General features: G+C 72.8%; 101 protein-coding genes, 1 tRNA gene and 3 pseudogenes (2 of these 105 running past the window's edge). 57 read left to right on the top strand and 48 right to left on the bottom strand.

From position 1 onward, the window contains the following. Both ABZ564_RS04640 and ABZ564_RS04635 read right to left on the bottom strand, forming a co-directional pair. Positions 1 to 259, bottom strand: the 5' portion of a protein-coding gene (locus tag ABZ564_RS04640; protein WP_360849336.1) for a hypothetical protein. 95 nt of this gene lie to the left of the window's left edge; 259 of the gene's 354 nt are visible here — the first part of the coding sequence; its start codon is at positions 257 to 259; the stop codon falls past the left edge of the window. An 18-nt stretch (positions 260 to 277) separates the two neighbouring features. Then, positions 278 to 460, bottom strand: a complete 183-nt coding sequence (locus ABZ564_RS04635; protein ID WP_360849333.1) for a hypothetical protein — start codon at positions 458 to 460, stop codon at positions 278 to 280. Between the two features lie 395 nt (positions 461 to 855). Here ABZ564_RS04635 and ABZ564_RS04630 point away from each other — a divergent pair, with 395 nt between their 5' ends. The 4 genes and pseudogenes from ABZ564_RS04630 to ABZ564_RS04615 form a co-directional block, all read left to right on the top strand. Further along, positions 856 to 1,164, top strand: a complete 309-nt coding sequence (locus ABZ564_RS04630) for a transposase (protein ID WP_360849386.1) — start codon at positions 856 to 858, stop codon at positions 1,162 to 1,164. A 228-nt stretch (positions 1,165 to 1,392) separates the two neighbouring features. Next, positions 1,393 to 1,587, top strand: a pseudogene (locus tag ABZ564_RS04625) (transposase); the annotation flags it as partial. A gap of 106 nt (positions 1,588 to 1,693) precedes the next feature. Then, positions 1,694 to 2,539, top strand: coding sequence for a hypothetical protein (locus ABZ564_RS04620; protein WP_360849330.1), 846 nt, complete (start codon positions 1,694 to 1,696; stop codon positions 2,537 to 2,539). 44 nt (positions 2,540 to 2,583) lie between these two features. Next, positions 2,584 to 2,928 (top strand): annotated as a pseudogene (locus ABZ564_RS04615) (GNAT family N-acetyltransferase); the annotation flags it as partial. A 73-nt stretch (positions 2,929 to 3,001) separates the two neighbouring features. On the opposite strand, the gene ABZ564_RS04610 reads toward ABZ564_RS04615, so the two are convergent. Together ABZ564_RS04610 and ABZ564_RS04605 are read right to left on the bottom strand one after the other, a co-directional pair. Further along, on the bottom strand, positions 3,002 to 3,247 hold the full coding sequence (locus ABZ564_RS04610; protein ID WP_360849327.1) for a hypothetical protein: 246 nt from the start codon (positions 3,245 to 3,247) through the stop codon (positions 3,002 to 3,004). A gap of 41 nt (positions 3,248 to 3,288) precedes the next feature. Continuing rightward, the gene (locus ABZ564_RS04605; protein WP_360849324.1) at positions 3,289 to 4,275 is read right to left on the bottom strand and encodes an aminoglycoside phosphotransferase family protein; all 987 of its coding nucleotides are present in this window, start codon (positions 4,273 to 4,275) and stop codon (positions 3,289 to 3,291) included. 145 nt (positions 4,276 to 4,420) lie between these two features. On the opposite strand from ABZ564_RS04605, the gene ABZ564_RS04600 reads away from it, so the two are divergent. The 3 genes from ABZ564_RS04600 to ABZ564_RS04590 all read left to right on the top strand — a co-directional run bounded on the left by ABZ564_RS04600 (position 4,421) and on the right by ABZ564_RS04590 (position 9,005). Next, on the top strand, positions 4,421 to 6,049 hold the full coding sequence (locus ABZ564_RS04600) for an MFS transporter (protein WP_360849321.1): 1,629 nt from the start codon (positions 4,421 to 4,423) through the stop codon (positions 6,047 to 6,049). Positions 6,050 to 6,372: 323 nt separating this feature from the next. After that, positions 6,373 to 7,758, top strand: a complete 1,386-nt coding sequence (locus tag ABZ564_RS04595; protein ID WP_360849318.1) for a lysine 2,3-aminomutase — start codon at positions 6,373 to 6,375, stop codon at positions 7,756 to 7,758. Between the two features lie 5 nt (positions 7,759 to 7,763). Next, the gene (locus ABZ564_RS04590) at positions 7,764 to 9,005 is read left to right on the top strand and encodes a pyridoxal phosphate-dependent aminotransferase (protein ID WP_360849383.1); all 1,242 of its coding nucleotides are present in this window, start codon (positions 7,764 to 7,766) and stop codon (positions 9,003 to 9,005) included. Between the two features lie 58 nt (positions 9,006 to 9,063). On the opposite strand, the gene ABZ564_RS04585 is transcribed toward ABZ564_RS04590, so the two are convergent. Then, complete coding sequence (locus ABZ564_RS04585) at positions 9,064 to 9,333, bottom strand: phosphopantetheine-binding protein (protein ID WP_360849315.1); 270 nt, start codon at positions 9,331 to 9,333, stop codon at positions 9,064 to 9,066. 138 nt (positions 9,334 to 9,471) lie between these two features. On the opposite strand from ABZ564_RS04585, the gene ABZ564_RS04580 reads away from it, so the two are divergent. Together ABZ564_RS04580 and ABZ564_RS04575 are read left to right on the top strand one after the other, a co-directional pair. After that, positions 9,472 to 11,076, top strand: coding sequence for an AMP-binding protein (locus ABZ564_RS04580; RefSeq protein ID WP_360849380.1), 1,605 nt, complete (start codon positions 9,472 to 9,474; stop codon positions 11,074 to 11,076). 128 nt (positions 11,077 to 11,204) lie between these two features. Continuing rightward, positions 11,205 to 12,800, top strand: coding sequence for a PQQ-binding-like beta-propeller repeat protein (locus tag ABZ564_RS04575; protein WP_360849312.1), 1,596 nt, complete (start codon positions 11,205 to 11,207; stop codon positions 12,798 to 12,800). A 70-nt stretch (positions 12,801 to 12,870) separates the two neighbouring features. Here ABZ564_RS04575 and ABZ564_RS04570 read toward each other — a convergent pair whose 3' ends face one another. Beyond that, the gene (locus ABZ564_RS04570) at positions 12,871 to 13,836 is read right to left on the bottom strand and encodes an ACP S-malonyltransferase (protein ID WP_360849309.1); all 966 of its coding nucleotides are present in this window, start codon (positions 13,834 to 13,836) and stop codon (positions 12,871 to 12,873) included. Between the two features lie 164 nt (positions 13,837 to 14,000). Between ABZ564_RS04570 and ABZ564_RS04565 the strand changes: the two genes are divergently transcribed. From ABZ564_RS04565 to ABZ564_RS04530, 8 genes are read left to right on the top strand one after another with little or no spacing between them, the layout of a single operon-like run. Continuing rightward, positions 14,001 to 15,815 (top strand): fatty acyl-AMP ligase, encoded by a 1,815-nt coding sequence (locus ABZ564_RS04565; protein WP_360849306.1) that lies wholly within the window; start codon positions 14,001 to 14,003, stop codon positions 15,813 to 15,815. Further along, positions 15,812 to 17,578, top strand: coding sequence for an acyl-CoA dehydrogenase (locus ABZ564_RS04560; RefSeq protein ID WP_360849303.1), 1,767 nt, complete (start codon positions 15,812 to 15,814; stop codon positions 17,576 to 17,578). Before ABZ564_RS04565 ends, ABZ564_RS04560 begins: the two co-directional genes overlap by 4 nt. Positions 17,579 to 17,593: 15 nt before the next feature. Further along, the gene (locus ABZ564_RS04555; protein WP_360849300.1) at positions 17,594 to 17,914 is read left to right on the top strand and encodes an acyl carrier protein; all 321 of its coding nucleotides are present in this window, start codon (positions 17,594 to 17,596) and stop codon (positions 17,912 to 17,914) included. Continuing rightward, a complete protein-coding gene (locus tag ABZ564_RS04550; protein WP_360849297.1) occupies positions 17,914 to 20,895 on the top strand; it encodes a beta-ketoacyl synthase N-terminal-like domain-containing protein in 2,982 nt (993 codons plus the stop codon). The genes ABZ564_RS04555 and ABZ564_RS04550 overlap by 1 nt, the downstream gene beginning before the upstream one ends. After that, a complete protein-coding gene (locus ABZ564_RS04545) occupies positions 20,892 to 21,905 on the top strand; it encodes a 3-oxoacyl-ACP synthase III family protein (protein ID WP_360849294.1) in 1,014 nt (337 codons plus the stop codon). Before ABZ564_RS04550 ends, ABZ564_RS04545 begins: the two co-directional genes overlap by 4 nt. Before the next feature lie 7 nt (positions 21,906 to 21,912). Beyond that, the gene (locus ABZ564_RS04540; protein ID WP_360849291.1) at positions 21,913 to 23,802 is read left to right on the top strand and encodes an HAD-IIIC family phosphatase; all 1,890 of its coding nucleotides are present in this window, start codon (positions 21,913 to 21,915) and stop codon (positions 23,800 to 23,802) included. Next, a complete protein-coding gene (locus ABZ564_RS04535) occupies positions 23,799 to 24,044 on the top strand; it encodes a phosphopantetheine-binding protein (RefSeq protein WP_360849288.1) in 246 nt (81 codons plus the stop codon). The genes ABZ564_RS04540 and ABZ564_RS04535 overlap by 4 nt, the downstream gene beginning before the upstream one ends. Next, positions 24,041 to 24,910, top strand: coding sequence for a 4'-phosphopantetheinyl transferase superfamily protein (locus ABZ564_RS04530; protein ID WP_360849285.1), 870 nt, complete (start codon positions 24,041 to 24,043; stop codon positions 24,908 to 24,910). Before ABZ564_RS04535 ends, ABZ564_RS04530 begins: the two co-directional genes overlap by 4 nt. 23 nt (positions 24,911 to 24,933) lie before the next feature. Here ABZ564_RS04530 and ABZ564_RS04525 read toward each other — a convergent pair whose 3' ends face one another. Continuing rightward, entirely contained in the window at positions 24,934 to 25,926 is a 993-nt protein-coding gene (locus tag ABZ564_RS04525) for a LuxR C-terminal-related transcriptional regulator (RefSeq protein WP_360849282.1), read from the bottom strand. A 272-nt stretch (positions 25,927 to 26,198) separates the two neighbouring features. Between ABZ564_RS04525 and ABZ564_RS04520 the strand changes: the two genes are divergently transcribed. Beyond that, positions 26,199 to 26,342: a hypothetical protein gene (locus ABZ564_RS04520; protein ID WP_360849279.1), complete on the top strand. Its 144-nt coding sequence runs from the start codon at positions 26,199 to 26,201 to the stop codon at positions 26,340 to 26,342. A gap of 24 nt (positions 26,343 to 26,366) precedes the next feature. On the opposite strand, the gene ABZ564_RS04515 is transcribed toward ABZ564_RS04520, so the two are convergent. Further along, the gene (locus tag ABZ564_RS04515) at positions 26,367 to 27,086 is read right to left on the bottom strand and encodes a 4'-phosphopantetheinyl transferase superfamily protein (protein ID WP_360849277.1); all 720 of its coding nucleotides are present in this window, start codon (positions 27,084 to 27,086) and stop codon (positions 26,367 to 26,369) included. Between the two features lie 321 nt (positions 27,087 to 27,407). On the opposite strand from ABZ564_RS04515, the gene ABZ564_RS04510 reads away from it, so the two are divergent. The 3 genes from ABZ564_RS04510 to ABZ564_RS04500 all read left to right on the top strand — a co-directional run bounded on the left by ABZ564_RS04510 (position 27,408) and on the right by ABZ564_RS04500 (position 32,224). Beyond that, entirely contained in the window at positions 27,408 to 28,235 is an 828-nt protein-coding gene (locus tag ABZ564_RS04510; RefSeq protein WP_360849377.1) for a metallophosphoesterase, read from the top strand. A gap of 146 nt (positions 28,236 to 28,381) precedes the next feature. Then, positions 28,382 to 31,087 (top strand): AAA family ATPase, encoded by a 2,706-nt coding sequence (locus ABZ564_RS04505; protein ID WP_360849275.1) that lies wholly within the window; start codon positions 28,382 to 28,384, stop codon positions 31,085 to 31,087. Between the two features lie 177 nt (positions 31,088 to 31,264). Beyond that, positions 31,265 to 32,224: a polyprenyl synthetase family protein gene (locus tag ABZ564_RS04500; RefSeq protein WP_360849272.1), complete on the top strand. Its 960-nt coding sequence runs from the start codon at positions 31,265 to 31,267 to the stop codon at positions 32,222 to 32,224. 25 nt (positions 32,225 to 32,249) lie between these two features. On the opposite strand, the gene ABZ564_RS04495 is transcribed toward ABZ564_RS04500, so the two are convergent. The 4 genes from ABZ564_RS04495 to ABZ564_RS04480 are packed head-to-tail and all read right to left on the bottom strand — an operon-like array spanning position 32,250 to position 39,624. Continuing rightward, positions 32,250 to 33,944, bottom strand: coding sequence for an AMP-binding protein (locus ABZ564_RS04495; protein ID WP_360849269.1), 1,695 nt, complete (start codon positions 33,942 to 33,944; stop codon positions 32,250 to 32,252). Next, entirely contained in the window at positions 33,935 to 36,148 is a 2,214-nt protein-coding gene (locus ABZ564_RS04490; protein ID WP_360849266.1) for a LuxR C-terminal-related transcriptional regulator, read from the bottom strand. Before ABZ564_RS04490 ends, ABZ564_RS04495 begins: the two co-directional genes overlap by 10 nt. Further along, on the bottom strand, positions 36,139 to 38,592 hold the full coding sequence (locus ABZ564_RS04485) for a BTAD domain-containing putative transcriptional regulator (protein WP_360849263.1): 2,454 nt from the start codon (positions 38,590 to 38,592) through the stop codon (positions 36,139 to 36,141). The genes ABZ564_RS04490 and ABZ564_RS04485 overlap by 10 nt, the downstream gene beginning before the upstream one ends. Before the next feature lie 3 nt (positions 38,593 to 38,595). Continuing rightward, the gene (locus ABZ564_RS04480; RefSeq protein ID WP_360849260.1) at positions 38,596 to 39,624 is read right to left on the bottom strand and encodes an AfsA-related hotdog domain-containing protein; all 1,029 of its coding nucleotides are present in this window, start codon (positions 39,622 to 39,624) and stop codon (positions 38,596 to 38,598) included. Between the two features lie 210 nt (positions 39,625 to 39,834). On the opposite strand from ABZ564_RS04480, the gene ABZ564_RS04475 reads away from it, so the two are divergent. Then, positions 39,835 to 41,280, top strand: coding sequence for an MFS transporter (locus ABZ564_RS04475; RefSeq protein WP_360849257.1), 1,446 nt, complete (start codon positions 39,835 to 39,837; stop codon positions 41,278 to 41,280). Positions 41,281 to 41,353: 73 nt separating this feature from the next. On the opposite strand, the gene tnpB is transcribed toward ABZ564_RS04475, so the two are convergent. Continuing rightward, the gene (gene tnpB / locus ABZ564_RS04470; protein ID WP_360849254.1) at positions 41,354 to 42,739 is read right to left on the bottom strand and encodes an IS607 family element RNA-guided endonuclease TnpB; all 1,386 of its coding nucleotides are present in this window, start codon (positions 42,737 to 42,739) and stop codon (positions 41,354 to 41,356) included. Positions 42,740 to 42,929: 190 nt separating this feature from the next. Here tnpB and ABZ564_RS04465 point away from each other — a divergent pair, with 190 nt between their 5' ends. Next, positions 42,930 to 43,877 (top strand): AIR synthase-related protein, encoded by a 948-nt coding sequence (locus ABZ564_RS04465; protein ID WP_360849251.1) that lies wholly within the window; start codon positions 42,930 to 42,932, stop codon positions 43,875 to 43,877. A gap of 22 nt (positions 43,878 to 43,899) precedes the next feature. Here ABZ564_RS04465 and ABZ564_RS04460 read toward each other — a convergent pair whose 3' ends face one another. Both ABZ564_RS04460 and sigJ read right to left on the bottom strand, forming a co-directional pair. Further along, the gene (locus tag ABZ564_RS04460; RefSeq protein WP_360849248.1) at positions 43,900 to 45,102 is read right to left on the bottom strand and encodes an FAD-dependent oxidoreductase; all 1,203 of its coding nucleotides are present in this window, start codon (positions 45,100 to 45,102) and stop codon (positions 43,900 to 43,902) included. A 114-nt stretch (positions 45,103 to 45,216) separates the two neighbouring features. After that, the gene (gene sigJ, locus ABZ564_RS04455) at positions 45,217 to 46,161 is read right to left on the bottom strand and encodes an RNA polymerase sigma factor SigJ (RefSeq protein ID WP_360849245.1); all 945 of its coding nucleotides are present in this window, start codon (positions 46,159 to 46,161) and stop codon (positions 45,217 to 45,219) included. A gap of 53 nt (positions 46,162 to 46,214) precedes the next feature. Between sigJ and ABZ564_RS04450 the strand changes: the two genes are divergently transcribed. From ABZ564_RS04450 to ABZ564_RS04425, 6 genes are all read left to right on the top strand, one after another. Further along, positions 46,215 to 47,102 carry a DUF2797 domain-containing protein gene (locus ABZ564_RS04450; RefSeq protein WP_360849242.1) on the top strand — a complete coding sequence of 296 codons (888 nt, stop codon included), beginning with the start codon at positions 46,215 to 46,217 and terminating at the stop codon, positions 47,100 to 47,102. A 13-nt stretch (positions 47,103 to 47,115) separates the two neighbouring features. Beyond that, a complete protein-coding gene (locus ABZ564_RS04445) occupies positions 47,116 to 47,991 on the top strand; it encodes an amidohydrolase family protein (protein WP_360849239.1) in 876 nt (291 codons plus the stop codon). A gap of 77 nt (positions 47,992 to 48,068) precedes the next feature. Next, positions 48,069 to 48,809, top strand: coding sequence for a response regulator transcription factor (locus tag ABZ564_RS04440; RefSeq protein WP_360849236.1), 741 nt, complete (start codon positions 48,069 to 48,071; stop codon positions 48,807 to 48,809). Beyond that, a complete protein-coding gene (locus ABZ564_RS04435) occupies positions 48,802 to 50,337 on the top strand; it encodes a HAMP domain-containing sensor histidine kinase (RefSeq protein ID WP_360849234.1) in 1,536 nt (511 codons plus the stop codon). Before ABZ564_RS04440 ends, ABZ564_RS04435 begins: the two co-directional genes overlap by 8 nt. 118 nt (positions 50,338 to 50,455) lie before the next feature. Further along, a complete protein-coding gene (locus tag ABZ564_RS04430; RefSeq protein WP_360849231.1) occupies positions 50,456 to 51,862 on the top strand; it encodes a bifunctional glycosyltransferase family 2/GtrA family protein in 1,407 nt (468 codons plus the stop codon). Continuing rightward, positions 51,859 to 54,021 carry a glycosyltransferase family 39 protein gene (locus ABZ564_RS04425; protein WP_360849228.1) on the top strand — a complete coding sequence of 721 codons (2,163 nt, stop codon included), beginning with the start codon at positions 51,859 to 51,861 and terminating at the stop codon, positions 54,019 to 54,021. Before ABZ564_RS04430 ends, ABZ564_RS04425 begins: the two co-directional genes overlap by 4 nt. Positions 54,022 to 54,033: 12 nt before the next feature. Here ABZ564_RS04425 and ABZ564_RS04420 read toward each other — a convergent pair whose 3' ends face one another. After that, complete coding sequence (locus tag ABZ564_RS04420; RefSeq protein WP_360849225.1) at positions 54,034 to 54,903, bottom strand: endonuclease/exonuclease/phosphatase family protein; 870 nt, start codon at positions 54,901 to 54,903, stop codon at positions 54,034 to 54,036. Between the two features lie 263 nt (positions 54,904 to 55,166). Here ABZ564_RS04420 and ABZ564_RS04415 point away from each other — a divergent pair, with 263 nt between their 5' ends. Then, positions 55,167 to 55,946: a TetR/AcrR family transcriptional regulator gene (locus tag ABZ564_RS04415; protein WP_360849222.1), complete on the top strand. Its 780-nt coding sequence runs from the start codon at positions 55,167 to 55,169 to the stop codon at positions 55,944 to 55,946. On the opposite strand, the gene ABZ564_RS04410 is transcribed toward ABZ564_RS04415, so the two are convergent. The 5 genes from ABZ564_RS04410 to ABZ564_RS04390 all read right to left on the bottom strand — a co-directional run bounded on the left by ABZ564_RS04410 (position 55,940) and on the right by ABZ564_RS04390 (position 61,417). Then, entirely contained in the window at positions 55,940 to 56,854 is a 915-nt protein-coding gene (locus tag ABZ564_RS04410) for an NAD(P)-dependent oxidoreductase (RefSeq protein ID WP_360849219.1), read from the bottom strand. The two genes, ABZ564_RS04415 and ABZ564_RS04410, sit on opposite strands and share 7 nt — an antisense overlap. Then, positions 56,851 to 57,315 carry a PPOX class F420-dependent oxidoreductase gene (locus ABZ564_RS04405; protein WP_360849216.1) on the bottom strand — a complete coding sequence of 155 codons (465 nt, stop codon included), beginning with the start codon at positions 57,313 to 57,315 and terminating at the stop codon, positions 56,851 to 56,853. The genes ABZ564_RS04410 and ABZ564_RS04405 overlap by 4 nt, the downstream gene beginning before the upstream one ends. A gap of 26 nt (positions 57,316 to 57,341) precedes the next feature. Then, positions 57,342 to 58,160 (bottom strand): YceI family protein, encoded by an 819-nt coding sequence (locus ABZ564_RS04400; protein WP_360849213.1) that lies wholly within the window; start codon positions 58,158 to 58,160, stop codon positions 57,342 to 57,344. A gap of 212 nt (positions 58,161 to 58,372) precedes the next feature. Beyond that, positions 58,373 to 60,871 (bottom strand): MFS transporter, encoded by a 2,499-nt coding sequence (locus tag ABZ564_RS04395; protein WP_360849210.1) that lies wholly within the window; start codon positions 60,869 to 60,871, stop codon positions 58,373 to 58,375. A gap of 24 nt (positions 60,872 to 60,895) precedes the next feature. Continuing rightward, positions 60,896 to 61,417 (bottom strand): MarR family transcriptional regulator, encoded by a 522-nt coding sequence (locus ABZ564_RS04390; RefSeq protein WP_360849207.1) that lies wholly within the window; start codon positions 61,415 to 61,417, stop codon positions 60,896 to 60,898. A 248-nt stretch (positions 61,418 to 61,665) separates the two neighbouring features. On the opposite strand from ABZ564_RS04390, the gene ABZ564_RS04385 reads away from it, so the two are divergent. Next, entirely contained in the window at positions 61,666 to 61,878 is a 213-nt protein-coding gene (locus ABZ564_RS04385) for a hypothetical protein (protein WP_360849205.1), read from the top strand. 276 nt (positions 61,879 to 62,154) lie between these two features. Here the strand turns inward: ABZ564_RS04385 and ABZ564_RS04380 are convergent, their stop codons facing one another. The 5 genes from ABZ564_RS04380 to ABZ564_RS04360 form a co-directional block, all read right to left on the bottom strand. Then, positions 62,155 to 63,021, bottom strand: coding sequence for an RNA polymerase sigma factor SigF (locus ABZ564_RS04380; RefSeq protein WP_360849202.1), 867 nt, complete (start codon positions 63,019 to 63,021; stop codon positions 62,155 to 62,157). A 234-nt stretch (positions 63,022 to 63,255) separates the two neighbouring features. Continuing rightward, positions 63,256 to 64,140, bottom strand: coding sequence for an RNA polymerase sigma factor SigF (locus tag ABZ564_RS04375; RefSeq protein WP_360849199.1), 885 nt, complete (start codon positions 64,138 to 64,140; stop codon positions 63,256 to 63,258). A 221-nt stretch (positions 64,141 to 64,361) separates the two neighbouring features. Then, positions 64,362 to 64,655 (bottom strand): Dabb family protein, encoded by a 294-nt coding sequence (locus ABZ564_RS04370; protein WP_360849197.1) that lies wholly within the window; start codon positions 64,653 to 64,655, stop codon positions 64,362 to 64,364. An 8-nt stretch (positions 64,656 to 64,663) separates the two neighbouring features. Next, positions 64,664 to 64,828: a hypothetical protein gene (locus tag ABZ564_RS04365; RefSeq protein ID WP_360849194.1), complete on the bottom strand. Its 165-nt coding sequence runs from the start codon at positions 64,826 to 64,828 to the stop codon at positions 64,664 to 64,666. A 342-nt stretch (positions 64,829 to 65,170) separates the two neighbouring features. Then, positions 65,171 to 66,301: a DUF371 domain-containing protein gene (locus tag ABZ564_RS04360; RefSeq protein ID WP_360849191.1), complete on the bottom strand. Its 1,131-nt coding sequence runs from the start codon at positions 66,299 to 66,301 to the stop codon at positions 65,171 to 65,173. Between the two features lie 100 nt (positions 66,302 to 66,401). Here ABZ564_RS04360 and ABZ564_RS04355 point away from each other — a divergent pair, with 100 nt between their 5' ends. After that, on the top strand, positions 66,402 to 66,896 hold the full coding sequence (locus ABZ564_RS04355) for an RNA methyltransferase (protein ID WP_360849188.1): 495 nt from the start codon (positions 66,402 to 66,404) through the stop codon (positions 66,894 to 66,896). A 28-nt stretch (positions 66,897 to 66,924) separates the two neighbouring features. Here ABZ564_RS04355 and ABZ564_RS04350 read toward each other — a convergent pair whose 3' ends face one another. From ABZ564_RS04350 to ABZ564_RS04330, 5 genes are all read right to left on the bottom strand, one after another. Then, positions 66,925 to 67,587, bottom strand: coding sequence for a class I SAM-dependent methyltransferase (locus tag ABZ564_RS04350; RefSeq protein ID WP_360849185.1), 663 nt, complete (start codon positions 67,585 to 67,587; stop codon positions 66,925 to 66,927). A gap of 209 nt (positions 67,588 to 67,796) precedes the next feature. After that, a tRNA-Ser gene (locus ABZ564_RS04345) sits at positions 67,797 to 67,884 on the bottom strand. Between the two features lie 75 nt (positions 67,885 to 67,959). Further along, the gene (gene tadA / locus ABZ564_RS04340; RefSeq protein WP_360849374.1) at positions 67,960 to 68,388 is read right to left on the bottom strand and encodes a tRNA adenosine(34) deaminase TadA; all 429 of its coding nucleotides are present in this window, start codon (positions 68,386 to 68,388) and stop codon (positions 67,960 to 67,962) included. 102 nt (positions 68,389 to 68,490) lie between these two features. After that, positions 68,491 to 69,060, bottom strand: a complete 570-nt coding sequence (locus ABZ564_RS04335) for a hypothetical protein (RefSeq protein ID WP_360849182.1) — start codon at positions 69,058 to 69,060, stop codon at positions 68,491 to 68,493. A gap of 191 nt (positions 69,061 to 69,251) precedes the next feature. Further along, positions 69,252 to 69,479, bottom strand: a complete 228-nt coding sequence (locus ABZ564_RS04330) for a hypothetical protein (protein ID WP_360849179.1) — start codon at positions 69,477 to 69,479, stop codon at positions 69,252 to 69,254. 116 nt (positions 69,480 to 69,595) lie between these two features. On the opposite strand from ABZ564_RS04330, the gene upp reads away from it, so the two are divergent. Then, positions 69,596 to 70,231 (top strand): uracil phosphoribosyltransferase, encoded by a 636-nt coding sequence (gene upp / locus ABZ564_RS04325; protein ID WP_360849176.1) that lies wholly within the window; start codon positions 69,596 to 69,598, stop codon positions 70,229 to 70,231. 26 nt (positions 70,232 to 70,257) lie between these two features. On the opposite strand, the gene ABZ564_RS04320 is transcribed toward upp, so the two are convergent. From ABZ564_RS04320 to ABZ564_RS04310, 3 genes are all read right to left on the bottom strand, one after another. Next, positions 70,258 to 70,854, bottom strand: a complete 597-nt coding sequence (locus ABZ564_RS04320; protein ID WP_360849371.1) for a LytR C-terminal domain-containing protein — start codon at positions 70,852 to 70,854, stop codon at positions 70,258 to 70,260. 153 nt (positions 70,855 to 71,007) lie between these two features. Continuing rightward, entirely contained in the window at positions 71,008 to 71,304 is a 297-nt protein-coding gene (locus ABZ564_RS04315) for a type II toxin-antitoxin system VapB family antitoxin (RefSeq protein WP_360849173.1), read from the bottom strand. A gap of 69 nt (positions 71,305 to 71,373) precedes the next feature. After that, complete coding sequence (locus ABZ564_RS04310) at positions 71,374 to 71,991, bottom strand: HhH-GPD-type base excision DNA repair protein (protein WP_360849170.1); 618 nt, start codon at positions 71,989 to 71,991, stop codon at positions 71,374 to 71,376. A gap of 208 nt (positions 71,992 to 72,199) precedes the next feature. Here ABZ564_RS04310 and serS point away from each other — a divergent pair, with 208 nt between their 5' ends. The 19 genes from serS (at position 72,200) to ABZ564_RS04215 (ending at position 94,675) form a co-directional block, all read left to right on the top strand. Further along, positions 72,200 to 73,492 carry a serine--tRNA ligase gene (gene serS / locus ABZ564_RS04305; protein WP_360849167.1) on the top strand — a complete coding sequence of 431 codons (1,293 nt, stop codon included), beginning with the start codon at positions 72,200 to 72,202 and terminating at the stop codon, positions 73,490 to 73,492. 434 nt (positions 73,493 to 73,926) lie between these two features. Then, a complete protein-coding gene (locus ABZ564_RS04300; protein ID WP_360849164.1) occupies positions 73,927 to 74,883 on the top strand; it encodes an ABC transporter ATP-binding protein in 957 nt (318 codons plus the stop codon). Continuing rightward, complete coding sequence (locus ABZ564_RS04295) at positions 74,880 to 75,671, top strand: ABC transporter permease (RefSeq protein ID WP_360849161.1); 792 nt, start codon at positions 74,880 to 74,882, stop codon at positions 75,669 to 75,671. The genes ABZ564_RS04300 and ABZ564_RS04295 overlap by 4 nt, the downstream gene beginning before the upstream one ends. Before the next feature lie 78 nt (positions 75,672 to 75,749). After that, on the top strand, positions 75,750 to 76,700 hold the full coding sequence (locus ABZ564_RS04290; protein ID WP_360849158.1) for an ACP S-malonyltransferase: 951 nt from the start codon (positions 75,750 to 75,752) through the stop codon (positions 76,698 to 76,700). After that, positions 76,687 to 78,234 carry an AMP-binding protein gene (locus ABZ564_RS04285; RefSeq protein ID WP_360849155.1) on the top strand — a complete coding sequence of 516 codons (1,548 nt, stop codon included), beginning with the start codon at positions 76,687 to 76,689 and terminating at the stop codon, positions 78,232 to 78,234. Before ABZ564_RS04290 ends, ABZ564_RS04285 begins: the two co-directional genes overlap by 14 nt. Beyond that, positions 78,215 to 78,469, top strand: a complete 255-nt coding sequence (locus tag ABZ564_RS04280; protein ID WP_360849152.1) for a phosphopantetheine-binding protein — start codon at positions 78,215 to 78,217, stop codon at positions 78,467 to 78,469. The genes ABZ564_RS04285 and ABZ564_RS04280 overlap by 20 nt, the downstream gene beginning before the upstream one ends. A gap of 5 nt (positions 78,470 to 78,474) precedes the next feature. Continuing rightward, positions 78,475 to 79,701, top strand: a complete 1,227-nt coding sequence (locus tag ABZ564_RS04275) for a PLP-dependent aminotransferase family protein (RefSeq protein ID WP_360849149.1) — start codon at positions 78,475 to 78,477, stop codon at positions 79,699 to 79,701. Further along, positions 79,698 to 81,998, top strand: coding sequence for a lantibiotic dehydratase (locus ABZ564_RS04270; protein WP_360849146.1), 2,301 nt, complete (start codon positions 79,698 to 79,700; stop codon positions 81,996 to 81,998). The genes ABZ564_RS04275 and ABZ564_RS04270 overlap by 4 nt, the downstream gene beginning before the upstream one ends. Then, positions 81,995 to 83,008, top strand: coding sequence for a 2,3-diaminopropionate biosynthesis protein SbnA (sbnA, locus tag ABZ564_RS04265; protein WP_360849143.1), 1,014 nt, complete (start codon positions 81,995 to 81,997; stop codon positions 83,006 to 83,008). The genes ABZ564_RS04270 and sbnA overlap by 4 nt, the downstream gene beginning before the upstream one ends. Positions 83,009 to 83,087: 79 nt before the next feature. Beyond that, positions 83,088 to 84,116, top strand: a complete 1,029-nt coding sequence (gene sbnB / locus ABZ564_RS04260) for a 2,3-diaminopropionate biosynthesis protein SbnB (protein ID WP_360849140.1) — start codon at positions 83,088 to 83,090, stop codon at positions 84,114 to 84,116. Beyond that, the gene (gene fabG / locus ABZ564_RS04255; protein ID WP_360849137.1) at positions 84,113 to 84,865 is read left to right on the top strand and encodes a 3-oxoacyl-ACP reductase FabG; all 753 of its coding nucleotides are present in this window, start codon (positions 84,113 to 84,115) and stop codon (positions 84,863 to 84,865) included. The genes sbnB and fabG overlap by 4 nt, the downstream gene beginning before the upstream one ends. A gap of 35 nt (positions 84,866 to 84,900) precedes the next feature. Then, positions 84,901 to 85,197 (top strand): phosphopantetheine-binding protein, encoded by a 297-nt coding sequence (locus ABZ564_RS04250; RefSeq protein ID WP_360849134.1) that lies wholly within the window; start codon positions 84,901 to 84,903, stop codon positions 85,195 to 85,197. Next, positions 85,194 to 85,718, top strand: coding sequence for a 3-hydroxyacyl-ACP dehydratase FabZ (fabZ, locus tag ABZ564_RS04245; protein WP_360849131.1), 525 nt, complete (start codon positions 85,194 to 85,196; stop codon positions 85,716 to 85,718). The genes ABZ564_RS04250 and fabZ overlap by 4 nt, the downstream gene beginning before the upstream one ends. Positions 85,719 to 85,776: 58 nt before the next feature. Further along, on the top strand, positions 85,777 to 87,744 hold the full coding sequence (locus ABZ564_RS04240) for a GNAT family N-acetyltransferase (RefSeq protein WP_360849128.1): 1,968 nt from the start codon (positions 85,777 to 85,779) through the stop codon (positions 87,742 to 87,744). Between the two features lie 29 nt (positions 87,745 to 87,773). Next, on the top strand, positions 87,774 to 88,817 hold the full coding sequence (locus ABZ564_RS04235; RefSeq protein WP_360849125.1) for an aminomethyl transferase family protein: 1,044 nt from the start codon (positions 87,774 to 87,776) through the stop codon (positions 88,815 to 88,817). Between the two features lie 11 nt (positions 88,818 to 88,828). Beyond that, positions 88,829 to 91,144: a beta-ketoacyl-[acyl-carrier-protein] synthase family protein gene (locus tag ABZ564_RS04230; protein ID WP_360849123.1), complete on the top strand. Its 2,316-nt coding sequence runs from the start codon at positions 88,829 to 88,831 to the stop codon at positions 91,142 to 91,144. Then, positions 91,144 to 91,791, top strand: a complete 648-nt coding sequence (locus ABZ564_RS04225; protein ID WP_360849120.1) for a hypothetical protein — start codon at positions 91,144 to 91,146, stop codon at positions 91,789 to 91,791. Before ABZ564_RS04230 ends, ABZ564_RS04225 begins: the two co-directional genes overlap by 1 nt. Beyond that, positions 91,788 to 92,939 carry a hypothetical protein gene (locus ABZ564_RS04220; protein ID WP_360849117.1) on the top strand — a complete coding sequence of 384 codons (1,152 nt, stop codon included), beginning with the start codon at positions 91,788 to 91,790 and terminating at the stop codon, positions 92,937 to 92,939. Before ABZ564_RS04225 ends, ABZ564_RS04220 begins: the two co-directional genes overlap by 4 nt. Before the next feature lie 95 nt (positions 92,940 to 93,034). Then, complete coding sequence (locus tag ABZ564_RS04215; RefSeq protein ID WP_360849114.1) at positions 93,035 to 94,675, top strand: DHA2 family efflux MFS transporter permease subunit; 1,641 nt, start codon at positions 93,035 to 93,037, stop codon at positions 94,673 to 94,675. Here ABZ564_RS04215 and ABZ564_RS04210 read toward each other — a convergent pair. The 3 genes from ABZ564_RS04210 to ABZ564_RS04200 form a co-directional block, all read right to left on the bottom strand. Further along, on the bottom strand, positions 94,669 to 95,316 hold the full coding sequence (locus tag ABZ564_RS04210; protein ID WP_360849111.1) for a response regulator transcription factor: 648 nt from the start codon (positions 95,314 to 95,316) through the stop codon (positions 94,669 to 94,671). The genes ABZ564_RS04215 and ABZ564_RS04210 overlap by 7 nt on opposite strands. Further along, entirely contained in the window at positions 95,313 to 96,392 is a 1,080-nt protein-coding gene (locus tag ABZ564_RS04205; protein WP_360849108.1) for an ATP-binding protein, read from the bottom strand. The genes ABZ564_RS04210 and ABZ564_RS04205 overlap by 4 nt, the downstream gene beginning before the upstream one ends. Positions 96,393 to 96,520: 128 nt before the next feature. Then, positions 96,521 to 97,495: a UbiA family prenyltransferase gene (locus ABZ564_RS04200; RefSeq protein ID WP_360849105.1), complete on the bottom strand. Its 975-nt coding sequence runs from the start codon at positions 97,493 to 97,495 to the stop codon at positions 96,521 to 96,523. A gap of 161 nt (positions 97,496 to 97,656) precedes the next feature. Here ABZ564_RS04200 and ABZ564_RS04195 point away from each other — a divergent pair, with 161 nt between their 5' ends. Then, complete coding sequence (locus ABZ564_RS04195; protein ID WP_360849102.1) at positions 97,657 to 99,459, top strand: BTAD domain-containing putative transcriptional regulator; 1,803 nt, start codon at positions 97,657 to 97,659, stop codon at positions 99,457 to 99,459. Between the two features lie 356 nt (positions 99,460 to 99,815). On the opposite strand, the gene ABZ564_RS04190 is transcribed toward ABZ564_RS04195, so the two are convergent. Together ABZ564_RS04190 and ABZ564_RS04185 are read right to left on the bottom strand one after the other, a co-directional pair. Continuing rightward, positions 99,816 to 100,238, bottom strand: a complete 423-nt coding sequence (locus ABZ564_RS04190; protein WP_360849099.1) for a PIN domain nuclease — start codon at positions 100,236 to 100,238, stop codon at positions 99,816 to 99,818. Continuing rightward, complete coding sequence (locus ABZ564_RS04185; protein ID WP_360849368.1) at positions 100,235 to 100,450, bottom strand: type II toxin-antitoxin system VapB family antitoxin; 216 nt, start codon at positions 100,448 to 100,450, stop codon at positions 100,235 to 100,237. Before ABZ564_RS04185 ends, ABZ564_RS04190 begins: the two co-directional genes overlap by 4 nt. A 48-nt stretch (positions 100,451 to 100,498) precedes the next feature. Here ABZ564_RS04185 and ABZ564_RS04180 point away from each other — a divergent pair. The 3 genes and pseudogenes from ABZ564_RS04180 to ABZ564_RS04170 all read left to right on the top strand — a co-directional run. Further along, positions 100,499 to 100,981 (top strand): annotated as a pseudogene (locus tag ABZ564_RS04180) (hypothetical protein); the annotation flags it as partial. 14 nt (positions 100,982 to 100,995) lie between these two features. Next, positions 100,996 to 101,664, top strand: coding sequence for a YdcF family protein (locus tag ABZ564_RS04175; protein ID WP_360849096.1), 669 nt, complete (start codon positions 100,996 to 100,998; stop codon positions 101,662 to 101,664). Beyond that, positions 101,606 to 102,403: a WbqC family protein gene (locus ABZ564_RS04170; RefSeq protein ID WP_360849093.1), complete on the top strand. Its 798-nt coding sequence runs from the start codon at positions 101,606 to 101,608 to the stop codon at positions 102,401 to 102,403. Before ABZ564_RS04175 ends, ABZ564_RS04170 begins: the two co-directional genes overlap by 59 nt. 368 nt (positions 102,404 to 102,771) lie before the next feature. Here ABZ564_RS04170 and ABZ564_RS04165 read toward each other — a convergent pair whose 3' ends face one another. From ABZ564_RS04165 to ABZ564_RS04125, 9 genes are all read right to left on the bottom strand, one after another. Next, a complete protein-coding gene (locus ABZ564_RS04165) occupies positions 102,772 to 103,239 on the bottom strand; it encodes a hypothetical protein (RefSeq protein WP_360849090.1) in 468 nt (155 codons plus the stop codon). Positions 103,240 to 104,266: 1,027 nt separating this feature from the next. Further along, positions 104,267 to 104,875 (bottom strand): histidine phosphatase family protein, encoded by a 609-nt coding sequence (locus ABZ564_RS04160; protein WP_360849087.1) that lies wholly within the window; start codon positions 104,873 to 104,875, stop codon positions 104,267 to 104,269. Beyond that, entirely contained in the window at positions 104,868 to 105,617 is a 750-nt protein-coding gene (locus ABZ564_RS04155; RefSeq protein WP_360849084.1) for an SDR family NAD(P)-dependent oxidoreductase, read from the bottom strand. Before ABZ564_RS04155 ends, ABZ564_RS04160 begins: the two co-directional genes overlap by 8 nt. Beyond that, a complete protein-coding gene (locus ABZ564_RS04150; protein WP_360849081.1) occupies positions 105,602 to 106,738 on the bottom strand; it encodes a hypothetical protein in 1,137 nt (378 codons plus the stop codon). Before ABZ564_RS04150 ends, ABZ564_RS04155 begins: the two co-directional genes overlap by 16 nt. Beyond that, the gene (locus ABZ564_RS04145) at positions 106,735 to 107,883 is read right to left on the bottom strand and encodes a glycosyltransferase family 9 protein (protein WP_360849078.1); all 1,149 of its coding nucleotides are present in this window, start codon (positions 107,881 to 107,883) and stop codon (positions 106,735 to 106,737) included. The genes ABZ564_RS04150 and ABZ564_RS04145 overlap by 4 nt, the downstream gene beginning before the upstream one ends. Then, complete coding sequence (locus tag ABZ564_RS04140; RefSeq protein WP_360849075.1) at positions 107,880 to 108,455, bottom strand: phosphoribosyltransferase; 576 nt, start codon at positions 108,453 to 108,455, stop codon at positions 107,880 to 107,882. Before ABZ564_RS04140 ends, ABZ564_RS04145 begins: the two co-directional genes overlap by 4 nt. 46 nt (positions 108,456 to 108,501) lie before the next feature. Then, positions 108,502 to 110,301: a DUF4254 domain-containing protein gene (locus ABZ564_RS04135; protein WP_360849072.1), complete on the bottom strand. Its 1,800-nt coding sequence runs from the start codon at positions 110,299 to 110,301 to the stop codon at positions 108,502 to 108,504. After that, a complete protein-coding gene (locus tag ABZ564_RS04130) occupies positions 110,298 to 110,945 on the bottom strand; it encodes a hypothetical protein (protein ID WP_360849069.1) in 648 nt (215 codons plus the stop codon). The genes ABZ564_RS04135 and ABZ564_RS04130 overlap by 4 nt, the downstream gene beginning before the upstream one ends. A gap of 3 nt (positions 110,946 to 110,948) precedes the next feature. After that, on the bottom strand, positions 110,949 to 111,416 hold the full coding sequence (locus tag ABZ564_RS04125; RefSeq protein ID WP_010056475.1) for an NUDIX domain-containing protein: 468 nt from the start codon (positions 111,414 to 111,416) through the stop codon (positions 110,949 to 110,951). A gap of 211 nt (positions 111,417 to 111,627) precedes the next feature. Between ABZ564_RS04125 and ABZ564_RS04120 the strand changes: the two genes are divergently transcribed. After that, positions 111,628 to 112,078, top strand: the start of a protein-coding gene (locus tag ABZ564_RS04120; RefSeq protein ID WP_360849065.1) for a helix-turn-helix domain-containing protein. The gene runs 683 nt beyond the window's last position; 451 of the gene's 1,134 nt are visible here — the first part of the coding sequence; it begins with the start codon at positions 111,628 to 111,630; the stop codon falls past the right edge of the window.

Below are 112,078 nucleotides of genomic sequence, written 5' to 3'. Positions count from 1 at the left end.
TAGCCGATTCCTGTGCATCTTTTTCGGCTGCGCGCACGGCCAGCGCTGCGGCTGAGGGGTAGCTTTTCGGGTCCGCAGGGGCGAGTTCGTCGGGGTGATGGAACTCGTGTCCGGCTTCGGGGAAGAGGACCAGGACGCCCGAGTTGTAGGTCTCTTCCAGTACTTTGCCTACGGGGTCCTCGGGGTGGTCCTGCTCGCCGGTTGGGGTGACGACGTCGCCCTCGTGCCAGCGCGGCGTCCACTTCTTCTGCTGCCCCACAATTTCCCCCTCCTCGCTCTAGTTGAAGTCCTTGTTATTGCAGCCCTTCCAGTTATTGCAGCCCTTCCAGCCTACGTGGCCTTTGACCCAATATGCGGTGATGATGCCCTTGAGGCCGACGTAGCTGTTGCCCTTTCCGATGGTCAGGCGGCCACCACCGCGGCCACCACCCACGACAGCCAGGTTCTGCCCGGCGTCCACTCACGCCTGGCCCGTCGCGGCCTGCTGCCCGCCGAGCACCTCGTCGACAGCGGCTACGCCTCCCTGCCCCCACCTGGAACAAGCCGCCCGAGAACACAAGGTCACCGTCACCGGACCACTGCCGGGCAACCCCACCCGCCAGCACCGCCGAGGCGAGGGCTTTGCCCGGGACGACTTCCACATCGACTACGACCGTGAGCGGGTCACCTGCCCTCAGGGGCAGGTCAGCGCAGGCTGGCACGGCCCCTACCCGACATCCTCGCCCACTGCTGCCCCGCTGATCGTGGCCAGGTTCACCAAGAGTCAGTGTCGCCCCTGCCCGGCCCGAGCCCAGTGCACGAGCACCGCCGCCAGCGCCCGCACGGTGGGCTTCCCCCCCGCGAGAGCTCCGCAACCTGCAACTTCGCGTCCGTACCGAGCAGCAGACGCCCGAGTGGAAGGCGCGCTATGCGGTCCGCTCCGGAGTGGAGGGAACGGTCAACGAGTTCGCCCACGGCCACGGCATGCGGCGCTGCCGCTACCGAGGACAGGGAAAGGCCCACATCCAGCACGTCCTGACCGCCATCGCCGTCAACATCGAGCGCCTCAGTGGACTTTCCCCGACCGAGGAAACTCCCACACCCCGCAGACCGACCGCCTTCCAGGGCTACCTCGACCAGCACGAGATTCCCCGGCTGAAGTCCTGGCGAACCCTGGGCAGCTGACCTCGACGACTCCAAGATCCCCGCCAGAGTCAAGTTAGAAGCCGTATCTCAACCGGTCATGGAACGTGTGGGTCGAACGCGTTTCCCGCGCGGGTGATCTTCGGTTGGCCAGCGCACGAAGGCGGGGCCCCCTGGTAGCTCGGAGGTGCGAACCTCACCGAGCGGCCCAAGGAGACCCCGTTGTCCTATGTGTACGCGGTCACGCCTGTCGACTTCAACTCATCCGTCATGTCGTGCGATTGCCTCGCGCACGTGTACGGCAACGCGGCCGACCAGCCAGATCGGGCGCCGCGCTACCCGTCGGACATGTCGGACGCGGAATGGGCGGCGGTGCGGCCGCTGCTGCCCACTCCGGCCTGGCTGGAGAAGAAGGGCGGACGCCCGGAGAGCTACTGCCACCGTCAGATGTTGGACGCGATCCGCAGTTCCTGCGAGACACTCCCGACCTCGCAGAGGCCCTGGCCGTGGCCGACGACGACGGCCGTGACGTATTCGAGCACATCCCCTGTGACTGGAAGGCGGTACGGGCATGGGCGGCTTCGCTCCCTGTCCCCCGGAAGCGGTAGCGGCGGCGGCGGCCGTCTGCGGCCCGGTCTCGCTCACGGGGATCACCGAACGGCGCGGTACGGCGGTCTGGAGGGCTGTCGGCCCGCTCGGCGGGGCCGCGATCAAGCTCGGATACGGCGCCGAGGGGGCCGAGATCACCGCTCGGGAAGCCGCGACGCTCGACGCCCTGCCCGACTACACCGTCGTCGCCGGCCGCTCCGGCGCCGACGTCTGGTACGTCACGCCGTGGCTGGACGGGCCATCCACCTGGGAACTCTTCCGGCCGGTACGGGACGGCTCCCAGGATCGCGCGGCCCCTCTTGCCGACGCGGTGGCGCTGTGCCGGACGGTCGCCGACTTCCACGCCGCCGGCTGGGTGCATGGCGACCTGCAGCCGGCCCACGGCATCCACACCACCTCCGGCGTGAGGTTGATCGACTTCGCGTGGTCGTGGCGCGAGGGAACCGACCCATGGCGGGAGTTCAACGGCGGCATCACCCACTTGGTCGCCCCGGAACTCGCCGCGCGGATCGCCACCGGCCCGCAGCCGGTGAAACCCTCGCCCGCAGCGGACGTGTACGCACTGGCCGGAGTCCTTTGGACCTGTACGACGGGTCGATGGCCGCTGGACTACGAGGCCGTCGGCTTCACCGTGAAGGACACGGGCCCCGCCGAGCTGCGGCAGGCCATCGTCACCGGCATCCCGCTCACCGGCGCACGACCCTGGCCTCAGTTCCAGAGTGTCCTTGCCGAGGTCCTGACCGCCTCCGCCTCCGTCCGGCCGACGGCCGGTGAACTCGCCGGGCGACTCTCGGAGGTGATTCCGTGAACGTGCGCCCTGCCTCGCCGGAGGACGCCGAGGAGCTGGCACGCATGCACGCCGAAATGGTGGGCCCTGACATCTCCGGACCGTGGCGGGATCGGCTCGCCGATCACCTCCGGGAACACCTGGGCGGCAACCGGCTCGCCGCGTTCGTGGTCGACGCTCCGGACAGCGGTCTCGCGGCCTGCGCGATCGGCGTCGTCCATCAGGGTCTCCCTGGTCCCGATCACTCCGGGGTCTTCGGGCAGATTCAGACCGTTGTCACCGGACAGCGGTTCCGTCGGCGCGGCTACGGCTGCGCCGTCACCCGCGCGCTCGTGGACTGGCTTACCGGTCAGGGCTGCACCCTGCTGAACCTGACGGCCAGCGAGGCGGGAAGGCCGCTGTACACCTCGCTGGGCTTCACCCCGAACACGCGCGATGCGCCTGGTGGGAAAGCCTTACCACCGGGCTTGACTCGGCCACGGCTCATACAGCACCCGGAGCCGCGTGCTGTTCGTCGTGCCAGCCGTCGATGGCGGCAATGCGGTCCAGGGCGGCCTGCTGCTCGTCGGCCGTCAGAGCGCCGTGCTCTTCCTCAAGACGGTCGGCCAGCTCGCGCAGTCGGTCCATCGCGCCCTGCTGGGCGGCGGACGCTTCCCGGGCGTCGACGTGCTTCTTGAACGACTCCACCCGCTCTTCCGGCCCGGTGATGGTGGTCTTCCTGGTCGACATACTTCGAGCATGGCACGCCTCGGTGCCGGCGGTCGGCCCGGTCAGCCCAGGCCGTCGACCACCTCGGCCAGCCGGCCGCGGCTGTCGCTGACCGCGTCCGTCTCGCCCAGCCGGTGGCCCTCCAGGAGGATCGCTCCCAGGTGCCGTACCTCGTAGATCCCCGCCCGCCACACGGCGGCGGGTGAGCGGTCAAGGGCACCGTACGGCTCCCAGAACGCGACCCGCTCGTCCTGCCTGGCCGTCGCCATGTGGATGGTCCAGTCCGCCGCGGGGTCGCCGAACCAGGAGCGGTCGAAGTCGAGGACGCCGGTGATGACCGGTTCGGGGGCCGCCGGGTCCAGCAGGGTGTTGACCGTCCACAGGTCACCGGACATCAGCCTCGGCTCGGTGACCTCGTCGAGTGCGGCCCGCCCGTCCGCGGCGAGGCCGGCGGCCCTTCGTACCGGGCCCGCGTCCAGACCGGCTCCGTCCAGGTCCGCGGCGATGTCCTCCAGCGACGCGATCACCGCCTCGCTCCACGTCCCGAAGCCGGGGCCGGCGACGGGCCCGAAGTGCGGACCGCGTACGTCGTGCACCGCGCGGGCGACGGCGCCGATCTGCCGGAAGAACGTGGTGCGGGCCGTACGCGGGTAGGCGCTCAGCCGCTGCGGTGCGGGCACGCCGGGCAGGCAGGTCTGGATCATCCAGTCCCGGTCGACCACCTCGTGCGACCAGTCCGCGACGAGCACCCGGGGCATCAGCGGCGCGATCACGGACAGCCAGGGCTGGGTGGCGTACTCGTTGCGCATGAAATGGCGCTCGCTGCGGAACTGGCGGGCCTCCTCCGGGGCGACCCGCAGGATCACCGGCTCCGCCCGGCCGGCCGTGGTCACGCGGTAGACGTTGTTGTACATCCCCGTGCCCAGCTCGACCACGGAGACGGCATCCGCCGCCGGGCCGAAGGCGCGGTGGCAGATCGCGGTGATCTGCCGCGCGGTCAGCGGCTGCTGGTACGCCTCCGGGGCGCGTTCGACCGGCTGGAAGTCCATGCCGACCAGGATGCCGCGTCCTGTGACCCCACCCCTATCCGGGGCCCTGTCTGTACCCCTGTTCCCGCGTACGACCGGCCCCTACGCGCCGGTACTTCCGTTCACTGATACGTACGTTCCCTCCCCCCAGCATTGGACCGTCTCCATGACCAGCTCCCAGAGCGAGAACGCCCTTACCGGACCGGAGGCCAGAGCGGGCCGCAAGGAATGGATCGCCCTCGGCGTTCTGCTCCTGCCCGTGCTGCTCGTCTCCATGGACCTGACCGTCCTCTACTTCGCGATCCCGGCCATCAGCGAGGACCTGCGGCCGTCGGGCAGCCAGCAGCTGTGGATGATCGACATCTACGGCTTCGTGCTCGCCGGTGTCCTGCTCACCATGGGTGCCCTCGGCGACCGCATCGGCCGCCGGCGTCTGCTGCTGATGGGCGCCGTGGTCTTCGGCGCCGGTTCGCTGCTCGCCGCGTACGCCAACAGCCCCGAGATGGTGATCAGCGCCCGGGCGTTCCAGGGCATCGGCGGTGCGACGCTGATGCCTTCCACGCTCGCGCTGATCCGGAACCTGTTCCGGGACCAGACCCAGCGGCGTACCGCCATCGCGGTGTGGTCGACGGGGATGGCCGCGGGCTCCGCGCTCGGGCCCGTGGTCAGCGGTGCGCTGCTGTCCGGGTTCTGGTGGGGATCGGTGTTCCTGATCAACGTGCCCGTGATGCTGCTGCTGCTGGTCGCGGCGCCGTTCCTGCTGCCGGAGTCCAAGGACTCCGCCGCCGGGAAGTTCGACCTGGTGAGTGCGGCGCTCTCGCTGCTCGTCATCCTGCCGGTCGTCTACGGGTTCAAGAAGATCGCGGTGGACGGGTTCGGCGTGCCGTACGTCCTCGCGATCGTCGTCGGGCTCGCCTTCGTCCCGGTGTTCCTGCGCCGGCAGCGCACCAGCGCCGACCCGATGATCGACGTCTCGCTGTTCCGCAACCGGGCCTTCGGCGCCTCGGTGACCGTCAACATGCTGGCCTGCTTCACCCTCGTCGGGTACTCGCTGTTCTCCACGCAGTACATGCAGTCCGTGCTCGGGATGAGCGCCCTGAAGTCCGCGCTGTGGACGATCCCCGGCACCATCGCGGTCGGCGCGGTCGTGCCCGTCGCCACCGTGCTCGTGCGGACGATCCGCCCGGGCGTCATCATCGCGAGCGGCTTCGGGATCGCCACCGCCGCGCTGCTGATGCTCACCCAGGTGCCCGAGGAGGACGGGCTCGTGCTGATCCTGGTCGGCATCATCGCCCTCGCCGTCGGCCTCACCCCGGTCCTCACCCTGGTCACCGAACTCGTCGTCGGCCAGGTGCCGCCGGAGCGGGCCGGTACCGCGTCCGCGCTGCTCCAGACCTGCCAGGAGCTGGGCGGCGCCCTCGGGGTCGCCGTCCTCGGCAGCATCGGCGCCACCGCCTACCGCAACAGCGACGCCCTGGACGCCCCGGCGGGGGTGCCGGCGGACGCGCTGGACGCGGCGCGCGAGACGATCGGCGGCGCGCTCGCGGCGGCGGCCCGGCTGCCCGGTGAGGCGGGCGGGAATCTCGTCGAGGCGGCGCGTTCCGCCTTCACCACCGAGGTGCACGCCGCGTCCGTGGCCGGGGCGGTCGTGATGGCCGGGGCAGCCGTGGTGGCGCTCGTCGGGCTGCGGTCCGTCCAGCAGGACAACGCGAAGGCCACCGAGCCGGCCGAGGACGAGGCGTGCGCCCCGGCCTCGAAGACGGGTGCCCAGGAGCCCGGCGCGGGGCTCGCGTAGCGCCTGTCCCGCCCGGCTGCGCGGGCCGGCCCGGCCCGGCCCGCTTCGCCGGACCCGCGCCGGACCCGCGCCGGCTTCCGTGACTCCCGCCCCACCCACCCCTCAAGGGGTCCCGAGCAGCCGTCCAGGAGCGCCTCCCCCGTCGCTCCTGGGCGGCTTCGCCATGCCCGCGGAACCCCGGAGAACGGCCAGGGGTGGCGGGTCTTCCTAAGGGTCCGGCTGGGGTCGGTTCTGGGGTCCGGTGGCCGATTCGCGTCCCTAGCATCACATCGTGTTCGAGCAGACGCTCGAACTGCCAGGCACCAGGCTGGAGGAATATCCGCATGTCCCTGCTGGCAACCGATCCTGCCGAGGCGGCACGGTTCCGCGCCTACGGACCACGGCAGCTCGATGAGATCGCCGACCGCCACGGTCTGCCCGCCGACATACGGGAGACCGTCCGGCTCGTGTCGATGGTGCTGCCTTTCCGGGTCAACGAATACGTCCTGTCGCAGCTGATCGACTGGGACCGCATCCCCGACGACCCGATGTTCCAGCTCGTCTTCCCGCAGAAGGGGATGCTGAGCGAGCAGAACGAACGGGACCTGGCCACCCTCTCCGCCGACCCTTCCCACAAGGTCGCCCTGCGCGCCCTGGTGCAGCAGATACGCGGCCGGCTCAACCCGCACCCGTCCGGGCAGAAGGAACTCAACGTGCCCACCCGGGACGGCGTCGAACTCCCCGGACTCCAGCACAAGTACCGCGAGACGGTGCTGTACTTCCCGAGCCAGGGCCAGACCTGCCACGCGTACTGCACGTACTGCTTCCGCTGGGCCCAGTTCGTCGGCGACGCCGAGCTGCGCTTCGCCGCTCCCGACCCGCGCGGCCTGATCTCGTACCTGGAGACGCATCCGGACGCGAACGACGTGCTCGTCACCGGCGGCGACCCGATGGTGATGTCCACCGCGCGGCTGCGCACCCACCTGGAGCCGCTGCTCTCGCTGGAGAGCGTGCGGACCATCCGGATCGGTACGAAGTCCGTGGCGTACTGGCCGCAGCGCTACGTCACCGACCCCGACGCCGACGACGTACTGCGGCTGTTCGAGAAGGTCGTCGCCACCGGCCGCAACCTCGCCGTGATGGCCCACTTCAGCCACCCCCGCGAGCTGGAGACCGACCTCGCGCGGCGCGCGATCGCCCGCATCCGGGCCACCGGGGCGCTGGTCTACTGCCAGGCGCCGCTGATCGCCAAGGTCAACGACGACGCGGACGTGTGGGCCCGGATGTGGCGGGCCGAACTCGCCGTCGGCGCCGTGCCGTACTACATGTTCGTGGAGCGCGACACCGGCCCGCACGACTACTTCCGGGTGCCGCTCGCGCGGGCGGCGGAGATCTTCCGGGACGCCTACGCCACGCTGCCGGGCCTGGCCCGTACGGTGCGCGGCCCGGTGATGTCCGCGACCCCCGGCAAGGTGGCCGTCGACGGGGTCATCGAGAGGGCGGAGGGGCTGTTCTTCCAGCTGCGCATGATGCAGGCCCGCGACCCGAAGCTCGTCGGACGCCCCTTCCTCGCGCACTACGACGCCGACGCCTCCTGGGTGGACGACCTGCGCCTGGACCACTCGGTGCCCGCCGACATCGCCCGCGCCATCGCCGGACCGGCCTGGGCGCGCGAGCCCGAGATCTTCGGCAGCCGGACGGCGGCGGCCGGGGTGGGGAGCCAGGCGTGAACACGATGAGCATGTCCCCGAACCTCGCCCTCAACCAGCTCGTCGCCGAACGCCAGGCGGCCGGCGAGCGGATCGTCCACCTCGGCTTCGGCGAGTCGCGGCTGCCCGCCTTCGGTCCGCTCGTGGAGCGCCTCGTGGCAGGGGCCGGACGCAACGCCTACGGGCCGGTGGCCGGTTCGCCGGGCGTACGGGAGGCCGTCGCCGGGTACTTCGGCCGGCGCCGGCTGCCCACCGGGCCCGACCAGATCGTCGTCGCCCCGGGCAGCAAGCCGCTGCTCATGGCCGTCGGCCTCACCGTTCCCGGCGACGTGCTGCTGCCCCGGCCGGCGTGGAACACCTACGCACCGCAGGCCCGGCTGGCCGGCAAGCGGCCGATCGCCGTGCCGATCCCCGAGGAGTGCGGCGGGGTGCCCGACCCGGCCGTGCTGCGCGAGCACATCCGGGCCGCCCGGGCCGGGGGCCGGGACCCGCGCATCATGATCCTGACCCTGCCGGACAACCCGACCGGCACCCTCGCCTCCCGGACGATGATCCGCGAACTGTGCGCCATCGCCGAGGAGGAGGACCTGCTCATCGTCTCGGACGAGATCTACCGGGACGTCATGCACGACCCGGACGCGGACTACCTCAGCCCCGCCGAGGTGGCGCCGGCCCGGACCGTCGTCTGCACCGGACTCAGCAAGTCCCTCGCCGTGGGCGGCTGGCGCATCGGCGCGGCCCGCTTCCCCGAGGGGCCCTGGGGCGAGTCGGTCCGCGACGGGGTCGCGTCCGTGGCCAGCGAGGTGTGGTCGACGCTCCCCGGGCCGATGCAGGAGGTGGCGGAGTACGCCTTCGGCGAGCCCGAGGAGATCCGGGAGCGGCTGCGGGCCAGCGCCCGGCTGCACGGGGCCGTGGCCCGCGAGGTGCACCGCATCGTCGTCGGGGCCGGCGCCCGCTGCCGGCCGCCCACCGGCGCGTTCTACGTCTATCCGGACTTCGAGCCGGTCCGGGAGGAGCTGGGCAAGCACGAGGTGACGGACTCGGCGTCGCTCTCCCGCCGGATGCTGGACCTGGGGATCGCGGTCCTCGCCGGGCACCTCCTCGGGGACGAGCCGGGGGCCCTGCGATTCAAGTGCGCGACCAGCATGCTCTACGGCGAGAACGCCGAGCAGCAGGAAATGTCACTGGCCGCCGCGAACCCGCTGGAACTGCCGCATGTCCGATCGGTTCTCGACCGGGTCGAGGAAGGTTTCCGGCGCCTGCTGTGACGAGAGCGGCCCGACTCGGATACGAAATCCTTGTCGGGCCGGGCGGTGGGTCCGTTTCTCACGCAGCGGATTCTGTTTTGGTTATCAGGGTGTTCCACAGGATGTCCGGGCTGGCGAAATTCTCCAGCTTCAGGGCATCGTCCAGGAAGCGCACGGAATAGGCGCTCTCCAGCGCGGCGAGCAGCTCGATCGTGCCCATGGAGTCCAGCCCGAGTTCCTTGAGCTGGGAATCGTCGGACAGTTTCTCGCCCGGGTCGAGATAGGGCAGGAACGGGCGGATGACGGCCTCGAAGGCTTCGTCCCAGGTGTGATTCGCGAGTTCTGGCATACGGGAATGATGAGGGCGTCCGTCGGCGGCTGTCAACGTGTCCAGGAAATGTCCCGAGAAAGGCCCGGGAAACTTTCGGGAGTTCTCCCGGAGCACTCCCGGAGTACTCCGGGGAAATGAGGAGCGGAAATGGAATCAATGGCGTCGAAGGCGCTGCACGCACGTTTCCTGCGGGGCCTGGAGAAGTCCCCGGACAAGGTCGCCGTCCGGGTGGGCGGGGACACCGTGGACTACGCGACGGCCCATGCGACGGCCCTGGCCTGGGCGGGCGCCCTGCTGGCCGCCCCCGGCGGACCCCCCACGGCCATCGGCGTCCTGACCGGCCGCAGCACCACCGCGTACGTCGGCATCCTGGCGAGCCTCTACGCGGGCCTGCCGGCGGTCCCGATCCCGGCCGACTTCCCCGCCGGCAAGGTCGTCTCGATGCTGGGCGCGGCCGAGGTCTCCGCCCTGGTCGTCGACGAGGAGGGCGCTGCCCTGCTCGCCGGCGGCACGGGGGCGGAGCTGGGGGGCCTGCCCGTGCTCGCGCCTCACCTGGGAGAGGCCGGTGCAGGGGCCCTGGCCGAGGGCACCGGGCTGCCGCCGCTGGTGGCGGGCCCGGAGACCGCGCTGACCGAGCCCCGGGACGCGGCGCCCGAGGACGTGGCGTACATCCTGTTCACCTCGGGCTCGACCGGACGCCCCAAGGGGGTCCGGCTCACCCACGGCAACATGGCGCACTACTTCGCGCTGATGGACGCCTGGTACGACTTCTCGGCCGACGACGTCTTCTCCCAGGCCGCCGGCCTCAACTGGGACTCCGCGGTGTCGGACCTGTGGTGCGCCTGGGCGGCCGGCGCCCCGCTGGTCTCGGTGCCCCCGCACGCGTACCGCGACCTGCCCGGTTTCGTCGCGGAGCACGGGATCACCGTGTGGTTCTCCGCGCCGAGCGTGATCTCGCTGTCCCGGCGCACCAACCGGCTGCTGCCCGGCTCGATGCCCACGCTGCGCTGGACGTACTTCGGCGGCGAGGCCCTGCAGTTCGAGGACACCGACGCCTGGCAGCGGGCCGCGCCCGGCTCCGCGGTGATCAACGTCTACGGCCCGACCGAGATGACCATCACCACGCACCGCCACCGCTGGTCGCCCGAGGAGTCGACCCGGCTCGGCGTCAACGGCGTCGTCCCGCTGGGCCTGCTCCACGAGGGCCACGCGGAGCTGCTGCTCGACGAGCGGGGCGAGGAGGCGGCGGACGAGGGCGAACTCTGGCTCGCGGGGCCGCAGCTGTCGGCCGGTTACCTCGACCCGGAGGACGGCCGCGGCAAGTACCTGGAGCGGGACGGGCTGCGCTGGTACCGCACGGGCGACCGGGTCCGCCGGCTCGCCGACGGCCAGCTGGTGTACCTGGGCCGGATGGACTCCCAGGTGCAGGTGCAGGGCTACCGCGTCGAGCTGGCCGAGGTGGAGCACGCGCTGCGGGCCGCGTCCCCGGTGACGGGGGCGGTCGTGGTCGGCGTACCGGTGGCCAACAGCACCGAACTGGTCGCCTTCTACCTCGGTGAGCAGCGCGCCCCGAGGGACTTCCACCGCGACCTGGCGGCGGTCCTGCCGCCGCAGCTGATCCCGCGCCACTACCACCGGCTGGACGAGTTCCCCCTCAACACCAACAAGAAGACCGACCGGCTGGCGCTGACCGCGCTCGCGACGGAACGGCACGGCACGAAGGCGCCGGAACCCACGCCGGTGACCGCGCGCGCCGCGTGAGCCGGAGCCGGTGGCCCGAGGGCCGTCACGGCCCCGCGGCCGAGGGCTCCCCGGCCCTGCGGCCCCCACAGACCCCACAGACATCACTGTCACCACCTTCACCACCGTCCTCAGGAGGACAGCCAGTCATGTTCACGAGACCCCGGCCGTCGCGGAAGACGGCCCGCAGGTTCACCCTGTTCGCCGCCGCGCTGATGGCGACCACGCTGGGTATGGCCCCCTCCAGCGCGGGCACGGCACAGACCGAGTGGCCGACCGGCGGCCACGACCTGGCCAACAGCCGCTCCGCGCCGGCCGAGTACAAGATCACCAAGGACAACGCGAGCCGGCTGAAGGCCAAGTGGACGTACGCGACCCACGGTGACGTGTCCGCGACGCCGGCTGTCGTGGGCGGCGCGGTGTACTTCCCCGACTGGGGCGGCTACCTCCACAAGATCGACGCGAAGACGGGCCAGCAGATCTGGTCGCACAAGGTCTCCGAGTACACCGGCGACGAGGCGTCCGTCTCCCGCTCCAGCCCGACCGTCGTCAACGGCAGGGTCTACATAGCCGACTGGACGAAGGCCGTCCTGATGGCGGTCGACGCGCAGACCGGCAACAAGATCTGGACCCGCGAGATCGACAAGCAGTACAAGGCCGTGCTGACCCAGTCGCCGGTCGTCCACAACGGCGTCATCTACCAGGGCGTCTCCTCGCGCGAGTCCGAGGGCGCCTACGACCCCACGTACCCCTGCTGCACCTTCCGCGGCAGCGTGAACGCCATCTCGGCGACCACCGGCAGGGTCCTGTGGCGGCAGTTCACGACCCCGGACAACGGCGGACAGCCGGGCGGCTACAGCGGCGTCGCCGTGTGGGGCACCCCGGCGCTGGACCCGGCGACCAACACGGTGTACTTCACCACCGGCAACAACTACACCGTCCCGAAGGAGGTCTCCGACTGCCAGACGGCCGGCGGCACCCCCGCCGAGTGCTACCAGGAGGACAACTACGTCGACACGGTCCTGGCCCTGGACATGACCACGGGCCGGATCAAGTGGCACACCGGCGCCAAGCGGTTCGACGCCTGGAACACCGGTTGTATCCCGGGCCTCCCGCCGAACAACTGCCCGCCGAACCCGGGCTACGACTACGACTTCGGTGACGGCGCCCACCTGTTCACCATCAAGGGCGCGGACGGCCGCGCGCGCAAGGTCATCGGCGCGGGCGAGAAGAGCGGCGAGTACTGGCTGATGGACGCCGCCAACGGTGAGGTCGTCTGGAGCGCCGCGGCCGGCCCCGGCGGACACGTCGGCGGCATCGAGTGGGGCACCGCCAACGACGACAAGCGGATCTACATCGCCGAGGCCAACTTCAACAAGCTGGACTACCAGCTGGCCGACGGCACCACCACCAACCGCAGCTCCTTCGCCGCGCTCGACCCGCAGACCGGCAAGATCATCTGGCAGGTCGCGGACCGTACCGACGGATTCGCCTGGGGCGCCCTGACCGTCGCGAACGGCGTCGTCTTCGGCGGCTCCACCAGCGGCCACATGTACGCGTTCGACGCGGCCACCGGCGCGTACCTGTGGGAGTTCGCCGCCCCGTACTCCTCCAACGCGGGCCCGGCGGTCGTCGACGGCACGGTCTACTGGGGCAACGGCTACGCCCGGTTCGCCGACGGCGCCGGCACCACCGGCAGCAGCACCGAGGGCACCTTCTACGCCTTCACGGTGGACGGCAGGTAACCGGCACACGAGGGAAAGGGAAGGGGCCGGTGCCTTCGCACCGGCCCCTTCCGCCGTCGTACAGCGGCTCTCAGGCCGCCACCGGCATCCGGCGCCGGACCGGCCGCATCGCGGACCGGGGCGTCACCGGCATCACCCGGAAGTTCCGCGTGGTGCACGCGACCCGGGTGAACAGCCCGTCCGCGCCGGACACACAGAGCCGGCCCACGCCCGCCGCCTTCAGCGAGGCCACCACGTCCGGCCAGCGCACCGTGCGTACGAAGCCGTCGAGCAGCATCCCGCGCACGCCCGCGCCCGTCGTCACCGTGCGGCCGTCCTGGTCGGCGATCACCGGCAGCCGCGGGTCCGACCAGGTCATCCCCGCGAAGATCTCCTCGTCGACCCGGTCGCGCAACCCGTCGAAGAGGTACGAGTGCATCGGCGGCTTCATCGTGTACATCGCCATCCCGCCGAGCGCGCGGATACGGCGCTGGAGCCAGTCCAGGACCGATTCGTGGACGGTGAGCATCGTGAAGTCGTGGTCGACGACACAGGCGATGTCGCTCCACTCGCCGCGCTCCTCGAGCTCCCGGCGCAGCTCCTCGACGCCCTCCTGGGGCACCCGGGCCATCGACTGCGTGACCAGCGCGGGGTGCTCCCGGGCGAAGTAGTCCTCCATCGTGTCCGCCAACCGGGCGGTCATCGTCACGGCGTCGGTGAAGTCCAGTACCCCGGAGTACACGGCGGCGGCGCGGGCGCCGAAGCTCGGGCCCGTCACATGGGACGGGACGACCTCCAGCCGTTCACCGGCGAAGCGCGCCAGGGCCAGGCAGTTCACCACGAAGGAGATCTGCCCGTAGAGCGAGTAGTCGCCCTCGGTCCGCTGGTAGCGGTCGGCCAGCCGGTAGCCGAGGGCGTCGTCGGCGAGCGCGTAGAGCTCGCGCGCGTACGGGTTGACCAGCATGAACCGGGAGACCTCGGAGAAGGCCGTCGGCTGCATGCCGGGGAAGACGATCGCCGTCCGCGTCGCCTCTGCGGGTTCGGTGTGAGTGTCCATGGGCCGAGCGTCACCCGTACCCCCTCCCTCGGTGCACCCCTGCCGCCCCCTGATTCGGCGGCGCGCGCCGGGGCGCGCAAGCGAGCCGCAAGGACGTTTGCGGAGGATCGGCGGGAACGAGGGCCGCACATCCACGGGCCCGCAGACGCGAGGGGATGCCGCGGATGACAGAGTCACGCTTCGCCACCTTCACCGAACTGCTCCGCGCCCGGACGGCCGAACTCGCCGACGAGGACGTCCACGTCTTCCTCCGTGACACCGCGGACGGTCCGGTGGCCGAGCACCTCACCTACGGAGAACTGGACCGGGAGGCCAGACGGATCGCCGCCTGCCTCCAGAGCTACGGGGTGGCGGAGCAGCCCGTGCTGCTCGCCTACTCCTCGACCGTGGAGTTCCTCAAGGGCTTCGCGGGCTGCCTGTACGCGGGAGCCGTCGCGGTCCCCGTACCGCTGCCCGGGGAGGCCGGCCGCGACAAGCGGCTCAACCGGACCACGGCCGTGCTCAAGGACACCGGTGCCGCCGTCGTCCTCACCGAGACCGACGCCGCGCCCGAGGTCGCGCTCTGGCTCGCCCGCAACACCCGGTCCACCGCCGAGTGCCTGGTCACCGACGTGCCCGAGATCGGCGACCCGGAGGTCTGGCGGCCGGTCGCGGCCCGCGCGGACGACCTGGTCTTCCTCCAGTACACCTCCGGCTCGGTCTCCGAGCCGCGCGGCGTGACCGTCTCGCACCGCAACCTCCTCGCCAACCAGGGCAGCCTGCAGAAGCTGCTGCACACCACCCGCGAGGACGTCTTCGGCAGCTGGCTGCCCTACTTCCACGACATGGGCCTGGTCGCGCACCTGCTGCACCCGGTCTACCTCGGCAGCCACAGCGTCCAGGTCACCCCGCTCTCCTTCGTCAAGCGCCCGCTGCGCTGGCTGCAGGCCATCGACGAGTACGGCGTCACCGTCGGCGGCGGCCCCAACTTCTGCTACGACCTGTGCGTCCACCGCGTCAAGGACGAGCAGATCGCCGCGCTCGACCTGTCCCGCTGGCGGCTCGCCCTCAACGGCGCCGAGCCCGTGCGCGCCGAGAGCCTGGACGCCTTCGCGGAGCGGTTCGCGCCCGCCGGTTTCCGGCCGGAGGCACTGCGCCCCTGCTACGGCCTCGCGGAGGCCACGCTCGTCGTCTCCGGCGGCGAGCCCGGCACCCCGTACGTCCGCACGGAGTTCGACCAGGCGGAACTGGAGCAGGACCGGGCCGCGGTCGCGGGTACGGAGACCCGCCGGCGGACCCTCGTGGGCTGCGGCGTCCCCGTGGACGCCGACGTACGGATCGTGGACCCGCTGACCCACCACGAGCTGCCGCCCGGCGCGGTCGGCGAGATCTGGATACGCGGCTACAGCGTCGCCCGGGGCTACTGGCGGCGGCCCGCCGAGACCGTGCGGACCTTCCGCGCCAGCCTCAACGACGAGGAGAGCAACTTCCTGCGCACCGGCGACCTCGGCATGCTGGTCGACGGGGAGCTGTTCGTCACCGGGCGGCTCAAGGAAGTCATCATCATCAACGGCCGCAACGTCTACCCGCAGGACGTCGAGTGGGCCGCCCGGACCGTCAGCCCCGCCCTGACCTTCGGCGCCGGAGCCGCGTTCTCCGTGGACGCGGGACGTGAGCACCTGGTCCTCGTCCAGGAGGTGCGAGGCGTCGCGAGCAGCACCGAACTGCGCACGGTCGCCCAGAAGATCCAGGCCCTGATCGGCCAGGAATTCGAGATCCCGGCCGGCAACGTCCTGCTGGTGCGCCCGGGCGCCGTCCGCCGCACCAGCAGCGGCAAGGTCCAGCGCACCCTGATGCGCACGCTGTTCCTGGACGGTGTGGTGCGCGGCGAGTACGAGGTGCTGACCCCGGACGTGTGGGCGCTGGCCCGCGCCGAGGACGTGCTGTTCGGAGGCGACCTGCTGCGGCCGGAGGGAGCCGACGGAGGAAGGCGGTGGTGACGACCCTGTCCACCGCTCCCGCGCACCCCTCCGAAACGGCCGCACGGCGGCGCGAGAGCGCCGCCCGGGCCCGGGTCGCGGAACTGGAGGACCTGTTCGGCGACCCCTCCGACCCGGCCAACCCGGCCGGCTACACCGCGCTCCTCGAAGCCGACCGGGCCGCGGTGCCCTTCGCCGCGGGGGAGGCGCTGCTCGACGAGTTCGGCATCGTCGACGAGTACGTGCCGCGCTCGCTGGGCGGCCGCCTCGACGCGATGGACACCCTGGTCCGGGTCATGCGCCCGGTGATGCGCCGCGACGTGGGCCTGGCCATCGGGCACGGCATGACCACCTTCATGGCCGCGTCCGACGTCTGGGCGACGGGCAGCGACCGGCAGCGGGAATGGCTGGCCGGGCTGCTCCGCGCGGGCGGCCGGGCGGCCATCGCCCAGCACGAGACCGCGCACAGCAACGACTTCGTACGCAGCCAGGTCACCGCCCGGCGCGGCCCCGGCGGCTATCTGATCAGTGGGGGGAAGCCGCTGGTCAACAACCTGGAACGGGCCGGGGCGCTCGTCCTGTTCTGCCGCACCGACCCGGCCCCGGGCAGCCGCAGCCACTCCGTGCTGCTGCTGGAACCGGAGCAGCTGTCGGACGCCCGCGCGGCGGTCACCGCGCGCAGGACCCCGGTCGGGCTGCGCGGATGCCGGTTCGCCGGGGTGGAGTTCGACGACTGCCCGGTGCCCGGGAGCGCGCTCCTCGGGCCGGAGGGCAGCGGCATCGAGACCGCGCTGCGCTCCTTCCAGATCAGCCGGACCTTGATCGCCGCGACCGCCGTCGCCGCCCTGGACACCAGCCTGCGCACCGCCGTCCGCATCGACCGCGAGCGGTCCGGCGGCTGGCAGGGCCGGGGCACCGACAACACCCGCACCGGCGCGGCCCTCACCAACGCCTTCGTGAGCCTGCTGCTCTACGACGCCCTCGCGGTGGTCGCCGCCCGCGCCCTGCACCTGCTGCCCGCCGAGACGAGCGTCACCTCGGCGGCGCTCAAGTACCTGATGCCGCGCGTCCTCGGCGAGACGATGTACGACCTGTCGATCGTCCTGGGCTCCGACTTCTACACCCGCGAGGGCACCCGGGGCATCTTCCAGAAGCACGTCCGGGACGTGCCCGTGCTCAGCCTCGGGCACGCCGGGACCGTCGCCTGCCAGGCCACCGTCATCCCGCAGATGCCCCGGCTCGCCCGCCGCTCCTGGTTCACCGAGGACGAGGCGCCCGCCGGGCTCTTCCGGCTGGACGGGGACCTGCCGCCGCTGCGCACCGACCGGCTCGCCCTGGCCTGTGGCCGGGACTCGCTCAGCGCCTCGCTGCTCGCGGTCGCCGCGCGCATCGAGGGGCACGGCCCCGTGGAGCGTGCCCTGCGCGCTCTCGCGGGGCTGCTCGTCGAGGAGTTCCGGGACGTGCGGGGGCGGGTGCTCCGGCTGGAGGCGGCCGGACCGGCCACCAGCGCCCAGCCCGCCAGGTTCGCCCTGATGGACCGGTACACGCTGCTGCTCGCCGGGGCCGCCGTGCTCGGTGTCTGGGACCAGGCCCGCTACGGCCCCGACCCGTTCCTCGCCGACCCGTCCTGGGCCGCCGCCGCACTGCACCGCATCTGCGGGCGGCTCGGCACGCGGGTCGCCGCCCTCCCCCCGGAGTGCGAGACGCGCCTGAGGCACGAGGTTCAGCTCCGCTTCTCCACCCGGACCAGCTACGACCTCTACTCGACCCCGATCCCGGGTTGACCGAAGGAGTCCGCCATGACCATCCCCACCGGCCGGTACACCCTTGCCGCCGACACCGCGAAGGCCGACGGCGTGTACGAGTGGCTGTCGGCCCGCCTCTCGCTCTACCTGCGGCGGGCGCCCGAGACGATCGACCCGGCCGTGCCGCTCGCCGAGTACGGCATGGACTCGGTGGCGGCGCTCAGCCTCTGCGGCGACCTGGAGGAGGAGTTCGGCCTGGAGGTCGAGCCGACCCTGCTGTGGGACTTCCCGACCGTCACCAGCCTCGTCCGCCACCTGACCGCCGTGCTGCCGGACGCCCCGGCGGACGCGGCCCCCGTGCGGGACCAGGGCTGATGGGGGACATCGCCGTCGTCGGGATCGACTGCACGTTCCCCGGAGCGGCGGGCGTACAGGCGTACTGGGACCTGCTGGTGGGGGGCAGGGCCGGCATCGGGCCCGTCCCCGGACAGCGCTGGGAGGCGCGGGACTTCCCCGCGGTCGGCGACAGCGGCGGTTTCATCGACGACGCCGATGTCTTCGACAGCGACTTCTTCTCCATCACCCCGCGCGAGGCGGCCGCGATGGACCCGCACCAGCGGCTGCTGCTGCCCTGCGCCTGGCGGGCCCTGGAGGACGCGGGGTGCGCGCCCGGCGGACTCGCGGGCACCGGGACCGGTGTGTTCGTCGGCGTGATGGGCGGTGAGTGGGGGCGCATGACCATGAGCGACCTCGCCCAGGTCACCCCGCTGCTCGGCTCGGGCAGCAGCGCCGGTATGGCCGCCAACCGGATCTCGTACCACTTCGACCTCAACGGTCCGAGCCTCGCCGTCGACACGGCCTGCTCCTCCTCGCTGGTCGCCGTCCACCTGGCCGCGAACTCGCTGCTCGCCGGGGAGTGCGACACCGCGCTCGCCGGCGGGGTCAACGTCGTGCTCTCGCCCTCGCTCGGCCTGGTCTACGGGCAGCTCGGCCTGGCCGCGGCCGACGGGCGCTGCAAGCCGTTCAGCGCCGACGCGGACGGCATCGGCCGCAGCGACGGCGTCGGCCTGGTCGTGCTGCGCCGGCTGGAGGACGCGCTCGCCGAGGGCGCCCGGATCTACGCCGTGCTGCGCGGCAGCGCCGTCAACCAGGACGGCCGCAGCAACGGGATGATCGCCCCCAACCGCTGGTCCCAGGAGCGCGTCCTGAACGCCGCCTACCGGCGCGCCGGTGTCAGCCCCGCCGAGGTCGCCTTCGTCGAGGCCCACGGCACCGGGACCGTGCTCGGGGACGCCATCGAGTGCGCGGCCCTCGGCTCGGTGCACGGTGTCCCGCGCGAGACCCCCTGCGCGATCGGCTCGGTCAAGGGAAACCTGGGCCACACCGAGGGCGCGGCCGGGATCGCCGGGTTCATCAAGACCGCGCTGGCCCTGCACCACCGCATCGTCCCCGCCAGCCTCTACGCGGAGCGCGAGAACTCCCGGCTGCGGCTGGGCGAGCGCGGTCTGCGCCTGCTGAAGTCCCCGGCCCGGCTGCCGCGCGGCGAGAACATCGCCGGGGTCAGCAGCTTCGGCATGGGCGGTACGAACGCCCACGCCGTCCTCGCGAGCGCCCCCCGGTCCCTGCGCGCCGTCCCCGCGCGGGCCCGCGCGGACGCCGGTGCGGCGGGCGTGTTCACCCTCAGCGCCGACACCCCGGAGGCGCTGTGCCGCAACCTCGCCGCCCAGGCCGACGCGATCGCCGCGCGGCCGAAGGGCGGGGCGGCGGCCCTGTGCCGGAGCAGCAACCGGGTCAAGACCGGTCTGCCGCACCGCTTCGCGCTGACCGCCCGCGACACGGGGGAACTCGTGGAGGGGCTGCGCCGGGCGGTCGCGCTGCGCACCCCCGCCCCGGGGGAGATGCGGCCCGCCGCCGACCGGCCCTGGGGGCGCCCGGTGGTGGCGTTCCTCTTCACCGGCCAGGGCAGCGAGTACCCCGCGATGACGGCGGGCCTGTACCGCGAGTCCCCGGCCTACCGCCGCCACTTCGACGCGGCCGACGAGGCGCTGGCCGCGCACCTGGGCGCCTCGGTGCGCGAGGCGGTGCTCGGCGGTGAGGAGTGGGGCGGCCGGCCCGAGCTGGTCCAGCCCGCCCTGTTCGCCGTCGGCCACGCGCTGGCCCGCACCCTGACGGAGCTGGGCGTCATTCCGGCCGCCGTGCTCGGCCACAGCCTCGGCGAGTACGCGGCCGCCGTCACGGCCGGGGTCCTCGCGCTCGACGAGGCCGCCGGTCTCGTGGTCCGGCGGGCCCGGCTCACGGCCGCGCTGCCCCCGGGCGGCGGGATGATCACCGCGGCGGCCGGTCCGGATGTGCTCGCCCCGGCCCTGGCGGCGGAGCCCGAGGTGGTGGCCGCCGCGCTCAACGGGCCCGCCGACACCGTGCTCTCGGGCCCGCTGGACGCCCTGGCCCGGATCGGCGAGGAGCTGGCCGGCCTCGGCATCCGGACCCGGGAGCTGGCCTCCCCGTACGCCTTCCACTCCGCCCTGATGGCCCCGGTCGCCGCCGGACTGCGCACCGCCCCCGTGCGATGCGCGCCCGCCGCGCTGCCGGTGGCGTCGACCCGGTACGGGCGGATGCTGCGCGACGAGCCGATGGACGCCGGTTACTGGGCGGACCAGACCGGGGAGCCCGTGCTGTTCGACGCGGCGCTCGGCGCCCTCGTGCGCGACATCGCCCCGACCCACCTGATCGAGATCGGTCCGCAGCCCCAGCTCACCCGGATCGCCGCCCGCGCCGGCAGCCTGGGCGGCGCCGAGCTCCTGCACCCGGCGCCCGGCCCCGAGGGCACCGGCCGGGACCTGGCGGAGACGGTCGCCGCGCTGTACCGCTGCGGACTCGACCCGGAGTGGGAGGAGCTGTACGCGCCGGAGCACCGGGTGCCCGAACCGCTCGGCCCGTACCTCTTCTCGTCCGCCCAGCGCTACTGGGACCGGCCGCCGGCCCCGGCCGAGCCGGTGGCCGCCGGGCGGCCCGACGCTCCACGGCGGTCCGAGGCCGCCCCCGGCCCCGTCGTTTCACGTGAAACAGAGAGTGACGAACCGGCTCGCGGGACCGGGGGCGAGGACCCCGTGCTCGTCGCGGTCGTCGAAGCCGTCACCGAGGTCGGCGGCTACCCCACGGAACGCGTGGTGCGCGAGGCCCGCTTCCACGAGGACCTGGGCTTCGACTCGGTGATGATCATGCAGCTCAAGAACCGGGTCGAGGCCCGGCTCCCGAGAGTCGGTGAGGTATCCGTGCAGCAGATGCTGCCCGCACTGCGCTCGGTCGGTTCGCTGGCCGAGTTCCTGGACGGCGTGATCATGGCGAGGTCGGCATGACCGACGTGCACATCGCCGCGACCGGCACGGCACTGCCCGGCGACCCGGTCGACAACACCACGCTCGCCAAGATGCTCGGTGCCAGCAAGGAGTGGATCGACCTCTTCGTCGGCACCCGGACCCGCTACTTCGGCTGGGACCCGGCCACCGGCGAGGTGCACGGCTCGCTGGCCGACCTGTGCGCCGAGGCCGGGGCGCAGGCCGTGCGGGCCTCGGGGATCGGGCTCGCGGACATCGAGTTCCTGGTGCTCGCGACCGCGACCCCGGACACCCTGCTGCCCACCACCGCGACCGAGGTGGCCGACCGGCTCGGCCTCGACCATCTGCCCGTCTACCAGATCCAGGCCGGCTGCTCCGGCGCCGTACAGGCCCTCGATCTGGGCCGCAGCCTGATCGCGGGCGGCCGGCACGCCGGGCTCGTCATCGGCGGTGACGTCACGCACCGCTTCCTGTCGCCCCGGCAGGACGCCGCGAAGATCCCCACCAACGAGCTCGTCAACTACGTCCTGTTCGGGGACGGGGCCGGCGCCGCCGTCCTCACCGCCGAACCCGAGGGCGAGCGGATCGCCGTGCGGTCCGTGCTCAACTCCTGGACCGGACGCGGCCGGCGGCCCGGCCAGCTGCTCGACTGGTACGGCACCACCGACCGCGACTCCGACCGGCCGATGCTCGCCGAGGACTACAAGGCGATCGAGGAGCATGTGCCGCCGATCGCCTCGGAGATCCTGTGGGACCTGCTCGGCGGCCTCGGCTGGAGCCTGGACGACATCGGATTCCTGCTGCCGCCCCAGCTCTCCGAGCGGATGACCGCCCGGATCGTGGAGCGGCTGCCCGACTGCGCCGCCCGGAAGGTCTCCTGCGTCGCCGACACCGGCAACACCGGCAACGCCCTGCCGTTCCTCCAGCTCGACCGGCTGGTGCCCGAACTCGCCGAGGGCGACCGGGCGCTCGGCCTGTGCGTGGAGTCCAGCCGGTGGATCCGAGCCGGGTTCGCCCTGGAGAAGGTGTGAGGTGGCGATGACCACGGGACTGGACCACCTCCGCGACCTGCGCAGGCGCGGGCTGCTGGAGAAGGCGTACGACCAGGTCGCCGCCGCCCTCGCCGAGGAGGAGCCCGGCTGTGTGCGGGCGGACACCGCCGCGGCCGGCCGGCTGCTCGACGGCATCGACCCCGAGGCCGTGCTGGCCCACCATCCGGCGACCCCGGTCGTCACGGTCGCCGTCACCGGCCAGTCCACCGTCGGCCAGGTCCTCGACCCGCTCCGGGGCGAACTGGCCCGCCACGGGCTGCTCCTGCGCCCCGTCCTCGGCGAGCACGGCACGTACCTGCGCGACCTGACCGACCCCATGAGCGAGCTGCACACGGCCGCCCCCGACCTCACCCTGTGCCTGCTGGACGCCGAGACGGTCTTCGAGCAGGTCCCCGGCGTGTGGCGGCCCGAGGACGTCGAAGCCGCGGCCGGCGACGTGCTGGACCGGTGCGCCGCGCTGGCCGGCGCCGCGCCGGGCACCCTGGTCCTCAACACCCTGCCGCTGCCCCTCGCGTACAGCAGACAGCTCATCGACCACCGCTCCCGGGCCCGGCTCGGGGCGGTGTGGCGGGAGTTCAACGCCCGGCTGCTGCGGCTCACCGAGTGCTCACCGGCCCTGGTGGTCATCGACCTCGACCCGCTGACGGCCGACGGCGGCCCGGTCACCGACGCCCGCCTGGCCCGGTACGCCAAGGTGCGGCTCGGCGCCGAACTGCTGGCCGGGTACGCCAGGGAAGTCGCCCACCTGGCACGGTCCCTGCGCGGCGCCACCCGCAAATGCCTGGTGCTCGACCTCGACCGGACGCTGTGGGACGGGGTGCTCGCCGAGGAGGGGCCCGACGGCATCGCCGCCGCGGGCACCCTGCGCGGGGAGGCCTTCGGCGCCTTCCAGACCTGCGTCAAGCAGCTCGGCTCCCAGGGCGTCCTGCTCGCGGTGAGCAGCAAGAACGACGCGGCGGAGGTGGCCCGGGTGCTGGCGGACCACCCCGATCTGGTGCTGCGCGAGCGGGACTTCGTGGCGGTCAACGCCAACTGGGACCCGAAGGACGGCAACCTCGCGGACATCGCGGCGCAGCTGGACCTGGCGACCGACGCCCTGGTCTTCGCGGACGACTCGGCGGCCGAGCGGGCGCAGGTGCGCCACGGCCTGCCCGGGGTCGCCGTGGTGCCGCTCGACGGGGAGCCCGCGACGCACATCGCGCGGCTGCTCGCGGACGGCTGGTTCGACACGGTGAGCCTGACCGAGGAGGACCGGGCCCGGACCGGTGAGTACCGGGCCCGCCGCGAGCGCCGGGAACTGCACGCCGGATCGGGCTCGCACGAGGAGTTCCTGCGCGCCCTGGACGTACGGCTGGAGGTCGGCCCGCCGCGCCCGCACGAGGCGGCCCGGATCTCGCAGCTGACCTTGCGGACCAACCAGTTCAACCTCGCCGGGGGCGGTCTCACCGAGGCGGCCGTGACGGACCTGGCCGCCGACGCGGAACGGGAGGTGCTGGTGGCCCGCACCGCCGACCGGTTCGGGGACAACGGGCTGGTCGGCGCGGTGCTGATCAGCCGGTCCGCGGCGCACTGGCGGCTGGACAACCTGTGGCTCAGCTGCCGGGTGCTCGGCCGCGGCGTCGAACGCGCCTTCCTCGCCGTACTGTTGAGCAGAGCCCGGCGCCTCGGACTGCGCGCCGTGGACGCCCGCTACGCACCCACCGCCCGCAATCACCGGGCCCGGGACCTCTATCCGTCCTGTGGGTTCGTCGCCCGTCGGCTTCCCGGGGCCGGGGAGCGCGGGGACGGGGCTTCGGAGTACCGCCACGATCTGACGGTGCTGCCGGAGGTCCCCGGCCACATACGTGTCACCGAGTCCGGAAAGGCACCCCGATGAGCGCCGACGACCTGACGGGCCTCGACGCGTTCCTGCGGATCGTGGGCGACGACCTGGGCCTGGACGTGGAGCACCCCGCCGGCGCCGACCTCGCCCTCACCGAGGTGCCCGGCTGGGACTCGCTGAACCTGCTCCGGCTGCTGGTGCTCCTGGAGGAGTCCGGCCACCAGGTACCGGTGCACCGTCTGCTGGAGGCGCAGAGCCTCCGGGACATTCACACCCTCGTGAAGGAGTACGGATGACCGCCCCGGGCAGTGTCACGCTCGGCTCACCGCTCGGAGAGCCCGTCGCCGTGGTTCCCGGGGGTGACTCGTGGAACAGGGTCAGGGACGACCTCGCCGCGCACGGCAGCGCCCTGGCCTACGCGTGGCTGAAGGACCTGGAGCCCGCCGTGCCCGCGGGCGACGACCTGCGCGAGCTGCTCGGCCGTGACTGGACGCGCTATCTGGACCTGACCCACTCCGACGTACGCAACCGGTACGTGGCCTCCCGGATGCTGCTCAAGCACGCGGCGGGAGCGGTGCTCGCCAGTGAGCCGGCCGACCTGGAGCTGGCGTACGGACCGACCGGGCGCCCGTATCTGCGCGGCTGCGACCAGATCGACATCAGCCTCAGCCACACCGAGGACCTGCTGCTCGTGGGGCTGACCACCTGCGGGCTGATCGGCGTGGACGCCGAGCGGGCCGACCGCGACATGTACGGCGGCGGGCTCGTCCGGCACATCTGTACGCCGTACGAGGCGGTGCTGCTGTCCGGGATGCCGGAGAAGGAGCGCAACGGCGCGCTGGTGAGGCTGTGGACGCTGAAGGAGGCGTACAGCAAGGCGATCGGGCAGGGCATGCAGTTCCGCTTCACCGAGTTCGGCTTCGGCCCGGACGGCCGGCCGGTGCGCGTGCAGCGGCCCGACGGTACTCCGGGCACCGGCGAGGAGTGGACCTTCCGCACCTTCCCGCTGGAGGACGGTTACGTGGTCAGCGCGGCGGTGTACGACGCGGGCTTCGGCAAGCTGCAGGACGCCCATGTCACGACGATGCTCGACCAGGACTGCGTGGACGCGATCACGGAGGCGCTGGACGAGGAGGGCGGGGACGGGGGCGCCGGCGCGTGAGGCGCGGGGCGGCGGTGCCCCCGTCAGAGCGGCCGGGTGGCCGAGTCGTCGGAGAGCATCTCCTGACGGGCGGCGTTGTAGCCGGCCTGGAACCGGCTGGTGGCCTCCAACTGCTCGGTGATCTCCGCTATGTGGCGCCGGCAGGTGCGCACGGACATGCCGAGCCGGCGGGCGACCATCTCGTCCTTGTAGCCCTTGGTCATCAGCCGGATGATCGACCACTTCAGCTCGTCGGTCGAGGACGAGGGGCGCTGGGACTCCACCATGTACGGGGTCGAGCCCTCCCACAGGTACTCGAAGACGGAGCACAGGAACGCCACGAGCGCGGGCTCGCGGACGACGGCCGCACCCGGGAAGCCGCCCGCGCGGGCGGACCGCGCCGGCAGGAAGGCCACCTCCCTGTCGTAGATGATCAGCCGGTCGATCACCTCGTCCGCGGTCCGGACCTCCGCGCCCCGTGCGGTGACGTCGCGGACGTAGGAGCGGGTGGGCAGGTCGTTGCGCGCGGTGTGCTGGTAGATGGTCCGGATGTGCACCCCGCGCGACAGGATGGACAGCGCGCTCTCCCGGGCGTCGTCGAGGAGGTCCGCCGGGCGCGCGCCGCCGGGCTGGACGGTGATCAGCTCGCTCTTGCAGGTCTGCCCGAGATGGTCCAGGAGGGCCTGGATGCGGGCGGGGTCGCTGATGATGTCGATGGCTTCCAGGTGGTTGCGCACCCGGCGGCCCTCGAAGTACAGGGGGGTCAGCGACATCAGCTTCGCCCGGACCTCCGTGACGGCCTGCTGGAGGTCGCGGATCTGCCGTTCGGCGGGGCCCACCAGGGAGGCGGCGGCGGCGTCGGGTGTGACGGGGGTCAGCTGGTGCGAGTGACCGGGCACCGACTGGAGCAGCCGGACACCGACCAGCACGCTTTCGACCCGGGCGACCTCGTCGTGCGTGAGGGACAGGTCCTTGGCAATCCGTTCCCGGTCGAAACGGCCGCACTCGACGGCGATGCCGTATGCCGCAGCGCTCACGTCATCCAGTTCGGCAAAGCCTGAATCCGCGTACTCCCCTTGGAACACGCCAGCCCCCACTGGTCGGTGTAATTGCTGCCACGTAACTTTACGCCAACGTGAAGCTCTTGGCGCGAATGATCGGTGTCCGAGACTCTTTTCCCGTCGCCCGGGAGCACCGAAGCCGGAGGTTCCGGGCGACGGAGTAGCCGGAGGTAAGGCTCATTCGTCGACCTAGGGGAGTCGCAATGGCAAGTTACGGTAAAGAATCTTTGGTTCGCTTGACTTTGCTGATGGGTGTACTTCTGGCCGTTCTCGGGGGACAGTTCATGGTGGGGCTCTCGCAGGGGACGTCCGCTCGCAGCGCGGTCTCCGTGGGGCTCGGGGAGACCGGCGGGGACCGGCCGGCGGACGACCGCTGGGGCCCGCTGACCTGACCGTCCCGCCCGTACCGACTCGACTCAGCCGATGCTCCCCGCAGCGCACATGCGGGGAGCATCGCCGTGTGCGGCCCCCGCCGGCCTGCGCGCGGGTACGGCGATGGCGCTCAGCAGCACCCCGTCCCGCGCGGACCAGCGCCCGCTGAACGAGGTGGGCCCCGCCGGGGACAACGTGTCCGGGTCCGGCAGCAGCCGGGCGGTGAACGTCTCCTGCACCGCGTCCACGCTCACCAGCGCGTCGGTGAAGTCGAGTTCCTGGCCGGTGAGCGGGAACCACGTCTTGTACACCGCTTCCTTGACGGAGAACAGCAGCCGGTCCCAGGCGACTTCCGGCATCGCCCACGCCAGTTCACGGGTCCGGCGCAGCTCCTGGGGCAGCGCGATCGACTCCAGCACTCCCGGCCGCAGCGGGGCGTTGGGCTCCGCGTCGATCCCCACCGCCAGGAAGTCCTCCCTGCGGGCGAGCGCCACGCCCCGGAAGCCCGCGCAGTGCGTCATCGACCCCACGACCGAGGGCGCCCACTGCGGCACCCCCCGCCGGCCCGGCAGCACGGCCGCCGGCGCCACCCCGAGCGCCCCCATCGCCCGCCGGGCGCACCACCGCACGGTGGAGAACTCCAGCCGGCGCTTCGGGACGGCGTTGCCGATCAGGGACTCCTCCTCCGGGAAGAGGAACACGTCGGCCGGGTCGACGGTGGCCTCGGCGGTGGCGACGGTCGAAGGCAGGAGCTTGGTGAGCACGGCAGTCCTTCAGGTCGGGGCGTCGGGTGGACGCTTCCCACGCTCCCGCCGCCGCCCCGCGGCGGCCAGCGCGGCGGCCTTTGGCCGGACGGCCCGGACCTCTCCCGCCGCCGTTCCTGCCAGCCCGCTGCCATCCGCAGGGACCCGCCCACCCCGCCTGCGGCCGGACTGCCACCACCCGGCGACGCCCTTGCCATGCCCCTGCTATACCCGGGCGGGACCCTCCGTGTTCAGGTCACACACCGTCAACTGAGGGGTCGGGAAGGGGTGTTCTCCCTCGCGTCGGGCGTCCAGCCTGGGGGAATGGCGCACGGAAACCTCATGGGCATCAGCGACCTCCATGTCGCATTCCCGGAGAACCGCCGGATCGTCGAGGAGCTGTATCCCGACAGCCCCGCCGACTGGCTCATCGTCGCCGGTGACGTCGGGGAGTCCCCCGACGATCTGAGCTGGGTGCTCGATTTGCTCACCCGCCGCTATGCCACCGTCATCTGGGCTCCCGGAAACCATGATCTGTGGACTCTTCGCGATGATCCTGTGCCGCTGCGTGGAGACGCCCGGTACCGGCGATTGATCGAAATCTGCCGCTCGTACGGAGTGCACACGCCGGAGGATCCGTACCCGGTCTGGTCCGGACCGGGCGGCCCGCTGGTCGTGGCCCCCCTCTTCCTGCTGTACGACTACACCTTCCGCACGCCCACGGCCGCCACCCGGGAACAGGCGCTGGAGCAGGCGTACGAGGCCGGCGTGGTGTGCACCGACGAGTTCATGCTGCACCCCGACCCCTACCCCTCCCGCGAGGCCTGGTGCCGGGCCCGGGTCGCCGCCACCGAACAGCGCCTGGCCGCCTGCGACCCCGAGCTGCGCACCGTGCTGGTCAACCACTTCCCGCTGGTCCGTACGCCCACCCGCATCCTGCGCCACCCCGAGTTCGCCCAGTGGTGCGGCACCGAGCTGACGGCCGACTGGCACACCCGCTTCCGCGCCGCCGCCGTCGTGTACGGACACCTCCACATCCCGCGCACCACGTGGTACGACGGTGTGCGCTTCGAGGAGGTCTCGGTCGGCTACCCCAGGGAGCGGCGCCACCGGGGGCAGACAGGGGTGGCGCCCCGCCGCATCTTTCCGGCCGTCCCCGGGGATTGCTGACTGGCAGGTTCCGGCCATCGTGGCAGCGGCGGACCCACCCCTATGCTGAAACCCGATTGCTTCTCAAGCGCTGCTCGATCGGTCCTGTATCCGGTTCGCATTCCCGTTTCTTTACCATGGACCGGAACATGGGCATGGGGGATCTCATGGTTTTGTTCCGTCGCGCCGAAGAACTTTCTCTTCTGGAAAAGCTGATCGAAGGCTGCGGGGAAGGGAATTCCGGACTGCTTCTCATCGAAGGGGCGGTCGGCTGTGGAAAAAGTGAATTCCTGGAGACCGTTGCCGTAAATTCGGAGAAACGCGGCGCCCTGGTGCTGCGGGGAATGGCCACCGCCGCCGAGCGGCGCCATCCGCTCGGCGTGCTGCGCCAGCTGACCGCCGACGCGCCGCCCGGCGCGCTCCCGCCCCTGCCCCCGTCGCCCGCCGAGGCCGGCCGGGTCGGGACCATGCGGCAGTTCGCCTCCGCCGTACGGGAGCTGAGCGCCACCGCGCCCGTGGTGATCTGCGTGGACGACCTGCACCACGTCGACGAGCTCTCCGGCCGCTACCTGCTCCAGCTCGCCCGCGGCACCCGCGAGGCCAAGGTGCTCCTCGCCCTCACCGAGTCCGTCCACGAGCACGGCGACGACCCGCTGCTGCGCACCGAACTGCTGCGGCTGCCCCACTTCTCGCGCCTGCGCCTCGAACGCTTCACGCCCGACGCGGTCCGGGCCATGCTCCCCGACCGCACCGAGGCCGAGACCGCCCGGCTGCACCGGGCCGGCGGCGGCAACCCGCTGCTGCTGCGCGCCCTGCTCCAGGACCCCGGCGCCCGCCCCGGCGACGCCTACACCCAGGCCGTGCTGGCCTGCCTGCACCGCTGCGGGCCCGCCACCACCGCGCTGACCGAGGCCATCGCCGTACTCGACCCCCTGGCGACCGCCCCGCACGTCGCCCGCCTCGCCGGCACCCCCGAACCCGCCGCCGCCCGCGCGCTCTCCGCCCTGGAGGACGCGGGGCTGCTGACCCGGGAGCGCGGCTTCTGCCACCCCGCCGCCCGGGCCGCCGTGCTCGACCGGATGGAGCCGGACGCCCGCCGCGGCCTGCACCGGGAGGCCGCCCTGCTGGCCCGTGCCGCCGGCGCCCCCGACACCGTGGTCGCCGCCCAGCTCCTCGCCGCCCGGCACACCGGGGAGGACTGGGCGCTGCCCGTGCTGCGCGCCGCCGCCGACCAGTACGCCGCCGACGCCGCGCTCGACCAGGCGGCCGCCCTGCTGGCGCTCGCCCGGGAGGCGTGCCCGGACGAGGCCCGCCGCGCCGAACTGAGCGTCCGGCTCGCCGTCGTCACGGGGCGCACCGACCCGGTCGGCGCCGAACGCCACCTCGCCGAACCCCTGGCCGCCCTCGCCGCCGGACGGCTGGACGCCCTCGCCCTCGGCCCGCTCGCCCGGGTCCTGGCCGCGCAGGGCCGCATCGACGAGTCGACGGACGTGCTGGAACGGCTCGCCGCCGGTGAGGGCCGCCACCCCGGCGCCGACCGCAGGCACGGCGAGATCCCCGGCGACGACCCGCTCGACGGGCTCTCGGCGTTCCCGCAGTGGGGCGCCGTCGGTCGCCGCGGCCCGGGCGCGCCCGCACCGCACCCGGGCCGCGCCGTCCGGGGGGCCGTCCACCCGGCCGCCCTGTGGGCGCTGCCGGCCGAGGTGGAGGAGGGGGTCGCCGCGCAGGCCGCCGAACTCTTCCTGCGCGGGGCCACTCTGGCCGAGGGCATGGTGGAACCGGCCGTGCAGGCCCTGCGCACCCTGCTCTTCCTGGACGGCGCCGAGCGGGCGGTGCCGTGGTGCGAGAGGTTCGCCGGGCAGGCGGCGGAGCGCGGTGCGACCGGCTGGCAGGCCGTGTTCGCCGGGCTCCTGGCCGAGGCCCGGCTGCGCCTGGGCGACCTGAGCGGCGCCGCGGAGACGGCCGAGGACGCCCTGCGCGTGGTGCCCGCCCGGGGCGGCGGCGTCCAGCTGTGCGGGCTCATGGCCACCCTGGTGCGGGCCCGGACCGCCATGGGGCAGCCCGAGGCGGCGGCCGCCGTGCTCAGCAGGCCCGTCCCCGAGCGGCTGACCGGCAGCGTCCACGGTCTGGCCTACCTGCGGGCCCGGGGGCACTACGCGCTGGCCACGAGCCGGTTCCACGCGGCGCTCGGCGACTTCCTGGACATCGGCCGCCACATGAAGCGCTGGGGCCTGGACCGGCCGAGGGTCCTGCCGTGGCGGGCCGACGCGGCGGAGGCGCTGCTGCGGCTCGGCGAGAGCCAGCAGGCCGACCGCTTCCTGGCCGACCAGCTGACCACCCGGGACGCGGGCGACCCCTGGGTGCGCGGGATGACGCTGCGGCTGCGGGCCTCGCTGCGCGAGCCGAAGGAGCGGCAGGCGATGCTCACCAAGGCCGTGGACGACCTGCACCGGTCCGGCGACAACTACGAACTGGCCCGCGCCATGAGCGACTTCGGCCAGGTGCTGCGCGTCCTGGGCGAGCCGGCCCGCGCCGCCATGGTCAACCGCCGGGCCTGGCACGTGGCGAAGGAGTGCGGGGCGGAAGCGCTGTGCGTGAAGATCCTGCCCGGTCACACCGGTGAGGCCCCGCAGGCGGCGTCGGCCGCCGAGGCCCCGCACGCCGACCTGGTGGCGAGCCTCAGCGAGTCGGAGAAACGGGTCGCCCTGCTGGCCGTGCACGGCCACACCAACCGGGAGATCGCCCAGAAGCTGTACATCACGGTGAGCACCGTCGAGCAGCACCTGACCCGCGTCTACCGCAAGCTGGAGATCCCCGGCCGGCAGGCCCTCCCGGTCGACTTCCACCTGGGGGTCGCCGAGTTCATCCGATGACAGCCCATAGCAAGGTCATGGCAAGCCCGCGCCGGGTCCGCCCGGCCATGGCAGGCGACTGGTGTCCTCCCGCCCCCTCCCCGGCCGGACACGCCCGCGCCACTGGTCCCGGGTGGTCCTGCCGCGGCGCGTCCTGGAAGGTCGGTCCCGAGGCCGTAGCCCACCAGGGAGGGCACCATGACCACCACACCGACGTACGAGCAGCCGGGGAGCGCGGGGAGTCCCGGACAGGTGCGCGACGCCATGCTCGACCGGGTCGAGGAGCGGCTCGCCCGCCTCCTCGCCGACGAGACCCGGAGCCGCCGCACGGCCGATCCGCGCAGCGCGGTGCTGGTGGCGGGCGTGGCCGAACTCGTCCAGGCCGGGGCCGAGCGGGCCCATCCGGTCATCTGCCTCACCGGCTACCTCGCGGCCGGCGGCGACCCGGCCGGCGAGGACGTGGTGTCCGCCTGCGCCGCGCTCGAACTCCTCGACACCTGCCTGATGATCCGGGACGACGTCCGCCGGAACGCCACCCTGCGCCGGGGCATCCCCACCCTGCACATCAGCCATGCCGCCGAGCACGAGCGCAACGGCTGGCGCGGCGAGTCCCGCCGCTTCGGCGAGGACACCGCCGTACTCGCGGGCGACCTCGCGACGGCGTACGGGGACCGCCTCGCGGCCCGGCTGCCCCTGACCGCCCGGGAGCTGTGGGACGGCCTGCGCACGGAACGCACCATCGGCGCGCATGCCGAGGCCGCGGCGGCGACGGAGTACCTCGACGACGCCTGGCCCGGTCAGTGCCTCGACGGCTGCGGCGACGGCTGCGGCGCCGGCTGGTACGGGCTGCGCCACGCCCTGCTGATCGGCGCCGCGCTCGCGGGCCGCGACGACCTGCGCGAGACGTACGAGGAGTACGCGCGCGCCCTGCACGCCGCCTGGCGGATCCGCGGGTTCCTGCGCGGTGGGCCGGGGTTCGACGGCGACGCCCAGTTCCTGCGGGACGTCTTCTTCGACGCGCAGGCCCGCGAGAAGGCCGAGGAGACCATCGCCGGGCTGCTCGACGGCGCCGACGCGCTGGTGGCGACCGCCCCTGTCACCCCTCGCTGGCGCACCGAACTGATGGCCTTCGCCCGCCGGGTGGCGGGCTGCGAGTGAGCGGTGCGGCCGGGCCGTCAGCCCGTTACGCCGGGGCCGGCTTGGGGCTCCCCGGCCGGCCGCGCAGCAGCCACGCGCGCAGGGCTACCCGTCGCAGGCGGCCGTCCTCGTCGCGGGGCAGCGCGCCCACGATCTCCAGCCGCGTCGGCAGGAACGCCTCGGCGACCCCCCGCGCGGTGAGGTGCTCGCGCAGCTCGGCGGCTCCGGGCGGCCGGTCCCACGCGACCGGGACCACCACCGCGCACGGCAGCTCCCCGTGCTCCGGGTCGGTGTAGGCGACCACCGCCGCCTCGCCCACCCGGGGATGGGACAGCAGGCCCTCCTCCACCTCCGCGACCGGCACCATGAAGATCGCCCCGGTCCGGGTGCCCGCCCGGGCCCGGACCCGGATGCCGCCCCCGGCGTCCGTCGTCGCGAGGTCCCCGGTGTCCAGCCAGCCGTCCCCGTCCTCCCAGGTCGACACGGGCACCGCCACCCCGTGCCGCCAGGTCGCCAGGGCCACCGACGGCCCGCGCACCCGGAGCGGGGCGGGGCCGGGACCGTCCCCGGCCGGCACCTCCAGTCCCCGCAGCAGCCGCGCCTGACCGGCCGCCGCCGACAGCGCGCCCATGCCGAGCTCCGGCGCCCCCCACGCCGACAGCACCGGCACCCCGAACACCTCCCGCAGCTCGGCCGCCAGCGGCTCCGGGGTGCTGGTGCGCCCGCCGGACAGGACCAGCCGCAGCCGCCCCAGGTCCCGCGGCCGCTGCCGCTGGGTCGTCAGCAGCTCCGCGAAGTACGCGGGCTCCGCGTACACCTGGTCCACCCCGGCGTACGCCATCAGGTCCAGGCAGCGGCCCGGGTCCCACACGTCCTGCCAGACGCCGGTGCCGCCGACCGCGAGCGGCCAGCACACGGTGTAGATCAGCGAGGCCAGCGAGGTCAGCGGCAGGGTGCTCAGGAAGACCTCGCCGGGCCGCCGCCCCGGGCCCTCGGGATGGTGCTGGGCCGCGATGTTGGCGTACAGCGTGTCGGGGGAGTGCACCACCGAGGTGTACGCGTCGCGCAGCCCCATCACGCTGATCAGCAGCGCCGGCCGGTCCGCGCGCCCCGGCAGCGGCCCGGGGCGCCGGCCCGCCCCGGCCCTCTCGTGCGGGGTGCGGGCGAAGTACGCCGTGAAGTCGACCGCCCCGGTCGCCGCCGCGTCCCCCACCACCACGCGGTGCCGCAGCCACGGCAGCCCCGGTGCCAGATCGGCCAGGGCCTCGGCGTGCGGGAAGCCCTCCCAGGTGTCCGGGACCACGCACACGCGGGCCCGGGTGCCGTCCAGGATGTGCCGCAGCCCGTGGGCCCGCACGGTCGGCAGCACGGGCACCGCGACCGCCCCGGCCCGCCAGCAGGCCAGGGTGAGGGCGGCCGTCTCCCACCAGTTCGGCAGCTGGTAGGCGACCGGATCGCCCGGAGCCACCCCGAGCGAGACCAGGGCCGCCGCGAACCGGTCGACGTACAGAGCGAGTTGCCCGTACGTGACGGTGACCCGGCGTTCGCCCTCGGGCCGCAGCACGCGCTCCGCGACGATCGCGGGCCGCTGCGGCGCACCGGCCGCCGTGCGGCGCAGATCGTCCAGGAAGGTCTCCTCCCGCCACCACCCGGCCGCCCGGAACCGCCGGACGACCTCGTCGGGCGCGGTCAGCTCCAGCAGGCGGCGCTCCGCCGTGCCGGTGCCCCGGGTCATCCCCATCGCCCCACCGCCCCGGCCACCTGCACCCGCGAGGTGCACCCGAGCCGCCGCATCACCTGGCGGACGTGGTTGACGACGGTCCACTCGGAGATGTCGAGGCGGGCGGCGATGTGCCGGTTGGTCAGCCCCTCCGCGACCAGGAGCGCCACCTGCGCCTGGCGCGGGGTGAGCGACTGCGCCTCGGCCGCGGCCCCGGCCGCCGGGCGCCGCGACGGCACGGGTGACGACAGCGCCTCGGCCACCGCCGTCGGCGCGGACATCCGTACGCCCTCCGCCCACGCGGTCGCGAAGTCGGGCCAGTCCAGCCGGGCGCCCAGCTCCGTACGGGCCCGCTCGGCCCGGGAGCGCCACTCCTGCGGGACCTCGGCGCGCGTGCGCTGCCGCAGCACGTCCGCCGCCGCGAGCAGCCGCACCGCGCGCGGCCGTTGCGCGGGCTGGGAGCGGAGCAGCAGAAGCGCGAACTCCTCAAGCGAACCGGGGAGTTCGGTGCGCTCGTCGATCGCCTCGTACAGTCGCAGGGCCTCCCGCAGCGCGGCCTCGGCCGGCTCCGGCTCATCGCCCTCCAGGTCCAGCCCGGCCAGGGCCCGCAGCGCGCCGGCGAGGCCGCGTCCGTCGCGGCTGCGGCGGAACGTCTCCTCGGCCCTGACCAGCATGTCCCGCGCCTTGCGCCGGTCGCCCTCGGCGTGCAGGGCGGCGGCGAGCGCGACCGCCGCCTCGGCGGTGCCCCCGGTGACGCCCATCGTGGACAGGGCGCTGTGCGCGGTGACCAGCACGCTGCGGGCCGCCGCCGCGTCACCGGACCTGAGCAGGGCGGTGCCGAGCCGGAGCGAGGCGAGGGCGTTCTGCCGGCGGTCCCCCACGCTCTTGCCGAGGGCCAGCGCCCGCCGGTGGCGGCGTACGGCCTCCTGCGGATCGCCCAGCGCCAGCGCGAACACCCCGGACAGGTCGGTGAGCCGGGCCCGCAGCGCCTCCGCGAGCGGCCCGCCCTCGGCGACCGCGTCGCACCACTCCAGACCCTCCCGCAGCCGCCCCTGCGCCAGCCACGGCAGGTGGCAGCCGAGCACCATCGCCGCAGCGGCCTCCCCGTCGCCCCGCTCGTGCAGGCGCCGCAGGGCCGCGAGGACGTTGGGGCTCTCGGCCGCCGCCTCCCGCAGCAGCCGGTCCTGGCCGGTCCCGGCGAGCCCCGGCAGCACGGCCGCCACCAGCCGGCGGTAGCGCTCCGCGTGCGCGTCCGCGACCGCGCCGGCACCGTCCGCCCCGGCCGCCCGGGCGCGTGCGTGGGACCGTACGGGCTCGGGCACCGCGAGCCGCAGCCCGTCCCGCTCCTCACCGACGACGGTGAGCAGCCCCCGGTCCATCAGGGGTTCGAGGCCCTCCTCGTCGGCGAGCCCGGCGGCGGCGAGCCCGAAGCCCGGCTCGTACACCGCGAGCCGTTCCAGCAGAGCGAGGGCCGCCGGTTCCAGGCCGTGGCAGCTCCACTCGGCGAGCGCGGTGAGCGAGCGGTGCCGGGCGGGCGCGTTCACCGGGCCGCCCGCCAGCACGGTCGTACGTCCGCGCAGCCGGGCCGCCAGCAGGTGCGGGGGCAGCAACCGCAGCCGCAGGGCGGCGAGTTCGAGCGCGAGGGGCAGACCGCCGAGCAGGGTGCAGATCTCCGCCACGGCCGCGCTGTTCTCCAGGGTCAGCGCGAACGACGGATCGGCGTCCCGGGCCCGCCGCACGAACAGCGCCACGGACGCCACGGACGCCACGGCGTGCGGTTCCTCACCGTCGTCCTCACCGGGCACGGGCAGCGGGCCGAGGGGCAGCAGCTGCTCCCCGTACACCCCGAGCGGCTCCACGGCGGTGACCAGCACCACCACGCGCGGGTCGCCGGCCAGGGCCACGGCGGCCTCGGCGGCGGGCTCCCGGGCCTCGTGGTCGCAGCCGTCGAGCAGCAGCAGGACGCGGCGGCCGGCGGTGTCCCCGGGCAACGCCGGCCCGAGCCCCCGCAGCGCGCCCGGGACCGTCGCGTCGACGGCCTCCACGTGGGCGAACGCACCGCCGAGTTCCCGTACGGCCTGCCGGGCGAGGCGGGTCTTGCCGACGCCGGCCCGCCCGGTCAGCGTGACCAGCCGCACCCCGGGGGAGAGCAGGCGTTCCCGCAGGGCGGCGGTCTCGGTCTCCCTGCCGACCAGTTCCGTGTCCGGGCCGAGCGCTACCGACATGGTTCCCCCACCGTGCGGGACGCCCCGGCGAACGGGCCGCCCTGATGAATCCGCCAGAGCCCCGGCCGTATCTCCACCGCCCCGAAACCCGCCCCCGACGCGTCGGTGCCCGCGTCCAGGGCCCGCAGCGAGCGCCGTGCGTACATCCGCAGCGCGGGGTCGTCCAGCGCCCCCGCCAGCGTCAGGCACTCGTCGAACCAGACCCGGGCGGCCTCCGGTCCCTCCTGGGCCAGCGCCACCAGCGCCCGCACCCGCGCCGCCTCGTAGCGGCCCCTGGCCCGGCCGGGCGCGGCCAGCACCGGTTCCAGCAGCTCCGCCGCCTCCCCGGCCGCACCGCCGTCCAGCAGGAGTTCGGCCAGACCGACCAGCGCCTGCCCCGCCTCCTCCTCGTCACCGCACTCCCGGGCCAGTACCAGCGCCCGCCCCCACAGCTTCCGGGCGTACTCGAAGCGCCGGTAGCGCCAGGCGAGTTCGGCGCGGAGCCGCAGCATCCGGGCCTCGGCGGACCGGTCCGCGCACCTCCGCGCGGCGTCCAGGGCCAGCGCGTAGCACGCCTCCTCGGCCTCCGCGTCGGGCCGCGCGCACCGGGCGAGCCCGTCCGTCAGGCGTACGGTCAGCTCCCACAGCCCCGCGTCGTACGCGGACCGGGCCAGCCGGGCGAGCGCCGGCGCGTCCGGGTCCGTCGCGCGCCGGGGCCCCGCCGCGCCCGGCGCGTACGCCAGGCACACGCGCCGCACGGCGGCCCGGACGGATCCCCCGTCCTCCTCGTCGGCCAGCCGTTCGGCGGCGAGCAGCCGCAGCAGCTCCGGCAGCCGCCACGCGTCCCGGTCCGCCTCCACCAGCCGGTCGTCGGCCAGCCCTTCCAGCGCGGCGAGCGCCCGGGCCTCGGTGAGGTCCAGGGCGACGGCCGCCCGCGAGGCGTCGAAGGGGCCCGGCGGCAGCAGGGACAGCAGCCGGAACTGCCGGCGCCGCCCGTCGTCGCAGGCCTCGTACGCCGCCAGCAGCCGGGCCCGTACGTCCATGTCGCCGGTGCGCAGCGCGTCGAGCCGGCCGTCCTCCGCGCGCAGCCGGTCGACGAGCGTGGCGGGCGTCCAGTGCGGCCGGGCGGCGAGCTGGGCGGCGGCGGCCCGCACGGCGAGCGGCAGCCGCCCGCACAGTTCGGCGATCTCACCGGTCCTGTCCGCGGTCATCGGGCCGTCCTCGCGGTGCCCGTCGAACAGCCGCGCCAGCTGCCGGGTCTCCTCCGGGCGCCACGGTCCGAGAAGCAGCGTCCGCAGCCCCGGCAGCCCGGCCGGCACCCGGCGGGCGGTGAGCAGCAGGGTGTACCCGAGCGGCAGCAGCGGCCGTACGTCGGCCTCCGAGGCCACCCCGTCCACCACCAGCAGCGCCCCCCGCGCGGGGGCGGGGCGCGGCGGGCGTCCGCCGTCGTGCGGATCCAGCAGGCGCAGCCCGCCGGGGAACGCGTCGGCGGCCCGGTGCGCGGCCTCGACCGCCAGGGCCGACTTCCCGGCCCCCGGCATTCCCGTCACGGCGATCACCCCGCCCCCGGTGCAGGACCGCAACAGGCCTTCGAGCGCGGCGAGTTCCCCCGTACGGCCCACGAACGACGGGTCGGGAGCGGGCAGCGGGCGGTCGCCACCGCCGCCGCCACCGGCCCCCGGGCTCACGGCCGGGGCCGGTTCGGGGCGGGCCAGGCCGGGGTCGCCCTCCAGGATGAGCCGCTGGAGCCGGCGGGACCTCGGGCCGGGTTCGATGCCCAGCTCGTCCACCAGGGTCTGCCGCAGCAGCGTGAACACCCGCAGCGCCTCGGCCTGCCGCCCGCACCGGTACAGCGCCACCATCAGATGCGCGTGGAACTCCTCGCGCAGCGGGTACTCCGCCGCCAGTTCGTGCAGTTCGGGGACGAGTTCGCGGTGCATGCCGAGGTGCAGCTCGGCCCGGACGCGCTCGTCGAGCGCCGTGGTGCGGGCCTCGTCCATGCGGACGGCGGCGCCCTCCAGGAGCGGCCCGTGCGGGATGTCCGAGAGCAGCGGCCCCCGCCACAGGGCGAGCGCCCGGCGCTGGAGATCCGCGGCGGCGGCGAAGTCCCCGTCGTGCAGGGCCCGGTGGCCGCGCCGGGACAGATCGAGGAAGGCCGTGCTGTCGAGCTCGTCCGGGGTGACCCGCACCAGGTAGCCGGGGCGGCGGGTGAGCAGCGTCTCCCGGCCGTGGTGCGGGTCGGCGGTGCGCAGGGCCTTGCGCAGGTGGGACACGTACACCTGGAGGGTGGTGGGGGCGGTGCGCGGCGGGGAGTCGGGCCACAGCTCGTCGATGAGGCCGTCCACCGACACGACCTCGTTCGCGCGGACCAGCAGCGTCCCGAGGACACCCCGCAGCTTGGCGGCCGCCGGCGCGCCGCCGCTGACCTCCAGGGGGCCCAGGATGCCGAAACGCACCGCGTCCACCGGTCAGTAGTCCTGGACCACGCAGGTGCGGGCCTCGGCGACCGCCCACCGCTGCTGCGTCAGGGTCAGGGTCACCGGCACCGAGGGCCGGCCCTCGGCGTCCCGGCCCAGCGGACCGGCCACCGCCACGCAGCGCAGCGGCAGCGCGCGCTCCGCCTGCCCCCGGAAGTGCACCTCGCAGGCGCCCAGGGTGCTGCGCTCCGGGTCCAGGCCGTGGGCGCGGGCGGCGGTGAGCAGCGAGCTCTGGCGCAGCGACTCCAGCAGGTGCAGCCCGGAGAACTGCCCCTGCTGCCGCCCGTCCGTCACGTCGAACACCGGGCTGACCGGCGCGGACAGCACCCAGGTGCTGATCCGGCCGCGCGAGGCGTCCACGGGCTCGCTGATCACCACGTTCTCCCCGGCGCACCGGCTCACCTCGGCGGCGCCGGCCGGGCGCGGCGGGGCGTCGGGGGTGTCGTTCAGCTCGGGCACGGCGCGCATCGCCTGCCGGGCGTGCGCGACGTGCTTGCGGTACAGCTTCGGCATCAGGAAGACCATCCCGGCCGACCCGACGGCGCACGGCCGCCCGTCGATCCGCACGTCGAGGTGGAAGTCGAGTCCGCGCGGCACATCGGCGACCACGTTCGCGGGCCGGGCCCTGATCTGCGTCTCCATCACCACGCCCCGGCCGCCGGCCGGGTTCGCGCGCCAGGCGGAGAGATCCGTGAGGTCGAGCGAGAAGCGGTAGAAGAGGCCGGGGCGGTCCTCGGGCACGCCGAAGTAGCGGTGGCCGACGAGCTCGCCGACGTCGCGCACGCCCGCGGTGGCGATCTGGAGGTCGTGGAAGCGGCCGGGGCCGTCGTTGAAGAGCGGATGGGCCACGGGGGTGTCGCCGACGAGAGTGAAGTACTCCTCGCCCAGACTCGGCGCGTCCAGACCGTAGTAGGACCGGGCGGCCGGGCGGTGGATCAGGTGCTGGGCGATCCCCGCGCTCCCCGCCGTCACCGGTCCGTGGATGGCGGGAGCCGAGGCCGTGCGGTTGTCGACTGTCATGTCCCTCCCCTTCTCTCAGCACATGGTGAAGCCCTCGGCAAGCCCCGGCCACCTGCCGCCGGTGGCCACAAAATGCATGGCAGGAAGGTGCGTTCGGGGAGGAGCCGTACTTAAGCGGCATCCATGGTCGCTGGGCGATGCTGTGCCCCGACAGCCCCGCCGAGGGACATCCCCCGCGCCCTCGGCGGGGCTTTCCAGGGAGGCACCGCGATGGCCATCACCGACACCGGCGGCGACCGTTCCGCCCCGTCCGTACCCGCGCGCACCGGCGGGCCGACCCGCCGCGTGCGGTTCGGCTACGCCTCGGGGTCGCTCGTCACGGGCACGTTCACCACGCTCCCGGGTCTCCTCCTGCTCCCGTACCTCACCGACACGCTCGGGGTCGGTGCCGCGCTGGCCGGGGCGGTCGTCTTCCTGCCGAAGGCGTGGGACGTCGTCCTCAACCCGTTCGTGGGCCGCGCCAGCGACCGTACGCGCACCCGCTGGGGCTCCCGCCGCCCGTACGTGCTGGTGGGCGGGCTCGTCATGGCGCTGGGCTTCGCCCTGACCTTCGCGGGCCCGCTGCCCGGCTCGGCCGGAGCCTGGTTCACCGCCGCCGGTTACCTGCTCACCGCGACCGCCTTCGCCTTCTTCCAGGTCCCGTACGCCGCCATGCCCGCCGAGCTCGCGGACCGCGAGGAGGACCGGATGCGCCTGGTGGCGGGCCGGGTCGCGGTCATCGGCGTGGCGGCCCTGGTGACGGGGGCGGCCGCGCCCGCGCTGGTGGACGCGGGGGGCGGCGGCCTGCCGGGCCACCGCTGGGCCGGGGCGTTCGGCGCGGTGGTGGTGGCGGTGGGCGCGGTGTGGGTCTTCGCGGGCACGCGTACGCCGGGAGCCGGAGGCCGTACGCCGGGAACCGGGGCCCGTACGCCGGAAGCAGGAGCCCGTACGCCGGAAGCAGGAGCCCGTACGCCGGGAGCCGGGGCCCGTGCGGCGAAGAGCACCGCACCCGCCGACGCGGCCCAGCCCACCCTCCGCGAACAGTTCGCCGCCGCCCGCGCCAACCCGCCCTTCATGGCGCTGCTGCGCTGCGTGGTCCTCCAGTCCGTCGCCACCGGCGTCCTCCTCGCGGGCGCCCCGTACTTCGCCGACCACGTGCTGCACGACTCCTCCGGGGTCGGCCCGCTGGTGGCCGCGTTCGTCGCGCCGAACCTGCTGACCATGCCGCTGTGGTCCCGGCTGCGCGGCCCGCGCGGATACGCCCTGGCCTCCGCGCTGTTCACCGCCGGCTGCCTGCTCTTCCTGGCCTCGCCGCTCCTGCCGCAGGGCGCGGTGCTGGTCACGATGGCCCTGGCCGGCACCGGCCACGCCGGCCAGCTGCTCTTCCTGTACGCGATGCTGCCGGACTGCATCGCCCGCGACACGGCCCGGACCGGCCGCCACCAAGGGGGCGTGCTCTCCGGGGTGTTCACGACCGCCGAGGGCCTGGGCGTGGCCGTCGGCCCGTTCCTCTACGGCCTGGTCCTCCAGCTCACCGGATACGTCTCCTCAGGCACCGGTGACGCCGCCGGACAGTCCCTCACGGCCCGTGTCGGCATCCTGGCCGGCTTCGGCGCCCTCCCCGCCCTGGCCGCCGTCGCGGCGGTCCTCCTCCTGCGCGCGTACGACCGCCCCTAGCGAATCCCGTTGCTTTGAATATCAGTGGATCTCAGCAATTCCGGCGTTTCTGCCGGAACGGTCCGTGACGGTGTCACCAGAGTGCGAGTTGCGTTCTGGTGTCCTGTTGACGGTCTCCCGTTTCTGTCCCGGCTCTGGGGCCGGGGATTGTGCCACCTGCCCGCCCCGTCCCGGCCGGGTGGCCGGATGGGGTCTCCCCTGCTCGAACGAAGTTGAGAGCTTGGGGAAGGGTGGTGCGGGTCTTGCGGTCGGCTCCACGGGGCTTCGACCCCACCACGACGGTGGGGTCCAGGTCTCCGGCCACTCCGGTACCTGTACTGCGGGTGGTGCGGGTGGTGCGGTTCGCGAGGGCGAGCAGGTTGTGTCCGGCGTTCTCGTCCCGGTCCAGGACGAGCCCGCAGGCGTCACACTCGAAGACACGCACGTGCAGGGGCAGTTTGGCTTTCACCGCACCACAGCGCGAGCAGGTCTTCGAGGAGGGGAGCCACCGGTCGGCCACGACCAGCCGTGTGCCGTGCCGGCGGGGCTTGTAGGTGAGCTGGCGGCGGATCTCGCCGAACGCGGCGTCCGCGACCCGGCGGGACAGCCGCCGGTTGCGGCCCATCCCGGCTACGTTCAGGTCTTCGACCACGAGGGTGCCGTACTCGGCGGTGAGGCGGGTGGTCAGCTTGTGGAGGGAGTCCTCGCGCAGGTTCGCCACCCGGTGATGCACCTTGTTCCGGGCCCGGTTCGCCTTCTCCCACCGACGCGAGGGCTTCTGTCCGGTGCGCCGGTCGGGGCCCCGGCGGCGTGAGACGACACGGCCGGCCCGGCGCAACTGCTTCTGCGCGCGGTCGAGGTGGCGCGGGTTGGGCACCCCGGTCACGGCGCCGTCGCTGTCGGCGAGGACGGCGAGGGTTTTGATGCCCAGGTCGATCCCGACCCCAGCGTCCGGGCGCGCGACCCGTACCAGTTCGTTTCGCTGTTCGACCTGGAAGGAGACGAACCAGCGCCCCCGGTCCAGACGCACCGTCGCGGACAGGATCCGCAGGTGACCTGCGTCGATCCGGGCACGCAGGTCGGGACGCGGCTCATGGAGGCGGATCGTGCCGATCCGGGGCAGGGTGAGGTGCCTGCCGTCCGCCTCGATACGGATCGCCCCGGTCGTGAACCGGCACGCCGCACGGGCCTTCCGTTTCGACTTGAAACGCGGCACACCCACCCGCGCACCCCTGCGTTTCCCGTTCCTGGACTTCGCGTAGTTGTCGAACGCGGCCGACGCGTTGCCGAGACCGGTGTTGTAGGCCTCCTTGGAGTTCTCCTCCCACCACCCCGCGGTGACATGAGCGACCGCCCAGTTGTACGCGGCCCGCGCCGCACCCGCATGCGAGTGCAACCGGGCCACAGCCGCAGCACCCGGGTCCAGAGCCAGCCTGTGCGCGGACACGGTGAAGCCCGGCTGCGGCACGAACTTCTTCACGCACTCACCCCGCCGGGGCAGCGGCAACCACTACACACCTTCACCACATCGGCATATTCACAGATAACACCGCACAACTACTGAAAGAAATAGGAACAGTTGTTTACCCCTACCGACGACACGGGTAGGCACCGCCGCACCCTCGCAGCATGATGGGCACGGTCATGACGGAGCGCATCGGGGGGCGGCTTTGCCGACGTACACGCGGGACCGGTACACGGCCCAGGTCGGCTTCGGCCCGGAGGTGCGCGAACTGATCACCCGGGCCCTGGCCCCGCGGGAGCCCGACGTCGCCGTCCGGGCGGGCACCTACGTCGTCGATCCGCCGTTCTTCGGCAACGGGGACGTCGGCCGGGTCGCCGTCTGCGGTGCCGTCAACGACCTCGCGGCCACCGGCGCCGACCCCCGCCACCTGGCCCTCGGCATCGTGCTGGAGGCCGGTCTCCCGCTCGACCTGGTCCACCGGCTCACCGCCTCGGTCCGCGACGCCGCCGCCGAGGCCGGGGTCACCGTCGCCGCCGTCGACACCCAGGTCGTGCGCGCCGGCGAGGCCGACCGGGTCTACGTCACCGCCACCGCCTTCGGGGAGCGCGGCGGGCCCGCGCTCGGCCCGGACCGCGTCCGCCCCGGCGACCGCATCGTGGTGACGGGCCCCCTCGGCGACCACGCCGCCCACCTGGTCTCCCTGCGCGACGGCCTCGGCTACGAGCACCACGTCCCCAGCGACTGCGCCCCCCTCACCGGCCTCCTGCGCGAGGTCCGCGCCGACCTCCACCACGCCCGCCCCGTGGCCGCGGGCGGCCTCGCGGAGGCCCTGCGCCTGAGCGCCGCGGCCCGGGGCCTGACCCTGTGCGTGGACGAGTCCGCGCTGCCCGTGCGCTACGAGGCCCGGGTGGCGCTGGCGACCCGGGGACTCGCCCCGCTGGACGCGGCCTGCGCGGGCTGCCTGTGCCTGTTCGTCCCGGCGGACCGCACGGCCGCCGTGCTCGCCGCCCTCCACGCCCGCCCCGAGGGCCGCCACGCAGCCGTGGTCGGCGAGGTGACGGCCGACCCCCTGGGCGACGTCGAGTACGTCACCCCGGACGGGCCCCGCGCCCGGACACCGAGCGCGGGGCCGCTTCCGGAGCGGCTGCTGTGAGGCCCCCCGGTCGCCTCCCCGGTCACCCCCGCCCGGCCACCACCGGCGCCGCCACTCCGTCCTGCCGCGCCACGACCGGGCGGCGGCGGATCAGGAGACCGGCGGTCGGATGGGCGACGCCCCAGGCGGCACCCTTGCAGACCAGCTCCTTGTAGACGGCGGCGATCCGGCCCGTCAGCGCCGCCCGGACCGCGCGGTCGTCGGCGGTGACGTACTGGATCAGGCCGTCCTTGCGGCCCAGCGAGACGCACTGGTTGAAGTAACGCAGCGGCGTGGACGGGACCTTGGTGCCGGTGAGGCGGGCCGCGATCGCGTCGGCGGCCTGCCAGGCGGTGGGGACGCCCGAGGCGCAGGACATCCGCAGCGGCTTGCCGCCGGGGCCCGCGACGAGGGCCGCGTCACCGATGGCGTACACGTCGGGGTGCGAGACCGAGCGCATGGTCGCGTCGACGACGATCCGCCCGTCGCCGGAGGTCCGCAGGGCGGTGGCCGCCGCGAGCGGGTGGACCGCGAAGCCCGCCGTCCAGACGGTGACCGCCGCCGGGAGCGAGGTGCCCTCGGCCGTGGTGACGTGAGCGGCGCCGACCTCCGCGACGGCGGTGTGCTCGTGGACGGTGATCCCGAGCCGGTCGAAGACCTTGCGGACGTGCCGGCGGCCGGCGGGCGAGAGCCAGTCACCGAGCCCGCCGCGTGCCACGAGGGCGATGTCGAGATCCGGGCGGGCCTCCGCGAACTCGGTCGCCGCCTCCAGACCGGTCAGCCCGCCGCCGACGACGAGCACGGACTGCCCGGGCGCGAGGGCGGCCAGCCGGTCGCGCAGCCGGAGCGCGCCGGGACGGCTCGCGATCTCGTGGGCGTGCTCGGCGGCGCCGGGGACGCCCCGGGTGTCCCAGGTGCTGCCGAGGGCGTGGACGAGGGTGTCGTACGCCAGCTCCTCCGGCCCGTCCACGCCCTGGACGGTGACGGCCTTGCGGTCGACGTCCACGGCGGTGACCCGGCCGACCCTCGGCTCCACCCCGGTGCCGGCGAACATCTCGGAGAAGGGGCGGGGCGTGAGGTCCTGGCCCGCCGCGAGCTGGTGCATGCGGACGCGCTCGACGAAGTCGGGCTCCGCGTTGACGAGGGTGACGGTGACGTCCTCGCGGCGCAGCCGCCTGGCGACGCGGCCCGCGGCGACGGCTCCGGCGTATCCGGCTCCGAGGACGATGATGCGGTGCTGCTGCATGTGCCTGCTCCTGTCTCGCGCGGGTCCGCCCCTGCGGGGTGGTGTCTCGCCCCTTGAACCGGACGGCCCGCGATTTCCTGACAGGAACCTCGTGTGACGTGGGTCACTGCCTGCTCAGAACGCTGTGAGCAGCGGCTTTCCGTGCTCCATGGCCGCCCACCGCCGGGTCGCCCGCTCCAGCTTGTCCGGGTTGACCTGGTTGCGGAACGAGGCGATGCCCTCGGGGGTGACCTCCACGCACATCACGCCGATGACCCGGTCGCCGACGACCGCGAGGACGGCGGTGGAGCCGTTGGCGTGCGTCATGTGCAGCTCGGCGGGACCGCCGGTGACCGCGGTCTTCGCCCTGCCCGGCTTGAGCAGGCCGCGCATGAACGTCGCGACGGCCTTCGCGCCCTCGAACGCCTTGGCGCGGGCGGGCACCTTCCCGCCGCCGTCCCCGAGGGAGAACACGTCCGAGGTCAGCAGCTCCACGAGCGGTTCGGTCCGGCCGCCTGCGGCGGCGAGCAGGAACTCCTCGACGACCCGGCGGGCGGCGGCCTCGTCGACCTCGGTGCGCGTCCTGCCGTCCGCGATGTGCTTCTTCGCCCGGTGGTGGACCTGCTGCACGGCGGACTCGCCGAGGTCCAGGATCTCCGCGATCTCCCGGTGCGGATAGCCGAACGCCTCGCGCAGCACGTAGACCGCCCGCTCGCCCGGCGTCAGCCGCTCCATGAGCGTGAGCACGGCGTACGAGACCGACTCGCGCTGCTCCACGGTGTCGGCGGGCCCGAGCATGGGGTCCCCGGCGAGCAGCGGTTCGGGCAGCCACGCGCCCACGTACGTCTCGCGGCGGGCCCGGGCGGAGGTGAGCCGGTTGAGGCAGAGGTTGGTGAGGACCTTCGTCAGCCACGCCTCGGGAACCTCGATCCGCCCGGTGTCGGCGGCCTGCCAGCGCAGGTACGTGTCCTGCACGGCGTCCTCGGCCTCGCTCGCCGATCCGAGGAGGCGGTAGGCGATGGCCTCCAGCCGGGGCCTGGCCGCCTCGAACCGGTCCACGTCCTGCACGGTCGGGTCCATGCCGGAATCCTAGCCCCGGGCCCGTCGCCGGCGCCCGGCCGTAAGGTGCCCGCATGGACTGGCAGTGCACCGGCCTCCGCTGGCCCGAGGAATCCGCCGGCCCCGCGCTCGGCTGGCGCAAGGGGAGTCGGACGCGGGCGAGCCCCCTGGCGTACGGGACGGAGTTCGGCTTCCGGGCGGCCGGCGAGCGGCGCTGCTCCGGGGCCCGGGGCAACGCCTGCCCGGTGGGTGCCGTGGTCCCGGCGCGGAGCACGGGCGGGCGCTGCCCCGAGTGCGGCCGGCTCGACCGGGCGCACTCGGTGGCCGCCGACACGATCCCGGACGACCCGCGCACGTACCGGGTGTACCTGGCGTGGTTCGGGCCGGGGATGGTGAAGGTCGGGATCACCGCCGAGGAGCGGGGCGCGGCCCGGCTGCGGGAGCAGGGTGCGGTGGTCTTCAGCTGGCTGGGGCGCGGCCCGCTGATGGCGGCGCGCCGGGCCGAGGAGGTGCTGCGGGCGGCGCTCGGGGTCCCGGACCGCATTCCGTACGCGCGCAAGCGGGCGGTGCGGGCGGACCTGCCGGAACCGGCGCTCCGGGCCGCCGAGCTGGCGGAGCTGTACGGGAAGGCGGCGGGCCTGGAGGGCGGCGGGCCGGAGTCGCTGGAGCGGCTGCCGTTCGTGGCGGTGGACCATGCGGGGGTGTTCGGGCTGGGAGCGGTGTCCGGCCCCGGGCCGGTCCGGGCGGTGACCGGCCTGACCGACGGCGGCACGGTCGCCGGCCGGCTGGTCGCGGCGGCCGGCCCCGACCTGCACCTGGACACGGGCGCGCAGGGCCTCGTCATCGTCGACACGCGGCTGATGACCGGATGGACGCTGGCGGCGGCCGGTGCGGGCGCCGCCGGGGTGGGCGTGCCGACCGTCGCGGTGGGGGGCGGCGCCGCGCAGGACGGGCTGTTCTGAGAAGGTCGGCCGTATGGGTGACGATCACGACGACGTGGTGCGGTTGTGGCAGCGGCTCGGGCTGCCCGGACTCATCGACGTCCACACGCACTTCATGCCGGAGCGGGTGCTGCGCAAGGTCTGGGCGTACTTCGACTCGGCGGGCCCGCTGACCGGCATGGAGTGGCCGATCACCTACCGGCACGAGGAGGACGAACGGCTCGCCCTGCTCCGCTCGTTCGGGGTCCTCCGCTTCACATCGATGGTCTACCCGCACAAGCCGTCCATGGCCGCCTGGCTGAACGGCTGGGCGGCGGACTTCGCCGCCCGCACCCCCGACTGCCTGCACACCGCGACCTTCTTCCCCGAACCGGACGCCGAGCGCTACGTGCGGGAGGCCGTCGAGGCCGGGGCCCGGGTCTTCAAGGCGCACCTCCAGGTCGGCGCGTACGATCCCGCCGATCCCCTGCTCGACCCGGTCTGGGGCCTCCTCGCGGAGGCGGGCGTCCCGGTCGTGACGCACTGCGGCTCAGGCCCGGCCCCCGGCAAGCACACCGGCCCGGACCCGGTCGCCCGCGTCCTGGCCCGGCACCCCCGGCTGCCGCTGATCGTGGCGCACATGGGCATGCCGGAGTACCCGGAGTTCCTGAGCCTCGCGGAGACGTACCCGGAGGTCCGGCTCGACACGACGATGGCGTTCACCGACTTCACGGAGGGCTTCACGCCGTTCCCGAAGGCGGAGCACGGCCGCCTCGCGGACCTCGGCGACCGTATCCTGCTGGGCACGGACTTCCCGAACATCCCGTACCCGTACGCGCACCAGCTGCACGCCCTGGAACGGCTGGGACTCGGCGACGACTGGCTGCGGGCGGTCTGCCACGACAACGCGAAGTCGCTGTTCGGCCTCTGAGGATCCGCTCCGGCTTTCTCAGGGAATTCACAGAAACGGACAAGGACTCTCTCAGAGCGGCCCCGGACGGTTGAGGCATGACGACGACGACCTCGCCCCAGGGGCGTACCGAACTGCTCAGGCCGGACCGCACCCCCGTGCGGGTCCTGGTCGTGGACGACGAGGACTCGCTCACGGAGCTGCTGTCGATGGCGCTCCGCTACGAGGGCTGGGAGGTCCGCAGCGCCGGTGACGGCGCCGGTGCCGTGCGGGCGGCCCGCGAGTTCCGGCCGGACGCGGTGATCCTCGACGTGATGCTGCCCGACATGGACGGGCTCACCCTCCTCGGCAGGCTGCGCCGGGAACTGTCGGACGTGCCGGTGCTGTTCCTGACCGCGCGGGACTCCGTGGAGGACCGGATCGCCGGGCTCACGGCGGGCGGCGACGACTACGTCACCAAGCCGTTCAGCCTGGAGGAGGTCGTGGCCCGGCTGCGCGGCCTGATCCGCCGCTCGGGCACGGCGACGGCGCGCGGCGAGTCGCAGCTCGTCGTGGGCGACCTGATGCTGGACGAGGACAGCCACGAGGTGAGCCGGGGCGGGGCGAACATCCACCTCACGGCGACCGAGTTCGAGCTGCTGCGGTTCCTGATGCGCAACCCGCGCCGGGTGCTCAGCAAGGCGCAGATCCTGGACCGGGTCTGGAACTACGACTTCGGCGGCCAGGCCAACGTGGTCGAGCTGTACATCTCCTACCTGCGCAAGAAGATCGACGCGGGCCGCACGCCCATGATCCACACCCGGCGCGGCGCGGGATACCTGATCAAACCCGGTGAGTAGGCGCCCGGGACGGCCGTGGACCCTGCGCACCCGGCTGGTGGTCTCGGCGGTGACGCTGATCGCGGTCGTCGCCGCGGTGATCGGCTCGGTCACGGCCATCGCCTTCCACAGCTACATGTACGGGAAGCTGGACGACCAGCTGCGGGACATCGCGGTCCGGGCCGGGCGGGTGCCGGGCGCACCGGTGCCGGGCGCCCCCCGGGGCCCCAAGGAATCCCCGGACCGCGATCCGCTCGGCTTCATCGGCATGGGCGGCCAGCCGCTGCAGACGTTCGGCGCGCTGGTCGAGGACGGCGGCATCACCGGCTCGGCCGTGGTCAAGGGCGGCGGGTTCGACGCGGGCGAGAACACCGAACCGCTGACCGCCGCCCAGCAGGACGCCCTGGAGGCGGCCGGTGTCACGGCGGACGACCGCGCGCACGACGTGGACCTGCCCGGCCTGGGCGGCTACCGGGTGCGGGCGGTGCCCGCGAGCGACGGCGCGACCGTCCTGGTCGGCATTCCCACGACCGAGGTGAGCCGCGCGCTCAGCACCCTGATCCTGGTCGAGGTCTGCGTGACCGGCGCCGGGCTCGTCGCCGCCGGGATCGCGGGCGCGGTGATGGTCGGGGTCGCCCTGCGTCCCCTGCGCCGGGTGGCCGCCACCGCGACCCGGGTCTCCGAACTCCCCCTGCACAGCGGCGAGGTGGCCCTCCTCGAACGCGTCCCGGACGCCGAGGCGGACCCGCGCACCGAGGTCGGTCAGGTCGGTGCCGCGCTGAACCGGATGCTGGGCCATGTCGGCTCCGCCCTGGACGCACGGCAGCGCAGCGAAACCCGCGTGCGCCAGTTCGTCGCGGACGCCAGCCACGAACTGCGTACCCCGCTCGCCTCGATACGCGGCTACGCCGAACTCACCCGGCGCGGCCGCGAGGACCCCGGCCCGGACACCCGGCACGCGCTCGGCCGCATCGAGTCGGAGGCGCAGCGCATGACGGGCATGGTCGAGGACCTGCTCCTGCTCGCCCGCCTGGACGCGGGCCGCCCGCTCTCGCACGAGAGCACCGATCTCTCTCCGCTGGTCGTGGACGCGGTGAGCGACGCCCGCGCGGCGGATCGCGCCGAACCCGCCCGGCAGTGGCGCCTGGACCTCCCGGACGCCCCCGCCACGGTCCGCGCCGACCCCACCCGCATCCATCAGGTCCTGGTCAACCTCCTGGCCAACGCCCGCACCCACACCCCACCGGGCACCACGGTCACCGCCCGCGTGCTGGCCGACCCGGCCGGCCCCTGGGTCACCCTGGAGGTCCAGGACGACGGCCCCGGCATCCCCCCGGACCTCCTGCCCCACGTCTTCGAGCGCTTCGCCCGGGGCGACGCCTCCCGCTCCCGCCACGCGGGTTCGACGGGCCTGGGCCTCGCGATCGTCCAGGCCGTGGTGACCGCGCACGGCGGCGTCACGGAGGTCCGCTCGGTCCCGGGCGAGACGGTGTTCGCGGTGCGTCTCCCGGCGGACCGGGGTGGGACGGACGGCCCCCGCCGGGGATGACGGGACAGCCCTTCGCGCCGGAGCCGGCACCCGCTGACGGCGGCGGGCGGGCCCACTCACAGGTGGACCACAGCCTCACCACACACCCGTGACAGCCCGGTCGGCGACGGTCGGTGGCATGCGAACTGAGACTCCTTGGAGCACCCTGCCGGCCCGGGACCACCTCCTGGCCGGCGTGAGCGGTGCGGCGGGTGCTCCCGTACTCGATGTGGTGGTGCCCGTCTACAACGAGGAGAAGGACCTCGAACCGTGCGTGCTGCGGCTGCACGATCATCTGGCGCGCACCTTCCCGTACGCCTTCCGGATCACCGTCGCCGACAACGCGAGCACCGACCGGACGCCCGAGGTGGCGGAGCGGCTGGCGCGGTCGCTGCCGGGGGTGCGGTCGTTCCGGCTGGAGGAGAAGGGGCGCGGGCGGGCGCTGCGTACGGTCTGGACCCACTCGGACGCGCCGGTCCTCGCGTACATGGACGTGGACCTGTCCACCGACCTCAACGCGCTGCTCCCGCTGGTGGCGCCGCTGATCTCGGGCCACTCGGACCTCGCCATCGGCTCGCGGCTCGCCCGCAGTTCGCGGGTGGTGCGGGGGACGAAGCGGGAGTTCATCTCGCGGGCGTACAACATCATCCTGCGCTCGTCGCTGGCCGCCCGGTTCAGTGACGCGCAGTGCGGGTTCAAGGCGATCCGCCGCGAGGTCGCGCAGCGGCTGCTGCCGATGGTCGAGGACACCGGCTGGTTCTTCGACACCGAGATGCTGGTGCTCGCCGAGCGGGCCGGGCTGCGCATCCACGAGGTGCCGGTCGACTGGGTCGACGACCCCGACTCCACGGTCCACATCGTGCGCACCGCCACCGAGGACCTGAAGGGCGTGTGGCGGGTGGGGCGGGCGCTGGCCGTCGGCGCGCTGCCGCTGGACCGGCTGGCCCGGCCCTTCGGCGACGACCCGCGCGACCGGGCGATCGGCGGGGTGCCGGGCGGACTGGCCCGGCAGCTGGTCGGGTTCTGTGTCGTGGGGGCCCTGTCCACCCTGTTCTACCTGGCCCTGTACTCCCTCTTCCGGCTCGGCACCGGCCCCCAGCCCGCCAACGGGGCCGCGCTGCTCGTCTCGGCCGTCGCCAACACGTCGGCGAACCGGAGGCTCACCTTCGGGGTGCGCGGCCGGGGCAGCGCCGTCCGTCACCAGGCGCAGGGCCTCGTGGTCTTCGCCATCGGCCTCGCGCTGACCGCCGGTTCGCTGGCGGCCCTGGGCGCCGCGTCCGGCTCGCCCTCGCACACCACCGAACTCGCCGTGCTGATCGCGGCCAACCTCGCGGCGACGGTGCTGCGGTTCCTGCTGTTCCGGGCCTGGGTCTTCCCGGACCGGGACCGGGCAAACCCGCGGACGGCAAACCCCGCCCCCGCCCAGGCAAACCCCACGCACGCCCCGGCAGACCCCGCGCACGCCGCGCACCCCCTCACGCCCCCCGCCGCCGTTCCCGCACCCTCCGGTGCCGAAACCACCCACGACCTGAGGAACGCCCGATGACCACGCTCGACCCCGCCTACGCGCCGGCCCGGCCGGACACGCCCCCGGGGCACGCACGGGCCGCCGCTTCCCTGCCCCGCCGCGTCTGGCGCGGCCGGCCGGGGGACGCCCCCTGGGTGCGGCCCGCCTTCCTCGCCCTGCTGCTGGTCATCACGCTGACGTACCTCTGGAACCTCAGCTCCTCCGGCTACGCCAACTCCTTCTACTCCGCCGCCGTGCAGGCAGGCAGCCGGAGCTGGAAGGCCTTCTTCTTCGGCTCGCTGGACGCGGCCAACGCCATCACCGTCGACAAGCCCCCGGCCACTCTGTGGCCCATGGCCCTGTCGGTGCGGGTCTTCGGGCTCAGCTCCTGGGCGATCCTGGCCCCGCAGGTGCTGATGGGCGCGGCGACGGCCGGAGTGCTGTACGCGGCCGTGCGCCGCCGGTTCAGCGCCGCCGCCGGGCTGATCACCATGGCGGTGTTCGCGCTGACGCCCGTCGCCGCGCTGATGTTCCGCTTCAACAACCCGGACGCGCTGCTCGCCCTGCTGATGACCGTCACGGTCTACTGCGTGCTGCGCGCGATGGAGCACGGCCGCACGAAGTGGCTGGTGTGGGCGGGGGCCGCGGTCGGGCTCGCGTTCCTGTCGAAGACCCTCCAGGCGTTCCTGATCCTGCCGCCGCTGGCGGTGCTGTACGCGGTGTTCGCACCCGTCCCCGTACGCAGGAGGTTCGGGCAGCTGGGGCTTTCCGCGCTCGCCATGGTCGTCGCGGGCGGCTGGTGGGTGGCGATCGTCGAACTGTGGCCCGCCTCCTCGCGCCCGTACATCGGCGGTTCACAGAACAACTCGTTCCTGGAGCTGACCTTCGGCTACAACGGCCTCGGTCGGATCAACGGCGAGGAGACCGGCAGCGTCGGAGGCGGAGGCGGAGGCGGGGGCGGTGGCGGTCAGTGGGGCGAGACCGGCATCGGCCGGATGTTCAACTCCGAGATCGGCGCCCAGATCTCCTGGCTGCTGCCCGCCGCCCTGATCCTGCTCGCCGCCGGCGTCTGGCTGACCTGGCGGGGGAAGCGCACGGACACCGCGCGGGCGGCGTTCCTCGCCTGGGGCAGCTCGCTGCTGATGACGGCGGCCGTGTTCAGCTTCATGGCCGGCATCTTCCACCAGTACTACACGGTGGCCCTGGCCCCCTACCTCGCCGCGCTGATCGGCATGGGCGCCACCGTCCTGTGGGAGGAGCGGGCCCGCTGGTGGGCGGGCGCCGCGCTCGCCGCGACGGTCGCGGTGACGGCGTACTGGGCGTACGTGCTGCTGGGCCGCACGCCGGACTACCAGCCGTGGCTGCGGACCGCCGTGCTCGTCACCGGGCTGGTCGCGGCGCTCGGCCTGCTGCTCGCGGCCCGGCTGGGGCGGCGACTGGCTCTGGCCACGGTGGTGCTGGGATTCGCCGCGTCGCTCGCCGGGCCGACGGCGTACACCGTGAGCACGCTGAACACCGGCCACCAGGGCTCGATCGTCACGGCCGGCCCGTCCTCCGGCGGGATGGGCGGACCGGGCGGCGGCGGCCGGGGCGGCGGCCCCGGCGGAGGCGGCATGCAGCCCCCGGGCCAGGGGACCGGCGGGCAGGGCGCCAACCAGCAGGGCAACGGCATGGGCCGGCCCCCCACCGGCACCCCGCCCGGCCAGGGAACGGGCCAGGGAACCGGCCGGAACCAGGGCCAGGCGCCCACGTGGAACGGTGGCGGCGGCCAGAACGGCCGGCAGCGCGGCACTCCGCCCGGCATGGGCGAAGGCGGGGGCCCCGGCGGCGGTATGGGAGGTCTCCTCAACGGCGCGTCCGTCGGCTCCGAGGCCGAGAAGCTCCTGGAGACGAACGCGGACGACTACACGTGGGCGGCAGCCGCCATCGGCTCGCAGAACGCAGCGAGCTACCAACTCGCCACCGAGAAGCCCGTGATGGCGATCGGCGGCTTCAACGGAAGCGACCCGTCCCCGACGCTCGCGCAGTTCAAGAAGTACGTCGAGGACGGCCGCATCCACTACTTCGTCCCGGGCAGCGGCATGGGCGGCAGCGGCACCTCCGCGCAGATCTCCTCCTGGGTGGAGAAGAACTTCGAGGAGGTGACGGCGGGCAGCGCCACCTTCTACGACCTGACCCGGCCGACGACGAGCAGCTGACGGTTCGGCTGCTCAGCGCCGCAGCAACAGGTCGGCCACGACAGGGCGGTGGTCCGAGGCGAGCGTCTCGGCCACCGCCGCGTCGCGTACCCGGACCGTCTCCTTCGAAACGGCCACGTAGTCGATCCGCTGCACCGGGTTCCGCGCCGGGTAGGTCGGGCCGCCCGGATCGATGTCGGTCAGCTCCTCCCACAGCGGGGCCAGCTCCGGCGCGGCCGGGGGCGCGTTGAAGTCGCCGAGCAGGATCTGCCGTACCGGCCGCCGCTCGTGCGCCTGGTCCTCCGCCATGATCCGCCGTGTGTCCGCGACCTGGGCGATGCGGACGGACGGGTCGCCCCGGTAGTCGAGGTGCGTGGCGTAGACGTGGACGGGCAGCCCGCGCACCTTCAGCACCACCTCGCCGAAGCCGGGCGCGGGCGCCGGGACCGGGTTCGGGTCCTGTGTGGAGAGCCGGGTCAGCTCGTGGTTCTCGGCGCTCACGATCTCGTACCGGGACAGCACGGCCACGCCGAACTCCCGCCGGGGCCCGCCCTCCGCCACCGGGTCGAGGCTGTAGATCGGGGCGAAGGAGACGTGCATCCGCAGCCGTCGGCCCAGCTCGGCCGCCAGGTCGCGCCACTCGCTGCGGCCGCCCCAGTGGACGTCGACCTCCTGGAGCCCGATCACGTCCGCGTCCAGGTCCCGCAGGACGGCCACCTGCCGGTCGAGGTCGAAGACGTTGTCCGTGCCGGACCCGGCATGGATGTTGTACGTGGCGACGCGCAGCGGCACCGACTGCCCGGGCGCCCGCCCGTGCCCCGCGGCCGTTGCCGGAGGCGCGAGCGCGGCCCCCAACAAACCTGCTGCTACCAGGACTTCCACCGTACGACGACGCAGTGACATATCACTCCAGCTTCCGGGGCAGGTCGTATCCGATGCGGCGACCGGCACCGTACCCACGAGAAGACGCTTGTACGCCCCAACCACCCGGCCTCCATGGACGCGGGAGGCACCGCATCGCGCCGAGCAGGACGACCGGCCGGGCCGGCCCGGCCCCGGCAGCGGCATAGCATCAGGCGGGACCCCCGGACCGTACGGCTCCGCTTTCGGGGTAGGCGGTCCGCAGCAGGTCCGTCCGTCCCGTCGGCGAGACGAGGGAGTGCGCCATGGTGTCCGCGGCCGACCGCGTGAAGAGCCCTGTCCGGACCAGCGTGTGGCTGAACACCCGGCCGCCCGCCCGCTCCCGGCGGGCGGACCGGCCGGCCGGGCTCGACCGGGAGCGGATCACCGCCGCCTCGGTCCGGCTGCTGGACGCGGAGGGGCTGGCGAAGTTCTCCATGCGCCGGCTCGCCGCCGGGCTGAACGTCACGGCGATGTCCCTGTACTGGTACGTCGACACCAAGGACGACCTGCTGGAACTGGCCCTGGACGCGGTCCACCGCGAGATCGGGCCGCCGCCCGCCGACGCGCCCTGGCAGGACCGGCTGCGCGCGGTGGCCTCCGCCTACCGGGGGCTGCTCGTCCGGCACGCCTGGGTCTCCCCGCTCGCGGGCAGGTTCCTGAACCTGGGCCCGCACGCGCTGCTGGTGACCCACACCGTCCAGGACGTGATCCGGGCGGCCGGCCTCCCCGCGGAGGGCCGCGGCGGCGCGCTCTCGGCGGTCTTCCAGTTCGTGTACGGATTCGGCACGGTGGAGGGCCGGTTCGCCCAGCGCAGCGCGGAGGCGGGGCTCACCCAGGACCAGTACCTCCGGCAGGCGATGTCCGCGGTCCAGGAGCAGCCCCGGCTCGACGAGTACGCGGCGGACTCGTGGGACCTGATGGCGGCGGGCGGCGGCGCCACCATCGAGGAGAGGCGTGAGCGGGACTTCGCCTTCGCGCTGGACCTGCTGATCGCCGGCATCGAGGCGATGCGCGAGCGGGCCCGCGCGGAACGGTCTCAGTAGCCCCGGGCCGTGTCCACGGTGAGCGCCGGCACCCGGCCCGCCGTCAGTTCCCGCAGGCACGCGGTGAAGTCGGCGACGACGTCCTCGTCCGCCGTGATGCCCGCGGAGTGCGAGGTGACGACCGTACGGGGCAGCCGCCAGCACGGATGGCCGGGCGCGGCCGGCTCGTCGGCCAGCACGTCGAGCACCGCACGCCCCACCGCCCCGGAGCGCAGCGCCGCCTCCAGCGCCCCCAGGTCCACGGTCGCGCCCCGCCCCACGTTGAGGAAGGTCGCCCCGCCCATCGCGGCGAACCGGTCCGCCCCGAAGTAGCCGGTGGTCGCCCCGGTCAGCGGGAGCGCGGCGATCACCCAGCGGGCGGCGACCGGTTCGTCCGCCGGGACCACCGCGTCGAAGCCGGGCGGCACCGCGCGCGGGGTGCGGGCGGCGGCCACGGTCCGGATGGAGCAGGCCCGCAGCAGGGCGGCGACGGCGGAGCCGATGCGGCCGACGCCGTGCACCACGGCGGTCTGTCCGGCGACGAGTTCGGAGTCGATGCGGCGCCACTCGGCGCGGGCGTGCTGGGCGGCGAACTCCGGGACCGACTGGCACTCGGCGAGCACCCAGCCCAGCACGTACTGCGCGATCCGCTCGCCCATCCGGCCCACGGTCCGGGTCAGCAGCACGTGGTCCGGCCAGGGCCGTTCGCGCAGCAGGGCGTCCGTGCCGGCGTTGACGCTGTGGAACCAGACCAGGTCCGGCCCGCGCAGCGCGTCGGGCAGCGAGGCACCCACGTACACGAAGGGCCCGTCGGGGCGGGCACGCTCCACGGGGCGCCCGGTGGCCAGCGACAGGCCCCGCACGGCGGCGTCGCCGACCTCGGGCCCGGCGACGATCCGGGCCCGGTCGAGCAGGGCGGGGGAGATCACGGGGCGAGGCGCGCGGGGAAGCCGCCGGTGGCGACCGGGCCCCAGCGCTCCGGAGTGATCCGGATGATCGACTTGCCCTGCTTCACCATCGCCGCCCGGTACTCGTCCCAGTCGGGGTGCTCGCCGGAGATGTTCCGGAAGTACTCGACCAGCGGCTCGACCGAGTCGGGCGCGTCGATGACCTCGGCGGACCCGTCGATCTGCACCCATGGGCCGTTCCAGTCGTCCGAAAGGACGATCACGCTGACCCGCGCGTCGCGCTTGGCGTTGCGGGTCTTGGCGCGCTCGGGATACGTGGAGACGACGATCCGGCCCGCGTCGTCGACGCCGCAGGTGAGCGGGGAGCCCTGGGGGCGGCCGTCGGCCCGGGTGGTCAGCAGGATCGCCCGGTGCCGGGGCCGTACGAAGTCCAGCAGTGCGTCGAGGTCCACAGCGGTGTTGGTCGCGATGTCGGGTGCCATGGAACCGACCCTACGGCCAGGAGCCGTCAGACGGCGGGCAGGGAGGCGCCCTGCACGGCCTGGATGTCGAGCTCGACGCGGAGCGTGGTGCCGATCGCCGAGATGCCCGCCTGGACCACCTGGTTGTAGTTCATGGCGAAGTCCTCGCGGCGCAGTTCGGCCGTCGCGTGGAACGCCGCGCGCACCCCGCCCCACGGGTCGGGTCCGGTGCCCAGGTAGCTCAGGTCGAGGTCGACGGGCCGCTTCACGCCGCGCATGGTCAGCTCGCCGTGCACGGTCCAGCGGTCGGGCCCGGCCGGGGTCAGCCCGCTGGAGCGGTAGGTGATCTCGGGGAACCGGTCGGTGTCCAGGAAGTCGGGGGAGCGCAGGTGCTTGTCCCGCATGCCGTTGCCGGTGTCGATGCTCGCGGCGTCGATGACCGCCTCGACCCGGGAGCTCTGGAGGTCCTCGGAGATCTCGATGCGCCCGCCGAACTCGGTGAACCGGCCGTGCACGCTGGAGATCCCCAGGTGCTGCGCGACCGCGCCCACCGAGGAGTGCGCCGGGTCCAGCGACCAGGTGCCCGGCGGCGGCAGCTCCACGCCGCCCTGACGGTTCAGCACCACCGTGCCGGCCTCGACGGTGCCGCTCGCCGTGACGAGGGCGGTGGAGGCGGCGGGGGCGTACCCGACCGCCGTCACGATCACCGTGTACGCGCCCGCCGACAGCGGGGTGTCGGCTCGTACCGTCCCGTCCTCGTCGGCGGCGGCCCGCAGCACCTGCGTGCCGGTCATGTCGGTGACCGTCACGACCGCGTGCTGGACGGCCCAGCCGTCCCGCGTCCGTACCTGTGCGCGAAGTCCCATCCCGTTCTCTCTCCTTGCTCATGACCCGCCCGTTCACCGGACCGGTCACTCAATGAGTCGGGCCCCGGGGCGGGGACGGCAGGCCGTCCCCTGCCTGCCGTCCCCGCCGCCGGGGCCCATTTCCACCGGCCGGTGCGGCGCCTCCGCTCGAAGAACGCCGCCCCCGCCAGGGGTCTTGCCGCGGGCCCGGGGTCCACCCCGGCCCGCTGGGGTCACTCGCCCGGGTGGACGAGCTCGATGTCGTGGCCGTCGACCCCGCGACCGGCCACGGTCAGGGCGCCGGCGACCGGCGGGTAGCCGGTCGCGATGACCGTGTACTCGCCCGCGTCCAGGTCGGCGAAGGCGTACGCCCCGTCGTCCCCGGTCGTCGAGGTGGCGACCACGTTGCCGGCCGCGTCGACCAGCGTGACCCGGGCGTCCGGCAGCGGGCGCCGGCTCGCACCGGCCCGCACGACGCCCTGGACCAGCGCACCGGCCTGCAGCGCGACCTCGACCCGGGTGACGCCCTGGCCGCCGACCTCCACCGGGAGGGCCAGCGGGCGGAAGCCGGCCGCGTTGACCGCGACGGTCACCGCGCCGGGGACCAGCTCGCCGAAGGCGAAGTCGCCCGTCTCACCGGACTTGCCGGTGGCCAGCACATCGCCGCGTACGTCGGTCACGATGACCATGGCCTCCGCCACCGGCGTGCCGCCCTCGGCGGCGCGCACGGTACCGGCCAGGCCGCTCGTACCGGAGAGCAGGATGTCGTACGCCAGCGGCTCGTCGCCGACGACCACGGTGGACGCCTGCGGCTGGAAGCCGTCGGCGGACGCGATCAGCACGTACGAACCGGCGCCCGGGGCGTCCAGCGCGTAGCTGCCGTCGGCCTGCGCGGCGGCGATGCCCAGCTGCCGGCCGCCGAGCGAGATCAGCGTGACGGCGGCCCGGGCGACGGGAGCGCCCTCGGCGCCGCGGACCACACCGCGGACGGGGGTGCCGCCCGTGGCGAAGTCCACCGGGGCGTCGGCCGGGGCCACCGCGGCCTCGGCGGTGTCGACCGCGGTGACTCCGGCGGCGCCCTCGGCGACCGCCTCGGTGACGGTGCCGGCGGGGACCTCGGCGGGCGCCTCGGCCCGCGCGGGGGCGTCGTTGCCGGCCCTCGACTTGAGCGCGACCTCCTTGATGAAGATCGTGATCAGGAAGGCGACCAGCGCGGCCGGAGCGGCGTACAGGAAGACGTCACCGACGCCGTGCCCGTAGGCGGACTCCATGACCGTGCGGAACGGGGCGGGCAGCTTGTCCAGGTCGGGGATGCCCCCGCCGCCGGTGCCGCCGTGGCCCAGGGCCGCGCCCTCGGGACCGAGGTCCGCCAGGCCGTCCTTGACGTAGTGGGAGACGCGGTTCGCCATGACGGCGCCCAGCGCCGAGACGCCGATCGCACCACCGAGGGAACGGAAGAAGGTGACGACGGAGCTGGCCGAACCGAGGTCGGACGGGTCCACCTGGTTCTGCGTGGCGAGCACCAGGTTCTGCATCATCATGCCGATGCCGAGACCCATCACGAACATGAAGACCGCGATGTGCCAGTACGTCGTGTCGTAGCGGATCGTGCCGAGCAGGCCGAGCCCGGCGGTGACCAGGAAGCCACCGCTGACCAGCCAGGCCTTCCACCGTCCGGTCTTGGTGATGATCTGACCGGAGATCGTCGAGGAGAGGAACAGGCCGCTGATCATCGGGATGGTCATGACACCGGACATCGTCGGCGACTTGTCGCGCGCCAGCTGGAAGTACTGGCTGAAGAAGACGGTGCCGGCGAACATCGCGATGCCGACGAACAGCGAGGCGAGCGAGGCGAGCGTGATGGTCCGGTTGCGGAAGAGCCGCAGCGGGATGATCGGCTCGCTGGCGCGGGACTCGGTGAAGACGAAGAGCAGCGCGAGGATCACGGAGCCGGCGAGCATCACGCCGGTCTGCCAGGACATCCAGTCGTACTTGTCGCCCGCGAACGTCACCCACAGGAGCAGCAGCGAGACGGCGGCGCTGATGAAGAGGGCGCCGGTCCAGTCGACCTTGACGTCACGCTTGACGACCGGGAGCTTCAGGGTCTTCTGGAGCACGATCAGGGCGATGACCGCGAACGGCACACCCACGTAGAAGCACCAGCGCCAGCCCATCCAGCTGGTGTCGGTGATGACGCCGCCGAGCAGCGGGCCGCCGACGGTGGCGACGGCGAAGACCGCACCGAGGTAGCCGCTGTAACGGCCGCGCTCGCGCGGGGAGATCATGGCGGCCATCACGATCTGGGCGAGGGCGGAGAGACCGCCGACGCCGATGCCCTGCACCACACGGCAGACGATCAGCATCCCGGCGCTGGTCGAGAGCCCGGCGACGACCGAGCCGCCGACGTAGATGACCAGGGCTATCTGGACCAGCAGCTTCTTGCTGAACAGGTCGGCGAGCTTGCCCCACAGCGGGGTGGTCGCCGTCATCGCCAGCAGCGAGGCCGTGACGACCCAGGTGTAGGCGCTCTGACCGCCGCCCAGGTCGGAGATGATCTCCGGCAGGGCGTTGGAGACGACGGTGGACGACAGGATCGCGACGAACATGCCGAGCAGCAGCCCGGTCAGCGCCTCCATGATCTGCCGGTGTGTCATCGGCGTGCCGTCGGAGGCGTCGTGACCTCCGTGCTTGGCGTGGCCGCCCCGCACACCGGTTGGTGTGGTCGTAGCCATTTAAGTCCTTCTCTTTGCTTCTGTTTACACGGGTGTACGGGTGTACGAATCGTTGTGGGTGTCGGTCCGGCGGGAGCGGCAGTCGCCGCTGTGCCTGCCGGGGGCGCACCCTCCGGTGCCGCGACAGGAGAAGCTGTCGCGCAGCCGGGCCAGCAACGCGTTGAGCTGCCCGACCTCGTCGTCGGACCAGTCATGGAGGTGGCAGGCGAACATCTCGGTCGACCGGCGGTAGAGGTCGTCGAGCACCCCGTCCCCCGCGGGGGTCAGCCGCAGGATGCGGGAGCGCTTGTCCACCGGGTCCGGGAACCGTTCGATCCAGCCTCGTTCCGCCACGTGGGCGACGTGTCGGCTGGTTACTGACATGTCGACCGCGAGAAGCTCGGCCAGCCGGCTGATCCGCATCTCCCCGTGCCGGCTCAGCAGAGTCAGCACGGCGGCGGAGCCGCCGGGGCACTCGGCGGGCAGGATGCGGGCGAGACCCCTCTTGACGGCTCCGATGGCGCTCAGTTGCCGGGCCAGTTCTTCGTACTGACTCCGTGCGGCCACGGGACCCCCAGACAATCTCACCGGTCATCTTGTTGCTTAGGGCAACCATAGAAGCCGTTGGTTGCTGCAGGCAAACGAAATGAGGCTTGCATAAGTAAAGGAACACAAAAGGCTGCGTAGGGCACTGGTCAAACCCGTGGGGCCTGGGGTAAAGAAGGGCCGGTGTGGTCCGCGCCACACGGGAGGCGGATCGGGAGGCGGCGCCCAGGGGTTGGGCCGTTCGCCCGAGTTCGCTAGGGTCCTGCGACATGGCACACAATCCCCACGCACCGCAGGGGCCCGAGGGCTCCTACGACCCGGCCGGCAGCACCCAGATGTTCCGCGCCTTCGTCGACGAGGGCGAGCCGCAGCGCCGGCAGCAGCCCGCCGCCGTCTCCTCCGGACCGAGGACCGGGCTGATCGCCGGAATCGTCGCGGTCGTCATCGTGCTCGCCGCGGTCGCCTGGCTCGCGCTCGGCTGACCCCCTACGCGGGCGTGCCGGGGCCGCCGCGCCGGTGGTGCTTGTGACGGCGGCGCCGTACGGGCCGTCCGGGTCCGCCGGCTCTCCGCCGCGGCACCGCGGCCCGTCCCCGCCCGCGCCCGACCCCCATCCGTCTTCGCGCCGCTCCCTCGCCGATCCGTGAGGGGGCGGCGCCGTCGGTTTCACGCCGCCCTCGTACGGGAACGCGCACGGCCGCCGAGGCGGCGCGCGGGGGCCTCGGCGGCCGGTCGGCGAACAGGCCCGGGAGGCGGGCCCTCAGTCGGCGATGAGCCCTTCCCGGAGCTGGGCGAGGGTGCGGGTCAGCAGGCGGGAGACGTGCATCTGCGAGATGCCGACCTCCTCGCCGATCTGCGACTGGGTCATGTTGGCGAAGAACCGCAGCATGATGATCTGGCGCTCGCGCGGCGGGAGTTTGGCCAGCAGCGGCTTGAGCGACTCGCGGTACTCGACGCCTTCCAGCGCCGCGTCCTCGTAACCCAGCCGGTCGGCCAGCGAGCCCTCGCCGCCGTCGTCCTCGGGGGCGGGCGAGTCCAGCGAGGAGGCGGTGTAGGCGTTGCCCACGGCCAGGCCGTCGACGACCTCCTCCTCGGAGACCCCGAGCGCCTTGGCCAGCTCCGGCACGGTCGGCGAGCGGTCGAGCTTCTGCGCGAGCTCGTCGCTGGTCCTCGTCAGGGCGAGCCGCAGCTCCTGGAGCCGGCGCGGCACCCGTACCGACCACGAGGTGTCGCGGAAGAACCGCTTGATCTCGCCGACGACGGTGGGCATCGCGAAGGTCGGGAACTCCACGCCGCGTTCGCAGTCGAAGCGGTCGATCGCCTTGATCAGGCCGATGGTGCCGACCTGGACGATGTCCTCCATGGGTTCGTTACGGCTCCGGAACCGCGCCGCGGCGTAACGCACGAGCGGCAGGTTGAGCTCGATGAGTGTGTCCCGCACATAGGCACGCTCCGGGCTGTCGGTTCCCCCGGGGCCCGGAGCGGGACCCAGCGCGGCGAGCCGCAGGAACAGGGAGCGGGAGAGCGTGCGGGTGTCGATGGCTTCCGGCGAGCTGGTGAGCGCAACGGGTGCGGGTTCGCTCTTGGTGAGCGTGAGCACCTTCGAGCTGCCCTGTTCTACGGACATGCCACCCCCTTGAGGTCGCGGACGGTCGCGGTGGCCACGACCATCGGAGGAACGCAGCCTCCACCTGAATACCGGAGGCGGGACTGCGGCAAACGCGCTTCCCGCAGAATGTCACATGTCGGCAACACGCTGTAGTGACTTGTCGACAAGTCCAGGGGGAGTATGCGCAGTTAACAAGGGGTGTGAGGCCTTTGCTCGCCGGGAAAAGCCTCGGGAACGGTCTACCCGTTTCGGTTACGCCTCGATCCTGTTTGCGGATCGGAGTCTGGCGAAACTTCGGGCCAGGAGTCTTGACACATGCATCTGGGAGACTCCCAGTTCGGCACTGATCTGGGACTGCGTCAGGTTGCTGTAGTACCGCAGGAGCAGGATGCGCTGTTCCCGCTCGGGCAGTTGTACGAGCAGATGCCGGACCAGGTCCCGGTGCTCCACGCCCGCCAGCGCGGGGTCCTCGTAACCGAGCCGGTCGAGCAGTCCGGGCAGCCCGTCGCCCTCCTGCGCGGCCTCCAGCGAGGTCGCGTGGTACGAACGGCCGGCCTCGATGCAGGCCAGCACCTCGTCCTCGGAGATCTTCAGCCGCTCGGCGATCTCCGCGGTGGTGGGCGAGCGGCCGTGCGCGGTCGTCAGGTCCTCGGTGGCGCCGGTGACCTGCACCCAGAGCTCGTGCAGCCGGCGGGGCACGTGGACGGTGCGCACGTTGTCCCGGAAGTACCGCTTGATCTCGCCGACGACGGTGGGCATCGCGAACGTCGGGAACTGGACGCCCCGTTCGGGGTCGAAGCGGTCGATCGCGTTGATCAGGCCGATGGTGCCGACCTGGACGACGTCCTCCATCGGCTCGTTGCGGGAGCGGAAGCGCGCGGCGGCGTACCGCACGAGGGGGAGGTTCGCCTCGATCAGCGCGGTGCGGACCCGGTCGTGCTCCGCGGTGCCCGGCGTCAGGTTCTTGAGCTGCCCGAACAGCACCTGGGTGAGCGCCCTGGTGTCGGCGGCCCGGGACCGGGCGGGTGTGACCGCCTCGTCGGGGGTCTCGTGGATCGTCGTCTGCACCTGGGCCGGCGCCGGGGCGGGCCCGGCGGGCGGGGCGGCCGGTGCCGCCTGGTGGGCCTGGGGAGGCACTTGAGGCGCTGTACTGGCCGGCACGATGACGCCACCCCTTCGCGGTCAACTTCGGTCAATTCGTCCGTCAAAAGCGGTCATAGCATCACAAGACATGACCACTATGCGCAAGCACCCCATAGCGCCGTGTTGACCTTGGCCGGGTTTAAAACGTCCGCCGGGGCCTGGGACAAAGAAAAGCCCCTCACCGGCGCGGTGAGGGGCTCGCAGGGCCGAAGGCGTCAGAACGGATAGTCGGCGATCACCCAGGTGGCGAATTCACGCCACTGACCGGCGGCCGCCTGGTGGTCGGGGTGCTCGATGTACCGCTTCAGCGCGGCCTCGTCGGCCACGGCGGAGTTGATGGCGAAGTCGTACGCGATCGGCCGGTCGGTGATGTTCCAGGCGCACTCCCAGAACTCCAGCTCCGGGACCTTCCCCTCCAGTGCCTGGAACGCCTCGGCACCCGCGACGACCCGCGGGTCGTCCCGCTCGACGCCGTCGTTCAGCTTGAACAGGACCAGATGGCGGATCACGGGTGCTCCTAGTTGACCAGCTCGGACATGAAGTCGCCGACGCCCTGCGCGGCGCTCGCGATGCCCTCGAACCCTACTTGCACCAGGTCCGCGGCCCGGGCGGGGGAGTTGATGATCGTGTAGAGCACGAAGACGACTATCGCGTAGAGGGCTATCTTCTTCGCCTGTGCCATCAGCCCCTGACTCCCCTTCGGTCCCCTGTGCGGTCGGGCGAGTCTATCCGCACGCATGCTCGTATCCGCCTGCTGTTTCCGCGTACGTGCCGGGGGCCCGGCACGCCGCGTCAGGGACCAAAGGCCCGCGGATCGGGGTCCTTGGTCCGCTCGCCCTTTGCCACCGGCGAGGCAGGATGGGAGATGGCCCGGCGGACTTCAGGAGTCCGAGGGGCCGGGAACAGGACCCCTGCCGTGGGACTCATGCCGTGGCCTCCCCCGACCGCGGCAAGGAGCGGCAGGCCCTGTGACCGGGGGAAGCGGCACCTCCCCCCGATGCCGCTTCCCCCTTTTTCCCGTCCCCTACTTCTCCTTGCTCCGCGCGCCCGGCCCGTCGCCCAGCGCGTCGTAGAGGTCGCGCCGGCTGATCCCGAACGGACGCAGCACCGTGCTCAGGGTCCGGGCCGTGACGCCCTGCTCGACCAGCAGGGGAAGCAGCGGGCGCAGATCGACGTTCCAGGAGGCGCGCTGCGGCGGCGCCAGGACGAACACGCCCTCGTCGTCGCCCTCGAGGGCCCCGACCGCCTCGGGCAGCGGCAGCCACCTGGCCCCGTGCCCGACGTCCGGACGCCCGTCCGGCACGGCGATCCGGCGGTCCTCGAAGGACCCGGCCAGCACCTCCGCGAGCACGCCGACATCGGCGGCGGGCGCCCTGAACACCACGGGGACCGGCGCCGTGCGCAGCAGCTCGGCGTGGGGCGGGGCGGTGAGCGCCCGGCGGTCGGCCCTGCCGAGGTGGACCGCCGGCGCGACCGGCAGGCCCGCCGCGAGCAGCGCCGGTACGGTCCCGGTCGCGTCGCCCGGCACCTCGAACCGGGCCCCCTCCCCGGCCGCCTCCGCCAGCCACGCGGCGGCCGCCTGCGAGACGGCCTCCAGCGGGCCGGAGACGGACGCGGCGATCACGCCGCCGTCCGCGAGGGCCGCGCGCGCCTCGTCCGGGACGCGCGCCGCGTCCAGGTCCACCGAGGCGTCCGCCGCACGCCGCAGCAGCCCCAGCCGTCCCGTCGGTTCCGGCAGGTCCCGGCGGTGCACCAGCACGAGCGGCTGGCGCGGCCCGGTCTCGGTGAGGGTCAGGGTCACCTCGTTCGCCGGATCGCCCAGCGCGGCGACGAAGTCCGGGTCGAGCGCGCTCGCCACCAGCGTGCTGCGGAAGGCGAAGGTGTCCGGCGAGGCGTGGTCGCTGCGCCGGAGCACCAGCCGGTCGGCCACCGCGTGCCGCGGGTTGACCACGGCGGTACCGGTCACGGCGTGCGGTCCCGCCGAGAGCCGGACTGCGACCGGGCCGCGCAGGAGGGCCAGACCCTCCTCGTCGAAGGCGGCGCCCACCCCGACGACGCAGGTCGCCCGGGCCGTGATGTCCGGCTCGCCGGTGATCTCCAGGGTCTTGGCGTGGGTCGCGCGGACGTTCTCGTGGCCCCTGGCGTGGATCTTCATTGCCTTCTCCAGGCCCTAGGTGGGTTGTCCCGATCGGTCATGGTAGTCCGCCGCCCCCACACGCCGAGTCGGCCGGCGGGGGCCCAGTAGACTTCCCGGCATGTTCGAACACCTCCGCCATAAGCCGGGCACCCCTTTGCTCCGTAATCGTGAGCTCGTCATCGCGTGCTCGGCGTTCCGCAGCCGCGTGAATCTGTCGAGCGTGGTGCGGACGGCGGGGTGCTGCGGTGTCGAGCGGATCATCGCCTGCGGCAATGTGAAACTCGACCCGAAGATCGCGCGGGACGGCGCCGAGAACGTCGAGATCGAAATGCGTCGGAGTCTTCCGCCGGTGCTGAAGAAGATGCGCGAGGAGGGCTACACCGTCATCGCGCTCGAACAGGCCACCAATTCGAAGAGCCTGCACGAGATCAGCTTCCCCCGTAAGTCGGTCATCGTCCTCGGAAACGAGCGGACCGGCCTGAAGGAGGACGAGCTCGCGTGCGTCGACGAGTGCGTGGAAATCCCGGTCTGGGGCTCCCCGCACAGCTACAACGTCGCCACCGCCGGGGCCATGGCCATGTACGAGTACTGCAGGCAGTTCCCGACGGGCTGACCCGCCTGCCCGCCCCGGCCGGGCCGGCTCACTGCTCCGGCCCGGCGGTGACCGCCGTCAGCGTGGCGATGACCTCGGTGCTGTCCGAGTCCAGCCTGCGCGCCCACGACGAGGAGACGGCGGCGGCCTCCTCCGCCTTGGTGAGCTGGAAACCGGTGATCCTCCATCCGGAGGCGAGGGCCTTTCCGGTGAGCACGTCCTCCACGTACGGACGGGTCAGCTCCGGAAGTCCCTGGATGTCCCGGGGAACCGGTTCGCGCCAAATGCTGGTGCCGACCGTCGCGGTGAGGGGCGCATTCGGCTTGGCGACGGTGCGCAGTCCGCTCCAGATGTCCTCGTCGCCGCGCACGAGGCCGTGGAGCAATTTCCCCCACGGCATCAGGACCAGCAATTCGTCGGCGGCCCCCAGCAGCTCCTGCGGGGCGTTCTCGATCGACGAATTCACGAGCAGCAGATTCGGTACGCCGCCCTTGGCGGGTTTGCGGCGGCTGCGAATGCTCGTCTGCGTCATCCGCTGCCAGGCCGGGTCCACTCCCACGACCAGCCAGTCCGGATTCTCCTTGGCGATGCGGTAGGAAGCCCTGGCGTCGCCCGTCCCGACGTCGACGACGACCCGGGAGCTCTCCCGGACGAGCTGCTCGAATTCTCCCTCGGCGGCCTTTTCGAGCTTCTTGCCTCGCACGATCTGCATAACGGCCAGTGCTTTCTTCTCTTGGCTCCGCGAGCGTTTCGCTCGCGCCGAGCCGTCTGTCCCGTACGGACCGGGCGGCGGTGGCCGGCCCTGGAGGGCGCCTCGCCGCCCCCGGCATGATCCCCCAGCGCCGGTCCCCTTGACCAACCCGTGGGGGCGCACGCAAAACCGCCCCCGAGCCGTTCACACGGTTCGGGGGCGGTTCTCGCTGGCGGTAGCGGAGGGATTTGAACCCTCGGTGACTTGCGCCACACTCGCTTTCGAGGCGAGCTCCTTCGGCCGCTCGGACACGCTACCGAGAGAGAGCTTAGACCATGTTGGCCGTACGCCGAAATCCGTTACGGGACGACGCCCCGTCCCGGTCCGAGCCGATCAGCGGTCGCGGAAGAAGGCCGTCAGCGGGGCCGCGCAGTCGGCCTCCAGGACCCCGGCGATCACCTCGGGGCGGTGGTTGAGGCGCCGGTCGCGTACGACGTCCCAGAGCGAGCCCGTGGCACCGGCCTTCTCGTCCCGGGCGCCGTAGACCACCCGGCCCACCCGGGCCTGCACCAGGGCGCCCGCGCACATCGTGCAGGGCTCCAGGGTGACCACCAGGGTGCAGCCGGACAGCCGCCACTCACCGAGCGCGGCGGCGGCCCGGCGCAGCGCCAGGACCTCGGCGTGCGCCGTCGGGTCGCCGGTCGCCTCGCGTTCGTTGCGGCCGGTGGCCAGCAGCGCCCCGTCCGGGCCGAGGACGACGGCGCCGACCGGTACGTCACCGGTCGCCGCCGCACGGCCGGCCTCGGTCAGGGCTCGGCGCATGGGCGCCCGCCACGGGTCCCGTACGGGATCGGGCGGGTCGCCCCGGTCCGTGGCGTGCGGGTCCGGGTCCTGCGGATGGGGTGCTCGGGTCACCCGCGGACACTAACGGACGGTCTCCAGGACCTCGGCCGCCCCCAGGGCGTCCGCGATCTCCGTCAGGGCGTCCGTGTGCAGCATCAGCAGCTCGGCCTCGGGGAGCCCGAGGTCGGACAGGAGCCCGGTGTCACCGATCGGCCCGGCCGGGACGACGCCCGCGCCGGGCCCGTCGTCGTCCTCGCCGTCGCTGCTCTCGATATCGATGTCGTTGTCGGCAGTGTTCGGCTCGCCGTCCTCCGTACCGTCGAGGCCGACGAGCTCCTCCAGGGCGGCGATCGTGTCCTCGGCCCCTGGTTCGCGGCCGAGCAGTTCATCGGTGAGCAGGATCTCCCCGTACGAGGAGCGGGCGGCGGCGGAGGCGTCCGAGACGTAGATACGGGGGTCCTCCTCACCGTCCACCCGGACGACGCCGAACCAGGCGTCCTCCTGTTCGATGAATACGAGCACCGTGTCCTCGTCAACCGAGGCCTCACGGGCCAGATCCGTCAGGTCGGACAGGGTCTCCACATCGTCGAGCTCCGTGTCGCTCGCTTCCCACCCGTCTTCGGTGCGCGCGAGCAGTGCGGCGAAGTACACCGTGACTCTCCCACTGGTCTCGGGGCCAAGGGCCGGTCCGGGCGGGAGGCAGTCGGTGGTCCGGCTGCCCTGCGTCCCGCCCTTTCGGAATCGTGGCAGAAACCAGGGCTTCGCGAGAGCAGTTCGGCCGTTGAGTCGGCCATCAGTTCTCCCGGTCACCGTCTCCGGGCGGCTTTCCGCAGGCCGGAGGGCTACCAGCGGAACGTACGCATCCGCATGGCCTGGCGCATTCGGGCGGCTTTGACCCGCCGGGGCTGGACGCGGTCGCGCAGCGCCTTCGCCTCGTGAAGTTCGCGGAGGAACTGGGCGCGGCGCCGTCGGCGCTGGGCGTCGCTCTCCGGTGCGGCGGGGTCCTCCGGTGTGCTCCCGGGGTCCCGCGTGTCGCCGGGGTTCTCGGCGCTCTGTGCCCCGTCGGCCATCGGCTCATCACCCCCAGGGCCGGTTCCGTCGCTGGGTCCGTATGCCACCACCTTCCCCCCGAACGTGCGGATGATGCCAGCGCACGGGTGCGGGAGGCGCGGCTACTGTGGGAGTCATGCGGATTCACGTCGTCGACCACCCCCTTGTCGCGCACAAGCTCACCACCCTGCGCGACAAGCGCACCGACTCCCCGACCTTCCGGCGCCTCGCCGACGAGCTGGTGACCCTGCTCGCGTACGAGGCCACCCGCGATGTGCGCACCGAGCAGGTCGACATCGAGACCCCGGTGACGCCCACCACCGGTGTGAAGCTGTCGCACCCCCGCCCGCTGGTCGTCCCGATCCTGCGGGCCGGTCTGGGCATGCTCGACGGCATGGTCCGGCTGCTGCCGACCGCCGAGGTGGGTTTCCTGGGCATGATCCGCGACGAGGAGACGCTCAAGGCGTCCACGTACGCGAGCCGGATGCCCGAGGACCTCTCGGGCCGCCAGGTCTACGTCCTGGACCCGATGCTGGCCACGGGCGGCACGCTCGTCGCGGCCATCCAGGAGCTGATCCGGCGCGGTGCGGACGACGTCACCGCGGTCGTGCTCCTCGCCGCCCCGGAGGGCGTCGAGGTGATGGAGCGCGAGCTCGCCGGGACCCCGGTCACCGTGGTCACCGCCTCGGTCGACGAGCGGCTCAACGAGAACGGCTACATCGTGCCGGGCCTCGGCGACGCGGGCGACCGCATGTACGGCACGGCCGACTAGCACCGCGGCACCAGCCGGCGCCGTCCTCAGCAGGAGGACGGCGCCGGGGCGGGGGCGGCCAGCGCGGACAGTGCGGCGGCGGCCGCCTGCGGCTTGCTGAACGCCGTGAACTTCTTGCCGATGATCAGATCGACCTCCCCGTTCTTGCGGGCGTCGGTCTTCGTCGCGGCTCCGGGCAGCTGGGTGCCGAGCACGGGGAACGTGCCCTCGGCGGCGGTCGTGGCGCCGAGCAGCAGGCCCGTGCCCGGCACCTTCTTGTCGTACGCGGCGGTGGCGTTCCCCACCTTGCCGATCTTGAAACCGCGCTTCTTCAGCTCGTCGGCGGCCGACTTGGCGAGGCCGCTGCGGGTGGTCGCGTTGTAGACGTTGACCGTGATCTTCGCGGGCTTCGGCAGCACCTTGGCGGGTGCGGACGGCTTCGGCGACGCGCAGCGCTCGGGGCGGTCGGCGGCGCTGGCCGTTTTGTCGCCGCCCGTGAAGACATCGATGAGCTGCAGCGTGCCCCATCCGGCCAGCCCGAGGGCGACCACGGAGGCGATGGCCGCGAGGACCACTTTGCTACGGCGGCGGGGGCGTCGCATGCGGGGGTACTTGTCACCCGTGATGCGGTACTTTCCGCCCATGCCGGGGGGAGTGAGCATGCTCATGGGCGCAGCGTAGTGCGACCCGGTGATGATGCCTACTAAACGATCAGTTGATCGCACCCGTCCGGGTGCGAAAACACTCGAACGAACCCCGGGCGGGCCCCGGCCGCACTCGGATGCGGGGCGGCGGCGTCAGCCGAGTTCGAGCACGCGGGCGTGCAGCACCTGGCGCTGCTGGAGTGCGGCGCGGACCGCGCGGTGCAGTCCGTCCTCCAGATAGAGGTCGCCCCGCCACTTCACGACATGCGCGAACAGGTCGCCGTAGAACGTGGAGTCCTCGGCGAGGAGGGTTTCGAGGTCCAGCTGCCCCTTGGTGGTCACCAGCTGGTCGAGGCGGACCGGGCGCGGCGCGACATCCGCCCACTGCCGGGTGCTTTCCCGGCCGTGGTCGGGATAAGGCCGCCCATTTCCGATGCGCTTGAAGATCACACGGAAAGCCTACCGGTCAGGAGCCACCGGGCGCAGCCATGCACGCCACGCCGCTGCGGACGGGAGGGCTCACTTGCCCTTCGCCGCGGCTTTCGCGGCCTTCGCGGCCTGTTTGGCCTCCAGCTTGTACGTGCGTACCTCGGCGAGCGACTCGGGCCCGGTGATGTCGGCGACGGACCGGTGCGCGTCCTCCTCCCCGTACGGCCCCGCCGCCTCCCGCCAGCCCGGCGGCCGGACCCCGAACTGCTTGCCGAGCAGCGCCAGGAAGATCTGCGCCTTCTGCGTACCGAACCCGGGCAGCGCGTTGAGCCGCCGGCGCAGCTCCGTCCCGGTCGCGGCGTCGCTCCATACGGCGGCCGCTTCCCCGTCGTACTGCGCCACCAGGAACTGGCACAGCTGCTGCACCCGCTTGGCCATCGAGCCCGGATAGCGGTGAAGCGGGGGTTTGGCGGTGAACAGTTCGGTGAACGCCCCCGGGTCGTACGCGGCGATCTCATGGGCGTCCAGATCGTCCTGGCCCATGCGCTGCGCGAGGACGTACGGGCCGGCGAAGGCCCACTCCACGGGCACCTGCTGGTCCAGCAGCATGCCCACCATGGCGGCGAGCGGACTGCGTGCGAGAAGCTCGTCCGCCGCCGGCTCCTGGGCGATCCGGAGGGTGATGTTTCGGCCTTCGCTCTTGGTCATGGGCCGAATCATGGCGAGCCCCGGAGGCAACGGCCAGCACAACCACGGCCCACGGAGCGGTTTGCAGCCGTTTGCCGCTCAGCGGGGGCGGACTCAGACCCCCACGGACGCCGCCTCGCCGGTATTCCGGATCGCGTGAGGTGGGCCGATTGCTACCGTCGGTGCCGCAACGCACCGACCCACTCGCCGGACCAGAAGGATCTTCCTCATGCATGATGCCCGCGCCCTGATCGACATGGGTGCCGAAGCGGTACGCCGGCTCGCTCGTCGCGGTTACACGCTGGATCTGCCCGCACTGGAGGACCTCCAGTCCCGGCGCAACCAGAACATCCGCGCGGCCGACGAGCTGCGGGCGGAGTCCAAGCGGGTGGCGAGCGAGGTCCAGCAGACGGCCAGGCAGGGCGGTGACATCACCGCGCTGAAGGAGCGGGCCCGCGAGCTGAAGGAGGAGATCCGGGAGATCGAGGCGCGCCAGGAGCAGGTCCAGGAGGAGCTGCGCGACCTCCTGCTCAGCATTCCGAACCTGCCGGCCGACGAGGCCCCGGACGGCGACAGCGACGCGGACGCGGTCGAGGTCAGGCGGGTGGGCACCCCGCCCGTGTTCTCCTTCGAGCCGAAGGACCACGTCGACCTGGGCGAGGCGACGGGCATCCTCGACTTCGCCCGGGCGACCAAGCTCTCGGGTCCCCGCTTCGCGGTCACGCGCGGCGCGGGCGCGGTCCTGGAGCGCGCCCTGGCGACCCTCTTCCTCGACCTGCACACCCGCCGCCACGGATACGTCGAGCACGCGGTCCCGTACCTGGTCACCCGTAAGACGATGACCGGCACCGGGCAGCTCCCGAAGTTCGAGGAGGACCTGTTCAAGACCGGCGTGGCCGACCGCGAGCTGTTCCTCATCCCGACGGCCGAGGTCCCGCTGACCAACCTCTACGCGGACGAGATCATCCCGCCCGCCGAGCTTCCCCTGGCCCTGACCGCCCAGACCCCGTGCTTCCGGTCCGAGGCGGGCTCGTACGGCCGGGACACCCGGGGCCTGATCCGCCAGCACCAGTTCTCCAAGGTCGAGATGGTCCGCGTCGTCGACCCGGCGGAGGCCCGCGCCGAGCTGGAGCTGATGGTCGGGCACGCCGAGGCGTGCCTGAAGGAGCTGGGCCTCGCCTACCGCGTCGTCAGGCTCGCCGCCGGCGACACGGGCTTCTCGGCGCAGCTCACGTACGACATCGAGGTCTGGATCCCGAGCCAGAACACGTACCGCGAGATCTCCTCGGTCTCCGATTTCGGTACGTTCCAGGCCCGTCGCGCGAACATCCGCACCCGTGACGAGAACGGCAGGCCCAAGCTCGTCGCCACACTCAACGGCTCCGGCCTCCCCATCGGCCGCACCCTGGCCGCCCTGCTCGAACAGTGCCAGCAGGAGGACGGCTCGCTGGTGCTGCCGGAGTCCCTGGTCCCGTACCTCGGGTTCCGCCGGATCGCCGCGGACGGGACGACGGAGGCGTAGACCCCCGAAACGGGTGTGAGCGGGCCGCGTGAGGGGAAGCGGCCTGCTCACCACGCCGGGAAACGGCCGTGCCCTCTACGACGGGGGGCTTACTCGGCTGTTCGCGGCGCCTTCCCCCCGGCCGTCACCGTCACCGCGCTCGCCCAGCGGGACGGGGGCGGCCCGCTCACGCTCATCATCTTCCTCACCTCCTCACCCTCACCCGTCTGCCCGAGGAACCCGCCCTCGCGGCGCAGGAGCCGAGTCCGGCAGATCGCTACGACGTCCGGACGGCGTCCCTGGCGCCTTTCCGAGGCCCGCGGTCCCCGATCCCGTCATCCGGCTCCTCCGCATCCCGATAGCGGCCGGATAGAACGGCGGGCAGGGGCGGATAGGCGGTCCCGGGAGAGTGGCCTCTGCCAGGCCGCCCCCGCCCAGATCGTGAGGACTCGAAGATGATCCAAACCCGACCGCGCCCGGTGTCCGAGGAGGTGACGTCCTCGGATGCCGTAAGGCTCAGCTCTGTCGTGAAGCGGTTCACCGATTCCAAGGGAGAGCGGTTCACCGCCGTCGATGGCATCGACTTGCGCATCCGGCGGGGCGAGATCGTGGCCTTCCTCGGACCGAACGGCGCCGGCAAGACGACCACCATCGACATGCTTCTCGGTCTGACCCGGCCCGACGAGGGCTCGGTGCGGCTGTTCGGGCGCGAGCCGCTGCAGGCGGTGCGCTCCGGGCAGGTCGCAGCGGTACTCCAGACGGGCGGTCTGCTGCCCGACCTGAGTGTCGAGGCCACCGTGCGGATGCTGGGCTCGCTGCACCCCCGCGCCGACATCGGCGCGGTGCTGGCCCGGGCCGGGCTCGACCAGCTGCGCGGGCGCCGGGTCGCGGAGTGCTCCGGCGGCGAGCAGCAGCGGCTGCGGTTCGCCCTCGCCCTGCTCTCCGGACCCGAACTGCTGGTCCTCGACGAGCCGACGGCCGGCATGGACGTCGGTTCCCGCCGGAACTTCTGGGCCACGGTCCGTGAGGACACGGAACGCGGCATGACGGTCATGTTCGCCACCCATTACATGGAGGAAGCGGACCGGTTCGCCGACCGGGTGGTGATGATCGACCGCGGCCGTGTCGTCGTCGACGGTCCGGTGTCCGAGGTGCGGTCCGCTCTCAGCGGGCGCACCGTGTCGGCGCGGATCGGCGAGCGGAGCGCGGCCACGCTCGCACAGTCCCCGCTGGTCCGCTCGTACGAGCCGCGCGGGGGGCGGTACCACTTCGACACCACCGACTCCGACGCGCTGCTGCGCCTGCTGATCGAGCAGACCTCCGCCACCGACATCGAGGTCACCCCGCGCAGCCTCGAAGAGGCCTTCATGACGCTCACCCACGACAGCCGTATCGAAGGGGGCACCCGATGAGCTCCGCCTCGGCCACCCACGAGGTGCGGACCTCGCCGTTCAGCGGCGTCAACGCCGTCTTCGTCGGCTACGAACTGCGCCGCCGCTTCAACCGGCAGACCACGATCTTCACCCTGCTGCTGCCGGCCGTCCTCTACCTGGCGCTCTTCCGTACCGAACCCGACAACGCCACTCTCCCGCACGGCAACTTCGCCGCCTGGATGATGACCGGCATCGCCGTGTACGGCGCGGCGACCGCGGCGGTCAGCTCGGCGGCCACCATCTCCGTGGAGAAGGCGTCCGGCTGGATGCGCACCATGGCGCTCAGCCCGCTCGCGCCTCCGGGCTACCTCTTCGTCAAGGTGCTGTCCTCCGTGATCATGGCGGCGGTTCCGGTGGCCGTCGTGGGTGTGCTCGGCGCGTTCACCGGGGTCGAGGCCACGGCCACGGTGTGGGTGACGTCCCTGCTGGTGGCATGGCTCGGCGCGGCCGTCTTCGCCGCCCTCGGCATCACCCTGGGGCTCGCTCTCAAGCCCGACACCGTGATGCACATGCCGGGTCTGACCATGACCGCGCTCGCCTTCCTCGGCAATCTCTTCATCCCGCTGTCCGGCACCATGCTGGAGATCTCCCGCTACTCGCCGATGTTCGGCGTCTCCACGCTCGCCCGCTACAGCCTGACCGAGGGCTACTCGTTCAGCGGTGAGCACTCCAGCCTCGCGATGGCGGTGGTCAACACCGTCGCCTGGTTCGCGGCCTTCTCCTTCATGGCCGTACGCCGTTTCCGCAAGAGCACCGGCCGTAACTGAGGCCTCGCCGCCCCGCACGGCACGACACCGGGCCCCCACACCGGTCGACGACAGCTCCACGAAAGGAGATTCGAACTCATGTACGCATTCGTTGCACCGGGGCAGGGCTCCCAGGCCCCGGGCATGCTGGCCGGCTGGCTGCGCGACCCGGTGTACGCCGAGCGGCTGCGAGCCTGGTCCGAGGCCGCCGATGTGGACCTCGTGCACCTCGGCGGCAGGGCACCGGCCGCGGAGATCGCCCGTACCGAGAACACCCAGCCGCTGCTGGTCGCCGCCGGGCTCCTCGCCCACGAGGCGCTCGCCAGGACCGAGCCGGACGGGCCACTGGTGGCCGCCGGGCACTCGGTCGGGGAGCTGACCGCAGCGGTGTACGCCGGAGCGCTCACCCCCGCCGACGCCGTGCGGCTGGCCGCGGTGCGGGGCCGGGCGATGGCCGCGGCCTGCGCCGAGGTTCCCACCTCGATGGCGGCCGTGGTCGGTGGCGAGGAGGCCGAGGTACTCGGGCGCATCCACGAACTCGGCCTGTACGCGGCCACGTTCAACGGCCCGGGACAGATCGTCGCGGCCGGGACCACGGCGGACCTGGAGCGCCTCGCCGCCGCCCCGCCGCGCTCCGCCACGGTCAAGCCGCTCCAGGTCGCCGGAGCCTTCCACACCCCGTACATGGAGTCCGCGCGCCGGGCCGTCGCCGCGGCGGCCGAGCGGACGCCTTTCCGGCGGCCGACCGGGACCCTCCTGTCGAACGCCGACGGTTCGGTCGTCCGCGAACCGGACGACATCCGCCGCCGCCTGGTCGAGCAGGTGGTCAAGCCGGTGCGCTGGGACCTGTGCATGGAGTCGCTCGGCCGGATCGCACCCGAGGTGACGGTCTGTCTGCCGCCCGCCCGCACCCTCGCGGGCCTCTTCAAGCGCCGGCTTCCCGAGCTGGCCGTCGTCTGCGTCACCGCGTCCCGCGACCTCGACAAGGTGCGCGCCCGGATCGGTGCCGCTGCCGCCTGGAAGGAGGACCTCGTCCATGCCGGTGTCTGAGCTGTTCGCACGTGCCCGCGCCGAGTACCCCGGGCACCTCGCCCTCGTCGACGCCACGGGGCCGCTGACCTACGCCGAGCTGGGCGGCGCGACCGACCGGGCCGTCGGCTGGCTGCGCGGTCAGGGAGTGGGCGCCGGCGAGCGCGTCGTCTACGCCGGTGGCGGCGACCGCGCCTTCCTCGCCCTCCTGTGGGCCGCGCTCCGCATCGGGGCGGTGTTCGTCCCGGTGCACCCCGACCTCACGGACGACCAGATCGACCACATCGTGCGGGACTGCACGGCCGCTCTCGCCGTCTGCCCGCCCACCGCGGGGGGCGCCGCCCGCCGGACCGTGGAGGTGGAGCGGGCCGCGCGGGAGATCGAACACGCGCCCGCGGACCACACCGTCGCCGAGGTCGCCGACGACGCGGTCGCCCTGCTGATCTACACCTCCGGCACCACCGGCCGCCCCAAGGGCGTCGTCTGCCCGCACCGGCAGATCCTCGCCGCGGTCCGCGCCGTCAACGCGGAGCTCGGATACCGCGCCGACGACGTGGTGCTGTGCCGGCTGCCGCTCTCCTTCGACTACGGCCTCTACCAGGCCCTGCTGTGCACGCTGGCCGGCTCGGCCCTGGTGCTCACCAGCCGGGGCGGCGACGTCGGACTGGTCCGGACGATCGAGCGCCACGGCGTCACCGTCGTCCCGCTGGTGCCCTCGCTCGCGCAGATCCTCGTCCTGCTGCAGAGGAAGCTGCGCCGCGCCACCAGGGTCCGGCTGTTCACCAACACCGGCGCCCGGCCCAGCCCGGCCGTGATGCGCGAACTGCTCGACGCCTTCCCGGGCTCCGCATTCGCCTCGATGTACGGGATGACCGAGTGCAAGCGCATCTCGGTCCTGGACCCGGCGCTCTACGAGCGGCATCCCGACTCGGTGGGCCGCCCCATCCCCGGTCTCCGCGTCCGGATAGCCGGCCCGGACGGGCGGACCCTGCCGCCGGGCGAGACCGGCGAGATCGTCGTCCGGGGCGAGACCGTGATGGCCGGGTACTGGGGGGTCCCGCTGGAGCGGCAGAGCCGGTACGTGCGCCGCGCCGACGGTTCCCTGGAACTGCGCACCGGCGATCAGGGCCGGCTCGACGCCGACGGTCTCCTGTACTTCGTCGGCCGCGACGACGACGTGATCAAACGGAGCGGCGTGCGGATGGGCCTGTCGGAGATCGAACTCGCCGCCGAGCGCATACCCGGGGTGTACGCCGCCGTCGCCCCGCGCCCCGCGGACGAGGACGCCCCGCTCCTGCTCGCCGTGCAGACGGATCTCGCCCCGCACGAGGTCCGGGCGGCTCTCACCCGCTGTCTGGACCCGGCCCGTCGTCCCGACGGGATCGTCCCGCTCGACACCATGCCGCTGACCGCCAACGGCAAGCCCGACCGCGCGGCCGTCGCCCTGCTGCTCATGGCCGGGGCCGGCACCGCGCCCTCCGCGGCCGCCCCCACGGCTGCCACCACCGTCCCCGCCGCACTCACAGGGAGCTCCCATGGACCAGTCGCAGTTTGACCAGCTCGTAGAAGAGATATGCGCCGTGCAGGTCACCAGCTCCGAAGTGCCGCTCGTGGATCTCGGCGTGGACTCGCTCCACACCGTCGCCCTGGTGATGGCCGTCGAGGACAGATTCGACATCGAACTGGACCCCGACGCGCTCGCCGACCTCTCGCTCACCTCGTCGGCCGGCCTGCTCGGGCTCGTGCACGAGCGGCTGGCGAACGGCGCGAACGCGTTGTCGGGGAGCTGACCGCCATGTGGACCGACGTAAGACCCTCACCCGAGATGCCGCAGCTCTTCGAACGGGGCGGTGACCTGATCTCGTTCGCCGGCGGCCTGCCGGACCTGGACCTGCTGCCCCTGAAGGAACTCTCCGAGCAGTTCGCCCGGCTGACCCGGATCGGCGGCCGGATCGCGCTCCAGTACAGCACCCCGCACGTGGCCAAGGCCCTCGTCCCCGCCATCACCGACCTGATGGCCCGCGAGGGCGGCAGCACCGCGGCCGCGAACCTGGTGCCGACCGCCGGCTCCCAGATGGGACTGCTGGCCCTCGGCCTCGGCCTCGCCGCACCGGGGGAGACCGTACTGTGCCAGACCCCCGCCTACCCGGGCGCGGCCACCGCCTTCCGTACGGCGGGACTGCGGCTGCACGGAGCCCCCGAGGACGCCGAAGGGCTCGACCCGCTGGAGCTGCGGGCGACCGTGGCCCGGCTGCGGGCCGACGGACAGCGGGTACGGATGCTGTACTGCAACCCGACCTTCCAGAACCCCACCGGCGCCACCCTGTCCGTCGAACGACGCCACCAACTGGCGGACACGGCAAGGGAACTGGGTCTGCTGATCGTCGAGGACAACCCCTACGGCCTGCTCGGCTTCGACGGCACCACGGTCCCCACCCTCCAGGGCATCGACCCGGAGAACGTCGTCTACCTCGGCACCTTCTCCAAGGTCTTCGCCCCCGGGCTGCGCTGCGGCTGGATCGCCGCGCCCGAGCCGGTCGCGGGGCGACTGCGCCGCACGACCGAGGTGATGGCGCTGTCGCCGTCGGCGTTCGCTCAGGCCGCGCTCGCCGCGTTCCACGCCCGCGGCGGCTGGGACGACCTGATCGACGCCTACCGCGAGCGCTACCGGGAGCGGTGCGGCCTGATGGCCGACGCGCTGGAGAAGGAGCTGGGGACCGACGGGCCCTGGCGGTGGCGGCGGCCGGAAGGCGGCTTCTACCTGTGGCTGCGGCACGAGGGCGGCGCCGACACCGGCCGCCTGGCGCAAGCCGCGGCCGAGCAGGGCGTCTCCTTCGTCCCCGGCAGCCACTTCGGGCTCGACGGGGAGTGCGGCGACAGGCTGCGACTCTGCTTCAGCAACGTCCCGCGCAAGCGCATCCCCGAGGGGGTCGCCCGGCTCGCGGCGGCGCTGCGAGGCGCGGCGGCCGAAACCGGCACCGGCGGGGCCTTCGGCGCGGAGCTCGGGAGGCGGGCCGCGTGACCAGCACCCGCGAAGCGCTGCGCGAGCACGACTGGGCCGACTTCCGGCCCACCCGTCGCCTCGGCGACAGCGAGTGGCACATGTGGGGCGTCGGACTGCTGCGCAGCGCGGGCTTCCCCGCCTCGGGCCTCGACCTGCTCGGCGGGCCGGCGGCGGCCGCCGCGGCCGACCGGGGGGACGAGGACGCCTTCACCGCCGCCTACCACGCCGACAGCGCGGCCGAAACGCACCGCCTGGCCGCCCTCGCCGGTGACGAGAAGGTCCGCACGGCCATCGCCTGGCAGAACCGCACCGTCTACCGCGTTCTCGACGCGCTCGCCGCCGGCACGGGCAAGGAGTCCAAGCGCAAGCAGCGGGAGCGCACCCTGGCCATGTACTGGCTGCGCTACTGCGCCAAGGCCGAGACCATCGGCTTCTTCGGTCCGGCCGCCTGGATGTCCGTCGGGCGCGCGCCCGGCGGCCTCGCGGTGGACCACGGCGAGCGGCTCGTCGCGCGCAGCCGTACGTACTTCGAACGCTGGGCGCTGGCCGCCGTCGCGGACTGGATGGTCGCCCAGCCGGGCGCCCGCTGGTGGTTCCCGCCGCTGCCGCGCCCCGACGTGCACCTCGACGGCGACCGGCTGCTGCTGCCGGGCGGACGCGTGACGCGGCTGCGCCCGGAGGACCGGCAGGTCCTCGGCCACGCGGACGGGGAGCGCAACGGTGCGGCGATCACCGAGGCCCTGGTCCGCGAGGACGGCTGGGACGCCGAGGGGGCACGGCCCCGGGTCGAGAAGATCCTGACCAGGCTGCTCAAGCAGCGCGTGCTGACCTGGGACGCCAACATCCCGGTCGACGTGCGGGCCGAGCGCATCCTGCGACGGCGGGTCGCCGCCGTCGCCGACCCCGAGCTGTTCGTCCGCTTCGAGACCGTCCTCACCGAACTCGACCGGCACCGCGAGGCCATCGACGCCGCCACCACCTCCGGCGAACTCGCCGCGAGGCTCGACGAGCTGGACGCGTACTTCGTGCGGACGACCGGGCTCGACGCCTCCCGCGACGAGGGCAAGGCCTACGCGGGCCGCACCCTCTGCTACCAGGACGCGGTGCGCGACTGCCGGGTCGAGGTCGGCACGGACTTCGTGGACGGGATCGCCCGGCCGCTCGCCCTGGTGGCCGACGCGGCGGACTGGTTCGGCAACCGCCTGGTGGAGCTGGTCGAGGCGGAGGTGGCCGGGTTCGTCCGGGCTGCCGCGCCGCGGCGCTCCCCCGTCACCCTCGCCGATGTGTGGCCCCAGGTGCTCGGCCTGTTCTGGGGCGACGGTGCCCGGCCGGTGCACACCGCGACGGGGGAGCTCGCCCGCAAGTGGCGTGAGGTCCTCGCTCTCGATCCGGCCGGCACGGAACCGGTCGCGCTGCGAGTGGAGGACATCGAGCGGCGGGCGCGCGCCGTCTTCGCCACGGGCCCGGTCCGCTCGCCCCATCTCGCCCTGCACAGCCCCGACCTCCAGGTGGTGCGGGAGGCGGACGGGGACCTGACCGTCGTCCTCGGCGAGCTGCACGCCTGCCTGGCCACCTGCGACCTGCCGTTCCTCGACTGGACCAGTGACGCCGGCTCCCTGCGCGACAAGGTGAACGCGGCGGTCGGCGCGCCACGCCTGGTGCCGTTGCTCCCGGTCGACTGGAAGCGCAACAGCGGCCGGATGGTGCCCGCCCCCATCGGCGAGGGCGACCGGCTCATCGGGTTCACCCGGGCGCCGTTCGACGACCGGTCCCGGATCGAGCCGGCCGCCGCGATCACCCTGGCCGAGCGGGACGGCACGGTCACCGCCACCACGCCCTGCGGGCGCGAGTGGAACATGGCCGAACTGCTCGCCGTCCCGGTGTCGATCATCGCCGCCGACGCCTTCAAGATCGGGCTCGACCAGCCACACGCCCCGCGCGTCAGCCTCGACGGGCTCGTCCTGTTCCGGGAGACCTGGCGGCTGCCGGCCGGGGAGATCCCGCTCGCCGTCAAGCCCGACCGGGCGGGCGACTACCTGGCGGTACGGCGCTGGCTGCGCGCACGCGGGCTGCCCGACCAGGCCTTCGTGAAGTTCCCGCAGGAGACGAAGCCCTCCCTGGTCGACTTCACCAGCCCCACCCTCGTGCTCTCCTTCGCCAACCTCGTCCGTCGCACCCGGCACCTCGACGAGGAGGCCACCGTGATCCTCAGCGAGCCGCTGCCGCACCCACGGGACTCCTGGCTCACGGGGGCCGAGGGCGAGCGCTACGTCAGTGAACTCCGGCTCCAGATCAGCAGAAAGGTACCGGAATGACCGTGGCTCCCACCGACGCGACGGCCCGCGCCGCCACCGCGGCCCGGCCTCGCGATCCGGACATCATCGCGACGATCGGCGCCACCCCGCTGGTCGCCCTCGACCGGCTCTTCCCACCCGCGCTCTTCCAGGTCTACGGCAAGTGCGAGCGGTTCAACCCGGGCGGCTCCATCAAGGACCGCGCCGCTCGCTCCATGATCGAACACGCCCTGTCCACCGGTGCGCTGATGCCGGGCATCTCCACCGTCGTGGAGTCCTCGTCCGGCAACCTGGGGATCGCCCTGGCCCAGCTGTGCAACTTCTACCGGCTCGACCTGATCTGCGTCGCCGACCCGCGCACCACCGCCCAGAACACCGCGATCATGCGGGCGTACGGGGCGACGGTCGAGATCGTGGACCGCGATCCGGAGACCGGGGAGTACCTGCCGTCCCGGATCAGGCGGGTGCGGGAACTCCTGAACACCGTGCCCGACGCCTACTGGCCCAACCAGTACGGCAACGAGTACAACGCCCTCGCCCACCAGCACACCATGCGCGAGATCCACGAAGCGCTGTCACAGGCCCCCGACTACCTCTTCCTGGCCGCCGGCACCACCGGCACGCTGCGCGGCTGCGCCGAGTACATCGCCGCCGAGGGCCTGTCCACCCAGGTGGTGGCGGTGGACGCGGTGGGCAGCGTGATCTTCGGTCCGCCCGAGTCCTGGGAACGCGGGCACCGCCGCACCATTCCCGGCCACGGCGCGGCGGTGGTCCCGGCGCTGCTGCGCCCCGGTCTCGCGGACCGGGTGATGAAGGTGACCGACCTGGACTGCGTGCGCGGCTGCCGGGCCCTGCTGGCGAAGGAGTCGATCCTCGCCGGCGGTTCCTCCGGCGCTGTCGTGTCCGCCCTGATGGACGCCTCCTCCTGGATCACCCCGGGTGCCACCTGTGTCGCGATCCTCCCCGACGGGGGCGACCGCTACCTCGACACGATCTACAGCGACTCCTGGGTCGAGTCCCGGTTCGGCTGACCGTCCCGCCTGCGACGCCCCGCGCGTCCCATCAGTCCGTCTTCTCAACCCGTTTTCCACGCAGAGGAATTGACCAGACATGAGAATCCTCGGTCGCGAGGACGTCGCCGCCGCGCTCAGCGGCCTCGACCCCGTCGTGCTCGACGCCGTACGCACCGCGTACGTGCTGCACGGCCAGGGCCGCTCGGAGGTGCCGTACTCCGGCTTCCTGCGCCCGCCCGGCGACGACGGCTCCCGCATCATCTCGCTCCCGGCCTACCTGGGCGGGCCCGAGCCCGTCATGGGCCTGAAGTGGATCTCTTCGTTCCCGGCCAACGTCGAGCGGGGCCTGCAGCGTGCCTCGTCGGTGCAGATCCTCAACGACCTCCGCACCGGCTACCCGACCGCCGTCCTGGAGGCCAGCCGGATATCGGCCTCCCGCACCGCGGCGTCGGCCGCCCTCGCGAGCCGCACCCTGCACGGCGACCGGCCGGTGCGCACGGCCGGGCTGATCGGCTGCGGCACCATCAACCGGCGCGTCCTGGACTTCCTCGTGCTGGTCCACCCGGAACTGCGCACGGTCACCGTCCAGGACGCGGTGCCCGGCCGTGCGGCCACCTTCGCCGCCCAACTGGCGGAGGAACGCCCGGAGATCAGCTTCGTGGCCGGTGACGTCGACGAGGCGCTGCGCGCCGGAACGGTCTCCGTCGCCACCACCGACTCCAGCTACTGGCTCGACCTCGCCGCCCACCCCGACCGCCCCGGGCGCCAGGTGATCCTGCACCTGTCGCTGCGCGACCTGAGCACGGACTCCGTTCTGAACGCCTACAACGTGGTCGACGACATCGAGCACGTGATGCGCGAACGGACCTCGCTGCACCGCGCCGAGCAGGAGGTGGGACACCGCGGCTTCGTGAACGCCGAGATCGCCACCCTGCTCGGGCAGAGCGAGGCGCCGGCGACCGAGGGGACCATCGTCTTCTCACCCTTCGGCCTCGGCATCCTCGACCTCGCCGTCGCGCAGGCGATCCTCGCCGCGGCCACCAGGGAGGGCATCGGCAGCGAGGCGGAGGGCTTCGACCCCGGCCGGCACGGGGTCACCGCGGCCATGGCGGGAGGCGCGGCATGAGCTTCCTGTTCCCCGAGGGCACCCGGGCCCTGGTCACCGGCGCCTCGCGCGGCATCGGCGCGGCCACCGCACTGGCGCTCGCCGAGCACGGCTGCGACGTCGTCCTCAACTACCGCGCCAGCGCGGCCAAGGCGGAGACGGTCGCCGAGCAGATCCGCGCCCTGGGCCGCAAGGCCCTCCTCGTCCAGGCCGACGTCGGTGACGAGGCCCAGGTCATGGCGATGTTCAAGCGGATCCGCACCGAGTGGGGGCCGGTCCAGGTCGCCGTCCTCAACTCCGGCGTGACCGCGGACGGCCACCTCGCCGCCATGAGCAGCACCAAGTGGCAGGAGGTCATCGGCACCAACCTCACCGGCTCCTTCCTCACCGCCCGCGAGGCCACCAAGCAGATGTACGCGAGCGGCGGCTCCCTCGTCCTGATCGCCTCGACCAGCGGCATCGCCGGACGGGCCGGCCAGGCCAATTACGCCGCCAGCAAGGGCGGAGTGATCTCCCTGGCCAAGACCCTCTCGTACGAGGTGGCGCCGCGCGGTATCCGCGTCAACGTCGTCGCCCCGGGGTTCATCGACACCGACATGGTCAAGAAGGTCCCCCCGGCCCACCTGAAGGAGGCCCTCCAGGTGATCCCGCTCGGCCGCACCGGCACTCCCGCCGAGGTCGCCCAGGCCGCTGTCTTCATGGCCTCGCCCGCCGCTTCGTACATCACCGGAAAGGTGCTGACCGTCGACGGCGGAATGATCCCCAACTGACCTTGAAAACAACCGATTCACAGGAGAGATCCACTATGTCCACTGTCACCTTCGAGGACATCCGCACCCAGGCCGAGGCCCGTCTCGAGAAGAACATGAAGGTCAAGTCGATGATCATCGACCGGCTCGGGCTCGAAGTCGAGCCGGCCGTCGTCTCCGACAACCAGCCGCTGTTCGGCCGGGGCCTGGAGATGGACTCGCTGGACACGCTGGAGATCGTCGTCATGGTCAACAACGAGTTCGACGTGCTGATCAGCGACGACGACTTCGAGGCCTTCGGCTCCATCAACGCCCTGGTCGACTTCATCGAGGACCGGGAGACCGCCGCGTGAGCTCCGCGACCACCACACTCCTCGAAGCCCCGGCCGCCGCGCCCGCGCGCAAGGCCCTGAGCTACTCCTCGGACGACATCAAGCGGATGCTGCCGCACCGCTGGCCGATGCTGATGATCGACCGGGCCTACGACGTCGTCCCGGGCGTCTCGGGGCGCGGCGTCAAGAGCGTCTCCGTCAACGAGCCGTTCTTCGCCGGGCACTACCCGGACCACTCGATCATGCCGGGCGTGATGATCGTCGAGTCGATGGCGCAGCTGGTCGCCGTCGTCTACGTCGCGGAGATCCTCGAAGGCGCCGCGGCCACCGGAGCGGACGACGCCTCGCGCAGCGTCGGCTACCTCGGCTCCATCAGCAACATGAAGTTCTCCCGGCTCGTCGTCCCGGGCGACCAGCTCACGCTGGAGGCCCGGCTGGGGCAGCGCCTCGGAGGCCTGCGCCAGGTGAAGGTGCGGGCGACCGTCGGATCCGAACTCGCCGCCGCCGGGACGCTCGTCGTCACCACCGGCCGCAAGGGCTGAACTCCCGCCCCCCCAGAGAAGAAACCAGAACCACAGGACGACAGAAGGAGGTGTGGTCATGGCCCTCACGATCCGCCCGTACCAGGAGGGCGACGCGGACGCCATCGCGGATCTCTACAACCGCCACCGCGACAACCCCAACCCGGTCGCCGGGGGCGTCAGCGGCGCCGAGCTCGCCCGCGAGCTGGCCGAGCGGGAGACGGCGACGTTCCTGGTGGCCGAGGACGACGAGCGGCTCGTGGGTACGTTCGGTCTCTTCCACAACACCGGCCGGCGCTCGGCCCGGGCGGGCGAACTCATCGCGGACATGTTCTTCGTCCACCCCGCCCACCGGGGCGGCCTGGTCACCGGGAGGCTGTTCACCGAGGCCGTCGAGTGGATGATGCGCACCGGCTGCCTGGTGCTGCGGCTCACCGTCAACCCGGCCAACACCGTGGCCTTCCGGCTCTACCGGCGCGTCGGCTGCGTCTCGGTGGGCCGGGCCGTCCCCGGCGAGGACGGCAACGTGGAACTGCACAACTACATCCCGCTCGTCGTGCGCAGCGTCTTCGCCGACCTGGGCGAGCGGGCGACGGCGGCCCTCGGCGGCCTGACCAGCTTCGCCTCCGTCACGGAGTCCCGCGACGACGAGCTGCGCTCGGACGTGCGGATGGTGGCCGGGGTCCGCACCGTCGACTACAGCCTGGCGCTCGGCGAGTTCCGGATCGACGCGTCCGTGGACGTGGACCGGGGCGCCGTGCGCGAGGCCCGCCTCACCGAGCCCGACGGCACGGTAAGGGCGCTGCGCATCACCCGGCCCCCGTACGAGGTGCGGGTCCCGCGCGGGGCGGTGCCGTACCGGTTCACCGAGTCCGCCCTCACCTGTGAGGTGGACGGCGAGGACGGCACGCTGAGCGTCCTGGTGGCCGGGCACCGCGGCCCGGTACTCGTCTCCACCTGGCCGAGCTGCCGGGCCGACCGCCCGGCCGGCTGGCGCGAGGGCGAGCCCCGCGACCTCACTCTGGAGCCGGTCGAGGGCGGGGTGCGGGTCACCGAGCGGGACGGCGACGCCACGGTCACCGGCACCTTCACCCTGGACGGCTCCGGTCTGCTCCAGGAGTTCACCCGCACCGGCACCGCGTCCGGCCGGATCTTCCAGACGGTCGGACTGCGCCAGGGCGTGTTCACCGGCACCGACGGGCGGGACCACCCGATCGGGCTGGGCCGGGGGGTGCGCGACGCCTCCGAGATCGTCGCCGCCTCCCAGGCCGTCCAGGAAGGCGCGGAGCTGACGTGGCGGGGGCGGGACGTACGCGTCTCGCTGTCGGCCGACGGGCCCCTGCGGCTGGTCCACAGCACGCTCCTGGAGCGCGGCCTCGAACCCGGCGCGGACGGCGTGGCCCGGATGCGCACCACCATCCGGCCGAGCGGCGCGGACACCGCCCGCCGCCTGGAGGTGCAGGCCGCCGCGGGTGGCGTCACCGTCTGGCGGGAGGGCCCCACCAAGGTGCTGCGCAGCCCCTACCCCCGCACCCGCTCCCACGGCTACAACCCCCACTGGTCCGCGGGCCTGTGGGTGACCCACGAGAACAGCCGCCACGACCGGGCCGCCGGGCTCGGCTGGGGGGTGCCGGCCGCCGGCGCCTGGGAGGAGAAGCACCCGCTCGGGCTCCACGCCCCGGAGTCCGGCCTCGACTGGGAGATCGCCGCCGACGGCGACGGGCTCCGCGTCGAGGCCCGGGCGAGCGGGGCCGACCGCGAGACCGTGGTGTGGCTCACCCCGCAGACGCCGCTCAGGACGGCCGTCGTCCTCGACTCGGACGGTGAGCGCTGGGAGCTGAACTCCGGCGACTTCCGCCAGATGTGGGCCCGCCGGGCGGCCGTCCGGCTCTCCGACGGGCGGTGGCTGCACTGCGCCCCCGCCGCCGGTCCGCACGACGAACTGGTGCTGCGCGCCACCTCGTCGGGCCTGCTCGTCGGCGGAGTGTCCGCCGCCCGGGAGAGCGCCTGGCTGCTCTCCGTACACGACACACCCCTTTCCTTCTGAGCCATCGACCCGAAAGGCAACGACAGATCATGACCGCCACCACCATCGCCCCGGCCGCCCGCACCGCCACCGAGGACTACGCCACCCTGCGCACCGCCGTCGGCGCCTACCGCGTCACCGCCCCGCTGGTCAGGCTGACCGGTGACGACCGGCTGACCTTCCTGGACGGCTTCCTCGCCAAGTCCGCCGACTACGTGGAGCCCGACTCGGTCCGTGAGGTGCTGGCGCTGAACGCCGACGGCAAGCCGTTCGCGATCCTGCTGCACTTCGAGATCGGCGAGGAGTCGTGGCTGCTGCCGCGCACCGCCGTCACGGCCGACGAGCTCGGCGCCTACCTCGGCCAGTTCGACGCGTCCGCCGGTGTCACCGTCGAGATCTCCCCCGAGGGCTGGGGCGCCATCGCCTTCGAGGGCCCCGTGGCCTGGTCGGTCGCCGCCGGCTTCGTGGACTTCGACATCTCCGGCCTGACCCTGCACGCCGTCACCGAGGCCACCCTCGACGCCCCCGGCGCCACCGCCCACCTGGCCCGCGTCGGCACCACCGGAGAGTACGGATACCTGCTGCTGTCCGACGCCCCGCAGGCCGCGCACGAGGCGGTGCTCGCGGGCGTCGCCGACAAGGGCGGCGCCGAGATAGGCGAGGAGGGCCTCTCCCGGGTGCAGGCCGAGGCCGGGATGGGCGTGTACGGGGCCGGGTTCGGCGAGCTGGGCGTCGAGGAGGCCGACCTGGCCTGGATGATCGACTGGAGCCGGATCGGCGAGTTCCACGGCTCCGGCGAGCTGACCGCGCCGACCGGGTCCGAGAGTCGCCTCACCGCCCTCGTCGCGCCGGTCGGCAGCCGCTTCGCGGCCGGTACGCCGGTCACCGCCGCCGGTCAGGAGGTCGGCACCGTCCTGCACCAGGCGGCGGCCGCCAACCCCGAGGAGGAGCTGGTCCTGGCCCTGCTGGAGACCCCCTTCTGGGTGCCGGGGGTGGAGCTCACCGCCGTGGACCGGACGGGGACCGAGCGCCCGGTGCGCACCGCGACCCTGCCCCGGGTCATCGCCCGCTCGCTCACCGTCAAGATCGCCTGAGAGGCCGGGTCATGACACCTTTGAACATCGCCCTCACGGGCCTGGGACTGATCACCGGTGCCGGTGACGACGTGGAGAAGAGCTGGTCGTCGATCGCGGCCGGCACCACCGGCATCCGCACCAACACCCTCTTCGACACCTCCGAGCTGCTCACCGACTGGGCGGGCATGGCCACCGCCGAGCAGCCCGCCGACCTGGACCGTTGCTACGCCCTCGCGGCCACCGCGATCCGTGAGGCCCTGTACGGCAGCGGCCTCGACCTCACCACCGTGGACCGCGACCGGGTGGCCGTCGTGGTGGGCTCCAGCCTCGGCGCCATGCCGACGCTGGAGGCCACCCACCGCACCTTCGTCCTGGAGGGCAGGCTGGACGTCGGACAGGCGGTCGCCTCACAACTGCCCTGTGTGGGCGACTACATCGCGGCGGAGTTCGATCTGCGCGGTCCGCGCGTGGTCCTCTCCAACGCGTGCGCGGCCAGCGCCGTCGCCCTCGGCTACGCCGCCGAGCTGCTGTGGAAGGGCGACGTCGACTTCGTCGTGTGCGGCGGCGTCGACCCGCTGGCGGAGCTGTCCGCCTACGGGTTCAGCGCGCTCGGCGCGCTGGACTCCGAGCCGTGCTCGCCGCTGTCCGCCTCCACCGGCCTCACCCTCGGCGAGGGCGCCGGATTCATGGTCCTGGAATCGGTGGAGCGGGCGCAGGCGCGCGGCGCCCGGGTCCTCGCGGAGCTGGGCGGATACGGCCTGTCCTGCGACGGCCACCACCAGACCGCGCCCGACCCCAGCGGCAAGGGCGCCTGCTCCGCCATGGCGCAGGCGCTCGACACGGCGGGCCTCACCCCCGCCGACGTGGACTACCTCAACCTGCACGGCACCGGCACCCCCGCCAACGACGCCTCCGAACCCAAGGCGCTGAAGCTCCTGTTCGGACTGGAGATACCGGCTGCCAGCTCCACCAAGTCGATCCTCGGCCACACCCTCGGCGCGGCCGGCGCGGTCGAGGCCGTGGTGAGCACCCTGGCCATCGACCGGGGCACGCTGCCGCCCACCATCAACACCCGTGGCGTCGCCTCGCCGTACGGCCTGGACGTCATCCCGGAGACCGGCCGGGACGCGCGCCCGGAGGTGGTGCTGTCGAACTCCTTCGCGTTCGGCGGCAACAACGCCTCCGTCGTCCTCAACCGATCCGGCCGTACCGGCTCCAGGCCGCCGCGCCGTGAGGCGGTCCACGAGGTCGTCGTCACCGGGGTCGCGGGCCTGGCCGGAACGGCGGGCGGCACCGACGCGATCGCCGCGGCCTTCGCCGAGGGGCGGCCCTGCTTCGAGACCTTCGAGGAGGTTCCGGGCGTCGGCAGGGTGCCGGTCGGCCGGGTCGACATCAAGGCCGCGTCGCGCGGTACGAATCCCAGCCGGGCCCGGCGCATGGACCCGCTGAGCCTGCTCGCCGCGTCGGCCGTGGGCGACCTGTACGCCCGCCACGGCAAACCGTCGCGGGCCGTGGCGGAGTCGACCGGCGTCGTCTTCGCCACCGGGTACGGGCCGGTGACCTCGGTCCTGCGGTTCCACGAGGGCGTGGTGCGCTCGGGCATCACCGGTGCCAACCCGTCCCTGTTCGCCAACACCGTCGTCAACGCCGCCGCCGGCCATGTCGCGATGCTGCACCGCTTCCGCGGCTACACCGCGACCATCGCCAACGGCGGCACCAGCTCCGTGCTCGCGCTCCAGCTCGCCGCCAGGGTCATCGCCCGCGGCGCCGCCGAGCGGATCATGGTGGTGGTCGCCGACGAGTTCCCCGAGCAGGCCCTGGCCACCCAGGCGGCGCTGCCCGGCTACGCCCGGTCCGCGCATGTGGTGCCCGGTGGGCGCACCGGAACCGTCCTCAGCGAGGGTGCCGCCGCGATCCTGCTGGAGAGCCGGGAGGCGGCCCAGGACCGGGGCGCCGACGTCCTGGCGGGGGTCCGCGGCTTCGGCGCCAGTGGCGAACCGGCCGGCATCGGCCGCATCGCCAGGGACGGCGCGGCCTGGGGGCGCTCCCTGCGCTCCGCGCTCGCCGAAGCGGACCTCGGCCCGGAGGGGATCGGCACGGTCGTCTCGGCCGCGTCCGGCCACCCGCTGGTCGACCTGGCACAGCGGGCGGCCCTGCGCCGCACCGGCCTCGACGGCCGGCCGGCCCTGACCCCCAAGGCCCTGCTCGGCGAGACCTACGGCAGCGCGGGCGCCCTCGGCCTGGTCGCCGCTCTCACCGGTGTCGGCACCCCCGGCCCCGTGCTGCTGTCGAGCTTCGCGTACGGCGGCAGCTACGCGGCGGCCGTCCTCGACCCGGAGGCGTGATGGGCGCCCTGATGGGACTGCTCCTCGATCCGGGACTGACCGGGTACACGCTGGCGCCCGACGGGCCGTCGGCGGTGGGGGAGGCGGTGGACGTCCTGGTCTCCCGGCACCGCGGGCTGCCCCGCGACCGGATGGGGCAGCGGATGTCCGCCTCGGGCCGCTCCCTGATCATCGGGGCGCTCCGCACGACGTACGGGATCCGGATCACCGCCGGGGACCTGGCGCGGGACGCTCTCAAGCGCTGGTCGGTACCCGCTCTGGGCCTGTCCGTCTCGGTGGCGCACGTCGGCACGTACAGCGCGGTGGCCTTCGCGCCCGTCGGCCGCGTGATCGGCGTGGACCTCCAGGACGAGCGGGACCGGCCGCACGCCCTGCGCTGGCTCGGTGACCTGCTCGGGCGCGAGGAGCCGGCCACGATCAGGGACTTCGCCGAGTGCGAGGCGCTCATCAAGGCCTCGCACCTGACGAAGGAGACCTTCGCCGGAACCCGGCTGCCTCCGTGGCAGCCGGGCTGGCGGCCCACCCACACCGATACCTACGAGGTGCGTTCCGTCGTCCTGCGGGCCGAGGGCGAACCGCCCCTGCACCTCGCCCTCGCCTGCGACGCACCGGCCCCGGTGCGCTTCCACCACTTGGAGGAGGAATGACCCTCACCGCCGCGCGGCCGTACACCCGCCGCATCTCCCCGATCGAACGGGGCTACCTCAACGCCGCCGCGACCGGCACCCCGCAGCTCATCCAGATGGTGATCGAGGGCGAGGGCACGCTCGACACGGTCGCGCTACGGCGGGCCGCGCGCGCGGCGACCGAGGCGAGCCCCGGCCTCGCGGTACGCCGCCGGGGCGCGCTGTGGCGCGCCGACGGCACCGTCCCCGAGGTCGTGGAGCTGCCCGCCGGAACCGGCCTCGACCACGCGTTCTTCCACCGCGACCTGTCGGTGGTCACCGGACCCGTCTGCGAACTGGGCGTCATCCGTGACGCGGGGACCACCCGACTGGTCGTCCGGGCCAGCCACATCGTCACCGACGGGCGCGGTCTGCGGCAGTGGATCGCGGATCTCTTCCGGGTCCTGCGCGACGAGGAGCCGGCCGGCTGTCCGGACACGGTGGACGACGCGCACTTCCGCGCGGCGGCCGGCGACGTCCGCCCGGCCCCCGAGGCCACTCGTCTCACCGGACTGCCCGCGATCATCGGCCAGGGGCCCGCGGGCGGGCGGCCCCTGTGGCTGCGCCGCCGGGTGCCCGCCGCTCCGTCCGGGGTCACCGCACGCGCCGCGGCCGCGCTCTCCCGCCACCTCACCACGGACACCGGCCGCCTGATCGTCCCGGTGGACCTGCGCCGCCACGACACCACGACGCGCTCCACCGCCAACCTGACCTCCCAGCTCGTCCTCGACCTGCGCCGCGACGACAGCTGGAAACGCGTCCACTCCACGCTGGTCCGCGCCCTGATCGCCAAGACCGAGGTCGCCGTCCTCGACCGTGACTTCCTGCGCGACAACCCGTTCGCCAACAACCTGAGCGAGGCCCGCGCGTTCGACGGCACCCGCTTCCCCTGCACGGCGATCATCTCCGACCACGGCGAGGTCGACCCGCAGGCGTTCTCGGCACCCGGCTTCTGCGCCACCTCCTTCTCCACCCTGCCGATGCTGGTCCCGTACGCCGAGATGTTCCTGAGCGCCTGCCGCGTGGGCGACAGCACCGAGCTGACCCTGGCCTGCCGCGAGCGTCCGGGTGCCCGGGAGAAGGCCGTAACGATCCTGGACGACATCGCCGAGGCCTTGGGCTCCGGCTGAACCGGCACCCCGGCAGGCGCCCCGCCCGATCACGACGGCCCCGCCCCCGGCCGACCCCCAGTCCGATCCACCACGCACCCGAAGGACGACCCCGTATGTCCCTGGACCAGAGAACCGAGCCCCCGGCGCCGGCGGCGGACCCGACCCCCGTGGCAGAGCCCGCGCCCGCGCCGGCCCCGACCCCTCCGGAGGACCGCTCCCCGGCCCCGGCCGCCCGTCCGGAGGATCCGGCGCATGAAGCCGACGCGCCTCCCGGGGCCGAAGCGGACGCCGCCACGGACGCCGCCACGGACCGTGGACCGGCGGCCGGCCGTGACCCCGCGGCCGCGGCGGCCACCCGCACCGCCCTTCTCACCATCGCCGTGGCCGTGGGCGGAGCCTTCGTCGCCCAGCTCGACACCACCATCGTCAACGTCTCGCTGGCCGACACCTCCGCCCGCTTCGGCGCCATCACGCAGGTCCAATGGGTCGTCACCGCCTACCTGCTGGCCCTGGTCGCCCTGATGCCGGCCGCGGGCTGGCTGGCCTCCCGGTTCGGCACCCGGCGCACCTTCATCACCTCCGTCGCCGTGTTCGCGATCGGTTCGGCGGCCTGCGCCCTCAGCACGACCCTTCCCGAACTGATCGCCGCGCGCGGCCTGTCCGGCGCCGCGGCGGGCGTCCTGGTCCCGGTCGCCACGATGCTGCTCACCAGCGGCATGCCGCGTGAACGCCTGGGCCAGGTGCAGGCGCTGAACGGGAGCGTCATGCTGATCAGCCCGCTGCTCGGCCCCACCGTCGGCGGCCTCCTGGTCAACGCCTGGGGCTGGTGGGCGGTCTACGCCGTCAACATCCCGCTGTGCACGGTGCTGCTGGTGGTGGCGGTGCGCCGCGTCCGCAAGGACGCCCCGGCCACCGCGGACGGTGGCCGCCGCCCGCTCGACGTACTGGGTCTGCTGACCGCCGCCGCCTGCACGGTCGGTGTCGTCCTCGCCGTGCACGCCTTCTCCGAGACAGGCCTGTCCGTCCACCCCGCCACCCTCGTCCCCCTGGTGGTGGCCGTGGCGAGCGGCGTCGTCTTCGTACGCCACCAACTGCGCGCCGAGACACCGCTGCTGGATCTGCGGCTGTTCGCGCACCGCGTCTACCGTACGGCCGCGATCAACATCTTCTGCCTCGGCTTCGTCCTCTTCTCCCCGATGATGCTGATCCCGCTGTACTTCGAGTCGGCGCGCGGCGAGAGCGCCGTCACCACGGGGTTGCTGATGTCGGCGGGCGGCACCGGAGTCGTCGTCGCGGGCCTCGCCTGCCGTTTGATCATGAAGAAGATCGGCGGCGGCACCACCGTCGTGATCGGGATCGTCCTCACCATGCTGGCCACCGTTCCGCTGACCGCCCTGTCGTCCAGCACGTCGTACGCGCTGCTGTGCGCGGCCCTCGCCGTCCGGGGCCTGGGCACGGGCCTGACCATCGTGCCGGCCATGACCCGCGCCTTCGAGTCGGTCGGGCCGCGCTCCATCCCGGACGCCTCCGCGCAGCTCAACCTGGTCCAGCGGATCGGCGGAACCTTCGCCCTCGCCGTGGTCACGGTCGTCCTGGACCGGGCAGCCCAGTCCCATCACGGTCTCGTACCGGCCGCGTTCGCCGACTCCTTCGGCCTGCTGCTCGCCGTGTACGCGCTCACCCTCGTCCCGGCTGTCGCGCTGCTGATCGCCGACCGCCGGGAGAAGGCCGCACGGGCCGACGCGCCTCAGTAACGGCGGGGCGGGAGGGCCCGGTTGACCGCGTCCAGCCGGGAGGTGGCGCCGAGCTTGTCGAAGATGTTCCGCAGATGGCGCTTGACCGTGCCCTCGGTGATCCCCAGCCGGCTGCCGATCTGCCGGTTGCTCAGTCCCTGGGCGACCAGCTCCATCAGCTCCTGCTCGCGGAGGGTGAGCGTGGCGGCGGGCGCCGGCCCCCGCTCGGGCCCCGAGGAGCTCTGCTTGCGCGGCAGGAACATCGTCGTGCCGCCCGACATCGCGCTGCGGATCGCGGAGACCAGGACCTCCCGGTCGGCCTCCTTGTGGAGATAGCCCACGGCCCCCGCGGACAACAGCGAGTCGATGAGCTGGCGGTTGTCGTGCATCGTCAGAATGATGACCCGTGCCTCGGGAGCCGCCCGGCGGATCCCCCGCAGGTTGGCGAGCGGGCCGGGGCCCGGCATCTCCACGTCGAGCAGCACGAGGTCCGGGCGGTGCAGGCCCGCCATCCGTACCCCGCTGGGCCCGTCGTCGGCCTGCGCGACCACCGTCAGCCCCTCGTACATCTCCAGGAGCTCGCACAGTGCCTCGCGCAGCAGCCGGTGGTCGTCCACGGCCAGTACCCGGATGTCGCGGGAGCCGGCCGCTCCCGCGCTCATCGGCCGGCCGCCGCGGCGCCGTCCAGCGGGATGCGGAGCTGGACGCGCGTCCCCTGGCCGGGCTCGCTGATCAGCTCCAGCGTCCCGCCGAGGGCGGTCACCCGCTGCCGCATGGCCGTCAGACCGGTGCCGTCACCGGAGCGCGGGTACGGCAGCCCGACCCCGTCGTCGGTGATGGTGGCGTGCGCGGCGTCGGGGAAGAGACTGACGAGGATGTCGATACGGCCGGCCCTGGCGTGCGCGAAGGCGTTGCGCAGGGCTTCGCGCACTACGAGGAACAGCTCCTGGCGGGTCTGTTCGGGCAGCCAGGACTCGTCGCCGTCGATACGGGAGACGACTTCCGCCGGCCGCTCGGAGGCGGCGGCGCTGTAGGCGTCGATCTCCTCCTTCAGGCCGTCGTGCAGCTCGTTGACGCGCAGTCCGCTGACCATCGTGCGGGTGAAGCTGAACACGTCACGCAGCGCCTGCCGGGCGTCCTCGAGCCGGTCGCGGGTGGAGGCGACACCCTTCGCCTGTTCCATGCTGTACAGGTCGAGGCAGCGCAGCGCCAGGCCGATGCTGCTGCCGATGTGGTCGTGCAGATCGCGGGCGAGCTGGTGGCGGCGGGCGGTGCTGGCCTCGCCGACGTCGCGAAGGGTCACCGACTCGTAGCCGATGGCGGCGGCGCTGACCCGCGCGAAGATGCCCTTGTGCAGCATCCGTACGGCGGTCAGGAACCGGGAGAGCGCGACGTCGGCCGGGAGATGGGCGGCGGCCGCGGTCATCGTCTCGACCGCCACGTCGAACAGCACGCGGGCCGCGTGCACCGAGTCGATCGGCGAGACCTTCTCGAAGGAGCGCTGCACGCCGAGGGCCATCGAGGTGAGTTCCGCCTCCGCGGCGACCTGTACGGGCGTGCCGTGCAGGGTGGCGATGCACTCACCGAGGATCTGCCGGGCCTGTTTCTCGCAGGAGTCCCACAGTTCCGGGCGCAGGACCAGAGGATTGGTGGCCTTCCGCAGGCCCTCGGCGTAGCGGGCGACGGAGGAGTCGACCAGACGTGACCGCTCGATTGCCGGGTCGGTGGAGAGTTCCACGGTGCGCCCCCTCGATATGGGGAGTCAGCAGGACCAGGACGGCCCGACTCCCCCAATCACCCGTCCGGCGGGGATCATACTAATGAGCCTCCTGCCGGAAGGCGAGTCCGGTAAAGGGGCCTGGAGGCTCAGGCCAGGACGACCGCGCCCAGCGCGGTCAGATGGACGGCGTACTGGGTGGCCATCCAACTCCGGTACGGAGCCCGGGCTCCGCCGTCCGCGATCCGGCCGTTCCTCGCCCGGGGCGACAGGCAGCGTCCTGCCACGCACAGGGCGCCCACGGCGAAAGCGGCGGCGGCCGCGTCGAGCGGCACCTCGTGCACCCACAGGGCTCCGGCCGTGAGGACCAGGGCCAGCACCCCGCCGGAGCCGGCGCAGAAACGCCGGGCGCTGCGCTCGCCGCGGACGACGGCAAGGGTGCGCCGGCCCGCGAGCGCGTCCCCCCGGGTGCTGCCCAGGTCCTTGGCGACGGCCGCGATCAGCCCCACACCGAGCGAGAGCACCAGGGCGAAGACGGCGGCCTCGGCGCTGAGATCGCTGCCGGAGGACGCGACCCCGGCGAGATAGGTGGTCCCCGCGGCGGCGCCGGTGACCGTGGAGGCCGACCAGGAACGGCACTTGGCGGCGATCCGTGGCGCGGAGTAGGCGTACCCCAGGACGAGGAAGACGCCGGCGGCCTCGGCCACCTTCCACCCCGCCGCGCAGCCGAGGAGCAGCCCGGCCAGCGCGGTCACCACCACGGCCCGCCGGGCCGCGGCCTCGGTCAGCCGGCCACTGGCCAGGGGTCTTCGAGACCCGTTGGCCCGGTCCTCGCACAGGTCGCTCACCCCGTTGAAGACGTAGACGCTCACCGTCGCCGCCCACCAGGCGGCCGCGCCGGTCAACAGGTGCGGCGCGTCGGGCCGGTGGTGCGCGGCGGACGCCGTCAGCAGCGCGCCCGTGACGAACCGCAGGACGAACATCACCTGTACCAGCGGGCGTGCCTCCCGCAGGCACAGCCGCACGGTGCGGGCCGTCGAGAGGAGGGGGGAGCACGGGACGTCGAACACGCCGGAGCCGTAGGGGGGCGTGGAGGGGAGGCGAGGCGCCAGGACCTGTGTCATGAGGGGGAACCTAAGGCTGGAACTCGCTGTTCCGGCGTGTGTCTTCCGAGGTACGCCGTGTGCCTTGGGGAGTACTCACGTTGAATGCGCCGGGCCCGCGCGCCTAGCGTCACCGGAGTCGCAATCGGACTGCACGATGGGGAACGCCAAGGGGGCGGGAAATGGATTTCCTGGTTCTGGGACCGGTGGAGGTGCGTGAGTCCGGGGTGCCGGTCCGGCTCCGCGGAATGCGCCGCCGTCGGCTTCTGGCTCTTCTTCTGCTGAACGCGGGTCACGCGGTGTCCATGGACGCCCTGGTGGACGAGATGTGGCATGACCCGCCCGCTTCCGCCCGCCACCAGGTGCACAACGCGATCCGCGATCTGCGCGCCGCCCTGGCCGGCTCCGAGGGCGCCGGACTCATCACGGTGGACGTCGGCTACCGCCTGGACGTACCCGCCGACGCGGTGGACGCGCACCGCTTCACCGAAGGGGTTCGTGCCGCCCGCGCCGCCCGGCGGGAGGGCCGCGACGTCGAGGCCATGCGGCTGCTGCAGGCGGCGGTCGACCTGTGGCGGGGCGACGCCTTCGCCGACATCGACTGCCCGGCGGTGACCGCCGCCGCGGCCGGCCTCGACGAGCAACGACTCACGGCCGTCGAGGAGTTGATGGAGTTGCGGCTCGCGGCCGGGGAGACGGGCTCCCTGGTCGCCGAACTGTCCGCACTGACCAGCAGGCACCCCTTGCGCGACGCCCTGCGCGGCAGTCTGATGCTCGCGCTGTACCGGGGTGGCCGGCAGGCCGATGCGCTCGCCGTCTACGACGAGGGCCGCCGGCTGCTCGCGGACGAACTGGGCCTGGAACCCGGCCCACGGCTGCGTCGCCTGCAGGCCGAGATCCTCGCGGACGCCCCCCAGGTGCAGCGCCGGACGCCCCCGCCCGTCCGGCCCCCCGCCGTCCGCCCCGTCCAGGACAACTACCTGCCACGTGACCTGCCCGACTTCACCGGCCGCGCCGACGAGCTGGCGCGGCTCGACCGGGCCGTCGACGGCCCGGGCGGCGGTTCTCCCCGCACGATCGTGATCGACGGCATGGGCGGCATCGGGAAAACGGCACTCGCCGTCCACTTCGCGCACCGCCGCACCACGGACCATCCGGACGGTCAGTTCTACGTCGACCTGCACGGCTTCAGCCCCGTGCGCGCACCGCTCACCCCCGAGGAGGCGCTGGGCGTGCTGCTGCGTTCCGACGGCGCCGCGCCCGACGCCCTCCCGGCAGGTCTGGCCGAGCGCAGCGCCATCTGGCGCTCCCGCCTCGCCGGCCGCAGTGCCCTGCTGGTCCTCGACAACGCGGCCGACGCGGCCCAAGTGGCCCCGCTCCTGCCCGGCGCGGGCGACACTCTCGCCCTGATCACCACCCGCCGCAAGCTGACCGCGACGGACGGTGCCCTCTCGCTGCCCTTGGGTCCGCTGGCCCCGGCGGAAGCGGAGACCCTGTTCCGCCGCATCGCGGGCGAGTCCTGTGCGGGCTCCGCCCTGAACCGGACGGTCGCCCTGTGCGGGCACCACCCGCTGGCCCTGCGCATCGCGGCGACCCGCCTGCGCGACCGCCCTTCGTGGACCGTGCCGGACGTGCTGGCCCGCCTGTGCACGAGCGGGGGCCGGACCGCGTTCCTGCGCACCGCGGACCGCGACCTGATGTCCGTCCTGGCCCTCTCCTACGCGCATCTGCCCTGTGAGGCCCTGGAGTTCACTCGAACGCTGGCGCGGCATCCGGCCGCCGTCCACGACATCCCCCAGGCCTGCGCCGCCACCGGTCTCGCCCCCTCGGCTGTGGAGTGCCTCTTCGACACCCTCCTCGACCACAACCTGGCCGACGAACCGACCCCTTCCCACCTCGCGATCCCGCTGCTCCTGCGGGACTGCGCCCACACCGTCACGCTCCCCGCCCGCGACACCGCCCCCCGGCTGACGGCAGTGGCTTGAGCCCGGGGCCCCGAGCGGATCACGGACCGGCCGTCCGCGGCTTGTCAGCGCCTCGTGGCCCAGGCCGGCTCCTCCTGCCCCTTCGCCCGGGGGAGGTGCGCCGCCCAGGACGGCGGCGACGCGGGCGGTCCCATCGATATCGCCGGTGGTGGCCCGCCAGTGCCCGGTGAGGCACTGGCGGAGGATGCGAGATTCGAACTCGTGAGGGGGCCGCCCCCACACGCTTTCCAAGTCTTCGCTCGAATGTTCGGCGGAAGTCGCGGGCGACTGGACCTGTGGCGGAGCCGGCGGCTACAGGCTCGGCGGTCTGTGGTGAACACCCTCGAACGAGACCGGAACTGAGACCAGGTACTCGTTCATTTTCCGGGCGGCGGGCCGTACCACTGCATGGCTTGACCGGTGATTGCGGCGATACATTCGAAGTCGTGATCGCGGTGCAGGAGGGTCAGCCCCTGGAGCTCCGCCGTGGCAGCGACGACGAGGTCGACAACTCCCGCACTGCGGTGCTGACCGCGTGGGGTCAGCAGCTCCTGGACCTGCCAGGCGCGGTCGTACGCGCGGTCATCGACGGGCACCCAGCCGAACAGCAGCCGCATGTCCTCGATGCCGCGCGCACGGTCCGCGGCGGAGCGGGCGCTGTAGAAGAACTCCAGCTCGGTGACAGGGCAGGTCGCGATGAGCCCTGCTGTGGCGGCCTGATCCCACCCGTACTGTTCGGCGTCTTCGCGGAAGAATCGAGCGAGCGCACTGGTGTCGATCAGGAACTGTGCCGCGCTCACCGCCGGTAGTCCCTTTTCTCCTCGAAGACATCCAAATCGAACGCCCCCTCGCCGGCTGCAGCCCGCAGCCGAGTGAGAGCGAGAGCCCGGCGGCGGTTGTCGAGCACCTCGCGCAGAGCAGTGTTGACCGTCTCCTTCTTGGTTCCGGTCCCCAGCGCCTGGGCCACGGCAGCCAGCAGTTCGTCGTCGAGATCGATCACTGTACGACTCATGCGCACCTCCTTGGATATCAACTATGCCATCGAGTATATCTCCGGCGGGATATCGCTGCCCGCCAGTACGAAACCCTCGCCGTCGATGACCGGCTCTCCCGCCGTGACCGTGCCAGGGCCCGCCTGTGGGTGGGTACCGCGCTGAGCAAGGGCGGTCGGCACGACTACGCGACCCGCGTCATGCAGGCCGCGACCCGTGACTTCGAGGACCTCACCGAACCCGACGACTGGTCGGTGGCCCACCAGAAACTCGCCCTCGCCCGCCGTGGCGCCGGCAACCTCACCCAAGCCCTGCACTTCATCGACATCGCCCGCAGCAGCGGCGCCACCGACTCACCGATGCAACGCGTTCGGCTGGACACCGCCCATGGCCACATCCTGCTCTCCGACGCTGCGACCCGAGATGATGGACTCCTCGTCCTCGATCAGGCCACCCGTACGGCCGCGCAGTACGGGCTCGTCCATCAACTGCGCAGTATCGAGGGCATCAAGGCCATGAGCGAGGGGCCGACCGGCCCCCGGCGACGGTGACCAGGGAGAGACGCGTGAGCGACAACCAGCAGGCCATCACCGAGGACCAGCGGCGCCGGGCCGCGCTGATCTGGGACTACCACCAGATGCACCACCCACTGCGGCCGGTCGACGTGGCGATCGGGCTGGGCAGCCACGACCTCGGCGTCGCCACCCACTCCGCCGAGTTGTACCGCGCCGGCCTGTTCCCGACCCTGGTCTTCACCGGCGGCAACAGCCCCACCACCGCCAAGGTCTTCCCTCGCGGCGAGGCCGTCCACTACCGCGAGCACGCCACCGCCCTCGGCGTCCCCGCCGAGGCGATCCTGCTGGAACCAAGGGCCGGCAACACCGGGCAGAACATCACCCTTTCCCGTGAAGTCCTCGCTTCCGCCGGCATCACCCCGGCCACGGTGCTGCTGGTCTCCAAGCCCTACATGGAACGACGGTCGTTCGCGACGGCCCGCAAGTTGTGGCCCGACGTCGAGATCATCTGCACGTCGGAGCCGCTGGAGTTCGACGACTACGTGAAGTCCATCGGCGACGAGAAGCTCGTCCTGGACATGCTCGTCGGAGACCTCCAGCGGGTCATCGAGTATCCGAAGCTCGGATTCGCCATCGAGCAGAAGGTCCCGGAGGACGTGCATGGAGCGTACGAATCCCTCATCCACGACGGCTTCACCAGCCGCCTCATCGCTTCCTGACCTGCCAGAACCGGGCGGGTTGTGCGCCATTCATCAGCCCAACCTGTTCCCCAGACTGACCACACTGGCCAAGCTGTTCGCGGCGGAGTACTGGATCGTCCTGGACGACGTGCAGTTCACCCGCCGCGACTACCAGCACCGAGCCCGCCTCGCGGACCTCGACGATCAGAACCGTTCGCAGTGGCTCACCATCCCCACACGCCTGCCATACGGGCGGTCGACACTCATTCGGGACGTGTTGATCGACGACCCCGACCGTGCCCGCCGGAAAACTGCGGGGATGCTGCGGCAACACTACGGAGCGAGCCCATACTGGCCGGCCCTCGCCCGGGTCTTGGACGAGGTGCTGGACACTTTCGACACCGGCAAGGCCGCTGCGGTTGCCGCAGCTTCAACCCACTTGTTACTGGACCTGCTCGGCTGGCAGGGCAAGATCCTCACCAGCAGCGATCTGCCCTCCCGGCCGGGCCGCTCCCAGCGGCTCGCCGACCTCTGTGCCGTTACCCGCGCCCGCGCGTATCTGTGCGGGACTGGCGGCATGGCGTATCTCGACCCGGCACCGTTCGCCGCCCAGGGTATCGACGTCCTGGCGTTCCAGCCGCCGACGACAACCGACATCCGGTCCTTCAGTCGGAGGCTCGGTGCGCTGTCGGCGCTGGCGGCACTCGGTCCTCAACGTCTGGGCACGTGCCTGCGAAGACTCTCGTCAGGTCACGTACCGCTGGTGGTCGGCGCCTGACCGTAGTCCTTTCTCGCTGAATCCCGATGGCTGTAGCTCCGGGGCGCAGCTGGTTCGAGTGCCCTCCACCGTCAACGTCGAAGGGCCCCGCAGCAAGCTGCGGGGCCCTTCGACGTATTGCCCGGTGAGAGCAATGGCGGAGGATACGAGATTCGAACTCGTGAGGGGTTGCCCCCAACACGCTTTCCAAATGTTCGTATGGAGGTTCGGTGGGGGTCATGCCTGTCCTGACCTGCGGGGGAGCGGTCGGGGTGACCTCGTCCGGACGGGGCCGGACGGGGGCGAATGAGACCGGAACTGAGACCGGACAGGCTCTGGACTGCTGGGCGATCGGCTGTTGAACGGCGCCTTCGGCGGCGCGCAAGCGGCTACGCGGGCATGCCCGCGAAGAACTGTTCGTCTACGCCGAACTCGCTGCGGAGGAGCAGAAGCTCCTCCGCATGGGCATGATCCTGGGTTTCGAACCAGTCGGCCACATCTGCGGGGTCGGTGTTCATGCGGGTCTCGTGTTCGACCAGGGCCATGTACTCGCCGTGTGCGATGTGCACGGCGTCGTTGAAGCCGTCAACGCAGGTGTCGCCCGGGGGCATGTCGCCCAGGTTGTCGAGGACCTCGTGGCCTGCCGGACGGGTACACCGGTAGGGGGCTACCTCGAAACTGAAGATCGTATAGCCACCTTGCTGCTTGCCGCACACCGGCACGAGTTCTGTACCAGGCTGGGCGGGACCGGAGCTCATGATTTCAGCGCGTACGTCGGGGTACCTGCGAGTGCGGCCACCCCTGCGGTGCTCTTCCCGGGCACGCTTCTTGACGCGGTTGCTGCCGGACTTGGGCACGATCGTCTCCCTGACGGGATCGCCCACAGACCCCAAGACGTCATGCGCACAGCGCGAGTCGTGTAGAGGTGTGGGACCTCGGGGTCCTTGTCCAGTTCACGGCCCGTGGGCGAGGCCGCCGGAAACGGCGCACACACTTTGCCGTGGGCGGTGACCCTAGCGCATCTGCGGCGCTCGCGGAAGCGGACTCGGAGCTCTGTTGTGAGGTTCAGTGGATCGACTGGACCGCCAAGGTGGCAAGATCCGCACTGCCCGCCGGGAAGTCTCCTGAGTAGACTCGATTGCACTGAGTAATCAACTGCTCTCGGGAAACGGACCCTCCAGAGTGACGGATGCCAACCCCTCCGCGCCCTCCCAAGGGCGCGCGGACCACCCGGCGTGGTCATCTTTGGACGACAGTTTGTGGCACTCGTGCGAGATCGTTGCGGATCTTCTTACTGGAGGTCTGGCTCATCGTCCATTGATCGCCACGACAGCAAGACTGGAGCGCGGCGACCGCGCCCTCGCTGTCGGACCCGGTAAGCGTTCGACCTGGCGAGCCCCGGGCAACGGGCGCTACCAACACAGCAGTGTGGTTGCTGTAGGCAACCCCGCATTTGTCATCGGAAGCCTTCTGGGTTCCGCAGTCGGAAATTCCGCCAGGCGGCGCCAGGCGGCACGAGACGCCCAACCACGATGGATGGTCGACGGCCCGGGGGAGGTGACGATCACCCGTCAAAAGCTGCACTTTGCAAGCAGCGCGGGCGGGCTTGACCTCGATTGGAAGGCCCTGAGCACGATCGATCTCGTGAGCGTGGCTACGTTCCAGACAAGCTTCGTCGATACTCGCGGCCAGCAGGTGAACACGATGGTGCACACACCATGGGCGTCCCTCGCCTTCGCTGTTGCCGCCATCACCGCGTTTCCCGCGCACCCTCGTCTGCTCAGCGGGGGGTGGCTACCCCCAGGGTTCGAGCAGAAATGTGCCTACTTCGGTCGACCGTGTCGCCCCGCCGCCACACTCGCTGTGTCCCAGTGACGGCACACGCTACGGCTGACCGGCCGTCCTACTGGGCAGGCGCTTGAGGCGGGTCGCCGGTCGTGGTGCGGGTAGAGGCCGGAGCTCGGCGAAGCGCCAGGGAACCTTCGCGGCGGTGACGAAGGCGGCAGGGCCCTCCTGAAGGTGCGTGAGAACGCCCAGGAAGAGGGTGTGGGAGACCGCCAGGAGGGGGCCGTGGCGTTGGGCGGTGTGGTGGAGGAAAGTGGCGCAGTGGCGGGCGCGGGTGTGTAGGTCGGTGAGGCTTTCGCCGTCTTCGCAGCGTAGGGACGGGTGGGCGAGGCGCCGGGCTCGCCAGGCGCGATAGGCGGGCGGGTAGGTCTCGGCGCTGCGGCCGACGACGATGCTCGGGGCGCGCCACTCGGCGAGGAGGCCGGATGTGGCGACGATCGGCAGGCCCGTGAGGTGCGAGACGAGGGTGGCGGTCTGGCGGGCTCGGGGGATGGGGCTGGTGACGATCGCGGTGATGCCGTTGGGGAGAGGGAGGGAGCGGTGTACCTGGTCGCGGCCCTCCTGCGTGAGGGTGGCTTCGTGTGGGGCGTGGTAGCCGGGGCGGTGGCCTTCGTAGGCGCCGTGGCGCATGAGCCAGATGTCAGCCAAGGATCCAGCCTCCGTCGACGCGCAAGGTCTGGCCGGTGATGAAGCCGGCGTCCTCGGTGGCGAGGAAGGCGACAGCCGCGGCGACGTCTTCCGGTCTGCCCCGGCGTTGGACGCACTGGCGGGCGAGCTGGCGGACGGTCATGGCTTCCGGATCGTCGACGACGGCGTCTTCGGCGGGGACGCGGATGGAGCCGGGAGCGACGCAGTTCGCGGTGACGCCGGCTGGGCCGAGTTCACGGGCGAGGGCGTGGGTGAGCCCTTCGAGGCCCGCCTTGGCACTGATGTAGCCGGCGAGCTCGTGGCGGCCCGCAGAGGCCAGGACAGAGCCGATCGTGATGACGCGGCCCCAGCCGGCGGCCGTCATGGCGGGGGTGAGTTCGTGGGCGAGAAGATAGTGGCTGGTCAGGTTGGTGGCCAGAGCATCTTCCCAGTGGGTCGGTGTCGTCTCCGGCCATGATCGGCGCGGGTAGGCACCGGCGTTGCTGACCAGGATGTCCACCGGGCCCAGCGCTCCTTGGGCTCGACGGCACAGGGACCGTACGGCCTCGGCGTCTCGAAGGTCTGCCGACAGGGAGATGCAAGAGGGGAGGGAGGCTGAGAGCTCTCCTGCCGTTCGGTCGTCGTCGAAGTGGGCGAGCGCGATGGTGGCGCCATCGGCTGCGAGGCGGCGGGCGATGGCCGTGCCGAGGCCGCCGGTGGCTCCGGTGACCAGGGCGGTGCGGCCGTTCAGGGGGCCGGGCATGACGACTCCAGGGGGCAGAAGTAGGTGGCGGGGTCGAAGGCGGGGCCCATTGCTTCGGCGAGCCGGGCGAGGAGGACGAGCCGGTCCGCTGGGGCCAGGTCGGCGAGGTTGTAGACGCCGAGGATGCGCATGGCCAGGTAGGGGCGGAGAAGGTTCGCCAGGTCGGCACCGGGCCAGAGACGGTCGGCGACCGGTCGTACGAGCTGGTTCCAGTACGTGGTCACGGCGGCCCGCCGGGGAGCCGCGAGACGTGGGGCGTAGTCGATATGGATGGTGCTCGTGGTGTGGTCGATGTCCGCTCGTCGGATCTCGGGGGTGTTGTCCGGGACGCGGGCGAACGTGGCGGGGTGGTCGGCGAAGGCAGCCGGGTTGTACGTGGGCACGAGCCAGCCGCCGAGGGCGGAGGCGTACCAGAGGAAGTTGGCGAACTCACCGGGGACGCTGTTCATCCCGGCGGTGTCGTAGTCGAACCAGGCGAGCGGCTGGGCGAGGTTGACGTCGGTGGGGTCGCCCTGGGTGAGAGCTGCCCAGACCGGCTCGGTCGCGGCGAAGTGGGCCCGGAGCCAGCGAAGGGTGGCAACCCAGTCCAAGTGGTGCCGACGGCCGTTGACGTACAGGGTGTAGGTGTCGAGGCGGGAGACCGGGACGTCGATGAGGCCGTCGGCGATCAAGAAGTCCCTGCCGCCGTAGTACTCGTCGAGTCGGCCGCCGGGGGCCGCACGGTCCCAGTAGAGCTTGCGTACTACGCGTGTCGGGTCGATGGGTCTCGCCGTCGTGAGGATGGCCTCGCGGTATACGGCCGTGAGCTGATCCATGTAGGCGCGAAGGTCGCTGCTCGGCTCGTCGGCGTTTAAGAGATCGAGCAGGAGCCCGTGATCGGTGCCGCCGGGCAGACGCTCGTACGCGAGGAGCCGCCCGCCCGGCACACGCAGGTGGGCGTGAAGGGTCGGCACCCGGTAGTGCTGGGCCAGACGTGCGTGCCCGCGAACCTCGGCGCGGCTTCCCACCGGGTCGCGCGTGTACTTCAGGAGCAACGGGCGGCCGAGGAGGTCGACGGGACAGAGCAGGTTGCGGGTGAAGCGCCGCACCGGGCCGAGCCGCAGAGGGCTGCGGAGGGTCATGGCTGCACCCCGTTGAGCAGATCCAGGCACACTCGGGCCAGTTCGGCGGGCGGGAAGGCGTCCATGTGAACGTCGACGTCCGGAGGAATGGCGTCCCGGACGGGGCAGAGGTCGCCCTGGTGCATGCGGTCGGAGAGGTCGGTGGCGACGGCGTGGTGATGGGGGAGCCCGGTACGCCACTTGCTGTGACTGTGGCGCGCGTACAAGCCGATGACGGGCCTCTCGGGACTGCGCGTCATCGCGGCGAGGTGGGTGAGGCCGGTGTCGTTGCCGACGACCAGGTCGCAGTGCGGGAAGAGATCGGCGAGCTGTTCAGCCGGCACCCCGTCCAGGTGGAGCACCTGAACGTGGCGTCGAGGGGCCTCCGCGCTGACGCGGAAGCCGTCTTCCGCGTTGCCGCCGATGAGCAGCAGCCGGGCCTGTGCTTGCTGGGCTTCGGCGATCTGCTCGGTGAGGGCGATGTACCGCTGGGCGGTGTAGTCCTTGCGCTCCGGCCAGCTGGTGGCCGTGATGGCGGCGATGGTCAGGCCGCCCAGCCAGCCCACCGATCGCAGCTCCTCCACGAGATCGTTCGGGCCGGTCGCGAGGGTCGGCGCGAAGGGAGCCGTACCGGGGAGGCGGATACCGAGGCGGCGTTCCAGCGCCAGGTAGTGGCGGGCCGGCAAGTCCGGGTGGGCGCGGCCGTCGCTCGACCAGCAGGGCGGGGCCGCTGGATCTAGTGCCAGGCTCACCACTGCTTCGGAGCCGTGCGCCTCGATCCCCGCGCGGTCTCCGATCACGGCGCGTCGACCGTGGGGCGTGGTGACGGGGTGGTGAGCGATCAGCCCGGTCCGGGCGATCAGCCCTGCGTACGGCCCCACCGCCCGGACGGACGTACGAACCGACCGCAGCCGCAGCCAGTCGAGCACCGCGCGGCCCCCCGACAGAGCGAGGAGGGTGTCGCCGAGCTTCCCCTCGAAGGCCACAACGACCTCGCCGCACCCGCTCAGGCGGTGGACGAACTCGGCGGAGGCAGTCAGCGGGAGCGGCGCGCCGATGGTGACACTGCCACGGTCGTACCCCAGCGGGGTGGTGTGGACGGCCCCGGCGGGGACGACCACGGAGCCGTGGTGGAACCGGACCCCTGGCGGGGCGACCGAGCTCACGCCGGGCCCTCGATCGTGGTGAGCGAGACCAGCGGCAGCTCCAGCTCGTCGAGCAGGGCGCGGGCTCCGCGCGTGGTGTCCTCCACCAGGCAGGCCGCCGCCAGCGGGACGGCGCCGGCCTCGCGGAGGCGGCCGGTGAGGTCGGCCAGGGTCCGACCGGTGGTGATCTCGTCGTCCACGATGACGATGCGCTGTCCCGGAGCGATGCCGTAGGCGAAGACGTCGGTGCGCATGGCGTGCGGCTCGCTGAAGCGGACCGCGCCGTCCAGGGGGAGGTGCAGCTTCCAGGCGATCTTGTAGGGGAGGCGGGCGGCGTCGGCCAGGGAGACGGTCGGGAGGATGCCGCCCGCGTCCAGGCCCAGGAGGAAGTCCACGGGGCCGGCCCCGTCCGGCAGCTGCTTCTGGAGCAGACGCCACAGATCGGCCCCCGTGCTGGCAAGGGTGTCGGGATGCACCGGGCTTTCCAAGCCGTCCAACGAGTGGATGACACGCTCGCGGCGGCTGGTGGCTCCGACGCTGAGCCGCTCGACGATTCGGGCGGAGAAGGGCGGCACGGTGAGGGTTTCGGGCATGACGAAGCTCCTGTCGGTGGAGAGGGGAGAAGGAGAGGTGCGTGGTTCAAGCGGCGAGCTGGAGGGCGTACCAGGTGAGGAGCTGGTCGACCGCCGCGGTGACGGGCTTGAGCACGAGCTTGGTGTCACCGTCACGCCAAGCGTTCGCGACCTCGGCCAGAGGAGGGACCGCGAGGGCCGTCAGACCCGGCATCCGGGAGGCGGCGGCGAGGATCCGGTCAGGGCCGGACTCCCACTGGTTGTGCTCGCGCAGGAGAAGGCGGCAGGCGAGCACGAGGTGCTTGTAGAGCTGCCGCAGGGCGGTCGCCCCCTCGGCAGTACGCAGACGGCGCATGGTGAGCATGACCTGGGGCAGTTCACGGACGGCGGCGAACGCGAGCTCGTCCCGGCTGATCGTCGGAAGTCCGAGGTCGGGCGCCGCATGCAGGACGGGGCTGCCTTGCTGGAGCTGGTGAAGGACGAAGGCCAGGCGCGGAGTGAGGCGTCGGGCGGTCAGTTCTCCGGGCGTGACGAGGGTGGGGCCGAGCGAGGCCGCACTGCCGAGGGCCGTCCGGTACTGCTCCAGGGCCTCATGAATCCCGCCGATGACCTCGTGCTCGGCGATCACCATGAGGTCCAGGTCGGACCAGCCGGCGATCCAGGCTCCCTCTCCGGGGCTTCCGGTCAGGGCGACAAGCCGGACGCCGGGTCCGTACGCCCGTACCGCGTCGGTGAAGTCGGCCGTCGCCGACGCGACTGCTGCCGGAAGACCGAGCCCGTACGGGGTGGCCACGCGCAGCGCAGGCGTGGAGGGCGGGGCGGCGATGCGCCGGAGGCGGGCGCGAAGGGCTGCGATGCTGCCGGTGTTGTCGATGACGTGGTCGGCCAGAGCGGCGACCTGGTGGGCGCCGCGGCTCATCTTGATCTCGTCCTTCGCGGCGACGGTCTGGGCCGGCGTGCCCGACCGCTCGACGCGTACGGCGAAGGAGGCGTCCAGGTAGACGATCTGGAGCGTGTCGCCCATGAGCTGCTTGAGCTCGGCGATCGAGGCATCGTCGTGGACGGACTCGATGGTGAACAGCTTCGTGTCGACGTGGGCGTCCGCGAAGCGGTTCAGCTCCCCGAGGAGCAGTTCGGCCTGCCGCCGGGCCGAGAGTGCGTACGGGTCGGCGAGCCCTTCCCGATGGGCTGCCTGCCGTAACAGGAAGCCGATCTTGAGGCGTTGGGCGCCGCAGGTCCGCTGGACGAACTGCGCGCTGGTGCTCTTTCCGCACTCGCTCAGCCCGCCGAAGGCGAGCACCTGGCGCAGATGCCGACTCGGCTTGATCTCCGTCGGAGCGACGTCCTCCCGCCCGTACAGCTTGAAGCGGGCCGGCACGGGGAGCCGACGACGGCCGGCGACGACATCGGAGACCAGCGCGTCGAGAGCGGCGCACAGCTCCTCATGTTGCCCGTGAAGGGCCGGGACACGTCGTGCGGCCAGCTCATCGCGGCCCGCCGCCCGCTCGCTGTGCCAGATCCGCAGTGTCAGCACCGACATGCGGTCCACGACGGAGGCGAGCGTCTCGGTGTGCAGGGGCACATCGGCGCGCCCCGCGTCCGCCAGCGAGCCGAGGACTTCGTCAGCGCGCTCGGCGAGGGCGTTGCGTTCGGCGTTGAGCTGGTCGATCTCTCGCTTGCAGTCGGCGACCTGGGCGGCGGAGAGCAAGGCGCTGCGCACCCGGTCCTCGGTGTCCCACAGACGCCCGTTGACGGCGTGGAGCCGGGTGACGGTGTCGTCCAGGCGGTGCCGGTCCTTGTCCTGGAGGGTGGCCATGGCGCGGACGAGCCCCGGAGGTAGCACCAGGGGCGGGGAGTTCTGAGTCATCGGGGACCCCCGTCGATGAGTGGAGTGAGGCCAAGGTGATCGAGTACGGCGCTGTGCACGTCGTCCAGGGAGCGGTTCTCGCAGTCCACGACGGCGGCGTACGTGCCGTGGCCGGCCTGGTGAAGCAGAACAGCGTGCAGTGTCTTCTGATAAGCCGGGTAGATCCCGGTCCACGGGCGGCCCTCGCGGGCGCTGGTGATGGCGTAACTGCGCTCGGCGTCGAAGGACGCGAGCAGCAGCACCGAGGTCTCCGATGCGGTGGCGCGCGAACCGGCGATGTCCGTCACGGTCTTGAACGCCTCGCCCACGGTCAGCCCGTCCTTGACCACGCATGTCGCGGTGGCCACAGAGAGGAGCATGGGCAGGCCACGGTCCAGCAGTCCCGTACGACCGGGCTCGCGTGCGGCGGCCCGCTTGGCGTGACCGACGAGCAGCATCTCCGTCAGCTCGACCGTCGTGGACGTCTCGAACCACCACCGGGCGTAGTCGCCGGCCGCTACCCGCGCCCACGGCTCGGGGTCGTGCTCGTGGACAGCCCCCAGCGGCTGAAAGGCGTGCCGGCGCGCGGCCAGCCGGTCGAGGTGAGTCGTCTTGCCGACGTTGTCAGGGCCGTTGAGGCTGACGAAGTCCGGTAACCGCTCCATCGCTCATGCCTCGCGGATCGGTGTGTCGAGGACGGAGGTGATCGCGTGGGTGTTCGTGGCGATGAACTCGGCCAGCTCCGGCGGCATCAGGTTCAGCTCACGGACGGCCTGGGCGGTGAAGGGCACCCGGACCACCTCGTACCCGCCCCGCTCCGGCTTGTCGAACTCGGTGCCCGTCCGTGCGGCCAGGTCCATCGACTCCAGGCGCGCCGCGAAGATGTGCTGGACTCCGACGCCTCCCTCCAGCGCGTCGGTGATGAGGTGCACGAGTTCGGCGCGCTCCAGCTTGCCGCCCAGCTCCTCGAACACCTCCCGGTGCAGCGCCGCCTCGATGGTCGCGTCCTCTTCCTCGACGCCTCCGCCGACGGACACCCAGTACGGCTCCCTGCCGGGCTTGGTGCGCTTGATGAGGACCAGTTCGTCGCCGTCGAGAAGGATGGCGCGGGCGTTGCGCTTGACGATGTCGGTCATGCCGTTTGCTCCTTGGGTGTGTAACCGGAGAGAACGGGCGGAGGGGCGCTTTTGGGCTGTGGCCACTTTCCCCGGTTCGTGAATACAGCATGGTGCAAACTGATCGCTGAGTGTGACGCACGGGTGCTGCAGCAATGCCGCAGTAATGCCGAACAGGACTGCGCACAGGGTGTTTCGGCGTTTCACCAGGTGATGGACGGGGGGTACGACGGTGGTGACTGTGCAGAGATGGTCCGGGCGTGAAGCACGGCTGCTGCGCGAGGCCCTTCGCATGAGCCTGCGTGACTTCGCTGCCTACCTCGGAGTCAGTGACCGGACCGTGTCGAACTGGGAGGGAGGCGGCGCGAGTTACCAGCCGCGTGCCGAGTCCCAGGCTGTGCTCGACACCGCACTCGACCATGCGTCGGGCGAAGCGCAGACGCGGTTCGCGGCGGCACTGGGAACGAACGGCGCTGCGCCACCCGTGACAGGCCGAATCGAAGTCGACTCCCACAAGTTCCTGCCAGTTTTCATCGGTGTCGAGCGCGCCGGCCGCCTCCGCGCGCACATGAGACCGAGTGCGCACGACGGGTGGCTGGAGTCCTCCTCGGCCCGCGTCGACCACCCCGAAGCGCAGCAGTGCGTCCTTCATGTCTTCGCGTGCGGGGTGGCCGTCTTCCACC

The sequence above is a fragment of the Streptomyces sp. NPDC019224 genome (assembly GCF_040632605.1).
Classification (GTDB): domain Bacteria; phylum Actinomycetota; class Actinomycetes; order Streptomycetales; family Streptomycetaceae; genus Streptomyces.
This window is presented reverse-complemented; position numbering and strand designations above follow the sequence as displayed.

What these genes read in the sequence shown, in the direction of transcription:
- ABZ564_RS04195 (WP_360849102.1), top strand. Translation starts at nt 97,657, where the DNA reads ATGGATTTCCTGGTTCTGGGACCGGTGGAGGTGCGTGAGTCCGGGGTG.
- ABZ564_RS04490 (WP_360849266.1), bottom strand. Translation starts at nt 36,148, where the DNA reads ATGTCGGTAGCGCTCGGCCCGGACACGGAACTGGTCGGCAGGGAGACC.
- ABZ564_RS04310 (WP_360849170.1), bottom strand. Translation starts at nt 71,991, where the DNA reads ATGACCAAGAGCGAAGGCCGAAACATCACCCTCCGGATCGCCCAGGAG.
- ABZ564_RS04225 (WP_360849120.1), top strand. Translation starts at nt 91,144, where the DNA reads ATGGGCGCCCTGATGGGACTGCTCCTCGATCCGGGACTGACCGGGTAC.
- ABZ564_RS04380 (WP_360849202.1), bottom strand. Translation starts at nt 63,021, where the DNA reads ATGTCCGTAGAACAGGGCAGCTCGAAGGTGCTCACGCTCACCAAGAGC.
- ABZ564_RS04580 (WP_360849380.1), top strand. Translation starts at nt 9,472, where the DNA reads ATGGCGTCGAAGGCGCTGCACGCACGTTTCCTGCGGGGCCTGGAGAAG.
- ABZ564_RS04200 (WP_360849105.1), bottom strand. Translation starts at nt 97,495, where the DNA reads ATGACACAGGTCCTGGCGCCTCGCCTCCCCTCCACGCCCCCCTACGGC.
- ABZ564_RS04235 (WP_360849125.1), top strand. Translation starts at nt 87,774, where the DNA reads ATGACCGCCACCACCATCGCCCCGGCCGCCCGCACCGCCACCGAGGAC.
- ABZ564_RS04140 (WP_360849075.1), bottom strand. Translation starts at nt 108,455, where the DNA reads ATGCCCGAAACCCTCACCGTGCCGCCCTTCTCCGCCCGAATCGTCGAG.
- ABZ564_RS04620 (WP_360849330.1), top strand. Translation starts at nt 1,694, where the DNA reads ATGGGCGGCTTCGCTCCCTGTCCCCCGGAAGCGGTAGCGGCGGCGGCG.
- ABZ564_RS04610 (WP_360849327.1), bottom strand. Translation starts at nt 3,247, where the DNA reads ATGTCGACCAGGAAGACCACCATCACCGGGCCGGAAGAGCGGGTGGAG.
- sigJ (WP_360849245.1), bottom strand. Translation starts at nt 46,161, where the DNA reads ATGGACCCGACCGTGCAGGACGTGGACCGGTTCGAGGCGGCCAGGCCC.
- ABZ564_RS04415 (WP_360849222.1), top strand. Translation starts at nt 55,167, where the DNA reads ATGGTGTCCGCGGCCGACCGCGTGAAGAGCCCTGTCCGGACCAGCGTG.
- fabG (WP_360849137.1), top strand. Translation starts at nt 84,113, where the DNA reads ATGAGCTTCCTGTTCCCCGAGGGCACCCGGGCCCTGGTCACCGGCGCC.
- ABZ564_RS04320 (WP_360849371.1), bottom strand. Translation starts at nt 70,854, where the DNA reads ATGGGCGGAAAGTACCGCATCACGGGTGACAAGTACCCCCGCATGCGA.
- ABZ564_RS04460 (WP_360849248.1), bottom strand. Translation starts at nt 45,102, where the DNA reads ATGCAGCAGCACCGCATCATCGTCCTCGGAGCCGGATACGCCGGAGCC.
- ABZ564_RS04125 (WP_010056475.1), bottom strand. Translation starts at nt 111,416, where the DNA reads ATGACCGACATCGTCAAGCGCAACGCCCGCGCCATCCTTCTCGACGGC.
- ABZ564_RS04575 (WP_360849312.1), top strand. Translation starts at nt 11,205, where the DNA reads ATGTTCACGAGACCCCGGCCGTCGCGGAAGACGGCCCGCAGGTTCACC.
- ABZ564_RS04480 (WP_360849260.1), bottom strand. Translation starts at nt 39,624, where the DNA reads ATGACAGTCGACAACCGCACGGCCTCGGCTCCCGCCATCCACGGACCG.
- ABZ564_RS04550 (WP_360849297.1), top strand. Translation starts at nt 17,914, where the DNA reads ATGGGGGACATCGCCGTCGTCGGGATCGACTGCACGTTCCCCGGAGCG.
- ABZ564_RS04330 (WP_360849179.1), bottom strand. Translation starts at nt 69,479, where the DNA reads ATGGCCGACGGGGCACAGAGCGCCGAGAACCCCGGCGACACGCGGGAC.
- ABZ564_RS04500 (WP_360849272.1), top strand. Translation starts at nt 31,265, where the DNA reads ATGACCACCACACCGACGTACGAGCAGCCGGGGAGCGCGGGGAGTCCC.
- ABZ564_RS04595 (WP_360849318.1), top strand. Translation starts at nt 6,373, where the DNA reads ATGTCCCTGCTGGCAACCGATCCTGCCGAGGCGGCACGGTTCCGCGCC.
- ABZ564_RS04365 (WP_360849194.1), bottom strand. Translation starts at nt 64,828, where the DNA reads ATGGCACAGGCGAAGAAGATAGCCCTCTACGCGATAGTCGTCTTCGTG.
- ABZ564_RS04540 (WP_360849291.1), top strand. Translation starts at nt 21,913, where the DNA reads ATGACCACGGGACTGGACCACCTCCGCGACCTGCGCAGGCGCGGGCTG.
- ABZ564_RS04430 (WP_360849231.1), top strand. Translation starts at nt 50,456, where the DNA reads ATGCGAACTGAGACTCCTTGGAGCACCCTGCCGGCCCGGGACCACCTC.
- ABZ564_RS04170 (WP_360849093.1), top strand. Translation starts at nt 101,606, where the DNA reads ATGGAGCGTACGAATCCCTCATCCACGACGGCTTCACCAGCCGCCTCA.
- ABZ564_RS04400 (WP_360849213.1), bottom strand. Translation starts at nt 58,160, where the DNA reads ATGGGACTTCGCGCACAGGTACGGACGCGGGACGGCTGGGCCGTCCAG.
- ABZ564_RS04450 (WP_360849242.1), top strand. Translation starts at nt 46,215, where the DNA reads ATGGACTGGCAGTGCACCGGCCTCCGCTGGCCCGAGGAATCCGCCGGC.
- ABZ564_RS04535 (WP_360849288.1), top strand. Translation starts at nt 23,799, where the DNA reads ATGAGCGCCGACGACCTGACGGGCCTCGACGCGTTCCTGCGGATCGTG.
- ABZ564_RS04395 (WP_360849210.1), bottom strand. Translation starts at nt 60,871, where the DNA reads ATGGCTACGACCACACCAACCGGTGTGCGGGGCGGCCACGCCAAGCAC.
- ABZ564_RS04585 (WP_360849315.1), bottom strand. Translation starts at nt 9,333, where the DNA reads ATGCCAGAACTCGCGAATCACACCTGGGACGAAGCCTTCGAGGCCGTC.
- ABZ564_RS04405 (WP_360849216.1), bottom strand. Translation starts at nt 57,315, where the DNA reads ATGGCACCCGACATCGCGACCAACACCGCTGTGGACCTCGACGCACTG.
- ABZ564_RS04510 (WP_360849377.1), top strand. Translation starts at nt 27,408, where the DNA reads ATGGGCATCAGCGACCTCCATGTCGCATTCCCGGAGAACCGCCGGATC.
- ABZ564_RS04520 (WP_360849279.1), top strand. Translation starts at nt 26,199, where the DNA reads ATGGGTGTACTTCTGGCCGTTCTCGGGGGACAGTTCATGGTGGGGCTC.
- ABZ564_RS04185 (WP_360849368.1), bottom strand. Translation starts at nt 100,450, where the DNA reads ATGAGTCGTACAGTGATCGATCTCGACGACGAACTGCTGGCTGCCGTG.
- ABZ564_RS04350 (WP_360849185.1), bottom strand. Translation starts at nt 67,587, where the DNA reads ATGCAGATCGTGCGAGGCAAGAAGCTCGAAAAGGCCGCCGAGGGAGAA.
- ABZ564_RS04420 (WP_360849225.1), bottom strand. Translation starts at nt 54,903, where the DNA reads ATGTCACTGCGTCGTCGTACGGTGGAAGTCCTGGTAGCAGCAGGTTTG.
- ABZ564_RS04570 (WP_360849309.1), bottom strand. Translation starts at nt 13,836, where the DNA reads ATGGACACTCACACCGAACCCGCAGAGGCGACGCGGACGGCGATCGTC.
- ABZ564_RS04440 (WP_360849236.1), top strand. Translation starts at nt 48,069, where the DNA reads ATGACGACGACGACCTCGCCCCAGGGGCGTACCGAACTGCTCAGGCCG.
- sbnA (WP_360849143.1), top strand. Translation starts at nt 81,995, where the DNA reads ATGACCGTGGCTCCCACCGACGCGACGGCCCGCGCCGCCACCGCGGCC.
- ABZ564_RS04590 (WP_360849383.1), top strand. Translation starts at nt 7,764, where the DNA reads ATGAGCATGTCCCCGAACCTCGCCCTCAACCAGCTCGTCGCCGAACGC.
- ABZ564_RS04150 (WP_360849081.1), bottom strand. Translation starts at nt 106,738, where the DNA reads ATGACCCTCCGCAGCCCTCTGCGGCTCGGCCCGGTGCGGCGCTTCACC.
- ABZ564_RS04555 (WP_360849300.1), top strand. Translation starts at nt 17,594, where the DNA reads ATGACCATCCCCACCGGCCGGTACACCCTTGCCGCCGACACCGCGAAG.
- ABZ564_RS04530 (WP_360849285.1), top strand. Translation starts at nt 24,041, where the DNA reads ATGACCGCCCCGGGCAGTGTCACGCTCGGCTCACCGCTCGGAGAGCCC.
- ABZ564_RS04210 (WP_360849111.1), bottom strand. Translation starts at nt 95,316, where the DNA reads ATGAGCGCGGGAGCGGCCGGCTCCCGCGACATCCGGGTACTGGCCGTG.
- ABZ564_RS04230 (WP_360849123.1), top strand. Translation starts at nt 88,829, where the DNA reads ATGACACCTTTGAACATCGCCCTCACGGGCCTGGGACTGATCACCGGT.
- ABZ564_RS04605 (WP_360849324.1), bottom strand. Translation starts at nt 4,275, where the DNA reads ATGGACTTCCAGCCGGTCGAACGCGCCCCGGAGGCGTACCAGCAGCCG.
- ABZ564_RS04545 (WP_360849294.1), top strand. Translation starts at nt 20,892, where the DNA reads ATGACCGACGTGCACATCGCCGCGACCGGCACGGCACTGCCCGGCGAC.
- ABZ564_RS04130 (WP_360849069.1), bottom strand. Translation starts at nt 110,945, where the DNA reads ATGGAGCGGTTACCGGACTTCGTCAGCCTCAACGGCCCTGACAACGTC.
- ABZ564_RS04355 (WP_360849188.1), top strand. Translation starts at nt 66,402, where the DNA reads ATGTTCGAACACCTCCGCCATAAGCCGGGCACCCCTTTGCTCCGTAAT.
- ABZ564_RS04220 (WP_360849117.1), top strand. Translation starts at nt 91,788, where the DNA reads ATGACCCTCACCGCCGCGCGGCCGTACACCCGCCGCATCTCCCCGATC.
- ABZ564_RS04290 (WP_360849158.1), top strand. Translation starts at nt 75,750, where the DNA reads ATGTACGCATTCGTTGCACCGGGGCAGGGCTCCCAGGCCCCGGGCATG.
- serS (WP_360849167.1), top strand. Translation starts at nt 72,200, where the DNA reads ATGCATGATGCCCGCGCCCTGATCGACATGGGTGCCGAAGCGGTACGC.
- ABZ564_RS04475 (WP_360849257.1), top strand. Translation starts at nt 39,835, where the DNA reads ATGGCCATCACCGACACCGGCGGCGACCGTTCCGCCCCGTCCGTACCC.
- ABZ564_RS04300 (WP_360849164.1), top strand. Translation starts at nt 73,927, where the DNA reads ATGATCCAAACCCGACCGCGCCCGGTGTCCGAGGAGGTGACGTCCTCG.
- ABZ564_RS04240 (WP_360849128.1), top strand. Translation starts at nt 85,777, where the DNA reads ATGGCCCTCACGATCCGCCCGTACCAGGAGGGCGACGCGGACGCCATC.
- ABZ564_RS04565 (WP_360849306.1), top strand. Translation starts at nt 14,001, where the DNA reads ATGACAGAGTCACGCTTCGCCACCTTCACCGAACTGCTCCGCGCCCGG.
- ABZ564_RS04385 (WP_360849205.1), top strand. Translation starts at nt 61,666, where the DNA reads ATGGCACACAATCCCCACGCACCGCAGGGGCCCGAGGGCTCCTACGAC.
- upp (WP_360849176.1), top strand. Translation starts at nt 69,596, where the DNA reads ATGCGGATTCACGTCGTCGACCACCCCCTTGTCGCGCACAAGCTCACC.
- ABZ564_RS04155 (WP_360849084.1), bottom strand. Translation starts at nt 105,617, where the DNA reads ATGCCCGGCCCCCTGAACGGCCGCACCGCCCTGGTCACCGGAGCCACC.
- ABZ564_RS04495 (WP_360849269.1), bottom strand. Translation starts at nt 33,944, where the DNA reads ATGGGGATGACCCGGGGCACCGGCACGGCGGAGCGCCGCCTGCTGGAG.
- ABZ564_RS04505 (WP_360849275.1), top strand. Translation starts at nt 28,382, where the DNA reads ATGGTTTTGTTCCGTCGCGCCGAAGAACTTTCTCTTCTGGAAAAGCTG.
- ABZ564_RS04600 (WP_360849321.1), top strand. Translation starts at nt 4,421, where the DNA reads ATGACCAGCTCCCAGAGCGAGAACGCCCTTACCGGACCGGAGGCCAGA.
- ABZ564_RS04250 (WP_360849134.1), top strand. Translation starts at nt 84,901, where the DNA reads ATGTCCACTGTCACCTTCGAGGACATCCGCACCCAGGCCGAGGCCCGT.
- ABZ564_RS04215 (WP_360849114.1), top strand. Translation starts at nt 93,035, where the DNA reads ATGTCCCTGGACCAGAGAACCGAGCCCCCGGCGCCGGCGGCGGACCCG.
- ABZ564_RS04280 (WP_360849152.1), top strand. Translation starts at nt 78,215, where the DNA reads ATGGACCAGTCGCAGTTTGACCAGCTCGTAGAAGAGATATGCGCCGTG.
- ABZ564_RS04295 (WP_360849161.1), top strand. Translation starts at nt 74,880, where the DNA reads ATGAGCTCCGCCTCGGCCACCCACGAGGTGCGGACCTCGCCGTTCAGC.
- tadA (WP_360849374.1), bottom strand. Translation starts at nt 68,388, where the DNA reads ATGCGCCGAGCCCTGACCGAGGCCGGCCGTGCGGCGGCGACCGGTGAC.
- sbnB (WP_360849140.1), top strand. Translation starts at nt 83,088, where the DNA reads ATGAGAATCCTCGGTCGCGAGGACGTCGCCGCCGCGCTCAGCGGCCTC.
- ABZ564_RS04285 (WP_360849155.1), top strand. Translation starts at nt 76,687, where the DNA reads ATGCCGGTGTCTGAGCTGTTCGCACGTGCCCGCGCCGAGTACCCCGGG.
- ABZ564_RS04445 (WP_360849239.1), top strand. Translation starts at nt 47,116, where the DNA reads ATGGGTGACGATCACGACGACGTGGTGCGGTTGTGGCAGCGGCTCGGG.
- ABZ564_RS04425 (WP_360849228.1), top strand. Translation starts at nt 51,859, where the DNA reads ATGACCACGCTCGACCCCGCCTACGCGCCGGCCCGGCCGGACACGCCC.
- ABZ564_RS04275 (WP_360849149.1), top strand. Translation starts at nt 78,475, where the DNA reads ATGTGGACCGACGTAAGACCCTCACCCGAGATGCCGCAGCTCTTCGAA.
- ABZ564_RS04135 (WP_360849072.1), bottom strand. Translation starts at nt 110,301, where the DNA reads ATGACTCAGAACTCCCCGCCCCTGGTGCTACCTCCGGGGCTCGTCCGC.
- ABZ564_RS04360 (WP_360849191.1), bottom strand. Translation starts at nt 66,301, where the DNA reads ATGAAGATCCACGCCAGGGGCCACGAGAACGTCCGCGCGACCCACGCC.